Origin of the sequence: Minwuia sp. (assembly GCF_048263705.1) — a bacterium.
GTDB lineage: Bacteria > Pseudomonadota > Alphaproteobacteria > Minwuiales > Minwuiaceae > Minwuia.
The window spans coordinates 1-113910 of record NZ_JBLXDV010000009.1 but is presented as its reverse complement, the minus strand read 5'-3'; the positions used below and the strand labels follow the sequence as shown (position 1 = coordinate 113910).

Below are 113910 nucleotides of genomic sequence, written 5' to 3'. Positions count from 1 at the left end.
CGCGTATCTTCAGAAAAAATTGCAATGGTGAAACCAGAGGATCGAATGAGAGAAACAATTCTTGCCAAGAAATCGGGCGATCCCGCGCTATGATCCGCGTCTATAGCTGCAAATCCGAAGTCTTGCAGTTTTTCAACGACCACGCGGTGCATGGCTGTATCAACGTCAGGAGGGTTGCCGATCTGGCGTAGTATAAAGGCATGTCGGGGCAGCAACTGACGAGGCAACTCATCAAAAACCGTTTCCGAGGTTGGCGAATAAAGCCGCCTCATACCTATTTCTTAGGTTTCGAAGCGATCCGAACGCCTTTATATGGACCGGGAGTTTTTTTGTGATCTATAATTCGACCTGTCGAGGTGTCGAGTTTTACATACCGGTTGGTTGCCGGATTTTTCACCTGAACTCGATTTTTTACAGCACCTTTTCGACTGGCGCTTCCAGTATTTGCCGCCATCCGACGTCTCCAACAGGTCGTCTACCTCGTCTGTTAATGTAGCCTGAAACGCAGTTGTCTGAAAACGAATTTGCTATGCGCACCAAATGAAATTGGAGCCGACGTGCCCGGCACCTTCACCGGCGACAGTTTCGGATTTTCTGGCAGGAGCTTGAGTGGCCATGTCCACATCCAGGCACCGGTAATCCCTACGCCGCCGTGCCGTGGCAGTGCTTGAATTTCTTGCCGGAACCGCACGGGCAGGGGGCGTTGCGGCGCGTCCGGCCCCAGGTCGAAGGGTCCTCCGGATCAATCACTTCCGTGCGACGGCTGGCGACTGTTGCCGAGCCCGTCTGGCGGGCTTCGGCTGCGCCTTCCATACCGTCGGCCTCCGGATGCACCTTGATCAGTTCGTCGTCCGACGGGCCTTCGGGCCGCGCGATGTCCGCGTCCGCGTCGCCGACCTGGAACTCCATGTGGGCCAGCGCGCCGGTCACGGTTTCACGCATGCGGTTCAGCATGCCCTCGAACAGTTCGAACGCCTCGGCCTTGTATTCGTTCAGCGGGTCCCGCTGGGCATAGGCGCGCAGGCCGACGGCCTGACGCAGGAAATCGAGCTGCTGCAGATGTTCCTTCCAGGTCTGGTCCAGAATCTGAAGTGTCAGGCTCTTCTCGATCATGCGCATCACAGGCGGCGTGTAGCGCGCTGCCTTCTCGGCCATGTGCCGGTCAACCGCCTTGTTGATGCGTTCGACGATCTCCTCGTCGGCGATGCCTTCCTCGGCGGCCCACTCGACGACGGGCAGTTCCAGGCCGAAGATCCGCTTGACCTCCGCTTTCAGGCCTTCCGAGTCCCATTGTTCGGGGTAGGCGTTCGGCGGGATGAAGCGGGCGACCGTGATCTCGACGGTCTCCTGACGCATGCCGGAGACAGTCTCCGAGATTTCGTCGGCATCCATCAGTTCCAGGCGCTGTTCGTAGATCACCTTGCGCTGATCGTTCATCACATCGTCGAACTTCAGCAGGTTCTTGCGAATGTCGTAGTTGCGGGCCTCGACCTTCTGCTGGGCCTTCTCCAGCGCCTTGTTGATCCACGGATGGACAATGGCCTCGCCTTCCTTCAGGCCCAGCCGGCGCAGCATCGTGTCCATGCGTTCGGAACCGAAGATGCGCATCAGGTCGTCTTCCAGCGACAGGAAGAAACGCGACGCGCCGGGGTCGCCCTGGCGTCCTGAACGTCCGCGCAACTGATTGTCAATGCGGCGGCTTTCGTGGCGTTCGGTACCGATGACGAACAGGCCGCCTGCGGCAACGACCTTCTCCCTGTCGGCAGCGACCTCTGCGGCGATCCGGGCCTCCAGTTCGGCCCGTTTGCTCTCGTCGCGCTGATCGCCCAGTTCGTTCGCCAGCCGCATGTCCAGATTGCCGCCCAGCTGGATGTCGGTGCCGCGCCCGGCCATGTTGGTCGCGATCGTCACCGAGCCGGACTGGCCCGCAAGCGCGACGATCTGGGCTTCCTGTTCGTGGTGGCGGGCATTCAGCACGCTGTGCTTGATCTTGCGCGCTTTCAGCAGTTCGGAAAGGGCCTCGGATTTCTCGATGGAAACGGTGCCGACCAGAACCGGCTGGCCCTTCTTCTGGCATTCCTCGATCAGATCGGCGATGGCAGCGTTCTTCTCGGCGGCGGTCCGGTAGACCTCGTCGTCATAGTCCTTGCGTGCCACGGGCACATTGGTCGGAATCTCGATGACCGGCAGATTGTAGATCTGTTCGAATTCCTCTGCCTCGGTCGCCGCGGTGCCGGTCATCCCGCCCAGCTTGTCGTAGCCGCGGAAGTAATTCTGGAAGGTGATCGAGGCGAGGGTCTGGTTCTCGGGCTGGATGGTGACGCCTTCCTTGGCCTCCAGCGCCTGATGCAGCCCCTCGGAGTAGCGCCGGCCTTCCATCATGCGGCCGGTGAACTCGTCGATGATGATCACCTTGTCGTCGCGCACAATGTAGTCGGTATCGCGCTGGAACAGCTTGTGGGCGCGCAGGGCCTGGTTGAGATGGTGAACGATTCCGACGTTCTCCATGTCGTACAGGCTGGGCGCGTGCAGCATCTCCAGTTCGGTCAGCCGCTCTTCCATGAACTGCTGCCCGTCTTCGGTCAGGCTGGCCGAGCGCGCCTTTTCGTCGACCTCGAAATGTTCGTCCGACAGTTCCCGCACCAGGGGGTCGATCGTCGTGTACATGTCGGAGGAGTCTTCCGCCGGACCGGAGATGATCAGCGGCGTCCGGGCCTCGTCGACCAGGATCGAGTCGACCTCATCGACGATGGCGTAGTGGTGGTCGCGCTGCACCATCTCGTCACGGCTGAATTTCATGTTGTCGCGCAGGTAGTCGAAGCCGAGTTCGTTGTTGGTCGCGTAGGTGACATCCGAGGCATAGGCCGCGCGGCGTTCCAGGTCGTTCATGCCGTGCACGATGCAGCCGACTGTCAGCCCCAGAAACCGGTAGACCTGTCCCATCCATTCGCTGTCGCGTTTCGCCAGATAGTCGTTCACCGTCACCACGTGGACGCCGCGACCGGTCAGCGCGTTCAGCACGACGGGCAGGGTGGCCACCAGCGTCTTGCCTTCACCGGTGCGCATTTCGGCGATACGGCCCTGATGCAGCGCCATGCCGCCGACCAGCTGAACGTCGAAATGGCGCTGTCCGAGGGTGCGCTTGGCGGCCTCGCGCACGATGGCAAAGGTCTCCACCTGAACATCGTCCAGCTTCCTGCCGCCGGCCACTTCCTGCTTCAGTTCGGCGATCCGCTGGCGCAGCTCATCGTCCGACTTCGCCTCGAACTCGGGCTCGAGCGCGTTGATCGGATCGACCTGCTTCTGGAAGGTTTTCACCAGACGGTCATTGGGCGTTCCGAAGATTTTTCGGGCAAAGGCGCCGATCATGAATAGTATTCCCTGAGGCAGATCAAATGGAGCGTCGGTTGCGGGCCGCGCAAAGGCAATGGCCCTCAATCGGGATCAAACGGTGACATAGGCGGGGCAGGTAACGCTGTCAACGCGGCGCGCCAAAGGTGGGTCATGCTTTCGAACACCAGATCGTCATCGCGCAGCGTTCCGGTTGTGACCGGGCGGCGCAGGGGTTATGTCAGCAGGCAGACATTTGTTTCTGCCTGATAAGGACCGTTTCATGCTTCATTACCGCCCTCTCGGGACCGCGCTGGCCTTGGCTCTGGCCGTCGCCGCGTCGCCCCTTGCCGCCCAGACGACAACGCCGGATACCGCCCAGACGCCCGCGGCCGCCCCGGTTGACGAGAATCCGGTCGCGGCGCGTGTGAACGGCGAGGAGATCCGGCTTTCCGAGGTCATGTCGATGATCAAGGACCTGCCGCCGCAATATCAGCAGATCCCGATCAGCGCGCTTTATCCGCTGCTGGTCCGCCGGGCCGTCAACAACAAGCTGATGCTGGTGGAAGCGCGCAAGACCGACATCGCCGACGATGCGGCGCTGAAGGCCGAAGTCGAGGCTTTCCGCGAGTCCAAGATACTGGAATTTTACCTGATCTCCCAGATCGAGAGCCAGATGACCGAAGACGCCCTGCGCGCGCGATATGATGAATATGTGAAAACGGCCGAGCCGGAACCCTCGGTGAAGGCGCGCCATATTCTCCTGAAGACCGAGGAGGAGGCCAATGCCGTCATCACGGAACTGAAGGGCGGCGCGGATTTCGCCGAACTGGCCAAGCAGAAGTCGACGGGCCCCAGCGGTCCGCAGGGCGGAAACCTCGGGTTCTTCAGCGAAGGGCAGATGGTCGCCGAATTCGAGAAGGCGGCCTTCGTGATGGAGCCGGGCACCTTCTCCCAGACACCGGTCAAGACCGAGTTCGGTTGGCACGTCATCAAGGTCGAGGAGCGCCGCGAGCATCCGAGTTTCGAGGAAAAGCAGGAAGACCTGCGCCGTGAGATGAGCGGCGAAGTGCTCACCGCGCTGGTCGATGACCTGCGGGGGGATGCCGAGATCGAGGAATTCCAGATCGACGGATCGCCGCTGCCCGCAGCGGATGCACCGGCTGAAGCGCCGAAGGAGTAGGTGCCCGTCCGACGGTGATCTGATGTGCTGACGTTCCCCGAGATAGATCCGGTCATCTTCCAGATCGGACCGCTGGCGATCCGCTGGTATGCGCTGGCCTATATCGTCGGGCTGGTGCTGGGCTGGCGGTACGCCATGCGTCTGGGACGTCGCACCGATACGCCGGTCCGACCGGAACATCCCGACATGTTCTTCGTGTGGGCGGCGGTCGGTGTGATTCTGGGCGGGCGGCTGGGCTACGTGCTGTTCTACGGTCTGCCCTTCTATCTGGACAATCCGTCCCAGGCCCTGGCCATCTGGCAGGGTGGCATGTCCTTCCACGGCGGCGCCCTGGGCGTGGTCGTGGCGGCTTACATCTTCTGCAGCGTGAAGGGCATCCCGAAGCTCAGCTTCGGCGACGTGTTATGCACGGTGGCACCCATCGGGCTTTTCTTCGGGCGCATTGCCAACTTCATCAACGGCGAGCTCTATGGCCGTCCGACCGATGTGCCGTGGGGCATGATCTTCCCCGGATCGGATGGGCAGCCGCGGCATCCCAGCCAGATCTACGAGGCCCTGTTGGAAGGCCTGTTGCTGTTCATCGTGCTGAATGTGCTGGTTCGCGCATACGGGGCCTATCGCCGCCCCGGTCTGATCTTCGGCGGTTTCCTCGCCGGGTACGGGATCAGCCGCTTCATCGTCGAATTCTTCCGCCAATGGGACGCCGGGCTCGATCCGCTGTTCGGCTGGCTGTCGCGCGGACAGCAGCTGTCCTTGCCCATGATCGCGATCGGCCTGTTCTTCGTGATCCGGGCGTTGCGGCGTGACCGTGTGGAAACCGTGGAGAAGGCCGCGTGAACCTTCTGGAAGAACGGTTGCGGATGGTGATCGGGGCGGATGGACCGCTGCCGCTGGATCGCTACATGACCCTCGCGCTGACCGATCCCGAGAGCGGATATTACGCCCGGTTGCAGGACATCGGCGGCAGCGGCGATTTCGTCACGGCACCGGAAATTTCGCAGATGTTCGGTGAATTGCTGGGTCTGTGGATGGCCGACATGTGGCGGCGGGCCGGGCTGCCGGAGGATCTGATCCTTGTTGAAGCCGGGCCCGGCAGAGGTACGCTGATGGCCGACGCCCTGCGGGCGATGCGCCGCGCCGCGCCAAGCCTTGCCGACGATCACGAGATCTGGCTGGTCGAGACGAGCGAAAGCCTGAAGACGATCCAGAAGGAACGCCTCGAAGGCTTCGACGTGCACTGGGCGGCATCGGTCGAGGACCTGCCCGAGCGGCCCATGATCCTGATCGCCAACGAATTCCTCGACGCCCTGCCCGTGCGCCAGCTTGTGCGCCGCGGTGACGGTCTGGTGGAGCGTGCCGTCGGACTGCACGATGACAGTCTCGCCATCGTCGAGATCGAACCGCAGGGGGATGTGCCGGCTGGCCTGCCGCCGATGACCGAGGGCGAGGTGATCGAGATCGGCCCGGCCCGCGCGGCGGCAGTCCGTGCCATCGCCGCGCAGATTGCATCGCAGGGCGGGGCGGCTTTGCTGATCGATTACGGTCACGAGATGACCGTGCCCGGTGACACGCTTCAGGCGATGAAGGGGCATGCCTTCCATCCCCTGCTGGAAGCACCGGGCGAGGCCGACATCACGGCGCATGTGGATTTTGCGGCTGTCGCTCGTGCCGCCGACGCCGGGGGGCTCAGCGTTCACGGTCCCATCGGCCAGCGTCAGTTCCTGCTGCGCCTGGGCATCGAGGCGCGACTGGCGCAGCTTCTGAAGAATGCCGATCGCGAGACCGGTGCCGGATTGACCGCCGGATTCCGGCGGCTCACCGATCCGACGCACATGGGGCACCTTTTCAAGGTATTGTGCATCTCCCGCACGGACATCGGAGTACCCACCGGCTATGTCACTGAAGAAGCTTTCGGCACCCGCGCTTGAGGCCCTGACGGGGGTCCGCCACGGTTGGTATACGCGCGCGGGCGGTGTTTCCGAAGGCATCTACGCGGGATTGAATGCGGGTCTCGGTTCGGATGACGACCCGGCGAATGTGGCCGAGAACCGGCGCAGGGTGGCCGCCGACATGGGTGCCGATCATCTGCTCACCGTGCATCAGCACCACAGTCCGGACGTGTTTCTTGTCGACGGGCCCTTCGATGGCGCGCCGCCGAAGGCGGATGCGATGGTCACGCGCACGCCTGGGATTGCGCTCGGCATCCTGACCGCGGACTGCGGGCCTGTGCTGTTCGCTGACCCCGAAGCCGCCGTGATCGGGGCGGCGCACGCGGGGTGGGGCGGCGCTTTCGGCGGTGTCCTCGAGGCCACGCTGGAGGCGATGGAGAAACTGGGGGCATTGCGCGACCGCATCGTTGCGGCCCTGGGGCCGACGCTGGCACAGGCTTCCTACGAGGTCGGCCCGGAGTTCCTGGAACGGTTCACCGATGCCGATCCCGACAACCGGCGCTTTTTCCGGCAACCGGCGGACGCACCGCGACCCTTCTTCGACCTGCCCGGCTATATCGCCGCGCGCATGGCCGCGGCCGGAATCCCTGCTGACCGGTTTACCGACCTTGCACGCGACACTTATGCGGAAGCGGAGCTGTTCTACAGCTACCGCAGGAGTGTGCACCGGAAAGAGCCCGACTATGGCCGTCTGATCGCGGCCATCATGCTGACGGGGAGGTGACCTGCCCGTGACCGTGCGACAGCCCGCGACCTGGGCCTATCTGGCGGTATTCATCGGTGTGCTCGGGCACTCGACCAGTGAGTTCGTCTCGGTGCTGACGGGGGTCTCCGGTCCGGAAGTCTCGGTCTGGCGTTATGTGCTGGGCGCTGCCGGACTTGTCCTGTTCGCGCTGCTGCGCCCGGCCACGCGCGATTTCTGGCGGCCGCTGGCGGCGGAACCCGTGCGCATCGTTCTGCTCTCGGTCTTCGGGATCAGCCTGCCGATGCTGATGTTTCACTGGGCACTGGACTTCGCGACCGTCATTCAGGTCGCCACGCTGACCACGACGATCCCGATCTGGGTGGCCGTGATCAACGCGGCGGTCAATCGCCAGCCGCTGGGTCCCGGCAAGATCTTCACCGGCATCGCCGCCTTTCTCGGGATCGTGGTTCTTCTGACCGACGGATATCTGGAGAAACTCTCCGGCGATGGCGACAATCTGTTCGGCATCTTTCTGGGGCTGGCCTGCGCAGCGACCGGTTCCGCCTATTCGGTGCTGGCGAAACCGCTGATCCTGCATTACGGCGGTGTGCGCATGATGGCGCTGACGGCGGGGATCGGTGCACTGGGACTCTGGGTCATCGTCGGGGCCGCCTGGGGCATCTGGGTGAACCCGTTCACCCTGCTCGACCGGCCGGCGGGCGAAGCGCTGGCGCTCGCGACCATCGGCATATGGAACACGACCATCGGCATGCTGCTCTGGTTCTGGGGGCTTGCAGCCGTACCTGACATTGCGCGAGGCTCTTATCTGTTCTTTCTCAAACCCGTGATCGCGGCGGGCTTGTCACTGGCCCTGCTGTCCCAGCCTGTCAGCTGGCTGCAGTTTGTCGCCATCGCAGTGATCTGCGGTGCGGTGGCCATCGAATTCTTCTGGCCGCGCCTGACGGGACAACACGCACGGAGCTGACGCATCATGGCCTTGCATTTCACACGCGACGAGTTCGACGCACGCATCGGCGCGACCTGTGCCGCCATGAAGGACCAGCGGCTGGACGCCCTGCTGATGTTCCGACAGGAGAGCATGTATTATCTGACCGGTTACGACACGTTCGGATATGCCTTCTTCCAGTGCATGGTTCTGACCGCGGATGGCCGGATCGTGCTGCTGACCCGGGCACCGGACCTGCGGCAGGCTCAGATCACCTCGACGGTCACCGACATCCGGATCTGGCGCGATCGCGAAGGCGCGAATCCGTCCCTCGACCTGAGGGAAATTCTGGAAGAACTCGATCTGGACGGCACGCGGATGGGTGTCGAACTGGAAGCCTATGGCTTGACGGGCCGGTCGCTGCGCATGTTCGACACCGCCATGGAAGGCTTCGGCGTGATGATCGACGCGTCAATGCTGATCAGCCGCCTGCGTCTGGTGAAATCCGAGGCCGAGATCGTCTATGTGCGGCGCGCCGGCGAACTGGCCGACGATGCGCTGGATGCCGCCCTGGCCGAATCGCGGCCCGGTGCGTTCGAGGGCGATATCCTGGCGGCGATGCAGGGTGCGGTCTTCAGGGGCGGCGGCGACTATGCCGGCAATGAATTCATCATCGGCTCGGGCGAGCACGCGCTGCTTTGCCGCTACCAGTCCGGCCGCCGTCATCTGGATCCGGTCGACCAGCTGACCCTGGAATATGCGGGCACCTATCGGCGGTACCACGCGGCGATGATGCACACCCTGCCCGTCGGCAGGGTGACCGATCGCCAGCGCGCCATGCACAGCGCCTGCCGGGATGCCCTGCTGGCCTGCGAGGATGCGCTCAGGCCGGGCGCGGCCATGGGCGATGTGTTCCAGATTCACGCCGATGTGTTCGACCGTGCGGGGTTCGGCGCGCATCGCCTGAACGCCTGTGGCTATTGCATGGGGACGGCCTATGCGCCGATCTGGATGGACTGGCCGATGTTCTACGCGGACAATCCGGTCGTGCTGCAGCCGGGCATGGCGTTCTTCCTGCACATGATCCTGATGGACAGCGACAGCGGGACCGCCATGACACTGGGCCGGTCGTCGCTGGTGACAGAGGCCGGGCCGGAAGTGCTCAGCCGTCACGACCTCGAACTGAAGGCGGTCTGAGCCATGCCCTGGATCATCATGCTGGTCATCATCTTCATTCTCTTCTCGCTCGTGACCTGTGTCGTTTTCTAGGTTCATCGCGATTGCGCTGGTCGCGCTGGCGCTCGCCGCCTGCACCAATGTGCCCCGGCCGTTCAGCCCCGGCACGAAGTCGGGCACCGTGCCCCCGCCGGGGCCGACGTCCGCGCTGATCGTGCATCCCGTACTCAGCAACGAGGGCGTATCGACCGACGGCCTGACCGCGCTGGTCATCAAGGGACTGCAGGAACGCCAGGTCGCGGCCATCCCCTATGACGTACCCAACCGCTACCGGCTTCTGGGCGAGGCGATCGCCACACAGATTGTCGGCACGACGGCCACCGTCAGCATGCGCTGGCAACTGACCCGGCCCGACCGCACGCCGGTCAGCACGGACGCATATGAGGCAGAGGTCGACTGGGACGCGTTCCGCAGCGGCGACGCCGTCACGATGAACCTGCTCGCTGCCGAGGCGGTCGGGCGCATTGCCGTTCTGCTGGGCATCGAATCGCCGGCGGATGCAGGCAGCACCGGGCCGGACCTGCTGATCGCGCCGATCCGCCGTGCACCGGGCGACGGTGCCGAGGCACTGAGCGCTGCCATCATCCTGGAACTGGAACGCCAGGGACTGGAGGCGGTGCCGGAAGACGGGCGTCTGCAACTGCCTGTGCTGGAGGCGCTGGTTCGCGTCTCGCCCGTGGACGGGTCCAACGATCTCGTCCGCATCGCCTGGCTGCTGCGCGACGAAACAGGCGCGGAACGGGGGCGGCTGGAACAGCAGAACATGGTGCCGACCAACCGTCTGAGCCGGCGCTGGGGCGTCGTCGCACGGCTGGCGGCCTCGGCGGCGGCACCCGGCGTGGCCGATCTGATGCAGCGGCTGCGCGCGACCGAATAGACCGGCACGCCCCTTTCAGGGAAGCGACGTCAGAAAACTGTCACAGCCGATGGACAGGCCCCGGTTCGACTGGTAAAAGCCGCCGGTCAGCACCGGTCCCGTTTTTCAGAAAAATCGCGAAAGTCCTCATGAAGGTTCTTGCAGGGAACAGCAACCCGCTATTGACCGCCCAGATCGCCGATTATCTGGGGGTCCGGCCCACAAATGCCGTGGTCCGTCGCTTCGCTGACGAAGAGGTCTATGTCGAGATCATGGAGAACGTCCGGGGCGAGGATGTCTTCGTGGTCCAGTCGACATCGTTCCCCGCCAATGATCACCTTATGGAACTGCTGATCTGCATCGATGCGCTGCGCCGCGCCTCAGCCCGTCGGATCACCGCCGTTCTGCCCTATTTCGGGTACGCGCGTCAGGACCGGAAGCCCGGACCCCGCACGCCGATCTCGGCCAAGCTGGTCGCGAACCTGATCGAGAAGGCCGGTGCGGACCGTGTTCTGACCGTCGATCTGCACGCCGGGCAGATTCAGGGTTTCTTCGATATTCCGCTCGATAATCTCTATGCCGGACCGGCGCTGATCGACGACATCAAGTCCAAGTTCGGGCGTGAGGAAAACCTGATGGTGATCTCGCCCGATGTCGGCGGCGTGGTGCGGGCGCGCTACTTCGCCAAGCGGCTTGACGCAGACCTTGCTATCGTGGATAAGCGCCGCGAACGGGCTGGCGTCTCGGAAGTGATGAACGTGATCGGCGATGTCGAAGGACGTCGCTGTATTCTTGTTGACGATATCGTCGACAGCGCGGGCACCCTCTGCAACGCCGCATCGGTGCTTCTCGAAAGAGGGGCAACGTCGGTATCCGCCTATGTGACGCACGGCGTCCTGTCGGGTAGCGCGGTCAAGCGGGTGGCGGATTCGGAGCTGGAATCGCTGGTGGTGACCGACACCATCCGCGCCACGGAAGAGGTCGAGAACGAGCCGAAGATACATCAGGTGTCGATCGGGTCGCTGCTGGCCGAGGCGATCAAGCGGATTTCGACGGAATCGTCGGTGTCCAGCCTGTTCGACTGAAGATTTGCGGGGTGCTGCGGTGCCTCGGCTGGAGATTTGGAAGCGTTCACCGGCGGCAGCGGCAGACAGGCTGCGCCGCCCGGCAGAAGGAGAGATGGCAATGGCCGATTTTGACGTACTCGATGCGACGATGCGCGAGCGGACCACCAAGGGCGGCGTCCGTGCGATGCGCCAGCAGGGCCTGGTTCCCTGCGTGGTCTATGGCAACGGCGTGGATCCGGCGATGGTCGCGGTCGACAACCGTATCATCGTCAAGGAACTGAACCGCGGCGGTTTTCAGGGTCGTGTCTATGAACTGCAGGTCGGCAACAAGAAGCAACGCTGCCTGCCGCGCGACGTGCAGCTGCACCCGGTGACCGATGTGCCGCTGCATGTGGATTTCCTGCGCCTGTCCGACGATGCCCGCGTGGACGTGAACGTGCCGGTGGTGTTCATCGATGAAGAAGGCAGCCCGGGTCTGGAGCGGGGCGGTGTGCTGAACGTCGTCCGCTACGAGGTCGAACTGAGCTGTCCGGCGGACGCCATTCCCGAATCGGTCGAACTGGCGCTGACGGGGCTGGAGATCGGCGACGCCGTGAAGATCAGCGACGCCAAGCTGCCCGACGGTGTCGAGCCGACCATCACCGACCGCGATTTCACCATCGCGACCATCGCTGCGGCCACCGCAGTCGCCGAGGAAGCCGCTGAAGAGCAGGCCGAACTGGAAGCCGAGGCGGATGCCGAAGCTGAAGAGGGCGAAGGCGAAGAGGGTGAAGGCGAAGGCGGCGAGGAAGGTTCGGACGACGAGGGCGCAGGCGACAAGTAATCGCCACGCCCGCCGCTGTGGGAGCATCAGATGCGGCTGTTCGTCGGGCTCGGTAATCCGGGCAGGGAATACGCGCTGCATCGCCACAATGCCGGTTTCATGGCCATCGACGCCATCGCCGCCGACCACGGGTTCGGCGGCTGGCGGCAGAAGTTCCAGGGTGTCGTCGCCGAGGGCCGACTGGGCAGCCAGAAGGTTCTGCTGCTGAAACCGGCGACCTTCATGAACCGCTCGGGTCAGGCCGTCGCCGAAGCCGTGCGCTTTCACAAGCTCGATCTGGATGATGTCACCGTGTTCCACGACGAGCTGGACGTCGCGTTCGGCAAGGTCAAGGTGAAGACGGGCGGCGGGCATGCCGGCAACAACGGCATCCGTTCCATCGCCCAGCACATCACCCCTGAGTTCCAGCGCGTGCGGATCGGGATCGGCCATCCCGGCGACAAGTCTAAGGTGACGGGACATGTCCTCGGCGCCTTCGCGAAGACGGAACTGCCGCTGCTGGCGCAGATCATCGACGCCATCTCCCATGCCGCGCCAGGACTGGCCGACGGGGACGCCCCGGGTTTCCTGTCGGATGTGGCCATGAAGTGTCCGCCGCCCAAACCAACGAAGAAGCCGAAGCCCGATACGACAGAGGAGCCAGACGATGGGATTTAAGTGCGGAATCGTGGGGCTGCCGAACGTCGGCAAATCGACCCTGTTCAACGCGTTGACGCAGACGGCGTCGGCGCAGGCCGCGAACTATCCGTTCTGCACGATCGAGCCGAATCTGGGCCGCGTGGCCGTGCCCGACCCCCGGCTGTTCAAGCTGTCCGAACTGGCAAAATCGAAGGAAGTGATCCCGACGCAGCTCACCTTCGTGGACATTGCGGGGCTGGTGCGCGGCGCGTCGAAGGGCGAGGGACTGGGCAATCAGTTCCTCAGCCATATCCGCGAGGTCGATGCCATCGTGCACGTGCTGCGCTGCTTCGAGGATGACGACATTACCCACGTCGACGGGCGGATCGATCCGGTGGCCGATGCCGAGACGGTCGAGACCGAACTGATGATCGCCGACATGGAAAGCCTGGAAAAGCGCCTGACGCCGCTGCAGAAGCGTTTCCAGAGCGGCGACAAGACCCTGAAGGCCGACGTCGAGCTGATGCAGGGCGCGCTGGACCTGCTGCGCGACGGCAAGCCCGCACGCCTGCTGGAGGTCTCGAAGGACGATGCGAAACGCTTCCAGATGTTGCAGCTGCTGACGGCCAAGCCGATCCTGTATGTCTGCAATGTCTCTGAAGACGATGCCGCCGGGGGCAACGACCACACCGCGGCGGTTGCGGACAAGGCGCAGGCGGAAGGGGCCAGCGCCATCGTGATCTCGGCTGCGATCGAATCAGAGATTGCGCAGCTGACCGATCAGGAAGAACGCGCCCTGTTTCTGGAAGGCATCGGACTGGAGCAGACTGGCCTCGACCGTATTATTCAGGCTGGCTACGGGTTGCTGGACCTGTTGACCTTCTTCACCGTCGGACCGAAGGAAGCGCGCGCCTGGACGGTTCACACCGGCGCCACCGCGCCGGAGGCCGCCGGCGCCATCCACACGGATTTCGAGAAGGGCTTCATCCGTGCGGAAACCATCGCCTACGACGATTTCGTCACGCTGGGCGGCGAACAGCCCTCCAAGGATGCGGGAAAGATGCGTCTGGAAGGCAAGGACTACACCGTCCAGGACGGCGATGTGCTGCATTTCCGTTTCAACGTGTAGGCTGGCCCGATGACTGAAACGAAACGCCCCTGGGAAGAGGTCGAGGTCGGCGAGGTGCATCGCAGCGGCCCGCACCGTGTGACTGAAGACGCGATCATCCGCTTCGCCGAGCAATTCGATCCGCAGTATTTCCATCTCAGCCGCGAGGGCGGCGAGAACGGGCCGTTCGGAAAGCTGTCCGCGTCCGGCTGGCACACGTGTTCGATCGCCATGAAGCTGATGGTCAGCGGGATGCTGTGTACCCTGAAGTCGGAAGGAGCGCCGGGTGTCAAACAGGTGCGCTGGCTGAAGCCGACGTTTGTCGACGATGAACTGACCCTGGTCACCGAAATCGTCGACAAGTATCCGTCAAAAAGCCGGGCGAATATCGGCTTTTGCTACGCGAAGCACCGGATGGAGGATCAGGACGGCACGACCAAGATGACCATGGAAAACGTCTTCATGATCCGGCGGGCCGATCAGCCGGGCTGATCGCCGTCCTTCTGCTGCGATCCGAAGATCGTCGGCGAGGCGCCGCCGCGCTGTGACCAGTCCGGCGCGCCGCGCATGGACCGGCCATCGATGGTCAGCGTCATGCTCGCCGGACCGCCGATCACCGTGCCTGCCAGTCCCGTGCGCACGGAATTCGCGCCGATGTTGCCAATGGGGTAGGACTCCATCGCCGAATAGGTCTGCAGCAGCAGCGGCCGGGGCCGCGATGAATTGTTCGGCACCGATCCGTGCACCATGCAGCAATTGTGGATGGTCACCGATCCGGCGGGGCCCTTCAGCCAGGCCATGCGGTCCAGTTCCAGCGTGGCAATGTCCTCATCGGTCATCGCGCCGGCCCAGTTGCCGTCCCGGTCGTATAGGTCGTACAGCGGACCGGTGTGACTGCCCGGCAGTACCCCCATCGGCCCCATCGCATCGTCCACATCATCCAGATAGACCCCGATGGTCAGCGGACTGAAGTCCGTGTGTGGCCAGAACTGGATGTCCTGGTGCCACTTGATCTCCTCGCCGCCGTCCGACCATTTGTAGTTCAGCTTGCTGTGGTGGAACCGGACCGGCCCGCCCAGCAGATCGCAGGCAAGTGCCGCGGCCGGTCCTTCGATGGCGAAGGCACGGAAGGTCTCGTGATGGTCGACCGGGGAGTTCAGGCGGCGGATGCGCGGCGTCTCTGCACTATGTCCCGGCGCCAGATCCAGGACCTTGCCGGACCGGGTCTCGGCGCGGCTCATCTCCACAAACTCTGCGGCTGCGGCCTTCAATCGCGACAACCAGCCGGTGCCGACGAAGCTGTCGAGCTGCAGATACCCCTGCTCGGTGTAGAAACGGCGCTGGTCCTCGCTGAGGGTCTCGGATGCTGGGTTGATGTTCATGGCAGGCTCCCCGGAATGATCGTTCTCAGGCTGTCTCAGATCGTCAGCGCGCGCAAGATGATGGCGCACCCGAGCACGCTCAGGCCGATCAGGACCGCGCGGCGGAATGCGGTTTCGGAAAGGTGCCCGCGCAGGCGCTGCCCCGCGGTCATGCCGATGACCGCAGGCACGACACCCAGTGCCGACTGCCAGCCGAGATCGACCGAGAGCAGCCCGTTTCCACCCAGCGCGATGGCCAGCGCCAGCGTGGACAGGCTGAACAGGATGCCCATGGCCTGAACCAGCGCCTCGCGCGGCAGTCCGATGGCCTGCAGGTACAGAACGCCCGGCACGACGAAGCTGCCGGTCATGCCCGTCAGCACCCCGTTCGTGAGGCCGGTCAGCGCGCCCATCGGCCCTTCCCGATGCCGGGGGACACGGATCCGGACGCCTGCAAGGCCGCTGAAGCCATAGGTGACGGTCAGAAGTCCGAGCAGCAGCACGAGCCAGTCCGGATCGACGTGACCCAGCGCAAGCGCGCCGATGAATATGCCGCCGGAAGCGGTGGCGTAGAACAGGACAAGCCTGCGCGACAGGGCGATGAACTGTCCGCCGCGCACGGCCTGCCAGAGGTTCGTGACGAGGGATGGCACCAGCAGCAGCGCCATCGCATCGAACAGGCCCGAGGTCAGGGTGAACAGCACGAGGCACACCGTCGGCAGGCCAAACCCCACGACGCCCTTCACCAGGCCGGCGATCAGGAAGATCGCGAATGGAATGATGAGATCGTCCAAGAAGCCCTCCGGGTCTGCGCGACCGTGATCGCCTCGCGCACCTTGCCAGTTTCCCGCGCAGCCGCCACCATCGCATCTGGTATCACACTGGAGGGGCGTGGCATGGATGTCTTGAGTTGGCAGATCGGGGAGGTGCGCGTCACCCGTGTCATGGAACTTCAGGCGGAACGCACGCCGGATTTCGGTTATGCCGACCTGACGACCGACGACATCCTGCGCGAAAGCTGGCTGAAACCGCACTTCGCCACCGAAGAAGGCAAGCTGATTTCCTGCGTCCAGGCGTTTGTCGTCGAGGCCGGGGGGCGGCGGATCATCGTCGATACGTGCGTCGGCAACGACAAGAAGCGCGGCAACCCGAACTGGAACATGCTGCACGGACCCTTTCTTGAGCATCTGGCCGGGGCCGGGTTTCCGCCCGACAGTATCGACGTGGTGCTGTGCACGCACCTGCACGTCGATCACGTCGGCTGGAACACGATCCTGATCGACGGCAAGTGGGTGCCGACCTTCCCGAACGCGACCTACCTGTTCGGCCGCGCGGAATGGGATCACTGGAGCCGCGAGATCATCGAGGAGGTGCGCGGCGACATCACCCGCGAGACGGCGGAAGCGGTGATCAATGTGGCCGACGTCAACAATGACAGCATCCGGCCGGTGATCGACGCCGGACTGCACCAACTGGTCGAACCCGATCATGTGGTGACGCCGGAGGTGCGGCTGGAACCGACGCCGGGCCACACGCCGGGCCATGTCAGCGTGGTGATCGAATCGGGTGGACAGAAGGCGGTGATCACGGGCGACCTGATGCACCACCCGATCCAGTGCGCCATGCCGCATGTGGCCAGCAAGTTCGACCACGACGCGCAGGCCGCCCGCGACACGCGGCGGGACTTCATGCAGCGTCATCAGGGCGAGGACACGCTGGTCCTGGGGACGCATTTCGCAGCGCCCACGGCGGGCCACTTCACGCCCCATGGCGATGTCTGGCGCTTCCGGGTCAAGGCCTGAACCATGCCCGGCAACCTGGCCTTCGATGAACTGAAACTTCTGGTCGAAACCGGCGAGATCGACACGGTCATTGCCGCCCAGACGGATATGCAGGGACGGCTGGCGGGCAAGCGGTTCCATGCCCGGCACTTTATCGACAGCGCGTGGCAGGAGACCCATTCCTGCGACTATCTGCTGGCCACGGATATGGAGATGGCGACGGTTCAGGGGTATCGCGCGACAAGCTGGGAGAAGGGCTATGGCGATCATGTGATGCGACCGGACCTGTCAACCCTGCGGCGCGTTCCCTGGCTGGAGGGCACGGCGCTTGTGCTGTGCGATGTGCTGGACCACCACGATCACCAGCCGGTGCCGCATTCGCCCCGCGCGATCCTGCAGCGCCAGGTCGCCCGCCTGGAGGCAATGGGCTTCAGGGCGATGGTCGCAACGGAACTGGAATTCTACATGTTCCGCGAGAGCTTCGACGACCTGCGCAACACGGGCTATCGCGGCATGACGACGATCAGCCCCTACAACGAGGATTATCACGTCTTCCAGACCACCAGGGAAGAAGACGTCATGCGGGCGATCCGCAACGGCCTGTATGGTGCCGGTATTCCGGTCGAGAACTCGAAGGGCGAGGCCGACGCCGGTCAGGAAGAGATCAACGTCCACTATTCGGATGCGCTGGATACGGCAGACAATCACGTCATCACCAAGAATGCGGTGAAGGAAATCGCCTTCCAGCAGGGCAGGGCCATCACCTTTCTGGCGAAGTGGCATCATGACCACGCCGGATCCTCCAGCCACCTGCATCAGTCGCTCTGGACACTGGACGGTGCGCCGGCCTTTGCGTCGGACGCGCACGAACACGGCATGTCACCGCTGATGCGGCAATACATGGCGGGACTGCTGAAACACGCGAACGAGGGCACGTTCTTCCTCGCGCCCTACGTCAATTCCTACAAGCGCTTTGCCGACGACATGTTCGCACCGACACGGGCGATCTGGAGCGTGGACAACCGGACGGTCGGCTATCGTGTCGCCGGTGCCAGTACGGATGCGGTCCGGGTGGAATGCAGGGTCGGCGGCTCGGACCTCAATCCCTATCTGGCCATCGCATCGCAGATCGCGGCGGGCATCGCCGGGATCGAGGCCGGGCTGGAACTGGAAGCCGAATTCAGGGGCAACGGTTATGCAGCCCGCCGGGCACGGCGTATTCCGAAGACACTCGGGGATGCCGCGCGGGCACTGAAACGCTCAGGGATGCTGCGTGCCGCATTCGGGGATGAGGTGATCGATCATTACGCCCGTGCCGCCGCGTGGGAGATCGAGGCGTTCGACCGTGCCGTCACCGACTATGAGGTCAACCGCGGGTTCGAGCGCGCCTGAGGACGACCGTTGCGCTGTGCAGCGGGTCTTTGGCGGACGAAGTCTGCCGACCGGTCGGTTCAGAGCAGGAGCCACGCGCCGAGGCCGAGAAAGGCGAAAAAGCCGACGATATCCGTAACGGTGGTCAGAAATACGGCGCTGGAGATCGCGGGGTCCGCGCCGGCGCGATCCAGCCCGATCGGGATGAGAATGCCGGCCAGCCCGGCAATCATCATGTTCAGCACCATGGCGGCGGCGATCACCCCGCCCAGCACGGGATCGGAGAACCACAGATAGGTGGCGATCCCGATCAGGATCGCGAATGCGACACCATTGATCGTGCCGACCACCAGTTCCTTGCCGATCTGACGCATCGCGTTCGATGACGTCAGGTCCTTGGTGCCCAGCGCGCGAACGGCGATGGCGAGTGTCTGGGTCCCGGCATTGCCGCCCATCGACGCCACGATCGGCATCAGCACGGCGAGTGCCACCACCTGCTCGATGGTCGCATCGAACAGACCGATCACCACCGATGCCAGGATGGCGGTCAGCAGGTTCAGGGCCAGCCAGGTGAAGCGGCTCTTTGTGGTGCGCACGATGGACTGATTGAGGTCATCCTCCTTCACACCGGAGATCTGGAACAGGTCTTCCTCGGCTTCTTCCTCGACGATATCCAGGACGTCATCGACCATGATGACGCCGATCATGCGCCCGGAATCATCGACTACCGGGGCCGAGAACAGATCGTACTGCCGGACCTGATAGGCCACGTCTTCCACGTCCATGCCGACGGGAAAGACCATCGGATCGTGATCCATGATCTCGCCGATCTGCACCGGTCGCTTGGTGCGCATCGCGCGGTGCAGCGGCACCCAGCCGATGGGCACGAACGACGGATCAATGACATAGATGCCATAGAACTCGTCCGGCAGGTTCTCGGTGAGCCGCAGGTGGTCGATGACCTGCCCCATGGACCAGTATGCAGGCACCGCCACGAAGTCGCGCTGCATCAGCCGCCCGGCGGTGTCCTCGGCGAACGACAGGCCTTCTTCCAGCGGCAGCCGGATATCATCCGCGACCGTTTCGAGAACGGCTTTCTGCTGGTCCTCGGACAGGGCGTCCAGGACGTAGACGGCGTCATCCTCGTCCAGCTCGGTGATGGCTTCGGCGAGTTTTTCCGGCCCGAGCATCTCGACGACGGCATCACGGACAGGTTCGTCCATTTCCGCCAGTGCATCGGGATTCAGTGTCGGGCCGACGATCAGCAGCAGGCTCTGCCGCCGCTCCTTGTCGAAAAGCTCGAAGAGGTCAGCCTGGTCGGCGGCGTGCAGTTCGCTGAAGGCCGCGACCACATCGTCATTGCGGACTTCATCCAGCGCGATGCGGATGGTGCGCACCATCTCGGGCGTCAGGCCGCGTGCCTCGCCCATCTCCTCGTCGGTGTCGATCTCGTCCTGGCTACTCATCGATCACCTGCCCCGAAGAAAACGCTGACTGAGGCGCATCATCAATGTCAGGGGCGGCGGGTCAACCCCCGAGAAGGGTGAGAGGCGGGTGCGGCGATGTATGTCCGATACCGTCGCACCCGCAACTCTCCCGTGATCAGTAGCCGCTCAGCGGTCCGTCCGGGATGGCGCCCGATGCGTGATCCTGGGCCGCGACCACGGCGACCGCGGTCATGTTGACGATGCCGCGCGTCGTGATCGCCGGTGTGATGACATGTACCGACTTCGCCATGCCGATCAGGATCGGTCCGACGGACATGCCTTCGTTGGTCTCCTTGACCAGATTGAAGGCGATGTTGGCCGAATCCATGTTCGGCGTGATCAGCACATTGGCGTTGTCGGTCAGGTTCGAATCCGGATTGATACGGTCGCGGACATGCTTGTTCAGCGCCGTATCCCCTTTCATCTCGCCGTCGATCTCCAGGTCCGGTGCGATCTCTCTCACGATCTCGTAGGCTTCCCGCATCTTCACGGAAGACGGATCGTCATTGTCGCCGAAGTTGGAATGCGACAGCAGTGCCACACGGGGTTCGATCCCGAAGCGGTTGACGACCTCGGCCACCATGATGGCCATCTCGGCAATCTCCTCGGCGTCGGGATCATCGGTCACGTGCGTGTCGGCGATGGCGATCGTGCCGGTGTCCATGATCACCAGTTCGATGGCGGACGGTTCGAGCACGCCGGGGCGCAGTCCGACAATGTCGCGCACCCACTGCAGATGCTTGTCGAAACGTCCGACCAGGCCGCACAGCACGCCGTCCACGTCGCCACGCTGGGCCAGCAGGCTGGCGATCACCGTCGAGTTGGTGCGGATCTGGTAGCGCGCTTCTTCCGGTGTGACGCCCTTGCGGCCCATGCTGGCACGCAGGGTTTCCACCAGCCCGTCGACCGCCGCGTTGGACTGGACGTCGAAGACCTCGATGTCCTGACCCACCTTCATGCGCAGGCCGAAACGCAGGATCCTGCGCTCGATGACATCCTGCCGGCCGATGAGCACCGGGTGCGCCAGGCCATCGTCGACCACAACCTGGGCCGCGCGCAAGACGCGTTCCTGCTCGCCGTCGGCATAGGCGATCTTCAGCGGGTTGACCTTCGCCCGGTCGAAGACGGGCTTCATGGCAAAGCCGGTCTTGTACATGTAGGCGCTGAGTTTCTGGCGATAGGCGTCCATGTCTTCGATGGGACGCGTGGCGACGCCGGAATCCATCGCCGCCTGTGCCACAGCGGAGGAGACCTCGACGATCAGGCGCGGATCGAAGGGCTTCGGGATGATGTATTCCTCGCCGAACTCCAGGCTTTCGACACCATAGGCCTTGGCGACGACTTCGGAGACTTCCTGCATGGTCAGGTCCGCGATGGCCTTGGTGGCCGCGACCTTCATTTCCTCGTTGATGGTTGTCGCGCCGCAGTCCAGCGCGCCGCGGAACAGGAACGGGAAACACAGCACGTTGTTCACCTGGTTCGGGTAGTCCGAACGCCCGGTCGCGATGATCGCGTCGGGACGGGCCGCCTTGGCTTCCTCCGGCATGATTTCAGGCGTCGGATTGGCCAGCGCCATGATGATCGGCCGGTCGGCCATCGCCTTGACCATCTCGCCTTTCAGCGTGCCCGGGCCGGAAACGCCCACGAACACGTCCGCGCCCTTCACGGCCTCTTCGATCGAGCGTGTATCGGTCTCGACGGCCCAGTACTCCTTGTACTTGTCCATCTTCTCCTTGCGGCCCTTGTAGATCGGTCCCGCACGGTCGCAGACGATGATGTTTTCCTTGGTCACACCCATGGAGACGATCAGCGCCATGCAGGCCTGGGCTGCGGCACCGGCGCCCGAACAGACGACCTTCACCTTCGCGATGTCCTTTTCCACCAGGCGCAGCGCGTTGTAGATCGCCGCGCCGACACAGATCGCCGTACCGTGCTGGTCATCGTGGAACACCGGAATGCCCATGCGTTCGCGGCACTTGCGTTCGATCTCGAAGCAGGCCGGCGCGCCGATGTCTTCCAGGTTCACGCCGCCGAAGGTGGGTTCCAGTGCGCAGACGATATCGACGACCTTGTCGACATCGGTCTCATCGACCTCGATGTCGAAGACGTCGATCCCGGCGAACTTCTTGAACAGCACGCCCTTGCCTTCCATCACCGGCTTGGAGGCCAGCGGGCCGATGTTGCCCAGGCCCAGCACGGCGGTTCCGTTGGAGATCACGGCGACCAGATTGCCGCGCGCGGTCATGTTGGCGGCTTCCAGCGGGTCGTCATGGATCAGCATGCAGGCAGCGGCGACGCCGGGGCTGTAGGCCAGCGACAGGTCGCGCTGGTTGGCCAGCTTGGTGGTCGGCGTGACGGAAATCTTGCCGGGCGTCGGATATCGATGATAATCCAACGCCATCTTGTTCAGGTCGTCGCTCATGGTGCCCCCCTTAGAGCCGGTAATGTTCCCTGATGTCATCATCACGGGGGGCAGCGAAAAATCAATGGCCAAGCACGGGGGCTTGTGACGATGCCCAACGAAAAAGGCCCCGGGTTCCCCCGAGGCCTTTGGATTCTGCCGGTGATATCCGGTATCAGTGCAGGTGCTTGCCGATATCCGAAATGGCGTTGTCGATCAGCGCGGTGCCCGAACTGCCCTTCATCTCCTCACGAAGAATATTGGCGGCGGCGTGGGTCGCGATGTCGACCGCGCGGTTGCGGACATCCTCGATGGCCTGCTGTTCGGCCTGCGCGATCTTGGATTCTGCCTGAGCCTTGCGGCGGTTCAGCGAGTCTTCCATGTCCTTGCGCATCTTCTCGGCCAGCCGGGTCGATTCCTCGCGGGCATGGGCGACGATGGCGTCCGCTTCCTTCGCGGCCTCCTCGGCCTTGCGCTGGTAGTCGGCGTAGAGTTCCTGCGCTTCCTCGCGCAGGCGCTTGGCCTCTTCCAGTTCACTGCGGATGCGGTCCGCGCGCGCATCCAGCTGTGCGACCAGCTTGCCGGGCACCTTCAGATAGAAGATCAGGGCGAAGAAGGCGACGAATGCGATCGCAACCCAGAAGGTGGGATCCGAAAACATGGATCCGCCAGCCTCGCCGGTTGCTGCATAGGCGGTTGAGATGAACATCAGCGGCTCCCCTCACGCGCGGTCTGCACGGCGCTTTCGACACGATCGTCCGACGGCGACGTTCCCGACAGTTTCTCGACCAGGGCCGACGTGACCGACTGTGCGATATCGTTCAGCGAGGCGAGGGCCGAATCGCGCTGCGCGGCGATCTGCTTTTCAGCTTCCGCCTGACGCTCGGCAAGATCGGCATCGATCTCGGCCTGGCGCTTGTCGATCTCGGCGGTCATCTCCGCCTTCATCTTCCCGACAATTTCGCCGGCATTCGCGCGGGCCTCGGCCAGCCGGGCTTCATAGTCGGCGATGGCCTTGTCGGTATCCGCTTTCAGTTCCTCGGCCTTGTCGAGGTCCGAGCGGATACGCTGCTCACGGTCTTCGAGAATCCCGCCGACGCGCGGAATCACGACTTTCGCCATGATGACGTAAAGCACGATGAACGTGATCGCGAGCCAGACGAGCTGTGACGCGAATGTTTCTACTGCTAGCTGCGGCATGACCCTAGGGTCCTCGCTGGTTCCGTTGGTCTCAAAGGTCGATCGGGCAGGCCCCCCTTCCGAGGGGCCAGGTCGATTAACCGAAGAGGATCAGGAACGCGATAACCAGAGCGAACAGCGCCACGGCTTCGGTCAGGGCAAAGCCCAGCAGCACGTTGCCGAAAACGCGACCGGCAGCACCCGGGTTCCGCAGCGAGCCCGCCACGAAATTACCGAAAATGTTACCGATACCGACGCCGACACCGGCGAGCGCGATGGTGGCCAGACCGGCACCGATCATCTTTGCGGCTTCAACTTCCATTTTATCAATCCCTCTTCATTTCAGGTTGAGGATAACAGTGAACGCGTGCCCTTCGCCGGATCAGTGACCCGGATGCAGGGCGTCATGGAGATACAGGCAGCTCAGCACCACGAAAACGTAGGCCTGCAGCAGGGCGATGCCGATTTCGAGTCCCGTCAGCGCCACGATGAACAGCAGCGGCGCCCAGCCGGCGATCAGGCCCAGGGAAACGACGAAGCCGCCGAAGACCTTCAGCATCGTGTGGCCGGCCATCATGTTCGCGAACAGCCGCAGGCTCAGCGAGATGGGGCGCACGAAGTAGGAGATGATCTCGATCGGCACCAGAATGAACAGCAGGAAGATCGGCACGCCGGACGGTGCGAACAGTTTCAGGAAACTGACGCCGTTCTTGACGATTCCGATGATGGTCACGCCGACGAACACCACGAAAGCCAGTGCGAAGGTCACGATGATGTGGCTGGTCGGGGTGAAGCTGTAGGGGATCATGCCCAGCAGATTGCAGAACAGGATGAAGAAGAACAGGGTGAACAGGAACGGGAAATACGGGCGGCCTTCCGAACCGGCGTTGTCCTTCACCATGTTGGCGATGAACTCGTAGCTCAACTCGGCGATGGACTGCAGGCGGCCTGGCACCATGGCGCGGCCGCGCATGCCCACCGTCAGCAGCACGGTGCTGACGATAACGGCGATCACCATCCACAATGCGGAGTTGGTGAAAGAGACGTCGACGCCGCCGATTTCCATGGGAATGATCGGGGCAATTTCGAACTGATGCAGGGGGCTCTCGCCAGCGGCCATGCTATCTGTCCCTTTCCGGTTCGTCGTCTGTCTTCTCTTCAGCGGCCTTCGACATGCGATTGGCCACCACGTACACATTTCTCATACCGACCACGCCGCCAAGCAACAACCCGGCGACCATGATCCACGGTCTGGTTCCCAGCCATTCGTCCAGCCAGTAGCCGACAAACCCGCAAACCATGAAAGCCGCGACCAGCTCGGCGGAAATCCGCCAGGCAACACCATCGGCTCTCGACCGTTCCCGCTTCTCGGCCCGCTTCTTATCCCTGCCCTGCGGCCCGGATTCGCGCGCTGCCCTGATGCGGTCGTTCAGCGCCCCCAGCCGATCACCATCGTTGCCATTCTCGGATGCCATGACGGAAATCTCTACCGGACAGGAAGCGGGCGCAACCTAAGCCGGGGCCAATAAGCGGTCAACGCGGCCCCAACGGACCAAATGACGCACCAGCGTGCGCCTGTCGCGCCGCCGCTCGGCAAGCGTCAACCGTCTGTCTAGTCTGGCTTCTGCTTCCCAGATCAGACATCCAGAAAGGTTTCGCCATGGCAACCGTTTCCGCACCCGCAAATCCCGAATCCGATCCGCGTGTGAAGGCGGTTTTCGACGATATCCGCGCCACGCGCGGCACCGATTTCATCAACAACTTCTGGCTCTATCTGGCCTTCGATCCGACCCTGCTCGAACAGGTCTGGACCGATGTCCGCGATCTGATGGCCAGGCCGACGCTGCTGGATGCCAAGACGAAGGAGATGATCTACATCGCCGTTTCCATCGCCAATGCCTGCGATTACTGCATTCATTCGCACACAGCCTCGGCGAAGGCCCAGGGCATGACGGATGGCGAACACGCCGAACTGCTGCGAATCGTATCGACGGCGGCGCGCACCAACCATCTGGTCAACGGCATGAAGGTTCCGGTGGATACGGCGTTCGATACCGACGCCTGATCAGCGCGAAGCTTCCCGGGTGGGTTCGCAGACCATCGCCGCACGCTCCTGCACCATGGCGTCCCGGTCATCGCCGGCCCGCATCAGGCGGCGAACCATGATCACACCCTTCCGGTCGGGCGCGACGATGGCGTTCTGCCCGTCGCCTGTCCCGGAGAACGTGAGGACACCCTGCCAGCCGTTATTGGCCGCGCTTCCGGAGACGGAAAGGAAATTGTCCGTCCTGTCCGAATAGCCGTTGATCGACACCGTTGCGGCTGTCGGCGGGATCGAGACCCGAACCGGACCGTTCAGCAGGTCATAGGCGCAGAACGAGGTGGCGACCGCCGGGGCGGGTCTCGGAAATATCCGGCTTTCCGCGCTGGCCAGGGGCATGTGAACCAGCCTGTTGTAGCCCGCCGCGTCGCCCGTGCGTTCCAGGACGCCGCGCATGGTCATCTGCGGAATCAGCCAGACCGTCCCGACATGGACGATGGCCGAGAAGAGCAGCGTGAAACCGATCCAGCGGCCGGCCTGGCGTAACTGCATCACACTCATCCGCACGCATCCCGGTCGATGCTGAAAAGATCGCCGTCACCCAGGAGCGCGTCGGGTGCGTAGACCCGCAATGTCATCGAGATGGTGCCCTCGCCATCGCCGGTCGGTATCCACAGACCGCCGGGGTCGCTGCCGCCGATCTGGATCTGGACGCGGGCCGGACTGTCCGGCCGGGCGTCGTCCGCGGTCACCGACCAGCGTCCGGCGGCTGTTGTGACGGGCGCATGGTCCTTGCCATAGACCGCCAGCGACCACCAGTCGGCCCCGATTGCGGGGCCGTTCAGGTGATAGGTGCAATTCGCCTTCAGGCGGTCACCCGCATCGTCCGCGATGGCGGTGTAATGGACCGGCGTGTCCCCGCGCAGGGTGAACTGTCCGGACAGCGCCCACGCCGTCCGCAGCCAGAAGTTCGGTTCCGCGGCCTGGGGGTCGGCCAGGGCCTGCCAGGCACCGATGCGCGGCGATTCCGTATCGGACACCGTTTTCACCGCAAACAGGGCCGACCCGACACCCAGTATGCCGCCGACCAGTATCCCTGAAAGCACGAGATAGAACCGTCTGGCTTCGAACTCGGGGCGGAAGCGAGCGATGTTCACGGCACGGTCCGTTCGACGAAAGCGGCGAGTTCCTCGATGGCGCGCCGTCCTTCCGGCACGAAGAAGGCGCCGAGTTGCCAGACGTGATACATGCGGTCCCACACGCGCAGCTCCGAGGAAACGCCCGCAGCTTTCAGTTTTTCGTGCAGCCGCGCACTGTCGGACAACAGGATTTCCCGGTCGCCGGTCTGGATCAGGACGGGCGGCAGCCCCGTGTGATCGCCAAACAGGGGCGACCCGCGCCAGTCGTTCAGTGCCATCGCATCACCGGCATAAAGCGCGCCGATTGCCCGCAACCCCTCGGGGCCGAGCATGGGATCGGCCGCGTCGCGGGTCTGCAGCGATTCGCCCGAGCCGGACAGGTCCGTCCAGGGCGACATCAGGAAGGCGGCGGCGGGAAGCGGGTCACCCCGATCTCGCAAGGCCATCATGGTCGCCAGCGCGAGGCCGCCGCCTGCGGAATCCCCGGCGATGACCGTGCGGGCCGGGTCCATGCCCCGCTCAAGCGCGGCGTCCCAGGCGGCAAGCGCATCCTCCAGCGGCGCAGGGCAGCGCCACGCAGGTGCCAGGCGATAGTTCAGCAGAAAGACTTCAGCCGACATTTTCCGTGCGAGCCGCGCGGCGAACTCGCGATAGTCCTCGGCATCGCCCCAGACATATCCGCCGCCGTGGCAATAGAAGACCGTCCGGGCGGCGTCGAGATCCTTCAGCCTTGCCCATTCACCGTGTTGCGTGGCCTCGATCCGCAGCGCGCGCGGCGGGCCGGGGACAAACCGGCGCGACTCGGTCGCGCGGCGGTTGAACGCCATGGCCAGTTCCTCGGCGCTGGCACCATCCAGACCCTCGCCCGGCTTGCGGTACTTGCGGCGCAATTGCCATGCGACCAGTGCGGACTGCCAGCTCAAGACTGTTGCCCGCTCATCGCTGCGTCAGCTTCAGTTCGATGCGCCGGTTGCGGCGCATGGCCAGTTCGCTGTTGCCGGTTTCCAGCGGGTGGAAGGCGGCGAAACCGGTGGGGGCGAGGCGATTGGACGGGATGCCCTGGTCCGACAGGAACTTCGCCACCGCGATCGCGCGCGCCGCGGACAGTTCCCAGTTCGACGGGAAGCGCGGCGTGTTGATCGGCCGGGCGTCGGTATGGCCGTCGATACGCAGCACCCAGTTGAGATCGGCGGGTATCTCGTCGGCCACCTTGCGCAGGGTTTCCGCCAGCTTGGTCAGCTGGATCTGGCCGGCGACACCCAGGTCGGCGCTGCCCGAAGCGAACAGCACCTCGGACTGGAACACGAACCGGTCGCCGACGATGCGGATGCCGGGCTGATCGGCCAGCACCTCGCGCAGCCGCCCGAAGAATTCCGACCGGTAGCGGGCGAGTTTCTCGACCTGACTGGCCAGAGCCCGGTTCAGCCGTTTGCCCAGATCGGCAATGGTGGCCTTGCTCTCCTCGTCGCGGCGTTCGTATTCGTCCAGCAGGCCCTGGATATCGGCCAGCTGCTTGCGCAGGTCGGCGATCTGCAGATTGAGCAGGTGGATCTGCTTGCGGGCGGCTTCGGAGATGCGCTGTTCTTCGGACAGCGCGCCCCGTGCGCGTTCGGTCGCTTCTTCCTGCTCGGCGATCTGATCGCGTGCGCCCTGAAGATCGTCCAGCGTGGCCTTCAACCGCTCGGACGCGCTGGACAGGTCGTTCTCCAGACCGAGGATCCGGGTCTCCGTCTCGACGGCCTGCTTCTCCAGTTCCGCGACGCGATCCTGTGTCTGGAAATAGAGCGACTGCAGTTCGTTGTAGGATTCCTCAGCCTCCACGCGGCTGCTTTCCGATTCGTCGCGCAGCCGTGCCAGCGCCGCCTCCCGCGCGCGCAGTTCGGCCAGTTTCGCTTCCAGTTCGGCGCGGTCGGCCTCGGTGAAGGTCTGCAGGTTCTCAAGCTCGCGCTCGGCCTTCTCGGCGCGGTCCTGAAGGGTGGCGATCTGCAGCGCCAGTTCGTCCCGCTCGGCGGTGGATGCGCTCAGGGCCGCGGATAGCTGCGACACGTTCTGGCGCAAGTCCTCGTTGGCGCGGCGTTCGCTGGACAGCAGGCTCTGCAGGCTGGAAATCTCGGCGCTGAGCCGTTCGAGCTCGGCGTCGCGGCCGCTCAGTTCCCGGTCGAGGAAGAACTGCGCCAGCATCATGAGCACGAAGACGAAAATCAGGATCAGGGTCAGCGATGCCAGCGCATCGACGAACCCCGGCCAGGTCGTGTCGTCGTCGCCTCCCCTGAAACGTCGGCGCGAAAGTGCCACGGTCAGCGTCCCTCGTCAGCGATCGCCGCGATGGTCCGCGTCAGCACCTTGATCTCGGATCGGATTTCATCGACCGATTGCTGTCGTCCGGTCGATGTCTCCTCCAGCAGCCGCGCCACATAGACATCCAGGTTGCGCAAATGCGTGTCGGCATTGGAATCGCCGCCGTTCTGCTCGGTCGCGACGGCGATGCGCTGCAGGATCGGCTTCAGTTCCATCTGGCCCTCGGCCAGTTTGACCATCAGGTCGCGTTCGGTGCGCATCTGGTCGGTCAGGCTGGCCAGCCGTTCGGACAGTTGCAGCAATGTCTGGTTGCCGGAAGCGCGTGCGTCCTCGGAGCGGGCCATGATCCGCTGCAGGTTCTCAAGACTGTCGGCGGTCTGTTCCAGCAGGGCCTGTACATAGACGGGCACCGAGGCGTCGCCGTCGGCGATGCCGCCTGCGCCGCTGGACAGGCGCGTGAAGCTGGACAGCCACTCTTCCAGATCGTTGTAGAACCGGTTCTGTGCCTGACCGGCCTGCAGGTCCAGGAAGCCCAGCACCAGAGCGCCGGACAGGCCGAACAGCGACGACGAGAAGGCGGTTGCCAGACCCTGCAGCGGGCCGTTGAGGCGCACCATCAGGTCATCGAACGAAGTATCGCCTCCGCCGCCGCCGACCGACATGCCGCCGAAAATATTGCCGACCGCGTCAATCGTCTGGATCAGTCCCCAGAAGGTGCCCAGCAGGCCCAGAAAGATCAGCAGCCGGCCCAGATAGCGGGTCATGTCGCGGCTTTCATCCAGCCGTGCGCCGATCGAATCCAGCAGCGAGCGCATGGATGTGGCCGACAGGCTGACGCGTCCCTTCTTCTCCTGCAGCATGGTCGCCAGCGGCGACATCATCTCCGGCGGGGCCTGCATCGACAGACCCGGTTCGTTGCGCCGGTAGGTTTCGACCCAGCGGACGGCGGGACGCAGCGACAGGACCTGACGCAGCACATAGCCGATACCGATCAGCAGGGACGCGATGATCAGGCCGTTCAGCACGGGGTTCGTCATGAAGGCGGCGATCACGGGTTCATGCAGGACGCCGATGACGACCAGCACCAGAACCAGAAAGATGACGATCCGTGTCAGATAGGACGAAGGCTGGGTCATCGAAACCTGCTTCCCTGCTTGGAACTGTACATCAGCGCGTCGCGATCTTCACATCGACACGGTTGCCGGGGCCGCCCTTGGTCGGTGCGCCAAGCGCGCGAACCAGGATGCGGAAGCTTTCGATGCCGCTGTCGAGCAGAACCCGGCGGACATTCTGGGCACGCCGCAACGACACGCGCCGCTTCCAGACGTCGGTCTCGGTATCGCTGTCGGCATAGGCCTCGACCTGGATGCGCATCGAACGGTCGCCCTTCGCGGATTCGGCGATGGACTGCAGCGTGGCCAGGCCGGATGCCGAGACATCGGTCTCCGGGCCGTCGAACAGGATCCGGGTGACATCGGGCGCCGCCGCCTGAGGTGTCACCGCCGCGACCCGGGGTGCCGGTGAGGCGGGTGCGGGCGTGGCAACCGGCGCGGCCGGTTCCGGTGCGGGCTGCTGTACCGCGGCGGGCGGCGTGATCTCGCTCGCCGGGCGTTCGACCCTTGCGGGGGCGGGCGGCACGGGTGCCGGTGCAGCCGGTTCGACGCGGGCAACGGCTTCAGCCGGTTTCGGCTCGGGCTTCGGCACCACCCTGATGGGTTCCGACGCGGGCACCGGTTGCGGTGGCTCGGCCCTGGGCGACGGGGCCGCGCGGGCGGTCTGTGGCGCGGGGGCGGGCGCAGGCGACGGTGTGGCCGTGCGTTGCGGCGCCGCGGCTGGCCGCCCGGAACCGGACGGCGGACGCAGAACGATGCGGTCCTGCTTCGAGAACCGGCGCGGCGGCAGCGACGTATTCTGACCGGCCATCACCGGGCCGCGGCTGGTGTTGAAAGGCATGGTCGCCCGGGCCGGGTTGCCTGCTCCGGGCACGACCGGCAGCGGCTGCGGCACGAAGACATCGGATGTGGATCCGGCCGGACGTGCGCCATTGCCATCGATGATGATGGTTTCTCCGGCATATTGCGATGCGGCGGGCGACGCCAGAAGCGCGCCCAGAACAGCCATCAGACAAACGCCAAACCGGTCAACAGGTCTCACCAGAATCCTCCGCGGTACTGATTGCGCAGAACATAACTCAACGGAAGGCAGAAACGCCAGCCCGTCAAGGTTTTGCGACGGCAGCCTTGAGTGATTTCAGCAGAGGCGCGTGCAAGCTGTTGTTTGCCGCGATGATGTCGCCGGTTTCCATCATCCGGCGCCCGCCGGTGATATCGGTGACCAGTCCGCCCGCTTCCCGGACGATGATGATACCGGCTGCGATATCCCATTGCTGCAGGTGGCGTTCCCAGAAGCCATCGAAACGGCCTGCGGCGACATAGGCCAGATCCAGCGACGCGACGCCGAACCGGCGAATGCCGGAAACCGTATCGGTCAGCGCGCGCAGTTCCGCCAGCAGCGTGTCGTGGCCAGGCTTGCCCATGAACGGGATACCTGTCGCGAACAGGCCGTCCGACATGCGCGTCCGGCCCGACGCGCGCAGACGCTTGTCATTGACGAACGCCCCCTTGCCCTTCTCGGCATAGAACATCTCGTCCACTGCCGGGGCATAGATCATGCCCGCCTTGATGTCGCCGCGCTGCACCAGTGCGATCGAGGTCGCGAAGTGGGGGACGCCGTGCAGGAAGTTCGTCGTCCCGTCCAGCGGATCGATGACCCAGTAGCTTTCGCCGTCCCTGGCCTCGACCTTGCCGCCTTCTTCCAGAATGAAACCGAAATCCGGGCGTGCCCGGGCGAGTTCCTCGCGCAGAACCTCTTCGGCCTTGGTGTCGGCGTTGGAGACGAAATCCGCAGGTCCCTTGCGGGACACCTGCAGCTGCTCGACCTCACCGAAGTCGTGAATCAGGCCGCGGGCGGCCTTGCGGGCGGCCCGTTCCATGACGGTGATAAGTGCTGATTTACGCAATTTCCGGGTCAGTCCGCGCGTTTGACATATTCGCCTTCGGCCGTGGCCACGACGATGTTCTCGCCCACGTCGACGAAGGGGGGCACCATGCAGCGCATGCCGTTCGACAGCATCGCGGGCTTGTAGCTGGAGGCGGCGGTCTGGCCTTTCACGGTCGGCTCGGTTTCGGTCACTTCCAGCGTCACATGCTCCGGCAGGATCACGCCCAGCGGCTCTTCCTCGTAGAATTCGACCTGCACCATCATGCCGTCCTGCAGATAGATCGTCTCGTCGCCCATCAGGTCGGTGCTGATCTGGACCTGCTCATAGCTTTCGGTATCCATGAAGGTCAGCAGTTCCCCGTCGGCGTACAGATACTGGTAGGCCTTCTGCTCCAGGCGGGCGCGCTCGACCGTTTCCGACGACCGGAAGCGTTCGTTCAGTTTCGAGCCGTCGCGCAGATTGCGCAATTCCACCTGCAGATAGGCCCCGCCCTTGCCGGGCTGGGTGTGCTGGATGCGCACGGCCTTCCACAGGCCGCCCTTGTGCTCGATGACATTGCCGGGCCGGATGGCGTTGCCGTTGATCTTCATGGTCAGGATTCCCGGTAACGTTGGACGGGTGCGCAGGACCGGTGCCGGTCAGCCGCGCTGAGTGCAGGCGCTCTCTTACACGCCGGGGCGGTTCGCTGCAATCGCAGCCTCGAACGCCCTGACCGCCGCGGCCGGTCCGTCCGGGTGACCCCAGACGCCGTTCACCACCGCCAGGAAATCGGCACCTGCGGCGACCAGCGGTCCGCAGTTGTCTGCCGTGATCCCGCCGATGGCCACGCAGGGAACGATCGTCATCGCCGACCAGGCGCTGAGGATTTCCGGTTCAACCTTCGACTTCGGCACCTTGGTCGTGGTGGGAAAGAACGCGCCGAACGCGACATAGTCCGCGCCCGCGTCGCCGGCCTCCATGGCCAACTGCCGGGAATCGTAACAGGAGACACCCACGATCGCATCGTCGCCCACCAGACCGCGCGCATCGGCATACGCGCCGTCCTGATCGCCGATGTGGGTGCCGTCCGCGCCCAGTTCGGCGGCCAGATCGGGCCGGTCGTTCACGATGAAGGCCACATCGCGCTGGTGTGCAATCGGCATCAGGCGTTCGATGGCACGGCGGATGTCATCATCGTCCACGTCCTTCAGCCGCAGTTGCAGACAGGCGACATCACCGGCGTCCAGCGCGGCGGCAAGTGTGTCACCGAACGCGGCAACATCGATCGCCGGCGGGGTGATGAGATAGAGACGGCAGTCGGTTTCCTGATCCATGCTGCCTGATATCCATTGCGCGGCGTGCGCGCAACCGGGTCGGTGATCCGGAACCGGCATCGGCAAGCCCGCCGGTTCGTGCTAAAAGGCCGGGATGCGCGTGCTGTGTCTGATTGCCGGTGTTGTTTTCCCGTTGGTGCTGGCGGCCTGCGGTGGCGGGGAGCCCCTGCCGCCGCCCGAATTCGATGAACCCGTCCTGCATGCCGATGGCACGCTGACGGGTGTGCGCGGCGTCGATGGCCGGCACTGGTCCCTGGTCGACCGGGACCTGCGGCGCGGCACCTACTGGTACAGCTTCATGAACAGGCTGACCGGACAGTGCCCGGAGTACTTCCCCGAACATGCCGACTGGCTGGGCGAGGTGAACCTGCTGCTGCAGCGGGCGACCGGTCAGGCCGTGCGGCGGGGTATCGAGATGGAGGATGCCCGTCTTCAGACCCTGGCCGAGGGGGCGGACCGCGCCACTGTCGCCCTGCAGGCCATGAGTGTCGCCGAGGTCGATGTGGCGGGGATTGTCGCCGGATGGACCCGAAGTGCCACCGGCAGGGATGTAGGCACCGAGGAAGCCTGGATCGGCGGCTGCAGCCTGCTGTTCGACCGTGATCGTCTGCGGGGCCTGATCAGGAACTCCGCCTTGCCGATGGCGGACTATTTCGCGCGGATGAAGGCGGAACACCCGGCGATCTATGCGACGGTCCCCGAAATCGAGGGCATCACGCGCCGGCTGGAGAAGATCTGAACCTTCAGGACGCCACCAGATAGGGCGCGACGGCCATCTCGGTGCCCGCGCGCCACAGCATGCCCGCCAGGAAATCGGCGAAGGCAAATCCCCAGGCCACGGCGGCGTTCGCCGGCAGGGTTTCCTTCGCGATGACATAGCGGTAGGCCAGCACGACGATGAGGGCGATCAGCGTCAGCGTCGAATAGATGCCGCCGCCCAGCAGCCCGACCACGCCCAGCGTGACGATGGGCAGGCGGATCAGCATGATCCAGACTTCCGACCAGTTGCAGGCCACGATATAGCGCCGGGCGTCGAATCCCTGATCCAGAAACCGGCAGAGTTCGGAGGCGATCATCGGCCAGAAGAACCAGGCACCGGCGTAGGACGCCAGTTCGATCAGGAACACGGAACCCAGATCGGCGTCAGGCATGTCGGCGTAGCGCGCGATCCAGAGCATCAGGGCATAGAAGGGTGCCAGCAGCACGGCGGCGAAGAAGGACTTCCAGAAGCCGTCGACCGAACCGTCCAGCCAGCCCACGCCCGCCGGATCCCGACGTGCGAGCAGCAGCGTGCCGTTGAGGCCGTTGGCGATCTCGGTGCGGGTGGGAAGCGCCAAGGCCTTCAGTCGTCCCTTGCAGCGCGCAGGGCCTGGGCAAGCACTTCATTGTCGCCGATCTGGTTGGCCAGAATCAGGTTCAGCCGCGCCGAATAGGCGAAGGCCGCTTCCGGTGACAGATGCTGCACGGTCTCGATCAGCTGCTGATAGAAGCCGTCGGGATCGGCGATGTTGGGATCGGTGTTCAGCAGGCTCATGGCGGGCTCGCGGATGGATGGAGCGCGGAGTCTAGCGCATCGGCGATGGCGGCCCCATCGAAATCGCGCCAGGTGGCCAGCACATGCTGATCCGGGCGGACGAGGACATAGCCGCCGTCCTCGGCGCCGAACGCCTCGGCGATGGCACCATCGGGATCGTCCACATCGTCCAGAAAGCTGAGGACGTGCACGGGCGTGCAGGCGCCGATCATGGATTGCGCCGGGCCGAACGCCAGCAGCGCAAATCCCTCGCCTGTGATGTCGGTCAGATGCGTCGCCTCCGGGCGGGACGCGCAGGTCACGGGCAGGGAGGGCAGGGGATCGCCGGGACGCAGGATGCCGTCCAGTTCGTGCGCGCCGTTCAGACTGCTCTCGTGCAGGCGCCTGGGCAGCGACAGGCGGCCGGAATTGACCAGGGTCCGGGCGAACGGGTGTTTCGCCGCCAGTGCCAGCACGGCATCGCGATAGACTTCGGAAACGGGTGTCTTCGGCGTGATGAAATCGGTGGCCCGCGTCGAATTGAGGATGTTCTCCGCCGCGGCTGCATGGCGTTCCTCGTGATAGCTGTCCAGCAGCCGTTCGTCGGCGGAACCCTGCACCACCAGCGCCAGCTTCCAGGCCAGATTGTCGGCGTCCTGCACGCCGCCGTTGCCGCCGCGCGCGCCGAACGGGCTGACCTGATGGGCCGCATCGCCGACGAACAGCACCCGGTCGTGGCGGTATTTCTCGATGGACCGGCACTGGAAGGTGTAGATCGACTTCCATTCCATCTCGAAGGGCGTGTCCTCGCCGATCATGCGCCTGATGCGCGGGATGACGTTCTCGTCCTTCAGTTCCTCGTCCTTGTCGATGTCCCAGCCGAGCTGGAAATCCAGCCGCCAGACCTTGTCGGCCTGCTTGTGCATCAGCGCGGAGGCCTCCGGTCCCCAGGGTGGGTCGAAATAGAACCGGCGGATGGGCGGCAGGTCGCTTTCCATGACGATATCGGCGATCAGGAAATGATCCTCGAACACCTGGCCGTCGAAACAGAGTCCCATGGCGCGCCTGACGGTCGATCGCACCCCGTCGGCGGCGACCAGCCAGTCGCAGGGCTGGACGAAGCTGCCGTCGGGCGTCTCCACGGTGACCCGCACCCCGTCGGCATCCTGCTCAAGTCCCGTGACCCTGTGCCGCCAGCGCAGATCGATCAGCGGATCGTTCGTGGCGCGGTCGACCATGAACGCCTCGCAGTAGTATTGCTGCAGGTTGATGAAGGCGGGAAACTTGGCGGACGGATTGTCCTGCAGGTTGAAGCCGTAGATCTTCTCCTCGCCATGAAAGACGTGGCCCTCGTTCCAGGTGACGCCCTTTTCCATCATGGGTGCGGCGATGCCCAGCCGGTCCCAGATTTCCAGCGTGCGCTTGGCCTGACAGACCGAGCGGCTGCCGAAACTGACCGAGTTGTCGTCGTCGAAGACGATGACCGGCACGCCGCGGCTGGCCAGGTCCAGCGCCATCGTCAGCCCGACGACACCCCCGCCTGCGATCGCGACCGGACGGCGCGGCACATCGCCGTCCAGTTCCGCCGGGCGGTGATAATCGAAGGTGGGATAGTCGTAGGTGCCCATGGGTTTCTCTCTCCGTTGAGCCCAGAATGCCCACTGGCTTGCGGTCAGGGAAGGGGCCAGCGCGGCATTTTGCTCCGCCGGGATCGTCCGGCACCTTCGCCGTGCCTACATGACAGCCATCGGAAGCTGTCCGGGAGAGACCGAGAATGTCTGAAGACGAGGATTTCAAGCCGGTCAAGGAAACCGGGCTGACACGGAAGCAGGCCGAGCGCCTGAAAGAGGATGCCGGAGAGAAATATCCCGGCATGAAGACCGAGATCGTCCGCGAGGGCGACAGCTGGACCTTCATCGCCCCGGCCCGCGAAAAGGGAGCGGTGCCCGAGACCTAGCTGTCTGGTCCCGGAACGAGATGATCTGGATGAAGACTGGATCTCTCTGGCTCTGAAGTCCATTTCTCGTTGATGAACTCGAAGGCTGTCATGCCTTTGAGCGTTCTCAGACGCTTTGTGATTGGGCATTTGCCAACATCAAGTCCCTGACCGACATCTCTGCGGTTTGCCGGCATCCTGATGCCGTTCGCGGTGGTTCCTGATGTGGCGAGGTCGGCCAGGGCTTCCAGATGTATCAATATACGGAATATTTCTTTTTTATGGCGAATTCGCTATAGATCGACATTATCCTGAAAATTGATATTGAAAGAATATCACGAAAATCCTATAAATGGGCAATGGAAACAATTCTTGCCCGAACCCCGCAGCAGATTGGAAACCATATCCGGCGCTGCCGAAAAAAGCAGAAGATGAGCCAAACCCAGCTCAGCAAGATCACCGGCATTCCCCAATCCACGATTTCCGAAGTTGAGAGCGCTCAGCGCGCATCCCGTCTGGATACCGTCCTTGCCCTGCTCGCAGCCCTCGGACTGGAACTGAGGATATCCGACCGAACCACCGGCACAGAGGCTGATCTTGAGGATCTGTTCTAGTGGCGCGGCGGTCAAGACGAGCCCCGTTGGCCGTTTTGATGAATGGTCGTCCTGTCGGCCAACTCTCGAAGCAGGCGAGCGGCGCAATCGAGTTCCAGTATGCGCAGGAATGGCTGGATCAGCGGAATGCCATTCCCCTGTCGTTGTCCATGCCGCTGCGCGAAGACCCGTACAGAGGAGAGCCAGTCGTTGCGGTGTTCGACAATCTGCTTCCCGATATCGAAGCGCTCCGCCGGAAGGTCGCGGAAAAGGTTGGAGCGCCCGGGACAGACTCATTCAGCCTGCTCGGCGTTATCGGGCGCGATTGCATAGGGGCCCTGCAGTTCCTGCCCGAAGATGCGGTCGGGAAGGCAACCACGAACGAATTGGCTCGTGAGCCGGTCGACGAACGCCAAATAGAGGAGATGCTGGCAAACCTGTCGAAGGCACCGCTCGGACTGGGCCCCGACGATGCATTCCGGATTTCGATCGCGGGCGCGCAGGAGAAGACGGCACTGCACTGGTATGAAGGCCAGTGGTACCGACCCACCGGCACAACGCCTACCACGCACATTCTCAAGACCCGGTGGGGTCAACTGCCGCAAGGCATTGACCTCACCGACAGCGTCCAGAACGAGTATTATTGCCTCAAACTGCTGTCTGAATTTGGCCTGACAGTAAATGACGCGCGCATTGCCCGATTCGGGGATGTGACCGCGCTGGTGATCAAGCGCTTCGACCGCCGATGGACCGCCGAAGGACGATTGTTGCGGTTGCCACAGGAAGACATGTGCCAGGCCCTGTCGGTGCCGCCAACCATGAAATACCAGTCAGATGGCGGACCTGGACTCGCGGAGATACTGGAAGTTCTCAAGGGCAGTGACGATCCCTTCGCGGATCAGAGAAATTTTTTGAAAACTCAGATGTTGTTCTGGCTGATTGGCGCAACAGACGGCCATGCCAAGAACTTCAGCATCAGTCTGTTGCCTGGCGGTCGCTACAGGATGACGCCGATATATGACGTGCTGACGGCTGAGCCAGCTTTGCAGGCCGGCTCGGTTACGCGGAGACAGATGAAGCTTGCGATGCGTGTCGGCCGCCGCCGGCACTATCGGATGGATCACATACAGGGGCGTCATTTTGGAGAAACCCTGAGGAGCGCGAGACTCCCCGCGACGCTGGCGCAGGAGGTGTTTGAAGACATTCGTGCCTCTGCGCAGCAGGCTTTGCAGGACGTCCTCCAGCATCTGGACAGGGATTTTCCCTTCCGGATTCATGAGCAGGTCAGCGACCGGATGATCTCTCTCTTCGATCGCACCGCATTCCCGACTGACGCCTGATCATCCCTTCGGGCGGTTGTCCACGATACGCTGCGCCTTGCCCTGGCTGCGGGCGACGCCGCCGACGTCGTTGATCTCGATCTTCGCGGTGACGCCGCACATGGTCTTGATTCGCGCGCGGAGCTGCTGGCCTGCGGCGGCGACGGCCTGCGGGTCGCCCGCGCTTTCGACCTTCGGTTCGACGCGGACCGTCAGTTCGTCCATCGCGCCCGGGCGATCCACCTGCAACTGATAATGCGGGCTCAGCCGGCCGTCCTGCAGCAGCAGTTCCTCGATCTGGGTCGGGAACAGGTTCACGCCGCGAATGATCAGCATGTCGTCGGACCGGCCCGTGATCTTCTCGATCCGCCGGTGGCTGCGCGCCGTGCCGGGCAGCAGGCGGGTCAGGTCGCGGGTGCGATAGCGCACCATCGGCAGGGCTTCCTTGGTCAGCGAGGTGATGACCAGTTCGCCGAATTCCCCGTCGGGCAGCACCTCACCCGTGTCGGGATTGATGATCTCCGGGTAGAAATGGTCTTCCCATATGTGCAGCCCGTCCTTGGTCTCGATGCATTCCTGCGCGACGCCGGGGCCGATGATTTCGGACATGCCGAAGATGTCGACGGCGTCCATGCCGGTTGCGGCCTCGATCTCGGCGCGCATCTTCTCGGTCCAGGGTTCCGCGCCGAAGATGCCGATCTTCAGCGGGTTGTCGGCGATGGACATGCCCTGGCGCTGCATCTCGTCGGCGATGGCGAACATGTAGGACGGGGTCACCATGATGATCTTCGCGCCGAAGTCCCGGATCAGTTGCACCTGCCGTTCGGTCTGACCGCCGCCGAAGGGCACGACCGAGCAGCCCAGACGCTCGGCCCCGTAGTGCGCGCCCAGACCGCCGGTGAACAGGCCGTAGCCGTAGGAGACGTGCACGATGTCGCCGGGCCGCCCGCCAGCGGCACGGATCGAGCGGGCCATGACGGTGGACCAGGTGTCGATGTCCTTCTCGGTGTAGCCCACGACCGTCGGCTTGCCCGTGGTGCCGGACGAGGCGTGGATGCGCACGACCTTCTCGCGGGGGACGGCGAACATGCCGAAGGGATAGTTGTCGCGCAGGTCGGTCTTCACCGTGAACGGAAACTTCGCCAGGTCGGCAAGCTGCTTCAGGTCGTCGGGATGGGCACCCGCCTTGTCGAATGCCGCACGATAATGCGGGACATTGGCGTAGGCGTGGCCGAGCGACCATTTCATGCGATCGAGCTGCAAAGCCGTGAGTTCGTCCCGGCTTGCGTTCTCGATGGGGTCCGGATTGCTGCGCGGGTCGGTCATGGTTCAGCTCTCTCGTGTCACGGGCAGGTCGTCGACCAGCCTGCCCTTGATGGTCTGCGTCTGGCCGCGGAAGCTGGCCACCGTCTCGCCCTTCTGGTTCACCACATCGACGTCATAGATGCCGGTGCGGCCCCGCAAGGCGGTTTCCGTCGCGGTCGCGGTCAGCACGTCGCCGGAAAAGGTTGGTGCCAGAAAGCTGATCTGCGCCATCGCGGCGACGGCCTTCTGATTGTAAGAGTTGCAGGCATAGGCCATCGCTGTGTCCGCCAGCGTGAAGGTCATGCCGCCGTGGCCGATATCATGACCGTTCACCATGGTGTCACGCACCACCATGCGCAGCACCGAACGCCCGGCAGTGACCTCGACGACATGGATTCCGTGGGTGCGAGCGGCATTGTCGGTCGCATACATGACCTTTCCGGCCCGGCGTGCGACCTCGTCAGCATCGATGCGCACGCCGTCAGCCTCCGGTGAAGTTCGCCGGGCGCTTCTGCATGAAGGCCTGTACGCCTTCGGCGAAATCCTTCGTGGATCCGGCCACGCGCTGGCTGTCCCGCTCCAGGTCCAGCTGTTCGTCCAGCGACTGTTCGAACGAATGGTGGACCGCCCTGCGGATCAGGCCCAGCCCGCGCGTCGGGCCGTTGGCCAGTTTGCCCAGAACGGCTTCGCCTTCACTCGCCAGCTTGTCGTCTTCGACGCATTTCCAGATTAGTCCCCATTCGGCGGCTTCCCGTGCGCTCAGTTTCTCACCCAGCAGTGCCATGCCCATGGCGCGTGCGCGTCCGACGGCGCGGGGCAGGTACCAGGTGCTGCCCGCGTCCGGCACCAGTCCGATGTTGCAGAAGGCCTGCAGGAAGATGGCCGACTCGGCGGCGATGATGATGTCGCAGGCCAGTGCGAGGCTCATCCCTGCGCCCGCACACGGACCGTTCACCAGCGCCACGATGGGCTTGTCGCAATCCCGCATCGCCAGGATCATGGGATTGTAGGCGACTTCCAGCACGCTTCCGGCGTCGCGCTCCTCGTCGGGCGCTGCCGCGCTGCCCGCGGCGAGATCCGCACCGGCACAGAACCCGCGTCCCGCGCCGCTGATGGAAATCACGCGCACATTCCTGTCGCGGTCAGCCAGATCGACCGCTGCCTTGATCTCCAGCGGCATGGACGGGACAAAGGCATTCAGCCGTTCCGGCCGGTTCAGGGTGATTCGGGCGATGCCGTTCGCCGTTTCATAGGTGATGTGGTCGAAATCCATGGCTGTGTCCTATCGTCCGGTGAAACGGGCCGCGCGGCCCTCGATAAAGGCGGAAACGCCCTCCGCGAAGTCTTTGCTGCGCCCTGCCTCGCGTTGCAGGCGGGCTTCCAGATGCAGCTGTTCCGGCAGGGTTGCGGTGGCCTGTTCACGGAAGGCTTCCTTGATCAGACCGTACGCCCGCGTCGGTCCCCGCGCCAGCCGGTTCGCCAGACCGCCCGCCTCGTCCAGCAGCCTGTCGTCATAGACACAGCTCCAGATCAGACCGGATGCGGCGGCGTCCGGTGCCGGCAGCCTCTCAGCCGTCAGCGCCATGCCGAGGCCCTGCGCACGGCCTGCGCCGTTCGGGAACAGCCATGACCCGCCCAGGTCGGGCACGATGCCCAGATTCGGGCCGAAGGTGAGCTGGAAATAGGCCGAACGGGCGGCCACCACGATGTCGCAGGTCAGCGCGAGCGAGGCACCGCCGCCTGCGGCGGGTCCGTTGACCGCGGCGATGAGAGGTACGGGCAGGGCATGCATCGCCCGCATCATCGGATTGAAATCATTCTCGATGGCATCGGCGACCAGATCGCCAGCCGCGTCGCCGGCATCCGAAAGCCGGGTCAGCAGGCCCATGTCCGCACCGGCGTTAAAGGCCCGGCCCGCGCCCGTGAGCACGACCGCGCGGACAGCACCGTCTTTCGCGATGTCGGTGAATGCGCCGCGCAGTGCGCGGGTCAGACCGAGATCCAGCGCATTCAGGGCCTGCGGCCGATTCATGGTCAGCCACGCGACGCCGTCGCGATCTTCTCTCAACAGTGGCTGCTGATCGGTCATCTCACCCTCCCTGATGTCCTGTTATGGCGCAAACCGGGCTTCCGATAAAGGCGGACCGGGAATCCGGACGCCGCGAGGTCTGCAGAATGTGTTCGAAATTTATTGTGCGGTGCACAAAAAAGCCCTTGACGTGTTGCGCTGCAATATCCATAACAGGGTCACGCTGCAGTGCAGCAATCAATCGAAGCGCCGAAAGGCGACCATAACTGGAGGATTAATCCATGACCAAGACAGCAAACCCGTTTGCCGACTTCACCAAGGCCTTTGGTGACATGAAGATGCCGATGTTCGACATGGAAGCCCTGAGCGCCATGCAGCAGAAGAACTTCGAAGCCGTGACCGCCGCCAACCAGCTCGCCATGGACGGCATGCGCGCCGTGTTCGAGCGCCAGGTGCAGATCGCACAGCAGTCGGTCGAGGAAGCCCAGGTCGCCGTCAAGGCGATGGCCGAAGGCAAGACCAAGATTGACGCCGACGAACAGGTCGCCAACGCGAAGGTCGCGATGGAAAAGGCCGCCACGAACATGCGTGAGCTGTCCGAGATGGCCGCCAAGTCGCAGAACGAAGTCTTCGATGTGCTGAACAAGCGCATGATGGACGGCATCGACGAGGTCAAGACCCAGTTCAAGATGAACTGAGCCTGAAACTCGACTGCCACGGATCAGGCCCGCCGGGAAACTGGCGGGCTTTTTCGTGGGTCAGCCCTGCTGTTGCAGTGCACAAATAGAACTTGACGTCGGGGCGGCCTGACTTCATAACGCCGTCGAATGTTGCGGTGCAGCACCGGAACGATCTGTGCCCGAAAGCGCCTTTGAGGAGAATCCCAATGACCAAGCCTGCCAATCCGTTTGCCGAATTCACCAAGCAGCTTCAGGGCATGAAACTGCCGAACTTCGACATGGACGCCTTCGTTTCCATGCAGCAGAAGAACGTCGAAGCCATGACCGCCGCCAACCAGATGGTGCTGGACGGTTTCCGCGCGGTGTTCGAGCGCCAGGTTCAGATCGCCCAGCAGTCGATCAGCGATGCGCAGGCCGCCGTGCAGGATCTGACCAACATGCGCGACCAGATGGACATGGAAAAGCAGGCCGCCGCCGCCAAGGCCGCCATGGAGCAGGCCGCTGCGCAGGTCAAGGAACTGTCGGAGATGGCGACGCGTTCGCAGACCGAAGCCTTCGATATCCTGAACAAGCGCCTGATGGAAAGCATCGAGGAAGCCAAGGGTCAGTTCAACCCCAAGTGACCTGATCGCCGTACGAACGTCGATGGAAGGCCTGCCGGGAGACCGGTGGGCCTTTCGCGTTTCCGACGGCTGCTGCGCGAACGGCTGCTGTAACGGCGTGCCGATCCGTGATAGTCGGGAATCAGGCAGCTAGCGAGAATGCGTTGAAACGGACCCGCACCACCTGGAAGACGTTCGCGTCCCTGATCTATGACGTGGCCATGGCCCCCGTCGCCTTCATCGGTGCCCTGCTGCTGCGCTACGGTGTGGCAGGGTTCGAGAAGACGTCGCACTTCTGGCTGGAAGCATCGGCGATGCTGCTGCCGATCGCGTTTGTCGCCGTCTACGTCTCGGGCCTGCATCGCGGTGTGTGGCGCTACGTCTCGACCCGTGATCTGGCCAGCATCCTGCGCGCCGCAGGGTTGATCGTGCTGGTCTTCTTCCCGCTGCTGTTCGCCTACAACCGTCTGGAAGGCGTGCCCCGGACCGTTCCCTTCATCAACTATTTCCTGCTGGTCGCCCTGATCGCCGCGCCGCGTCTGCTGCTGCGCATGCTGACTGAGGGCGGCATTGGCGCGGTGACCGGTCGGGTGAGGGAAACGGGCGGGATGCCCGTGCTGCTGGTCGGGGCCGGGCGGGGGGCCGAACTGTTCCTGCGGGAAGTCGACCGCGGGCAGACGACTTACGATCCGCTGGGCATCATCGATGACCGGTCCGGACAGGTCGGTCGCACCATCCACGGGCGCGCGGTGCTGGGGTCGCTGCCGGAACTGGGTGCCATCGTCGATCAGCTGGCGGCGCGCGGGCGGCGACCGCAGCGGGTCATCGTCACCAAGCGCAACCTTGAACCGGAACTGCTGAAGGAACTGCTGGCCCGGACCGAGGATCTGGCTCTGCCGATCAGCCGCCTGCCAGATATCGGCGCGCTGGAAGCCGGCGTTACCAGCAAGGTCGTCGTGCGCGAGATCGAGGTCGAGGATCTGCTGGGACGGCCCCAGAAGGCGCTGGATCGCGACGCCATGCGCGCGCTGGTGACGGGACGCCGGGTTCTCGTGACGGGGGCGGGAGGGTCCATCGGCAGCGAACTGGTACGTCAGATTTCCGCTCTCGAACCCTCGGAACTCGCCCTGGCCGAACTGTCCGAATTCGCGCTGTACACGATCGATCAGGAAGTGAGCGAGCGGTTCCCCGAGATGCCGCGACGCATGTTCCTGGCGGACGTGCGCGACGCCGGGCGGGTCGAGCACATGTTCGAGGACTTCTCGCCCGAGATCGTCTTTCATGCCGCCGCCCTGAAGCATGTGCCCCTGTCAGAGGGCAATCCCGACGAGGCGGTGCTGACCAATGTGATCGGCACCCGCTGCGTCGCCGATGCCTGCATCGCGCACGGGGTCGGCGTGATGGTGCTGATTTCCACCGACAAGGCGGTCAATCCGGCGAACGTCATGGGCGCCACCAAGCGGCTTGCTGAAGCCTACGCACAGTCGCTGGACATCGCCCAGCGGCAGGGCGGCAACCGCCGCACCCAGTTCGTCACGGTGCGCTTCGGCAATGTGCTGGGCTCCACGGGGTCGGTCGTGCCGCTGTTTCAGCGCCAGCTTGCGAACGGCGGTCCGCTGACCGTCACACATCCGGATATCACGCGTTATTTCATGACCATACGCGAGGCCGTGGAACTGGTGCTGGCGTCTGCCGCGCACAGCGACGGGCGCGATGACAAGACCGGACGCATTCATGTGCTGGACATGGGCGACCCGGTGCGCATCCAGGATCTGGCGCGGATGATGATCCGTCTCGCGGGACTGGTCCCGGACAAGGACATCAGCCTGGAGTTCACGGGACTGCGACCGGGCGAGAAGCTCTACGAAGAACTGCTGCACGCCTCCGAAGAGTTGTCCGAGACCGAGATCGATGGGGTCCTGCTCGCCTCGCCACGCACGGCAGACCGGGCGATTCTGGCGCGGGCGCTGGACGAACTGGCCGGACATGCCGGTGCGCGACGGACCGAACGCACGCTGTCCCTGCTGCGCGATCTGGTGCCCGAATATCGCCAGCAGCTTGAGCAGATCGAACGCGACGCGGCCCGGCAGGGCTGAGTGGCTCGCGATGGAAACAATGCGTTTCCGCCGCCGCGATTGATACGCGATGTCCGATGCCTCACCTGTTTGACAACATTTGAACAGGAGTCAGACAGATGACCGACACACAGACACGAAAGGTGATGGGCATCATTCCCGGCACCGATGCGCAGGATGGCGCGGGCGTGAAGCTGAAGCGCAGCCTGGGCGGCCCGCGCCTGCAGCATTTCGATCCGTTTCTGCTGCTTGACGAGTTCCGTTCGGACAAGCCCGGCGACTACATCGCAGGCTTCCCGGAGCACCCGCACCGGGGCTTCGAGACCGTGACCTACATGCTCGCGGGACGCATGCGCCATCGCGACAACCAGGGCAACTCCGGCCTGCTGCAACCCGGTGGCGCACAATGGATGACTGCCGGTCGCGGCATCGTCCATTCCGAGATGCCGGAACAGGAAGATGGCCTGATGTGGGGCTTCCAGCTCTGGGTCAACCTGCCGTCGGGCAGCAAGATGACCGAGCCGCGCTATCAGGACATTGATCCCGCCGAGATTCCTGACGTGGATCTGGGCGAAGGCGTCTCGGTGCGGATCGTCGCCGGAGAACTCAACGGCGTGTCCGGTCCGGTGAAGGACATCGCGGTCAGCCCGACCTATCTCGACGTCAGCCTGTCGTCGGGCAAGACGTTCGATCATGCGGTCCCGTCCGGCCACAATGCCTTCGTCTATGTCTTCGGCGGGCGCGTTCGGATCGGCGAGACGGTTGCGGGCAATGCCGACATGGTGCTGCTGACCGAAGGTGACCGGGTCGAGGTCGAAGCTTTGGAAGATGCGCGTTTCCTGCTGATCGCGGGCCAGCCCATCGGCGAACCCGTGGCCCGCTATGGTCCCTTCGTCATGAACACGAAGGACGAGATCATGCAGGCCTTCCAGGACTATCAGTCCGGCAAGTTCTGATCGTTGCCACGTGCCTCAGCCCAGCACGTCGAGCAACTCGTCGTGCAGGTTGGGGCCGCAGGCGATCAGGTTGGGATGGCGGGGGCGTTCGCGATTATAGATGAACCCGCCATTCTGGACCGTGGTGCACTTCGCGCCCGCCTCGGTCAGGATCAGATCGGCGGCGGCGATGTCCCAGTCATGCTTGCCCGCCATGGAGATGGCGGCGTCGAAGCGGCCGCTCGCCACCAGTGCCATCCGGTAGGCGATGGAGTTCATCCAGGTGCACAACATCTCCTCGCCCGGTTTCGGCCAGGTGAAATAGGTCATGTTGCGCTTGCCGGTCAGGAAATGGGCGTCACCTGAATTGTCCACGTCGGACGGATTGATACGCCGCCCGTTCAGGCGCGCCCCGCCGCCCAGGGTTGCTTCGAAGAACTCGTCCTTGGCCGGATTGTAGACTGCGCCCAGCACGGGCTTGCCGTCTTCCACCAGTGCTACGCAGACCGTGAACTCCGGCACCTGCCGCATGAAGGCCCGCGTGCCGTCGATGGGATCGCATATCCAGACCCTGCGCCTGTTCAGGCGATCCAGATCGTCCGCGGTTTCCTCCGAAAGCCAGCCATAGTCGGGGCGCGCCTCGATCAGCTTCGTCTTGATCAGCGTATCAACGGCGATATCGGCTTCGGTGACCGGATGATCGTCACCCTTGTCCCAGGTCTTCAGATCGGTCTCGAAATAGTCCATCGCCAGCGCGCCTGCCTGCCGGACGGTGGACAGAAGCAGGCTGTGATCGGCGCGCAGGTCCGCTGAAAGGCTCAAGGGATCAGGCTCCCGCGACGGTCATGCCGTCGATGCGCAGGGTCGGCGCGTTGACGCCGTAGCGGAAGGTGAGGTCGCTGGCGGGGGTGATCTGGCGGAACATGTCCTTCAGATTGCCCGCGACGGTCATCTCCGAGACCGGATGCGCGATCCTGCCGTTCTCGATCCAGAAACCCGCGGCGCCGCGGCTGTAGTCACCGGTGACATAGTTCACGCCCATCCCGATCAGTTCCACGACATAGAAACCTTCCTGAATGTCCGCGATCAGGTCATCCACGCTCAGGCGGCCGGCTTCCATATACAGATTTGTCGGACCGGGCGAGGGCGGGCCGCCGGTGCCGCGTCCGGCGTGGCCGGTGGTTTCCAGGCCAAGCTGTCTCGCCGTCGACGTGTCCAGGATCCAGCTCTGCAGCACGCCGTCATCGATCAGGTTCAGCCGTCGCACGGCCACGCCTTCACCGTCGACCGCGCGCGATCTCAGTCCGCGCTGGCGCAGCGGATCATCGACGATGCGAATGCCGTCGGCGAAGATCTTCTGGCCCATCTTCTCCTTCAGGAACGATGTGCCGCGCGCGACCGAAGCGCCGTTCACGGCCTGCGACAGATGTCCGACCAGACCGCCGGAGACGCGCGGATCATAGACGATGGGCATCTTGCCCGACCCCATCTTGCGCGCACCGACCCGGCGCACGGTGTTCTCGGCGGCCCTGCGTCCGACGTCGGCCGGGCTGTCGAGATCCTCGAAATGACGGGCCGACGAGAAATCGTAGTCGCGTTCCATGGCGCCGTTCCCGTCCTCGGCGATGACCGAGCAGGACACGCTGTGGCTGGACGCCGAATAGGAAGCCTCGAACCGTGCACCCTCGCCCCGGATCGCGAGCGCCATCGTGGTCCGCCCGACCGAGGCGCTGCCGCCTTCGGACTGTTTCACACCCTTGACCGCCAATGCCGCTTCCTCGGCCTCGCGCGCGCGCGCGATCAGGCGTTCGGCCCCCTGATCGGGATGATCGTCCAGATCGAGATCCTGCAGGTCCGTGGCGTAGAGTGCGGGGTCTGCCAGTCCGCAATAGTCGTCGTCGGGGCTGACCTTGGCCATGGCGATGGCGCGCTCGGCCAGTTCGTCGAAGCCCGCCGGGTTCAGGTCCGTGGTCGCGACGACGGCCTGCTTCTTTCCCCGGATCACGCGCAATCCTACATCCGTGCTTTCGGACCGTTCCAGATCCTCCGCCTTGCCCATCCGCCACGACGCACCGACCGAATCGCTGCGGATCATGACCGCATCAGCGGCATCCGCGCCGTGCGCCAGCGCGCGTTTCAGAAGGTCGTCGAGCAGGGTGAGATGGGTGCTGGAAGCGGCAGTGTCTGGCATGGGGTCTCCTTGGGTTCGCCCCAACTTAGTCACGCCGCTGCCGGATGCCTATAGGTCGATTGACGAGGCGGTCCGAACCTAGGTCGCTGCGGGTTCCCGCCACTGCCAGCGAGAGATCAGAAACAGGCCGAGCGAGATCACGGCCATGACCGCGCCGCCGAGACCGAGCGCGCCCATGCCGTAACGGCTCAGGATCGCTGCGCCCAGTGCGGCACCTGCCGCCTGTCCGACGTACATGGATGAGGCGTGAAGCGAGAGCACGACGCCCCGCAGGTCAGGCGCGAGCGCGACCAGCCGGGCCTGCTGGGCTGCCGCGAAGCTGAAGCCGGCCATGCCCCAGAGGCCGAGCAGGATCGCGGAGGCTACGATGCCGTAGTGCATCAGTCCCAGACTCGCCAGCACGACGGGCAGGATGACCATGCCCGTCAGCATCGTTGCCGCCGGTCCGTAGCGGTCGGACGCGCGCCCGCCGAGGATGTTGCCGATCAGGCTGGTCACGCCGAACAGCAGGAAGATCAGGGTGATACCGTCGGTGTCCGCGCCCGCGCGCTCGATCAGCATCAGCGCGATGAAGGTGTAGGGGATGAACTGGCTGGCCATCTGCGTGACGCCCAGCGACAGCGCCAGCATCAGCCGGTGATCGATCAGCACCGATCCCAGCGCGCGGAAGCTGGCACCCTGCGCCTTCAGGCCGCCCGGCACGGCGAACAGGACCGTCAGCGCGGCCACCCCGGAAATGATCGCGACGAACCAGAAGGTGGCAGGCCAGCCGAACATGCCGCCGATCCAGGTGCCCATGGGCACACCAAGGATCGTCGAGACGACAAAGCCGCCGAACACCAGCGCGATGGCGCTCGCGACCCTTTCCGGCGGCACCAGCGAACTGGCGACGGCGGCCGCGACGGGCGAGAACATGGCCGCGCCGACCGCTGCGACGACGCGGGCGACCAGCAGGGTCTCGAAACCGGTGGCCATCGCGGCAAGGACATTGGCGGCGGCGATCAGCAGCGCCGATGCGCAAAGCAACGTACGACGGTCGATGCCGCCGGTCAGCGACCCCAGGATCGGTGCGCACACCGCGTAGGTGATGGCGTAGAACAGGATCAACTGCCCGGAGGTGGCATCGGTCACGCCGGTGTCGCGCGCGATGTCGGGCAGCACGCCGGCAACCACCAGCGCACCGGTGCCGACCGCGAAGTTGCCGAGCGCGAGGCCCCATAGTGCCTTCATGCGATCACCTGAGTTTTGTCATCCGCGTTTCCGTGCAGCAGAACACGGGGGTCGGGTTACGGTTTCGCGCCGAGTTTTCATTCAACAATTGCTCCAACCTGCATTTTTCCGCCTTCGGGCTCTACCCGAAGGTCTCCTGAGTCGATTGCCGACACCGGGTTCGCCGACAGGTGTGAGGCCTTCGGGTCGAGCCCGAAGGCAAAAAAGGATGTGCCGCGGCGACCGGTGCACGTGCGCTGTTCTGCCCGTCCGAGCCACCATGCTCGGCCGACCCTTCCATCCCCAGCATGGCGGTTTCTAGGCGATCCCCATCGCGTCCCGGTACAGTGCCTCGTACTGCTCGGCATTCACGGGCCGGGCGTTGGTCATCGTGGTCGGATCGACCATCGCATGCTCGACCAGGCCCGGGATCATGTCTTCGGTGACGCCCATTTCCGACAGGTTGGCCGGCAGGCCGAGCTTCGCGTTCAGTTCCTCGACGGCCTTGTCCAGCGGCTTGTCCTTCGGTACCCCCATGGCGTGGCGCAGCCTGTCGCGTTTCTCGCCCAGCACCTCGTCATTGAAGCGCAGGCAGGCGGGCAGGCAGACCGCGTTGAGGGTGCCGTGGTGCAGGTTCAGATGCGCTATGCGCCCGACCGCGTGGCTCATGGCGTGGACCGAACCCAGCCCCTTGGTGAAGGCCAGTGCGCCTTCGGTCGCGGCGATCATCATCTCCTTGCGCGCATCCCTGTCGTCACCGTTCTCGGTGGCCCGGATCAGGTTGCCCTGACCAACCGCGCGCCACAGCCCGTCCAGCCCGATGGCTTCGGCAGGCGGGTTCTCGTTGGGGCTCATCACGGCTTCCATCAGATGGGTCACCGCGTCCATGCCGGTTGCCGCCGTCAGGCGCGGCGGCAGGCCAATGGTCAGGTCGGGATCGCACAGCGAGACCTTCGCGATCATGTGTGGGCTGCCGAAGATCAGCTTGCGGCCGTCATTGGTGATGATCACCGCGCCGCGGCTGACTTCCGAGCCGGTGCCGGAGGTGGTCGGGATCGCGATCATCGGCGTGCAGGGGCCGATCTTCATCGCGCCGCCCGTGGCGATGTTGTAGTTGATCAGAGGCTCGTCATGGGTCAGCAGCAGCGCCGCGCCCTTCGACAGGTCCATCGACGATCCGCCGCCCAGCGCGATGATGCCGTCGCAGTCATTGTCGCGGAACATCTGCACCGCGTCGGTCACAGCAGCCTCGGTCGGGTTTTCCGGCGTGCCGTCGTAGATGGTCACATCGACGTCGTTGGGAATGCGGCCCCGGATGGTGTCGACGATGCCCAGATCGACCAGCCCCTTGTCGGTACAGATCAGGGGTTTCTTGATGCCCAACTGCTCCAGCGTCGCGCCCAGCATGTCGATGGCACCGTGCTCGATGTGGCACTGGTTGACGAATGTAATGAGCGCCATGGCCCTTCTCCCTCCCGTGATATGTTGTTGCCCGCGACTTTAGCCGGGATATGGCAGAGGGCAATGCAGCCCGGCTGAAATTGTCGGGAAGCGGTCGAGGCCGTGCCCATTTCCTGCCCGATTCATGGTGTCAGACTGCGGCTGCAGATTTGACGGGAGACCGAAAGAGATGACCGGCGCGATGCGAACGTGGCAGCAGTATCCGATCCCGATGTTCCTGGCGCTGGGCAATACGGTCTGGATGCTGGGCGTCGTGCTGGAACTGCCTGTGCCGCCCTTCGATCTGGGGTTGCGTGAAAACTACGGGCTGTTTCTGGGCGGGCTGACCTCGTTCTTCGTGACGCTCGGGCTGGCACGGCTGGGCGAGCGCGCGCCGTTGCTGAAGCGCCGGGCGATGTGGCTGAGCCTTTTCGCGCCGCTGCCGATCTTTGCGATCTGTTTCGTGCTGATGTCGCTTGATGCGGCGGCGGCGCTCGGGCTCCAGTGGGGCGCGGACTGGCCGTCGCACCGGGCGCTGTCGAACACGATGTCCATGCACATCGTGATGGCAGGTGCCTGTGCGGCGTTCGTGCTGCCCTACGCGGTGGGCCGGATCGACAATGACCTGTTCGTCTACTGGACGCTGAGATCGTTCGTGGCGGGTGTGATTGGCTTCGTGATTGCCGGGCTCGCCGTGGCAGCCGTGAATGTCCTGATTCTTCTGACCGAAGCCCTGTTCAATTCGTCCGGCGTTTCGGTGAGCTGGAATCTGGTGACGGTCGTGATCGCGTTCAGTCTTGTCTGGCCCTGGTATGCCCTGTCCGACCTGCCGGCCATCGACAGGGAATCCATCGCCGCACCGCCACCGACATCAAAATGGTTTCGCAGCGTGACGCGCTTCATCGCGCTGCCCTTCTGGCTGATTGGCGCGGTGTTGCTGTATCTCTGGATTGTACCCAGGGTCCTGACGGTATCGGACCAGACGAGCACGGACCCGGACCGGGTATCGATTGTCGCGGCGGTCGTGGTGTTGTGCGGGCTTTACACCTCCATCTGCTACATCGTTGCGCTGCGTGATCGTGCCGGCAGCCGCATCATGGCGACCTGGCGGCGCTGGATGGGGCTGGGCCTTCTGCCGGCTGTGCTGATGGCGCTCTACGCCCTGACCCGGACGCCCGAAGAGGTGGACAAGGGCTACATCCTTGCATTTCTGACGGTGGTGCTGGTCTGGCTGGCGTTTACTGCCGCGGTCACGATCGTACGCCGGGATCCGCGTGCGCCACGACTGGCGTTCGGTTTCGTGCTTGCGATGCTGGCCGGGCTGGTTGCCGCGCCTTTCCTGACCGGCTGGTTCGGCGTTGCCGATCCATCCGCGTCGCCGCGCGCCGAGTTCCGCGCACCCCAGCAACTGACACATTATGGCGAACACGGCCATGAAGGCATGGTGCGGGTTGCGCGCAATGTCTGGGTCCTGGAAACGGGCGGCATCTATGGCAGCAACGCGTACAGCTACATATTGCGTTACGGTCCCCGGACGGCTGCCGAACCGAATGAGACCACGATCAGTCTCCGTCTGCGGGCCGAGGCTCTCGAAATCAGCCTTGGAACCTGTACGCTCGCGCGGGCGGGGATCGAGGATCTGTTCGATGCCTTCCGTGAACGGCCGGTACCGCCTTTCCTGGCAGGGGACGATGATCTCGGCTTCGTGTTGAACGTCGCGGGCGGTACCATGGGCAAGCGCGAGGATGGTTCGCGTGAGCTTTCCAGTCTGGATGATGTGGTCGTCAGTATCGAGCGCAGGCGCGACGGCGCATTCGCACGACGCGACTGTCCGGAACCGCTGACGCTGAAGCCGGGTTCGCTGGATTGAGTGACTGCCCCGCCTGTCAGGCTGACGGGGATATGGAAACAGGAGTGCGCTTGACCGATGGCGGATAAGGACCTTCCGGAGCTGGACCGGATCGATGTCAGCGATCCGGCGATCTATGCCAGCGATTCCTGGCAGCCCCTGTTTGAGAGGCTCCGTGCCGAAGCGCCGGTGCATTACTGCGCCGACAGCGCCTATGGGCCCTTCTGGTCGGTTTCGTCCCACGATCTGATCGCACAGGCCGAACTGGATACGGCACATTTTTCGAACCGTGCCGATCTGGGCGGTATTCAGCTCAACGACATTGCGCCAGGTCTCGACCGGCCGGCCTTCGTCTCCATGGACAAGCCGGAGCATACCCCCCGACGCCGTGCGGTCGCACCCATCGGCAACCGCCAGAGCCTGCGCGCCTATGAGGATCTGATCCGCGAACGCACCGCCGCCCTGCTGGCGGGAATTGCAATCGGTGAGGAATTCGACTGGGTATCGCGGGTGTCGGTCGATCTGACGTCGATGATGCTGGCCACCATGCTGGGTTTCCCGCAGGAACGCCGTCACGAACTGATGTACTGGTCCGACGTCGCCACCGCCAATCTGAACGCGCCGCACCCGCTGGTGAAGACCGAGGATGAACGCTATGCGGTGCTGGAACAGATGGCTGACGCGTTCCAGCCGCTGTGGGAGGCGCGCAAGGACGGGCGGGGCGGTTTCGACCTGATCACGATGCTGGCAAACGATCCGGTGACGCAGGACATGTCGCGGGCGGAGTTCATCGGCACGCTGTTCCTGCTGATCGTCGGCGGTAATGACACGACGCGCAATTCCATGAGCGGCGGTCTGATTGCGCTGCACGACAATCCCGATCAGCGCGATCTGGTGCGGCAGAACCCTGACCTGATCCCCAACATGGTCTCGGAGATGATCCGTTATCAGACGCCGGTCATTCACATGCGGCGCACGGCGCTGGCCGATTGCGAGTTCGGCGGCCAGACCATCCGCAAGGGGGAGAAGCTGGTGCTCTGGTATGTCTCCGGCAACCGCGACGAAGCCGTGTTCGAGGATGCGGAAGCCTTTCGCGTGGATCGGTCGAACGCGCGGCGGCATCTGGCCTTCGGGGCGGGCATCCACCGCTGCGTCGGCGACCGGCTGGCGGAACTGCAACTGCGCATCCTCTGGGAGGAGGTCCTTGCGCGCGGCATGATGTTCGAGGTCACCGACACGCCGGAGCGCGTGTTTTCCAATTTCATCCGCGGGTTTAGCTCCCTGCTCGTACGCCGAGTGATTTAGCTCCATCCCGTTAGAGCGGCCTTGCGTACGCCTGCCATCTGCCCTGCCTTGACCCAGCGTCGTGCTGTGTCACGATAGTACGCATGTGAACCAATACGTTTGATCTCCTGGGGAGGAATTGAGCCATGATGACGGGTGAGGAATATCTGGCGTCGCTGGACGACGGTCGGGCGACCTATTTCGAGGGCCGCAAGGTCGAGCGGATCATGGATGACAAGCTGATGGCGGAATCCGCCCGCCTGATCGCCCAGGGCTACGACCGATTTTACGCGCCGGGGCCCGATGCGACCAGCCCGCTGATGGACATTCCGAAATCGGCGGAGGAGCTGAAGGCACGGCTGCCGATCCTTACCGAAGCTGACATCGTGGCCAATACGACCAACCAGTCGATCATGACGCTGATGACGGCGGCGGGCCGGATCGGCGGCGAGCATCCCGAATATGCCGAGCGGATCGACGCCTGGGTGAAGGATGCCCAGAAGCGCGACATCCGCATCACCGAATGCATCACCGACGGCAAGGGCGACCGTTCGCTCAGCCCCGGCAAGCAGCCCGATCCCGATGCCTATACCCGCGTCGTCGAACGCCGCAGCGACGGCGTCGTGATCCGGGGATCGAAGCTGCACATCACCGGTGCGTCGCTGGGTCATGAGACCATGGTGATCCCGACCAAGGCCATGAAGCCAGGCGAGGAGGATTATGCCATCGCCTGTGCCGTGCCAGTGAACGCGCCGGGCGTGAAGATCGTCAACACGTCCTACGCGCCCCGGCACGAGGACGACCGCGCATTCCCGGTCAGCCGCCAGAACCACATGCCCGAAGGCTTCGTCATCTTCGACGATGTGTTCGTGCCGAACGAGCGCATCTTCCTGAACGGCGAGACCCACCATGCGGGCCAGTTCGCGCATTCGCTGGGCCTCTGGGAACGGCTGGGCGGCCTCACCTTCATGGCGCATGAGGCCGACGAACTGGTGGGCTTCGCGCAACTGATCGCCGAGGCCAACGGCCTGCAGAAGGTGCAGCATGTGCGCGAGAAGATCTCGGAGATGATCATCCACGCGACCCTGATCCGGGCGGCGCTGGAAGCGGCGATCGCCAACTGCACCATCGGCGACAATGGTGCCGCGTTCCCGTCGGAACTTTTCACCAACGCAGGCAAGTATCAGGCGGCCACGCAGTACAATCTGATGTGCCGTCATCTGCACGACATCGGTGGCGGGTCGATCCTGACGGCGCCCTCGATTGCCGATCTGGAAAACAACGAGGTCGGGCCGCTGGTCCGCAAATACATGACCGCCAACCCGGAAGTGGACGGCGAATACCGCATGAAGCTGTTCCATGCCATCCGCGACCTGACGGCGGATGCCATGGGCGGCTGGCGCTTTGTCACCAACATTCAGGCGGGCGGCGGCCTCTATGCGCAGCGCATCGTGACGCGCAAGCACTACGACATGGAAGGCGCGAAGAGGAAGGCGCTGCACGCCGCGCGCATGCTGCCCGGACAGGCTGCCGAATAATGGCATCGGGCGCCGACCTGATCGTCACGCCGGCCTGGGTCGAAGCGCATCTCGATACCGTGCGTGTCATCGATTGCAGCGTGCGGTTCGAACCGCGCCCCGTCGGTTCGTCCATCATCCACTCGTGCCGGGACGCCTATCTGGCGGCGCATGTTCCAGGTGCTGCCTACCTGCACATGGTCGATGACCTCTCGGATCCGCAAGGGGCCTATGCCTTCACGCTGGCACCGCAGGCGCAGATCGACCGGGTGCTGTCGGCCATCGGCGTGACACCCGACGACACGATCGTGGTCTACGGCAATCCGGAAGGCACGCCGGTGGCCGTGACGCGGGCGTGGTGGGTGCTGACCGTATCCGGGTGCCGCGATGTCCGGATCATGGATGGCGGTCTGGCGCGCTGGACAGCCGAAGGCCGGTCGGTCTCGATGGGTGAGGAACGTTTCACGCCTTCGGTGTTCAAGGGGCAGCGCGATGAGACTGCGGTCGCCCGCAAGGCCGAAGTGGCCGAGGCGATCCGGGGTGACGCGTTGCTGATCAATGCGCTGTCGCCGCAACAGCATGCCGGGACCGGCGGGGCGCATTACGGGCGACCCGGCCATATCCCCGGCAGCACCAATATTCCGGCGCAGGATCTGATGGACCCGGCGACAGGCGCGTTCGCGCCGGTCGAGGAAATTCGCGCGGCCTTCGCCGATCTGTCGCCGGATCGGGCGGCCATCACCTATTGCGGCGGCGGGATTGCCGCGGCGGCGACCCTGTTCGCGATGAAGGTCTCGGGACACGACAGGGTCACGCTGTACGACAATTCCCTGCTGGAATGGTCCACCGAGCCGGACCTGCCGATGGAGACCGGCGAGGGCTGATCGTCAGGCCAGGCTCTTTTCGATCACGTCGAGCGCGGGTTTGCGGATGTTCAGCTTGGTCTGGGCATAGGCTCCGCCGGGCAGTTTCGCCAGTTCGCGCGCGGCTTCCATGGCGACATCCATGACGGCGACTTCATCAACGACCTGATCCAGATAGCCCGCTGCGATGGCACCAGCCGGATCGTAGATGCGCGCCTGGATGACCGCTTCGGTATGCAGCGATACGGGTATGCGCATACGCGCCAGCTCCAGCCCGAAGGTCGGCAGCACCATGCCGATGGCGGTCTCGTTCAGCCCGAACTTGTAGGCCCCGCGCGCGCCGATGCGGCTGTCGCAGGCCAGCAGCCACAGCGCACCCAGCGCCATGCCGTGCCCCGTCGCGGCGGCGACCAGTGGCTTCGGATAGCTGAACAGGCGGTGCACCATCTGTCCGCCGCGCCGGATCAGACGCTGGGCCGCTTCGGCATCGCCGCCCTGCAGCGATTTCAGATCGAACCCGGCGCAGAATTTCCCGGGCCGTCCCGCCAGAATGACCGCATCGGCCTTCTGTTCGGCTTCGTCCAGCACCGGCTCCAGCGCGTCCAGCAGCGCCTCGGACACGGCGTTGGCCTTGCCGTCGTCCATGGTCACCAGGGCGATACCGTCTTTCAGTTCAAGGGAGACGCTCATGGGATTTCCGATCAGATATCTGTTTTCAGTCTGTTGTTGGAGGCGATGGAACCGCCGCTCTTCCTGTACTGTGCCCGGCGTTCCTGGCTGAAGCTGTCCACCTCATCGGCGGGCACGCCCCACGCCACGCCGCGTCCGACGCCGGGCCGGGCGCGGACACGTTCCAGCCAGTCGCCGATACGCGGACGGCTGGTGATGTCGATCTTCGCCCATTTCCAGGCGCGCACCCACGGGAAAACGGCGATGTCGGCGACGGTGAAATCCGCACCGCAGATGAACGGATGCTGCTGCAACTGACGGTCCAGCACGCCCAGCAGGCGCTGCGCTTCCTTCTCGAACCGCTCCAGCGGATGGGATTTCTGCGCGTCCGTCGCGTCGGTGATATAACGCGTGTAGCTTAGCTTGTTGCCGAACACCGGACCCAGATTGGCCGCCTGCCAGTACAGCCAAGGTACCACGTCCCACCGTCGTTCATCCAGCGGCAGCAGGGCCGTCGGAAAGGTCTCGCCGAGATACTGCAGGATGGCGCAGCTTTCCATGACCGCGCGGCCATCGTGGACCAGCACCGGGACCTTCTGGTTCGGGTTCATGGCGGTGAAATCGTCCGTGAACTGGTCCCCGTCCATCAGACTGATCAGATGGAAATTCGTTTCCGGCAGATCGATGCCCGCTTCCCGCAGTTCCTCGATCATGATGGAAATCTTCCAGCCATTCGGCGTCGCGGCGGAATGGATGTCGATGCTCATGACGGTCCTCCCGACTGGGCCATAGCGGAGGCGGCTGCCGTCCGTCCCGACTGCAGTGCGCCTTCGATGGTGGCGGGCAGGCCCGTATCCGTCCAGTCCCCGGCCAGAAAAAGGTTCGACCAGTGCGTCACCGCACCGGGGCGGCGCTTCTCGTTGGCGGGGGTCTGCAGAAAAGTCGCGCGCTTCTCCTTCACCACACGGCAGGGCGGTTGCGGTGCCCCGGGCGTACCCAGCGCGACGGCGATCTCCGGCCAGATCCGGGCCGAGATGTCGTCGGCTGGTGTCTCGGCGAACGGATCCGCCGCGCTGACGGTCACGGACGCGACTTCACCCTTGATGAACAGCCATTGCGCAATGCTGCCCGTCAGGCCGGTGACCGGCGGCAGGTCCGGCTTTCCATCCAGCAGGAAGTGCAGGTTCAGGATCATCCGCGCGCCCGACGGCGGCCCGATCTCGGGCATCAGTTCCGCAGCCACCCACGAAGGCAGCGCCATGATCACCCTGTCATCGGTGTGAAGGACGATTTCCTCACGCGTTGTCGCGAAACCGTTCAGCCTGTCGCTGTCGTATTGCAGCGCGCGCACCCGGCTGCGCAGGCGGACCTGTACGCCCCGGCGTTCCAGCAGGGCGATGGCCGGGTCGATCAGCGCGTCGGCCAGGCTCTCCTTCACGAACACGGGCCGCGAGAAGGCCTCGCCCTTGGCAAAGGTCCGGCGATGGACTTCCGCCAGCAGCGCGGCGGCCCCTTCGTGTGGCGCGCAGTTCAGCGCGCCCACCGTTAGCGGTTCCCAGAAACGCCGCCACAGCATCGTGTCCTGCGACAGGCAATCGGCCACGGTCTTCTCAGGGTCGGCCCTCAGCAACCGGATGCCTTCCAGAAAATCCCGGATCCGTGCACCCCTCACACGCCGCGAGGGCACGAAAATCCACCACGGGATCGGGCCGCGATTGGGCCTCACGGTCCAGCGCTCGCCCGTTTCGACATTGACGAAGGGGTAGGCCGCCGGATCGGTGACCGCCACGCGGCTGCGCGCGCCGATATCGTCCAGCCAGGCAAAGACGTGATCGTTGGCGCTCATCATCAGGTGGTTGCCATTGTCGATGACGCGGTTCAGCAAGGGATCATGGTAGCTGCGGCAGCGCCCGCCTGCCTTGTTGGCCGCTTCGTGGACGATGACCTTGCGGCCTTCAGCCGAAAGCGTCAGCGCTGCCGCAAGTCCGGCGAGACCGGCGCCGAGAACATGGACAGTGCCCGCCAAACCGGTCAGCCCATCATCGCGCGCAGGGCGCGGGTGGCTTTCGCGGCTTTCGACATCTTCACCGTCGCGGTCGGGTCGGCGAAGCCGCGCGCCAGCAGCTTGTCCAGATAGCCGCGATAAATCGATCCCATGACCAGCGCGGGCTTCAGCTTCCGGCGGTCATGGCGGCGTGACTGCTCCTCGGCGTCTCGGAAGCGGGCGTCGGCTTCCTCGGCGATCCGGTCGCACACGGCGGTCAGGCGCGGGTCACGGACGATTTCTTTCGGATCGGTCGCTGTGATCCCCTCGGCGCGGATCATGTCGATGGGCAGATAGATGCGGCCCTCGTCGGCATCCTCGCCGATGTCGCGCAGGATGTTGGTCAGTTGCAGCGCATCGCCCATGGCCAGCGCGAACTGCGTCGCATCAGGTTCGCCGAAGATGCGGATGGACAGCATGCCCACCGCGCCAGCGACCCGTCGGCAATAGAGGTGAAGCCCGCTGTGGTCCAGACGCTCGGCACGTCCGAAGTCGAGGTCGACGTCCATCACCATGCCGTCGATCAGCTCGATAAACTCCTGTTTCGGCAGGTCATAGGCTTCAACGGCGGGCAGCAGTGCCACCATGGTGAGATCTTCCGGCTGACCCTGGTACAGCCGCTCGACCTCCTTGCGCCATTTGTCCAGCCCGTCGCGCTTGGCCTGTTCGGTCCCGGGCTCGTCGGCGATGTCGTCGATCTCCCGGCAGAAGGCATAGACGCCGTACATGGCTCTGCGCCCATCCTCCGGCAGGATCTTCATGCCCAGCCCGAACGAGGTGCCCGACTTTTCAACGATGCGGCGCACATGGTCGTGCGCCTTCTCCAGTTCGGCGTTCACGCACGTCCTCCCAGATAGAAGCGTCCCAGCGCACCGGCGGCGATCATCGCCATGCGCGGTTTGCCGAATGCCACGCGTTCGGCCAGCGGATCGCGCCGCCGCAATTGTTCCATCAGCGCATCCGCCAGAGCGACGATCACGGCAGATTCGGCACCCAGATGTCTTGATTGCAGCTTTTTCGGCATCTTGCGAGCCCTGATCATCAGGTTCTCGCAGCCATCGAGGCACTGATCCAGAACCGCGCGCAGCGCCGGCGATGCGGAATCTGCGTTCAGCGCCGTTTCGTCGATGCCCCGGGCCTTCAGCCACTCCTGCGGCAGATACACCCGGTCCATGTCGCGATAGTCCTCCTGGCAGTCCTGCAGGTGATTGATGACCTGCAGCGCATCGCACAGCGGATCGGACACGGCGTAGTCCGCCGGGTCCTCGCCGTGCAGGTCCAGCAGATAGCGCCCCACGGGCGACGCGGAAAGGCGGCAGTACCCCATCAGATCGTCCCAACTGTCGTAGCGCGTCTTCACCGCGTCCTGCATGAAAGCCCGCAGCAGGTCGCGCGCATGGCGGTCCGTGACGTTCGTCTGGCGCAGACTGTCGCGCAGGCGGTCAGGTTTGGCGAGCGCCGGATCGGACGACCCGTTGACCAGTGCGTCGTCGAACGCCTGCAGCCTGTCGAGCTTCTCCTCCGGGCTCAGGTCGGGGTTGTCGGCGATGTCGTCACCGGCCCGCGCGAAGGCGTAGAAACAGGCCACATGCGGGCGCAGGCGTTTCGGCAGCAGGAACGACCCGACGGGAAAGTTCTCGTCCTTCGCGCCCTTGCCCGAGGCGGTCTCGATCTGGCCGGTGCCGGGGCTCATTTCGCGATCTTCGCCTGATAGCGACCCTTCCAGTTTCCGCCTCTGCCCGTCCAGTGCCGCCGCGCGCTGTCGAGCGTCATCAGGGCGTACATGAGTCCCGCGAGCGGCAGCAGCGCCATCATCCACGCCGGTTGCCCGTAAAGGCGCAGGGCCGGACTGAAGGTGAGGATCGGCAGGGCGAAGCAGCCGATTGCCAGGCCGATATCGAAGGGCAGGGCGAGCATCCAGGACAGATAGAGAGAGATCATGCCCGCCACACTGCCAAGCAGCAGGATCGGGGAGAAGCGCAACTGTGTGAAGGCCGTGCGGGCCACCATGTCCCAGACGCCGGACAGGCCGCCGTAGGCGCGGGCGCTGTGCACATCTTCCGTCAGGCCGAGCCAGATGCGGCCAGACCCGGCGTCGCGCACGGCCCGCGCCAGCGCACAGTCGTCGATCAGCTCGCCGCGTATCGCCTCCATCAGGTTCGCACGCTGCACGACCTCGTTGCGCACCAGCATGCAGCCGCCTGCCGCCGCTGCGGTGCTCTTCGTCGGATCGTTGACCCAGCCGAAGGGATAGAGCTTGGAGAAGAACAGCACGAAAACCGGGATCAGCAGACGCTCCCAGAAGGTTTCGACCTTCAGCCTGACCATCAGCGAGACCAGATCGCGCCGGTCCTCTTCCGCATGTGCCACCAGTCGCGAAACGCTGTCTGGCGGATGGTGAATGTCCGCATCCGTGAACAGGATGTAATCCGGCTCGGCACCCATCTCCCGCAGATGGCGCACACCCTGTTCCATCGCCCAGACCTTGCCCATCCAGCCTTCCGGACGGGCTTCGGCATCGATCACGACCGTGCGGTCATTGCCCGCCTGCCGGGCTTTGTCGCCGGTGCCGTCTTCCGAGTGATCGTTCACGACGATGAGGCGCAGATCGCCCGGATAGGTCTGTTCCGTCAGGCGTCGCACGGTTTCGCCGATCAGGTCCGCTTCGTTGCGTGCGGGAATGACAACGGCCACCGTGGGCCAGGTTTCCGGCGTTTTCATCTCACCGGGCAGGCGCTCCTGCAACTGCCAGTAACCGCCGCGCAGCACGATCAGATAGATCCATGCGGCAATACAGAGGCCAAAGAGTATGAACAGCGCGGTCGTCATCGGCGCAGGTGATACCAGCCCAACGCAAATCGGGCTATCGCCGAGTGATGAAATCCCCGAGACTTTGGCTGAATTGATCCGGGGAGACGAGACGCCATGACCGAGACACCGCTGCATCGCCGCGACGCGACACAGATCGCCGCCGACATCCGCGAGGGCCGCACCACTGCCGTCGAGGCGCTGGAGATCATGCAGGACCGTGTCGAGCGTCTGAACCCGCAGATCAATGCCGTCATCGCGCATGATTTCGAGGGCGCGAAGGTCGCCGCCGAGGGTCTGGACAAGCTGCTGGACCGCGGTTACTGCCTCGGCCCGTTCCACGGCGTGCCGATGACCGTGAAGGAAAGCTACAACGTCACCGGCTTCCAGACGACCTGGGGCGATCCGGCGATGAAGGGCAACATGGCCGATGCCGATGCCGTCGTCGTGGAGCGGATCAAGCGCGCGGGGGCGAATGTCTTCGGCAAGACCAATGTGCCGCTGAACCTGACCGACTGGCAGTCCTACAACGACGTCTATGGCGGCACCGGGAATCCGTGGGATCCGACACGCACGCCGGGCGGGTCGTCGGGTGGCTCGGCGGCGGCGCTGGCCGCAGGCCTGAGCGCGCTGGAGTTCGGATCCGATATTGGCGCGTCCGTCCGCAACCCCGCGCATTACTGCGGCGTGTTCGGGCACAAGCCGACCTATGGCATCGTGCCCAAGCGCGGCCACTGGAAGAAGCCGTCCAACGCGCCGGGCGACGTGGCGGTCTGCGGACCGCTGGCCCGTTCGGCCCGCGATCTGGAGGCCGCGCTGCTGGCCGTGGCGGGCGACGACCCGATCTACGGTGCGGGCTGGACGCTGAACCTGCCGAAGCCCGAGAAGGACGATCTGGGGGACTTCAAGGTGGCGCTGATGCTCGGCTCGCCGGTGACCGAGACCGAAGCCGAATATCAGGACGCCCTGCGCGATCTGGCCGAGAAGCTGCGGGCCGAAGGTGCCACGGTCGACGAGCGCGACCCGTTCGAGGTCGACTGGGAGGAATATCACCTCGATTATTTCCGCCTGTTCCGGCCCGTGACCCACGCGCGGCTGCCCGCCGATGCCTATCAGTGGTTCAGGGACGAGGTCGCCAAGCTGTCGGATGATGATGACAGCTATTTCGCCATGAACGCGCGGGCGGGGACCATCAGCTATTACGACTGGGCCGCCGCCGATCAGCGCCGTTACGGCTATCGCGACAAGTGGAACGCGTTCTTCCAGGACTACGACCTGCTGCTCTGTCCGCAGGCCGCGTCCGCCGCGTTCCCCCGCAACGAGGACCAGCCGCGCGAGATCCGCGAGATCGAGATCAACGGCCACAAGGTGCCCTACAATGATCAGCTGTTCTGGGCGGGCATTTCGGGCGCTGTCTACCTGCCCGGCACCGCTGCCCCGATCGGCCTGGGCGCGCAGTCCAACCTGCCGCTCAGCGTACAGATCATCGGCCCCTATCTGGGCGATCTCACCACCATCCGCTTCGCGCAACTGATCGAGGAAAGCTTCGGCGGTGCCCTCTGCCCGCCGGGATACGAGTGAGAAAAATCGCGGTCGCCCGCCAGAAACACGAAACGCTCAGGTAAGCGCCGCACGGTCATCGGCAGCGCGCGAATGGAGCAGCAGTGTTCCGACGACGCAATCTTGCGCGACCGATCCGCCCCCGAACATCGGAGCCCGTCTAGGGGTGCCGACGTCATATTTCGGCCATGAAAGATAGCGAAACAACCGCCATGCGACGCCAACCCGATGACGGGAACCGGCACGTCGTCTGGTTTGACTGGCGTGACGTTACTCCCGAAACACTGATCCCTGACAATCTGGCGGAGATCGAATGATCAGTACGCTCGGAAAAAGGGGTGGGAAGATAATCATCTGTATCGTTTTTGCCGGAACGGTGGGTCTCGCAATCTATTTTATATACTGGTCATTCTACACATACCCGTTTTTCGATTATACGGCCGCGTGCAAGAATTATGAAAGAGATCCAGATTTATATCCACGGTACGGACGACTAAAAACGATCAATGGAATTTACACGTTGGAATTCAGATTTCACGTATTGAAGTATTATAGAGATATTATTCCGGCAGACTGGCCGGGCATCGAGATAGTAGAAAATGAAATCCATATGACCGGGGCGACATATTTTAATTACCTGTACGGTGGTGGGAAATATGATGATGAGCTGGAGGGATATCGGTACAATGCAACACAGGCAGCTACTCAAGCGATCATGCAGACCCGTATTTCTGAGGGCCGGTTTGGTCCGGAAATTCAGAAACAGTTTATGGTTCAGGATTGGTCAGTCGAGGGCGACCAACGGATGATGCACCCGGATGAATGCGGGCTGGCGGAAGAGCTCATCCTGGCTGGCGGCGCGCTGACCGGCGACCCGCCGCACGCCCCCGGACAGTAAGGCACCGTAGGGTCGCCGGGTCGTTTTACCGCTGGTCGGTTTTCAGCCAGTCCGCCAGGAAACCGTCCACCCAGTCATCGACGAACGGATCATGTGCTGCGCGGCCCGCGTGGTGTTCGTCCGGTTGCTGTGCGCCGGGCAGGGTCAGCCGCTCGGCACCGCCGATCAGCCAGCGCCGGTTCATCTGCTCCGTGACTTCCGGGTGGAACTGGATGCCGATGCCGTTCGCTCCGATGCCCAGCGCCTGATTCTGGAAGTGATCGCTGGTCGCCAGCAGGGTGGCGCATTCGGGCAGTTCCAGCCCCTCGCGGTGCCACTGGAAGATGCACATTTCCTCGGGAAACCAGGCCTCGCCCGCCTGCGTCGCGCGTATCTTGTAATAGCCGATCTCGACCTGGCCTTCGGGATGTTCTGCGACCGATCCGCCGTAGGCCCGCGCCATGATCTGTGCGCCGAGACAGACGCCGAGGTACGGCGTCCCGCTCTCGATCACGCCCGGCGTCCAGTCCAGTTCGTTGCGGATGTAGGGTTCATGGTCATCGTTGGCGCTCATCGGACCGCCGAAGACCACGGTCCCGGCATAGTCGTCCATGCTTTCAGGCAGGGGATCGCCGCAGGCATGGCGGCAGATCTCGATCGGATAACCCAGCGTTCTCAGCCGCATGCCGATCCGGCCGGGATCGGAATGCTTCTGGTGCACCACGAGCAGGACCGGCTTTTTCATGCGCTCAGACATCATCCATGGTGATGATGACCTTGCCGTTGCGGCCGTCGCGGCCGGCGTGGGCCACGGCTTCCTTCACGCGCTCCAGCGGATAGGTCGCCTCGACCGGCACATGCAACAGCCCTTCCGCCATCTTCTTGCCAAGGAAGGCGTAGGTGGTTCCGATCTCGCGCGGGTCGGTCTTCGCAAACCAGGGCGCCAGCCAGAAGCCCCGGATCGTCAGGTCGCGGAAGACGGTCTCGCGCGCGTCGATCATCAGCGGATCGCCCGACAGCAGCCCGTAGTTCACCACCGTGCCGCCATCGGCAGTCGCCCTTGCCAGACGCTGGACCGAGGTGCCGCCGACCGCATCGATGGCCAGCCGGGGCAGATTGCCGCCCGTGGCCTCGACCACCCGGTCCGGCAGGTCTTCGCCGTCGACGAAGACGTGGTCCGCGCCCAGTCCGGTCAGTTCGTCGATCAGGTCGGGACGCCGGACCACGTTGACGGTCTTCCAGCCCTGGGATTTCGCGAGACGGATGATGTGACGCCCGACCGCCGAATTGGCCGCGTTCTGGATGACGTAATCGCCGCTTTCCAGGGTCACATAGTCCCGCAGCATCAGCCAGGCCGAGGCCGGATTGGCGCGCAGCATGGACAGCTGGAGAATGTCCGCATCGGCCGGCAGGGCGACAAGTCCCGCGGCCGGACCCTGCACGATCTCGCGCCACAGCCCGCGCGCGGGCGGGGTGACCAGATCGCCGACCTTGACGTTGTCGACACCGTCGCCGACCGCGATGATGCGCCCGACGCCCTCGGCCCCCTGGGTCGCCGGCAGCGGCGGCAGTTCGGCACCGTAGCGGCCTTCCATGTTCAGCAGGTCTGCCGGATTGATCGGACTGGCCAGAACACGGACATTGACGCGGCCCGGTCCGGGATCGCCGGGTGCATCCACCTCGATGATCTCCGCAACGTCCGCCGGATCGCCAAATCGTGTGAACTGCATCTGTTTCATGTTTCGCCGCTTCCCCGTTCCGTCAGCATATCCGGTGCCGCATATCTGCCGCGACATTCGTACCGGTTGAGACGCCTGCCCCGATTGCACATCTAGCCAGTCTAGTCGTCAGACCGCATCAGGGAAGGATTATCAGAATGGCCAGTGAAGGGCTACATGAGCCGATCGAACGCCTGTCCGAGGAAACGCTGGACCTGCACAGGGCCATCGTCTCCCTGATGGAGGAATTCGAGGCGGTTGACTGGTACCAGCAGCGCGCCGACGCCACCGGCGACGCCGACCTGAAGGCCATACTGGGTCACAATCGGGATGAAGAGATCGAACACGCGGTGATGACGCTGGAATGGCTGCGGCGGCGCATGCCCCGGCTGGACGAACAGATGAAGAGCATCCTGTTCAAGGACGGACCGATCACCGGCGAGCACGGTGACGACGATGACGTCCTGCGGGCGACTCCCCGACGCAACCAGGGCGATCTCGGCATCCGCGACCTGAAGGATTGAGGTGAAAATCATGGACGACCTGAAACGCGGGCTGGCACCCGTCTCGAAGAATGCCTGGACGGAAATCGAAGAGGCCGCCGCCACGACCCTGAAGACCGTTCTGGCCGCCCGCCAGGTGGTCGATTTCAAGGGACCGCTCGGCTATCACCACGACGCTGTCGCCACCGGACGTGTGCGGCAGATCGATGAGCCTCTGGCCGACGATGTTTCCGCGCGCCAGCGCGTGGTTCTGCCGATGGTCGAACTGCGCGTGCCGTTCGAAATCGAGATCGACGAACTGGAAAATCTCGACCGCGGCGCGGAAGACGCGGACCTCGATCCGGTGGTGGCCGCCGCGCGCACGATCGCGCTGGCCGAGGATCGCCTGGTCTTTCAAGGCTACGAGGCGGCGGGCATCCACGGCGTCATGACCAGTGTTGCCTCATCTGCCGGCGATCTGCCCGACGATCCCGCAAAACTGCCGGAATCGATCGCCGAAGCGCTGGAAAAGCTGCGCCTTGAGGGCGTGCAGGGGCCTTTCGCCATGGTTCTGCCCGTGGACCTCTACATCCGCCTGCAGGCAGCGGTCTCCGACACGGGGCGGCGCGTGCTGGATCATGCGCGCCATCTGCTCGACGGGCCCGTCGTGCCCAGCCGTGCCGTCGAGGGCGGGCTGATCCTGTCCCGTCGCGGCGGCGATTTCGAGCTATACGTCGGACGCGACTTTGCCATCGGTTATTCGAGCCATGACGCCCGGCACGTAAAGTTGTATCTTGAGGAGACATTGTCCTTTCGTGCGATCGGCGACGAAGCCGCGATCGCGCTTCCGCTTGCGAAATCCTAGCGAGGATCGCGCAGACTGGATGACGCGAGAGGTCAGAGAATTGAAACTCTGGGGAGAGACAAATGCCCGATACCGCACCACTCGTGAAATCCGTCCGCAAGCAGGTCTCCGACGAGGAATGGGCCGTTCGCGTCGATCTGGCCGCCTTCTATCGTCTGGTGGCGCACTACGGCTGGGATGATCTGACGGCGACCCACCTGTCGGCCCGCGTGCCGGGCGAGGATGCATTCCTGCTGAATCCGCACGGTCTTTTCTTCGACGAGATCACGGCGTCCAGCCTGGTCAAGATCGACTACGACAACAACGTGTTGCTGGACGGCGGTTATCCCGTCAACCAGGCGGGTTTTACCATTCATTCCGCCGTATTGAGCGGTCGTCCGGACGTCTTCTCGGTTGCGCACACGCACACGCGCGCCGGCATGGCGATTTCGGCGCAGAAGAACGGCCTGCTGCCGCTCAGCCAGACCTCGCTGCGTTTCTACAATCGCGTCGCCTACCACGAGTATGAGGGCGTGGCGCTGGACCATTCCGAACGGGATCGCCTGATCGGCCATCTGGGGACGCACAAGGCGATGATCCTGCGCAACCACGGTCTGCTGACAGCGGGCGAGTCGGTTTCGGAGGCCTTCAGCCTGCTGGCCTATCTGGAGAAGTCCTGCCAGTTGCAGATTGATGCGCTGTCGGGCGGTCAGGAACTGCAGATGCCGACGCCGGAAGTCTGTGAACATACCGCCCAGCAGTTCGACAAGTTCTCGCCGTTGGGCAGCCGCGACTGGCCGGGCCTGCTGCGCAAGCTGGACCGCATGGACCCCAGCTTCCGCGACTGATCGAAATCCGTCTGCCATCGGGGAACCGATCGGATTGATTCAGGAAGCCCTTCCGGACCGCCGGGAGGGCTTCCGCACATGTGACCGGGGGCGCCGAACCATGACCGCATTCGAACTGCAACATTGCCTGATGAGCGAAGCCGAGGTCCTGCCTCTGCTCGAAGGCAAGCGCGAGACGCTGGGCCGCAGGGTCATGGATCCGAAGGCACAGGTCGTCGCCGAGTTCTCCAAATCCGTCCGTGTGCCGGGCTATTTCCCGCCCCTGCCGGAACTGCGGCAGCAGCTTCTGACACTGGTCGGACTGCTGGACGAACCGGCACCCGATCTGCACGAGATCCGGGACATCGAGGTCGCGGGCCGAAACGGTGCGATCCCGGCGCGGGTGTACAGGCCGACCGACAGTGCGGCCCCGCTGCCCGTCCTGTGCTTCTTCCACGGCGGCGGATGGGTGCAGGGGGATCTGGACAGCCACCATGGGCTCTGCGCGCGCCTGGCTCTGTGGTCGGGTGCGATGGTGGTCTCCGTCGATTACGGGCTGGCACCGGAGAACAAGTTTCCCGGCGGTGTGGACGACTGTCTTGCGGCCTATCGCTGGCTGCGCGAGAACGCCGGCGAGATCGGCGGTGATCCTTCGCGCGTCGCCGTCGGCGGTGACTCGGCAGGCGGCAACCTGTCCATCGTCGTCAGCCAGCAGACGGCGGCGGCGGGGCAGACGCCTCCCGATTTTCAGCTTCTGATCTACCCGGCCACGGATTTCGCAACGACGACGCGCTCGCATGCGGAACTGGAGGACGGCGCCATCATCCCGCGCGACCGGATCAACTGGTACATGAACCAGTATCTGAACGGTGATGCGGACAAGGACGATTTGCGCGCGTCACCGGGGCGGAACACCGACCTCGCCGGCCAGCCGCCGGCGCTGTTCCTGACCGCGGGATTCGATCCCCTGCGTGACGAGGCGAAAGATTACGCTGACCGCCTGACCGAAGCCGGCGTCAGCACGACCGTGCACGAATATCCCGGCCAGATTCACGGCTTCATGATGCTGGCCAAGTCCCTCCCGCAGGGACTGGACGCCACCCGCGAGGCTACTGATTACATGAAAAGGCAGTGGGACCTGTACTGACGGTCCGGGTTGGCCGGTCTATTCGGCGGCGCTGGACGCCAGGTCTTCCTCTTCCCAGGCGGTGCGCTTGCGATAGATCGTCTGCGGGGCGATGCCCAGCAGCGCAGCCGCCGTGCGGACGTTCCCGTCGCAGCGGTTGATCGCATGTTCGATATACTCGCGCTCGACTGTGGCAAGGGGCCGGATATCGTCGGAAAGGGCCTGAACCGTCGGCTTGCCATGGACGCGGGCATCCGCCTCGGATGATGCCTGCGTGTCCGGAACCGCCGCCATCGCCGCCGGAATCGCGGAGCGGTCGATTTGCGCCAGCGGACCTGGCAGCATGTCCGCCGTCACCGTCTCTCCATCGTTCAAAACGACGATGTTCTGGATGATGTTCTGCAGCTCACGAACATTGCCCGGCCAGTCGTAGGACATCAGCACGGCGGCGGCGGCCGGTTCGAACTGTCTGAACTTCCGACCTTCACGCTCGGCATAGCTGCGCAGGAACATGTCGGCGATCTTCAGGATGTCGTCATCGCGGTCGCGCAGTGGCGGCAGGTGCAACGGAATGACGTGCAGACGGTAATAGAGGTCTTCGCGGAACCGCCCGGCCTTCACCTCTTCCATGGGATCGCGATTGGTCGCGCAGACAAGTCTTACATCCACCTTCTCGGTCACTGATCCGCCGACCTTGCGGAAGGTCTCGGTCTGGATGAAGCGCAGCAGCTTGGCCTGCAGATCCAGGTCCATCTCGCAGACTTCGTCCAGAAACAGGGTGCCGCCATTGGCCATGTGGGCCGCACCCTCGCGCTCACCCAGGGCACCTGTGAAGGCCCCCTTCACGTGGCCGAAGATCTCGCTTTCCATCAGGTCGTGCGGGATGGCCGCGCAATTGATGGCAACCAGGGGCCCCTTGCGGCGCGGGCTGCGGTTCTTGATCGCTTCCGCGCAGACCTCCTTGCCCGTTCCGCTCTCGCCGGTCACGAAGACCGTGGCTTTCGACGATGCTGCCGCCTCGATGATGCGATAGACCGCCTGCATCGGCAGGGAACTGCCGATGAAGCCCTCGAAGCCGCCGCGGTCGATCTCGGTGCGGTAGGTATCGACGATCTCGCGCAGCTTGTTGGTCTCAAGCACATTCTTCAGCGTCACCTTCAGCCGGTCTGCCGAGAACGGCTTGACGATGAAATCGGCGGCGCCCAGACGCATGGCGGTGACCGCCGTCTGCACCGATCCGTGCGCGGTGATCACGATGACCGGAACGCCTTCGTCCTGTTCGCTGACATGCTGGAGAATGTCCATGCCGTCCATGTCCGGCAGGCGCAGATCCAGCAGAATGGCATCGGGACGGCGATCCTCGAACGAGCGCAGCGCGTCCTTGCCCAGTTCGACGTGATGGATTTCATAGGGCTCATCGCGCAGAAACTGGATGTAACTGCGTGCGAGGGTCGGTGTATCCTCAACCAGTAAAATGTAAGGGCGCGTTCTGCCGCTCATCTATGACATTGTCCCGTTGGTTGTGAATGTGCAGGCTGGTCTGCAGGGCCTGATTCCGGGCTGGCTATCGTCTACAAATTCGACACCGGATGATCTTTCTCGCATGATAGAATCACGATGACAATGCAGGTTCAACCCGAAGAACGCGGAACGGGCAGCGCTTCCCGGCTGAGCATTGCTGATATGGGGCGCAGCGCGAAGCGGCGGCTGGCGGTGCTGGGGATTGCGATCCTGGTGCTGCTGTCGACCACCGTCTACTCCGTTCTGACGCTCAGGGATGAATATAACGCCAGTTCGGGCGAATACGACACGGTGGTCTGGGCCGCGTCGCACACGAAGAACGAACTGTCGCTGTTCCTCTCAGCGCTGGACACTTATGTGACAGGCACGTCGGCGATGACGCAGCGCGAGTTCGTGCAGCGCTACGATTACCTCAAGCAGCGGCTGCCGATCTTTCTGAACAAGATGCGCTCTGACGACGAGGACGCGCTGGGGGCCGGAGAACTGGCGCTGCGGCTCGCCGCGACGCTGAACGCCAATGATGAACGGCTGCGCGCGCTGCAGCCGAATGATTTCAGGACCTACAGCGGCATCCGCAGCGCGTTGCTGCCCGTTTTCAATGACGTCAGGGAACTGACGGATTCGTCGCAGTCGCTGGTGACGCGGTTCCGGGCCGAACGGCTGCGGCCCATCTATTTCAATCTGCTCATGTCCTCGATCGCGACGATGCTGGCGGGCGGGCTGCTGGTGGTGCTGCTGATCCGGGAGATCCGGCGGACGCGCCGGCTCTACAGGCAGGTGGCGATCGCCGAAGCCGGGGCAACGGCTGCCAGAACCCAGTTGCTGGAAGCCATCGAAGCGATGAACGACGGGTTCGCGCTGTATGATTCAGACGACCGGCTGATCCTGTTCAACGCGAAATATGCCGATATCTATGCGGGCGGCGCCACCGGCCGCATCGAGGAGGGGCAGAAGTTCGAGGATGTTCTCCGCCGCACCGCGTCGCGCCACGTCGTCAGCGCGCAGACGAATCCCGAGGTCTGGGTGGCCGACAGGCTGGAGCGGCATCGCAATCCCAGCGGGCCGTTCGAACTGGCCATGACGGACGGCCGGTGGATTCTGGTGGGGGAGTTCCGCACCGACGAGGGCGGCCGCGTCAGCGTCCATACCGACATCACCTCGCAGAAGGAAAACGAGGTCGCGCTGGTCGAGGCCAAGGAGCGCGCGGAAGACGCCAACGTCGCCAAGTCCCGCTTCCTGGCCATGATGAGTCACGAAATCCGCACACCGATGAACGGCGTGCTGGGCATGACCAACCTGCTGCTGGAAACACCGCTGAGCGGCGAGCAGCACCAGTATGCCGAAACCGTGCGCAAGTCCGGCGAGGCGCTGCTGACCATCATCAATGACATCCTGGACTTCTCGAAGCTGGAAGCAGGCCGCCTGGAACTGGAATCGGTGGCCTTCGACCTGGAAGACGTCGCCGACGGTGTGGCCGACCTGCTGTCCGCGCGGGCGTTCGAACGCGGCGTCGAGATCGCGGTCATCATCGATCCTGCGCTGCCCCGCCGTTTTCTGGGCGATCCGACCCGCATCCGTCAGGTGCTGCTGAACTTTGCGGGTAACGCGATCAAGTTCACGGACGAAGGCGGCGTCACGCTCGACATCGCGCTGACCGGCAGCCGCGATGACCGCCCGGTCCTGCGCTTCAACGTCACCGACACGGGGATCGGCATCCCCGAAGACAGGCAGAGTGCCCTGTTTCAGGAGTTCACCCAGGTCGATGCCTCGACGGCGCGGAAATACGGCGGCACCGGGCTGGGGCTGGCCATCTGCAAGCGCCTCATCGGGCTGATGGATGGCCGGATCGGTCTGGAGAGCGTCGAAGGCGAGGGCAGCACGTTCTGGTTCGAGATCGCGCTTGAGCCGGCGGACGCCGAGATCAGCGACGGGCGTCAGCGCCTGCTGGGCATGCTGGACGGTCGGCAGGTCGGCGTGCTTGCCGAAAACGCTGTCCTGCGCGAAGGGCTGGCGGCGCGCCTGCGCGGGCTCGGGCTCCGGGTCGGACATATCTCCCCGACGCTGACGCCGCCGGGCGCGCGGATCGATCACCTGCTGATTGACGGCACCATGGCGGAGGCGGCGAGCGCCACCAACATCGCGACCCTGCGTCAGTCGGTCGATGGCCGGATGATCGTGGCGATCGATCCGTCGCAGCGCGGTCGTGCGGACGATCTGGTCGCGCGCGGTTTCGATGGATTTGTCATGCGGCCGGTGCGCAGCATGCCGCTGGCCCAGGCGCTGACGGGCCGGGACGGCGATGTCGAATCGGCGGCGCGCCAGACCCTGGAACAGATCGGCGATGGGGCGGCGCGCGGCATGCGCGTTCTGGTCACGGACGACAACCGGATCAACCTGCAGGTTGCGCGCGTCATGCTGGAAAAGGCCGGATATCTGGTCAGTGCGGCGGAAGACGGTGCAAGCGCTGTGGCGGCGGTCAGGGATGGCGATTTCGAGATCATCCTGATGGATGTGCAGATGCCGGACATGGATGGTTTCGAGGTGACGGCGAAGATTCGCGCCATGGGCGGCCGGAAAGCGGCGATTCCCATCGTGGCCGTTACCGCGAATGCCATGCCCGAACATCGTGACGAATGCCTCGCGAAGGGCATGGACGATTTCATCGCCAAGCCGTTCGACAAGGTCGAGCTTCTGCAACTGGTCGCGCGCTGGGCCCTTGTCGGTGCGAAGGCGACCGGTGGCCCGCCCGCCGATGTGAATCCGGTTGCGGTGAAAGAAGCGAGCGGGGATCCGGTCAGCCGCGATGGACCGACAGCCGATGGGCAGACTGGCGGTCTGATCGATCAGGCCGTCATGGACCAGTTCGGCGAAGACGTCGGCGCGGATTACCTGCCGGTCCTGCTCAGGGATTTCATCGACGATACGACTGATCTGCTGGCGCGGCTGTCTGAACCCCTGACGGCAGCCAATGCAGGCGATCTGGGACGCGACGCCCACAGTCTGAAGAGCAGTGCCGGGACCATCGGCGCGGTGTCACTTTCTGAGACAGCGGCCCGGGTGGAAACATTCTGTGACTCCGGTCAACTTGAGGATGCACGTGATGCGATTGTTGACCTGCATTCGGTTGCGGGCCGGACACTGGCTCGGCTAAGGGTTATAGCGGGCGAGCAGGCGGCCTGATCGCGCACCCGCTCGCAGGACGGGCATGGCCTGCCATTTGCGTCCCGCTATTTGCGTTTGTGAATGCCTGTTCCCATCTGAATGACAGGGCACGCGTTCACATGAAGTGCCCCGAGCGAAGGAAGTTTCGATGGACCAGCTTGCAGCATCATCCAGTGAGAGCCGAACCGGCCCCCTTTCCGGCACTGCCGAAGGTGCGGACGAAGCGGTCTCGGGCGCAGCAGTGTTCGAGCAGCATGAGACCGTCGTGAATGCGCAGGTCGCGCAGGGCCAGAACGATCAGGTGACGGTCCGCAACGTCTCCGGCGAGGTCGTGGTGATATCGGTGGACGGGACGCAGGGTCCCGTAGTGCCGGGCCAGAAAATGGGGCCGGGCGATGTGATCCTGACGCGCGGTGACGGCGCGCTTGAACTGGCCACGGCAGACGGCACGACGATCTTTTTCGACAGCGAAAGCCGGGTCCTGATCGAGGAACCGGCGACCCTGGCCGGCAAGCCACAGTTCTTCGTCGTCCAGGGCGAGTTTTCCGTCGACAGCACCGGCGGTCCCGATGCACCGGGCAGCGAATTGCTGGTGCGGACACCGGTGGCATCGGTCACCGTCAGGGACGCGCGCATGATCGGCAAGGCCGCGCCCGAGGCACAGGCCAATACCTTCGTCCTGCTGCCCGGTATTGCCGGCGCTCTTGCGGGATCCATCGCGGTCGCCAGTTCAGGCGCGCCGGTGATCATCGACCAGCCCCTGCAGGGCCTGCAGGTGGTGTCGCTGTTCCGCGATCCCAGCCTGCTGACCGATGTCAATGCCGCCACCCTGACGTCGGAATTCGGCGACGGTGTGCTGGCCTATTCGGACGTCGGTGCCATTGCTGAACTGGCCGATACCGACGATCTGGGCGTCTTTGGCCGCCTCAGCGAACTGTTCGGGATCGGCGAGGCGCAGGCCGAGCCCCTGCTGATCGACACGCAGGGTCTGCTGGACGGCGAGGAAGGATCGGACGATGTCCTCAGCGATGACGGGGACGATGTCTTTGACGTCCGCGACAACGACGATGAGGAACTGGTCCTTGATGACGGTGGCGATGACGGCAACAACAATGTGACCTTCGAACAGTTCGACGGCGCGCTGACCATCAGTATCGCCGACGGGGATTTTCAGATCACGGGCGGCGCGGGCGATGACACGCTCACCATCCAGTCTGATCCGGTCAATGAAACGGCGGTTCTGTTCGTCAGCGATGACGCGGGACGGGCGGTACTCGACTTCGACGCGCCGACGGATTCCAATATCATCGTCGATGAGGTTGAGACGATCGCGATCAATCTGGGATCGGGCGGTGACACGGTCACGATCGGGGACCTGTCCAACACCGACATTTCCCAGAACACGGTCAGGCTCGACCTGGGCGCGGGCAATGATACCGTCGAGGCCTCGGCGATCGGGCGCAGCATGGACATATCGGCAGGATCGGGGGATGACCTGATCGCCAGCGGCGACGGCAACGACCGGCTGGACGGCGGTGCCGATACGGATACGGTCGATTATACGAACGCCACTGCTGCGGTGGATGTGGATCTGTCCGCGACCAGCGCGACCGGCTTTGGCAACGACACGCTGACGAACTTCGAGAACGTCATCGGCTCCGCCTTCGACGACACGCTGGCCGGCGATGCGGGCGACAATCGCCTCGATGGCGGCGGCGGCGCGGATACGGCGGACTTCTCAGGCGCTGCGGCGGCGGTCAACGCCGACCTGTTCGCGGATACGGCAACCGGCGACGGCACCGATACGCTGACGGCCATCGAGAATCTGATTGGCTCGGCGGGTGACGATACGCTGACCGGCGACGGCGCTGCGAATGTCATCGCGGGCGGTCTGGGCAACGACAGCATGGACGGTGCTGCGGGAATCGACACGGCCGACTATTCCGGCAGTGCGACAGCCGTTTCGGTCGATCTGGATACTGGTCTGGCCACGGGCGAGGGCAACGACACGCTGATCGGATTCGAGAATGCGACCGGTTCGGCCCAGGACGATGTTCTGGCCGGTAACGCGTCAGCCAACGTCCTGACCGGCAACGCCGGGGACGACACGCTGGCAGGTGCCGGCGGGGCGGATGTTCTCGCGGGCGGTGACGGTACGGACACGGCGGACTTCTCGGCGCTTGTGGCGACGGTGACGGTCGATCTGGATGCCGGATCGTTCAGTGACGGTACCGACACGGGCACCCTCAGCAGCATCGAGAATGTCATCGGCTCCGGCGCGAATGACAGCATCACCGGCGATGCGAACGCCAACGATCTGCGCGGGTCCAACGGCGCCGATACGCTGGCAGGGGCCGGTGGAGATGACACGCTGCAGGGCGAGGTCGGCAATGACAGGCTGAGCGGCGGCGCGGGCGACGATCTGCTCGATGGTGGTGCGGGCGATGATACCGCCGATTTCGGTGCGACCACGGGCGGGGTCACGGTCGATCTCGCCACCGGAGAGGCAACGGGCGAAGGCACCGACACGCTGGTTTCGATCGAGCGCGTCGAAGGCGGTTCCGGTGCAGACAGCATCTCGGGCGACGCAAACGCCAATACGCTCTCCGGCGCTGCCGGAGACGACACGCTGAACGGACTTGGTGGAGACGACCGGTTCGGCTATTCGACCGGCGAGAACGGCAACGATCTGATCTTCGGCGGCGACGGGGCGGGCGACAATCTCCGGCTTGACCTGCTGGATCCGTCCGGCAGCAATGTCACCATCAGCGATGACGGGAACGGCGATGTGCTGGTCGACATGATCGCGCCGCTGAACCAGTCCGCGCTGCTCGATGGTGTGGAGATCGTCAGTGTGATCGGCGCAGACGGCGATGACGTGCTGATCATCGATGATCTGTCGGGTACCGAAATCGGCAATGGCGGCATCGTCGCCAGTCTGGGCGGCGGCGCGGACTCATTGAATGCGGCGGATGCAACGACCGCTGTCAGCGTCGACGGCGGCGCGGGCAATGACACGCTGGTATCCGGTGCAGGCGCGGACACGCTGGCGGGCGGCGACGGCACCGACCTGCTGGACTTCGGCAATTTTGGCGGGGCGGTCACCGTGGATCTGGCGGGCGGGACGGCGAACAGCGCCGCGACGGGAACGGATCAGATCAGCGGGTTCGAGGATGTGCGCGGCGGCGCGGGCGCGGACAGCCTGACCGGCGATGCGCAGAACAACGGCATTCTGGGCGGCGCGGGCGCGGACACGATCTCCGGTGGCGCGGGCAATGACACGCTGCTCGGCGATGCGGGCAACGATGTGATCGACGGCGGTGCGGGTGACGATTCCCTGCTGGGCGATGCGGGCAATGACACGGTCAGTTTCGCGTCTGCGGCGAATGCCGTGAGTGTGGACCTGGCGGAAGGCAATGCGACCGGTGACGGCAACGACACGCTGATCGGATTCGAGGCCGTGATCGGCAGTGCGAACGACGACACGCTGGTCGGCAGCGACAATGACGACACCCTGGATGGCGGTGCGGGCAACGATGACATCGATGGCGGTGCCGGCACGGATACGGCGTCATATGCGACATCCGCGGTCGCGGTGACGGCCAGTCTGGAAACCGGTATCGCCAACAGCGCCGAGGGTTCCGATTTCCTCAGGAATATCGATAATCTGATCGGCACATCGCGCGGTGACAGCCTGACGGGCAATGGCGAGGCGAACGTGCTGGATGGCGGCGCAGGCGGCGACCGGCTCACCGGCGGTGCGGGCGACGACACGCTTCTGGGCAATACCGGCGGTGATACGCTGGTCGGTGGCCTGGGCGATGATTTCTTCGATGGCGGCGTCGGGACGGACACGGCGGACTTCTCCGCCAGCGTGGTAGCGGTCAACGTGGATCTCACCGGCGCGCAGGGCATCGCCAGCGGTGAGGGCAACGATACACTGGTCGCTATCGAACGGATCCTTGGCAGCAACGCCAACGACACGATCAGCGGCGCGGAGGCAGCCGAGAACCTTCAGGGCCGCTCGGGCGACGACAGCATTCTGGGCAATGGTGGCAATGACACGCTGATCGGTGCGGCGGGCGCGGATACGCTGGACGGCGGTGCGGGTGATGACAGCCTCTCCGGAGGCAATGACAACGACCTGCTGCAGGGGGGTATCGGCAATGACACGCTGGATGGCGAATCCGGCAGCGATGTGCTGACCGGCGGCGACGGCAACGATGCCTTCTTCTACGATACCGCCGAGAACCATCAGGACGTGATCACCGACTTCCTGAGCGGCACCGACCGTTTCCTGATCGATCAGACGGCCTTCGGCAATATTGCCGCGAACGGCAGCAACAACCTGATCGACGGGCAGTCCTTCTTCGCAGTCGGCGTGTCGCTGGCGGATGGTGCCATCGATCTCGGCAACGCCGAGGCGTCCTTCGTCTTCGACAGCGACGACAATCTGCACTTCGATCCCGACGGCGGCACGACAGAGAACAGCTTCCAGATCGCGACCGTCACCGATGGCAATCTGTCAGCAACCGATTTCGAGGTCCAATAGTCGTCTCAGTAGGCGGCCAGCGTCAGATCGCCGATCTCGAACAGCAGCCGGAAGCTCTGGGTCAGCGCATCGTAATGCGCGGCCACGGCGCGCGACCGGGCGGCGTTCAGTTCCGCCTCGGCGTTCAGCAGGTTGACCACCGACTCGCGGCCCGCCGTGCGCAGCTTGCGCCGCGCGTTGAACAGTTCGACCGAAATGTTCGCGGCGTTCTCGGCCAGCGTCTGCCGCTCTCTCAGGGTCACCAGGTTCTGCCAGGCCACCTCGACACGCTTGGCCAGTTCCAGGCTCAGCGCGGCGTGGTTTTCCATGGTTTCGGCGATGCGATGGCCCGTTCGCTCGGTCGCGGCGACCGTCCCCAGTCCGTCGAAGATCTCCCAGTTCGCGCGGACCCCCAGGAACACATCCTTGCGGCTGCCCGGAATGCCCTCGAAATCATTCTCGACGGCGCCTTCGGCGACGACGTCGATCTGCGGGAAGAAGTCCGCCATCGCCACCTTGCGCTGCTGCTTCGCCTCGCCGATGGTTTCCTGGCTCTGCTTGATCAACGGGTTTTCGCTCAGCGCCCGGTTGATCGCGGTCTGAAGTTCGGCGGGGATCAGATCGTCGGGCGCGGCGGGCGGGCCCATGGACCCGATATCCGGTGCGTGATTGAAGACCGCGTAATACTCGGCGATGGCTTCGCGCAACTGACCTTCGATCCTGACCCGCGTTTCCTTGGCGGCCTGCAGACGCGATTTCGACTGCAGGACATCGACGGACAGGCCAGAGCCGCGTTTCACGCGCTCGTCCTCCAGCGTCAGCTGCCTGCGGATCGTGGCCTCGGTCTCCAGCGCGATGTCCACCAGTTCGGTCTGTTTCAGGACATTGATGTAGGCCGCCGTGCCACGCAGCAGGATCTGCTGGTTCGCACGTTCGACCCCGTATCCCGCCTTGAACTCACGCGCGATGGCGGTCTTCAGCTGGCCGTCGGTGCGCAGCCCGTCAAACAGTTTCTGGGTGACGGTGAAGCGGCCGACCTCGCGCACCTGTTCGACAGCATCGCCGCCGGTTGCGCGGCGCACGGGACTGTCGACATTCTCGTAGCCGATCTCGCCACTGATCCGAAGCTGGGGAAGGTAGGGCGCGCGGGCCTCGGTCACGCCCGCCGTGGCCTGATCCAGACGCCGTTCCGCCGCGCGCACGTCAGGGTGTCCCTGAAGAAGGCCGCTCAGTTCCTCGGACAGGGGGGCCGCCGTCGCGGGCATGCCCCAGCCCATCGTCAGCATCACTGCGATGATCCGGCCGCGTCGCAACAATTGCCCTTTCCACACCATAAGAACCCAAGCTTTAACCGACGAATCGGCTTTCGTCATCGTCGTTTATCCGATCTATTGCCCGGCGCGCGGGCGTTATGCTCTGACAGCGTGGTTCAAGTTGCAAGACCGAAGGGTCTGTTATCGTCACAAGGATGCCGGCCAAATGCGTGCTGAAGACTGGTTGAAGGAGGTGTTGCGCCCCGTGAGGCGGCGCATCGGCGAGGTCATCGCCTACTCCTTCATCGTCAACCTGCTCGCCATCGCGGTGCCGATCTTCGTCCTGCAGGTCTATGACCGCGTCGTCTTTCACGGCGGCCTGTCGACGCTGCAGGGGCTGGTGATCGGCATGATCATCGCCGTCGCCTTCGACTTCCTGCTGCGGCAGGGCCGGGCCAAGCTGTTGCGGTCCGCCGCCGTCGAGATCGACGTCAATCTGGCGCGCGCGCTTTACAGCCGCATCACGGCGTCGCCCCTGCCCGTGCTGGAGCGCCGTCCGGCTGCCTACTGGCAGGCCCTGTTCCGGGACGCGGACACGGTGCGCAACGCCTTCTCCGGCCTGTCGGCCGTGCTGATTGCCGACCTGCCGTTTGCGCTTTTCTTCGCCGTGGCCATCTTCATCATCGCGGCACCGGTGGGCTGGGTGCTGCTTGCCGTGTTCCCGTTGTTCATCGCGCTGGCCTGGTATTCGGGACGGGTCATGCAGGGGGCGAACGCCGACGAGCGGCGCGCCAGCTACGACCGCGACACCATCACCGCCGAGCTGATCGGGGGCCGGGCGACGGTCAAGGCACTGGCGCTGCGGGAGCCGATGTCGGACCTGTGGGAAGAGCGGCATGCCCGATCGGTCGAGGAATCCGTACGGCGCGGTACCCAGTCGGACACCTTCGTGCACCTGGGACTGGCGCTGACGATCATGACCACCGTTGCGCTGACGACCGTGGGTGCCGTGGCGATCCTGAACCAGGAGCTTTCCATCGGTGCGCTGGTCGCGGCCAACATGCTGGGCGGGCGCATCGTGCAGCCGTTTCAGCAGCTGATCGGCAACTGGCGGACCTACATGGCGACCCGGCAGTCGCTGCGGCGTCTGACGGACTGTTTCGCGACTGCCGAGGAGCCGGACAGGGGCGCCATCAGCGTCGATGTACGTGACGGTGTGCTGTGGCTGGACAATGTGACTTTCACCTACGCCGCGGAACGCCCGCCCGCCGTGAAGGATGCGCGACTGAAGATCGGTGCCGGACTGCACGCGCTGGTGGGGCCCAACGGATCGGGCAAGACCACGCTGCTGAAGCTGATGCAGGGGCTGTATCGTCCGGCCTCCGGGCGGGTCCTGCTGGACGAGGCGGATATCGCACAGTTCGGGCGGGCCGATCTGGCGCGGGCTGTCGGTTATGTCCCGCAGCACACCTTCCTGTTCGCCGGTACGATCCGCGAGAACATCGCCATCGGCAGGCCGGACGCCTCGGATGATCTGATCATCGACGCGGCGCATCTGGCCGGTGCGCATTCGGCCATTTCGGCGCTGCCGGACGGCTATGGCAGTGTCATCGGCGAGGGCGGCATGGACCTGCCCGGCGGCGTACGTCAGCGGGTGGCGATCGCGCGGGCCCTGATCGGCGATCCGCCCGTGCTTCTGCTGGACGAACCGTCGGGCAATCTGGACGCGGCGGCGACCAGAACGCTGGCCCGGAACCTTGCCGCGCTGGGAGATGAGCGAACCATCGTCGTGGTGACCCACAGTCCGGAACTGCTGGATGCGTGCCAGAACATCATCGCCCTGGATGGGGGTCGTATTGTGGCGGCGGGGCCGGCGCGCGATGTCCGCGCCCGGCTGGAAGCGGCGCGACAGCAGGGAGACGCGGGATCATGAGTGCGCTGGACGATCTGACCCGCCGTCACCGCCCGCGCACAATCCTGTGGCTTGCGCGCGCAATCGTCGGGCTGATCCTGTTGCTGCTGATCTGGGCGCTGGTTGCCGAACTGGACGAGGTCGCCGTCGCCAGCGGCACCGTCGTACCGCAGGGCGATGTGAAGACCGTGCAGCACCTGGAAGGCGGCATTGTCGAGGAACTGCTGGTCCGGGAGGGCGACCGGGTGGAAACCGGACAGCCGCTGCTGCGGCTCGCGCTGGGTGTCACGGCCAGCAATCCGCAGGAGCTGCGCGTGCGCGAGGACGGTCTGCTGCTGAAGAAGGCCCGCCTGGAAGCCGAAGCCGGCGGTACCTTCCCGCGATTTCCGCCAGAGGTCGCCGCCCGTCGGCCCGGTGTGGTTCAGGCCGAGCAGCGCGCCTTCGATGCGCGCAAGTCGGAGTTCCAGAGCATCATCGCCGTGCTGAGCGCGCAGGAGCGCCAGAGCACGCAGGAAGCCCGAGAGTTCGCCGCTGCCCGCGACGCGCGGCGGCGCGAACTGGCCTTCGCCGAGGAGGCGCTGGCGACCCTGCGCGACCTGGCAAGGGACGAACTGGTCTCGAAGCTGGAGATCAATCAGAAACAGTCCGAACTGGCCCGGTTGCGCGGCGAGATCGAAAGCCTGAACGCCGCGATCGGACGCGCCAACGAGAGCCGGCGCGAAGCCACCGAGCGCAAGCAGGAGGCCGAGCGGGCCTATCGCCGCGAAGCGCAGGACGAACTTGCGAGCGTCGAGGTCGAACTGGGCTCGATCACCGAGAAACTCACCAGCGCCGACGACCAGCAGAGCCGGACCCTGATCCGCAGCCCCATCGACGGCATCGTGGGTGACATGAAATTCCGCACCCTGGGCGGTGTGGTGGCGCCCGGTCAGCCCATTCTGGAGATCGTGCCCGTGGACGGTCATCTGGTGGTCGATGCCAGGCTGCGTCCCGCCGACCGGGGGTTCGTTGCCGAGGGGCAGTCCGCCACCGTGAAGATCAGTACCTATGACTTCGTCCGGTTCGGCGGTCTGGACGGGACCGTTGTGCGGATCGCGCCCGACGCCTCGATCGACGAGACCGGTTCATCCTATTTCAAGGTGGTGATCGAGACGGACCGGTCCTATCTGGGCGACCGGCCGGGCGACCTGCCGATCAGCGCCGGCATGCAGGCAACCGTGGATATTCAGACCGGGTCACGCTCCGTCGCCAGCTTTCTGCTGCGTCCCGTTCTGAGATTGCGGCAGGAGGCCTTTCGCGAGAGATAAGCCGCTCGCGCGCGATGATGTCCCGCCGGAGAGGAGGCGACGTCAGGTATCTTCGGTCGGCAGGGATCGGGGTGGTATGGCGGCACCGTCGAACAGCATGTCGCAGCGTTGCTCGGCCAGCGCGCGGGCATGATCGGGACTGGCATGCGTGCGCTTGACGATCGAATGGCTCAGGCTGGTTTCGCACTCATGCCGGGCGAGCTGCAACGCGGTCTGCTGCGGTGTCACCTGATCCCGGAACGGGCTGAAGACGGCACTCGCCGACGACAGTGAGAGGACCGCGACACACAACGCACCACAGATTGCGACTGCAGTCACAATATGAGCGCGCTTTCTTTTCTCAGTTTCGCGGTTCAAACCGGTTCTCACCATTCGAAGCATTCGATTGCCGCTCAACTGGCAAGTAGCAGGCCACAGTCTGCAATTGAATTTGCCCGCCGGGAAGTTTGTGCTACGGCGGTTCCGGTGACGATCGCCACACTTGATGCAACGGATGGAACGCGAGCCAGAATGAACCAGATGAACAAGCGCCGGTCGCTCTATCCGCGTCTTGAGCCCTACGACCAGGGACGGCTTCAGGTATCGGACGTCCATACGCTGCACTACGAACAATGCGGCAATCCGAAGGGACTGCCCGTGGTCGTCATTCACGGCGGTCCGGGGGGCGGCAAGAAGCCGGATGACCGGCGGTTCTTCGACCCCTCCACCTATCGCGTGATCCTGTTCGACCAGCGGGGCTGCGGTCTCAGCACACCGCATGCGGAACTCGACGGGAACACGACCTGGGATCTGGTCGCCGACATCGAAAAACTGCGCGATCACCTCGGCATCAGGACCTGGCACGTGTTCGGCGGATCCTGGGGCAGCGCCCTGGGACTGGCCTATGCGGAGAGCCATCCCGACAGGGTGTCGGCCCTGATCATGCGGGGGATCTTCACCCTGCGCCGCGAGGAACTGCTCTGGTTCTACCAGAAGGGCGCGGACGCGCTGTTTCCGGACCAGTGGGAACGCTATGTCGACGTGATCCCCGAAGAGGAACGCGGTGACATGATCTCGGCCTACTATCAGCGCCTGACGTCCGGGGACGAAGCCGTGCGCCTGGAAGCGGCACGGGCCTGGAGCACCTGGGAGGGCAGCACGCTGTCACTGCTGTCGGATCCGGGCCGCGTGGCCGATTTCTCCGACGCCGAGTTCGCCCTGGCCTTCGCCCGGATCGAATGCCACTACTTCGTCAACGGCGGCTTCTTCGAGACCGATGACTGGCTGATCGCCAACGTCGGGAAAATCCGCCACATCCCCGGTGTCATCGTGCAGGGACGCTATGACGTCGTCACGCCGATGATGACCGCCTGGGCCCTGCACAAGGCGTGGCCCGAAGCCGACTTCCGCGTGGTGCCGGACGCCGGACATGCGGGCAGCGAACCGGGCATCATCGACGAACTGGTACGCGCGACCGACCGCCTGCGGAGCCAGCCCGCTCCGGCAGCCTATTGAAGCTGAAATCCCAGGTCTGTCCGGAGGTGGTTTGATGTACCTGTTGCCGCCGCGCCCGTGGGATATTCAGAATGGCCCCCGCACGGAGGCGGGGGTGACGGTTCGGGCGGCGGCGGTTCTGTAGAGAGCCGGACTGCGTCAGGTCTTCCAGGTTCGCGATTGACTCTGGCAAGCACCGGGGGCGGCGGACGAGCCTGCGGATGACACGTCCGCGACATGCTGAGACAGGCCTCCTGCACGAAGGCGGAGGTAACGGTCGGGAAGGTGACGGTTCTGGCGGTTACCGGTCCGGTCCGGACGGATGCTGCCATGCGAACTGATCCGTGCGGTCCGGTTCCGTGCCCGAGACCTCGGTGATCAGCTTGGCGAGCATGGCGCGGGGAAAGTCGTGAAAATCGACAGTCGGGATGACGAAATGGCCGTGCCCGCCGACCACCTCCTTCTCGAAGTAGCGCACCAGCTTCTCCCGGTCCTCGTGCTCGCTACGGTCCTGCAGGATTGGCAGGCCGTTGATGACGATGCCCTGCAGCACGACCAGATCGCGGGCTTCGGCGACATCCACGCCCTGGTTCGACGGATCGTCGCCGGACAGATCGATCACCCGCCGGGTCCCCCGGAACCGGTTCGACGACAGCGCATCCGCACCCTGAAGCAGCGCGTCCCCGATGGCGGTGAAGCTCAGGCCCTTCCACGGCGGCTCGGTCTGTCTGCGCAGGGCGGCGGCGAAGCGGAAGGCGCTTGCGTCATCGCTGATGGCCATCCAGGGGACAGCCAGCAGCTGGTTTTCAGGGCCTGCCCACAGCATCAATGCAACCGCTGCGCTGCCGCCGGGCAGGTTTCTGATCGCGTTGATCAGCCTGGGATGCTCGAACGCGCGGGCGACGCCCTCGATCTGCGACTGATGTTCGGTGAACGTGACGCTGTGGGACACATCCATTGCGATCAGCAGCTCCAGATCGATGGGGACGGACGCAGCCGCCGCATCCGGTACGGCGTTCGATTCCGCCGCGCCCGAAGGCTGGGCCGAGGCGGGCACGACGGACAGCCATCCGGCCATGAATATGATCAGCAAACGGGCAAACATCTCTCGGATGAACATTAAACACGCATTCATATTCTTGCCAAGCAGGCTGCAGTAGGGGAAACTCGAAAGCGATAAACAAGGCAATGGTCACGAAACCGTTGTGATAAGGGAGGATTATTCAATGTTGAAGCGCCTGCTGGGCGTCGCTGTACTTGCAACTCTGCCGTTCGGGGCAGGGGCGCAGTCCATCGACGACCTCAAGAACGATGCGAATACGCCCGACAACGTTCTGACACTGGGCATGGGCTGGGACCAGAAGCGTTACAGCCCGCTGGACCAGATCAATGCCAAGAATGTCAAACGACTGGTGCCGGTGTGGAACTACAGTCTGGGTGACAACCGCGGTCAGGAATCGCAGCCGATCATCCACGAAGGCCGGATGTATGTGACGACACACGATGCGACCCACGCGATCGACGTGCGCACGGGCCGCAACATCTGGGTGCAGAAGTTCGAATATCCGCCGGAGACCCCGCGCATCGTCTGCTGCGGCATCGTCAATCGCGGGGCGGCCATTCTCGACGGCCTGCTCTATCGCGTGACGCTGGACGGATTCGTCGTCGCGCTGAAGACCGAGGACGGGTCCGAGGTCTGGCGTTCGCAGGCCGCCTCCATCGAGGAAGGCCAGTCCATGACCCTGGCGCCCCTGGTCACGCCGTCGGCGGTGATCACCGGTATTTCGGGCGGCGAATACGGCATTCGCGGCTACATTGACGGCTGGGACCTGAAGACCGGCAAGCATCTTTGGCGCCGCTTCACGGTCGCGGGACCGGGCGAACCGGGCCACGAAACCTGGCCGGGCGATACCTGGAAACACGGTGGCGGCCCGACCTGGATCACGGGTTCCTACGATCCGGACCTGAACCTGGTCTACTGGGGCACCGGCAACGGCGGTCCCTGGAACGCCGAATTCCGCAAGGGCGACAATCTCTACATCGCCTCGACCCTGGCGATGCGCCCCGAGACCGGCGAGATCGTCTGGCACTATCAGTATTCGCCGAACGACCCGTACGACTATGACGAGGTCGGCGAAAACATCCTGACCGACATGACCATCGACGGCAAGAACCGGAAGGTCATGATCCATGTTGCCCGCAACGGCTTCCTGTATGTGCTGGACCGCACCAACGGCGAGCTGCTGGCGGCCAACCAGTATGTGAAGCACCTGAACTGGGCCGACGGCATCGACATGAAGACCGGCCGTCCGATCGATTCCGAACTGACCAAGAAGATGCGGGCCGGCGAGGAAATCGTCGTCTGGCCAGGCGCGTTCGGGGGCAAGAACTGGTTCCCGGCGTCCTACAGCCCGAAAACCGGTCTGGTCTACACGAACACGCTGGAAATCGGCATGGGCTACAAGGCCATCGAGCCGAAGCTCGTCAAGGGTACCTTCTATGTCGGTATCGACCTGTCGAAGGCGCTGTTCCACATGAAGCAGGATGAGCCGCACGCCTACCTGCGGGCGCTGGACCCGATGACGGGCGAGGCGAAGTGGGAACATCCGCTGGAGATCGCCAACTGGGGCGGCACCATGGTTACCGGTGGTGATCTGGTCTTCGCGGGTACCCAGACCGGTGAGTTCCAGGCGTTCGATGCCAATACCGGTGAGATGGTCTGGCAGTTCCAGACCGGCTCGGGGATCATCGGCCAGCCGGTGACCTACACGATCGACGGCACGCAGTACGTGACCATCGCGTCGGGTATCGGCGGAGCCTATCGCAACTATGTGCCCCTGCTGGGCGGTGTCGAGGGTGTCGGGTCACCCGAGACCGTCGCCAAGCTGACCTCGGTGCAGCCGGGCGGGTCCTTCTGGACCTTCGCGCTGCTGCCTGAATAGGGTTCGCGGGAATACGGAGAGGGGTCGTCCGCTTGCCGGGCGGCCCCTCGTCTGTCCGGCATGGTTGCGTTTGCCGGTTCAGACGATGTTCAGACGTGACGACAAGGATGTGCCCCGTGATCCACGACGAGGCACTGGAGATTTCATGATGTTCAAGATCACCGGACTGGCCCTTGCGGCACTGGTCATGTCCGCGACGCTGGGGCAGACCCCGGTGCGCGCTGCGGATGCCGATACCGGCAATCAACTCTACCATACCTATTGCTCGGTCTGTCACGGGCCGCGCATGATCAATTCGGGTGCCCGTGCCGCTGACCTGCGCAAGATGAAGCCCGGGGACAAGGCACGCTTCATCAAGGTGGTGAAGGAAGGCAAACGCGGGCCGCGCGGCGAAATGCCGGCCTGGAGCGATATCGTCACCGATGAGGAGATCGACCACATGTGGGCCTATGTGAAGACCAAGGGTAAATGATGCGCGTCGTTCCGCTCCTCGCAGCCCTGGTGTTCTGTCTCTCGGGCCTTGTCGGCGTTGCTTCGGCACAACAGACCCTGACCGTCTGTCTGGAGGAGGATTCGCCGCCTCTGTCGTTCAAGTTCCGCTCCCGGCAGGGCGGCTTCGACCATGGCGTTGCCGAGGAGGTGGCCCGGCGACTGGACATGGGCTTTGCCGTGCAATGGTTCGAGGCCGAGAATGACGAGGAGAACGTGCCCGTCTGGGAAGCCAACGCGCTGCTTTCGGATGGCTTGTGCGATGTGGTCGGCGGATATCCGCTGGTCGCTTCCTCGCTCGGCAAGCCGGAGACCGATCAGGGCGCAATCCCCGAATATGACGGGATGAAGCGGTCCGAGCGCGGGCGGCTGGTGAAGCTGGGCGTGCTGGCCGCCACCGATCCCTACAACCGTGTTTCCTTCGGCGTCTTTCTGGGGCCGGTTCTGAAAGACCTTCAGGTAACGGGCCTGCATGATCTGGAGGGCCGCCGTATCGGCTATGAGGTCGAGACGATGGCCTCGGTCCTGGTGCATCGCTATCGCGGCGGCGTCCTGATCCCCACGGCTGTCAGCATGCGGCAGAGCGAGGGCGTCCTGCCCGCGCTGGCCGACGGCGAACTGGATGCCGCCGTGCTGGAAGTCCACAAGTTCGACAATTTCATGCGCCGCAACGCGGACGCACCGATCCACTTCTCGGGCTACGTGCACCCGCTGGGCATCAACATGGGCTTCGCAATTCTGGAGCGGGATGCCGATCTGGCGTCGCGCATCAATGCGGCGCTGACGGCGATGAAGTCCGACGGCACGCTGGAGAAGCTGGCGCAGAAGTGGCAGATGACCTTCATCAAACCGCAGCCGCCGAAGGTCCTGAAGCGTATCACCCCGGCCATGCTGGCGGGGGAATAGGCGCTCAGCGGAGCAGGGTCCCGGCGATCCGGTCGACGTCCGCGCTGGCTTCGCTGGTCGGATGCCTTGTGGCCAGCGGCATCTGACGCCGGATGGCCTCGGGCACATGCCGGTCGCTGCGAATGATGCCGCCCAGCGCGGGCGAGAAGTTCAGGAAATTCTCGCAGGCCATTTTCAGCTTGCCGTAGGTGCGTTCGCCATCGCGGCTGTCGTCTGCGCTGTTGACGATGATCTTCATGTCCGTCGCCGGGTTGTCCTGATGCAGCAGCTTGATCAGGGCGTAGGCGTCGGTGATGGATGTCGGCTCGATATTGGTCAGGACCAGCACCTGCCGCGCGTTGCCTGCCAGCGTGCGCACGGCCCGGTCGATCCCGGCTCCGAGATCCAGCACCACATGGTCGTACATGTCGCTGATCAGGCCCAGCCCGCGCGCCAGCACATCCAGATGTCCGCTGTCGGCGTCGGCCAGTTGGGCCAGGCCGGACCGGCCCGTCACGATGTCGATCCCGGTAGCGCTGTCGTGGGTCACGACGTCGTTGAAGGACTTCTGTCCGCTGAGGGCCTGGACCAGATCACCCTTTGGGGACAGGCCGAGCTGGATATCGACATTTGCGAGACCCAGATCGCCGTCGAACAACAGCACCTTGCGCCCCTTGCGGCGCAACGCATGCGCCAGGGTGATCGAAAACCACGTCTTGCCGACGCCGCCCTTGCCCGAGGCGATGGCGATCATGTTGGTGCCCAGCGCGACGGATGGATGCGCGGTGCCTTGGGATCGCGCGCCGGTTGCGGCACTGGCTCGGGCGGGATGCTGTGTCATGCGCTTTTCCTGTCGCGGTTCAGGGCCTTGTCGGCATCGGGATCACTGAGAATCAGGCGGGCGAGGGCGGCGGGGGTCAGTTCGTGCAGACCGTCGGCGATCACCGGCGAGGCACCGGCCATACAGAACGACAGCCCATTGCCCGCCGCGGCCAGCAGCCCGCCGATCCGCCGGGCCGTATCCAGCCGTGTCGCGATGATGCGGCGCACGCCGATGGCCTGGAAGGCGGCGGCGATGTCCTCATATTCGAACGGGTCGCCGCCGGCGGGCAGCACCAGCACCGGTTCGGCCTCATTGATGCGGATCGTTTCGGTCAGCCGGGCCATGTCATAGGCATCGAAGGGATTGACGCCCTCGGTATCGATCAGCCGGTTGCCGCCGCCGCTGAACCGGCGTTCCGGGCTGAGCCGCACCGGCGGGTTCTCGATGATGGCGGCCAGTTCCTTCAGCCGGGTATCGCCGCCCGGACGTTCGATGTCGGTGGTCGCGATCCGCAGCGGTGTGCCCGACAGGGCGGCCTCCAGCGCGTATTTCGCGGCGACGACGGTCTTGCCCGCGCCCGGAGGTCCGACCAGCGCCAGTGCCTGCTCCCGAGCGGGCGCCAGCGGCCGGAACCTGAATGCTTCGTCGATGCCGGCGGTCAGGGCGGTGACCAGATCGTCGTGACCCGATGCGGCGGCCGTTCGGCAGATGCGTTCGTTCAGACCGACGGGTGCGCCGTGAAAGGCGACGGCCTTCACCAGAAAGGCCGCCTCTTCGGGGATGGCCGGTTCGGGCGCGGCGATGGTGATCTCTTCGGGCGGTTCGACGGCGGCGGTGACCTCGACGCCCTCGGGCACCTGGGTCGAGCCCAGAATGACCGCGTCGGCCCCCAGTTCCCGCCGTACCTCGGACAGGGCCCTGGCCATCGAAGGCGCGATGAAGGTGCGGACCAGCATTCAGATCAGATCTGCGACAGGGTTCTGAGGCGCACCTTCGGATGCACCTCGTTCTGGCTCATGACCACCGTCGAATTGCGGATACGTTCGACGATCGAGCGCACGAAGGGGCGGATGGCCGGGCTTGTCAGCAGCACCGGATCGTGACCCTGCTGCGCCAGCTGGTCGTAGTTCATGCGCACCGCGCCGATGAATTCCTGCAGCTTGCTGGGGGCCATCGCCAACTGCCGTTCCTCCCCCTGGCCCTGCAGCGCCTCGGCAAACGCCTGCTCCCAGTTGGGCGAGAGCGACACCAGCGGCAGGAACCCGTCGCCGGTGAGGTTCGCGTTGCAGATCTGGCGGGCCAGGCGGGTGCGTACATGTTCGGTGATCAGGGTGACGTTCTTGGTGAAGCCGACGGCTTCCGAGATGCCTTCCAGAATGCTCGCCAGGTCCCGGATCGACACGCGCTCGGACAGCAGATTCTGCAACACGCGCTGGATCGCCGAGACCGAAATCTGGTTCGGGATCAGGTCATCGACCAGCTTCTTGTGCGCGTCGGGCAGATCGTCCAGCAGCTTCCGCGTTTCCGCATAGGACAGCAGCTCCGACATGTGATCCTTCATGATCTCGGTCAGATGCGTGGTCATGACGGTCGCCGCATCGACGACGGTCAGACCGCGGAAACTCGCTTCCTCGCGCAGGCTCTCGTCGATCCACTTGGCGGGCAGGCCGAAGGCCGGTTCGATCGTCTCGTCGCCACGGATGTCGATATCGCGGCCCGACGGATCCATGACCATCAGTCGCCCGACACGCACCTCGCCGCGTCCGGCCTCCACCTCCTTGATGCGGAAGGCGTAGGCGTTCGCGCCAAGCTGCACGTTGTCCAGAATGCGCACGCTGGGCATGACGAAGCCCATGTCGGATGCGAACTGGCGGCGCAGCGCCCGGATCTGGTCGGTCAGTTTCGGGCCGGTGCCGTCGCCTTCCAGCAGCTTCAGCAGGCCGTAGCCGATCTCCAGGCGCAGATCGTCGATGGCCAGCACTTCTGACAGGGGCTGTTCTGCGGGTTCGGCATTGGTGTCGACCTCTTCGGCGGCGGTTGCCTCGTCCACATCCACCGGCGGCGGCTTGTTGGCCATGTAATAGGCGCCGTAGCCTGCGGCCCCTGCCAGCAGCAGGAACGGGATCATCGGAATGCCGGGCAGCAGCGCCATCGACCCCAGCAGGAACGCCGACAGGCCGAGGGCCTTGGGATAGCCGCTCAACTGACCGAACATGGCCTTGTCGGCGGAACCCGACACTCCGGCCTTCGACACCAGCAGGCCGGCCGCGACCGACACGATCAGCGCGGGGATCTGGCTGACCAGGCCGTCGCCCACGGTCAGCAGCGTATAGGTCTGCGCGGCGGTGCCGAAGTCCATGCCGTTCTGCGCGACGCCGATGATGATGCCGCCGATGACATTGATGAAGGTGATCAGCAGGCCTGCGATGGCGTCGCCGCGCACGAACTTGGACGCACCATCCATCGCGCCGAAGAAGGTGCTTTCGTCTTCCAGTTCCTTGCGCCGGTTGCGTGCATCGTTCTCGTCGATCAGGCCCGAGGACAGATCGGCGTCGATGGCCATCTGCTTGCCGGGCATGGCATCCAGCGTGAAGCGGGCCGCGACCTCGGCGATGCGTCCGGAACCCTTGGTGATCACCACGAAGTTCACGATCACCAGAATCGAGAAGACGATGATGCCGATGACGAAGTTGCCGCCCATGACGAAATTGCCGAAGGCTTCAATGACGCTGCCGGCGGCGTCCGTGCCGGTGTGGCCTTCCGACAGGATCAGCCGGGTGGAGGCCAGATTGAGCGACAGTCGCAACATGGTCGCGATCAGCAGCACCGTGGGGAAGGAACTGAATTCCAGCGGCTTGCCGATGAACAGGCAGGTCATCAGGATCAGCACCGAGAAAGTGATCGAACTGGCCAGGCTGAAATCGAGCAGCCAGCCCGGCATCGGCAGCATCAGGATGACCAGGATGGCAACGACGCCCAGCGCCAGGGCGATGTCCGTCCGGAACAGCATGGTGCGCAATACGTTGAAGGAATCGGCACCTGAACCGGAAAGGCTTCCGCCCGTCGGGGTCACCGGTCCGCCTCCGCGTTCTGCCGGAAGTCGTTCGCTCATCGGTTTGATCTAGCTCCGGTCAGATCGCGTACTGGCGGGCTTCGCCGGGCCCCGGCACGGGCACACCTTCTTCGGTGTAGGCCTTCAGCTTGTTGCGCAGGGTGCGGATCGAGATGCCAAGGATGTTGGCGGCATGGGTCCGGTTTCCGAGACAATGATCCAGCGTATCCAGGATCAGCCGCTGTTCGACTTCGGCGACCGTGCGGCCGACCAGATGATCGGTGCCTTCCTCGCCGTCCACCGATGCGCTGATCGATCCCGCCATGTCACCGATCGAGGGCGCGGGCGCGCCGCCGGGGCGTGATCCGTCGGGCAGCACGATGGCTTCCGCACCGATCTCGTCATCCGTCGCCAGCAGGACCGCGCGGTGCATGGTGTTTTCCAGTTCACGCACGTTGCCCGGCCAGCCATGGCTGCGCAGCACGTGCACGGCCTGTTCGGACAGGGGCTTGCGCTCCACGCCGTTGGCCGTGGCGTATTTCTTGACGAAATGTTCGGCCAGCAGCGCCACATCGGCGGGGCGTTCCCGCAGCGGCGGCAGCTTCAGGTTCACGACGTTCAGACGGTAGAGCAGATCCTCGCGGAAGGTGCCGGCCTTCACCTCGGTCGGCAGGTCCCGGTTGGACGTTGCGATCACGCGGATATCCACCTGGATCGGCTTCTGTCCGCCGACCCGGTCGATCTCGCGCTCCTGGATCGCGCGCAGCAGCTTGGCCTGCAGGCGGGTGTCCATCTCCGAGACCTCGTCCAGCAGCAATGTGCCGCCGTGCGCTTCCTCGAACTTGCCGATGCGGCGGGCGACGGCACCGGTGAAGGCGCCCTTCTCATGCCCGAAGAGCTCGGATTCCAGCAGATTGTCGGGGATTGCGGCGCAGTTGACGGCGACAAAGGGCTTGTCCGACCTGCGGCTGCGGGTGTGGATGTGATGGGCCATCACCTCCTTGCCGGTCCCGCTTTCGCCGGTGATCAGGATGCAGGCGTTGGACGGCGCGACCTGATCGGCCAGCTTGATCACCTGATCCATGCGCGCATCGCTGTACAGAAGATCGGTCTCGTCGTCGGAGACGGCCTTCAGGACCGCTGCGATCAGCTCGGGGTCGGGGGGCAGCGGGACATATTCCTTGGCCCCGCCCTTGATGGCGCGAACCGCCGCATCGGTGTCGTTGCCGATGCCGCAGCCGACGACTTCCAGGCTGATGTGCTCGGTCGCCAGCCCGTTGACGAATTCGGCGATGTTCAGTTGCACATCCACCATCGCCAGGTCGGCGCCCCGACCGGCGCGCAGCGCGTGCATGGCGGCGTCGATCGTGTCGACGTGACTGACCTTGGCCCCCTGATCCATGGCGATCTTGCTCGCCGCACCGAACTGACCCGACAGCGGGCCGACAATAAGGAGTCTCATCTGGACTTCTCCCTTCTCAGATCAGGTCGCGTAGAACTGCACGCGCTTCAGCGGGGGCAGCAGCGAATTGATGAATGTTTCGAGGTGCCGCGGGTTTTCCTTGCGGCTGATGGAACAGGCAGCGGCGGCATAGAGCCGGTTGAGCGTGGCCTCGTCGGAGGCGTGGCGTTCGATCTTGGTGGCCAGCGGGTTCAGCACCATGTTGGCGAGCACCGCGCCATACAGCGTGGTCAGCAGCGCCAGCGCCATGGCCGGACCGATGTCGGCGGGGCTGTCGAGCCGGTTGAGCATCTGCACCAGACCGACCAGCGTGCCGATCAGGCCCATGGCGGGGGCGACCTCGGCGGCGCGGCGCAGGATCTGGGCGACGCCCTTCTCGCGGCTCTGTATCGACGCCATGTCGTTTTCAAGAATGCGTTCGATCTCGGCGGTGGGGGTGCCGTCGGCAACCATCTCCAGCGCCTTGCGCAGAAATGGTTCGTCGCGAACGCCGGTCAGCGTGCGCGGCAGGCCCAGATGGCCCTTCCGGCGGGCCTCATCCGCCAGCTTGACGGCGATCATCGCGGCCTGCGAGGCATCGCGCGGACGGCGGAAGACCACACCGAATGTGGTCGGGAATGCGCGTCCCACGTCTCCCAGATTGAAACTGATCAGGGTGACGGCCAGCGTGCCGCCGATCACGATCAGCACGGACGGCAGGTTGATGAAGTTCAGCGCGCCGTCGCCCAGCAGCACGGCCAGCGCAAGCAGTCCGAACCCGGCGATCAGGCCGATCAGCGTGGCAATGTCGAAACGCCCGAACATGTCAGTTCCTGTTGCCCTTGATGATTTCGGTCATGGTCACGCCCAGGCGTTCGTCGACGACGACGACCTCGCCGCGGGCGACCAGCCGGTTGTTGACGTAGATGTCGATGGCCTCACCGACCTTCCGGTCCAGCTCGATGACCGTGCTGGCGCCGATCTTCATCAACTGGCTGACCTGCATGCGCGATCGGCCGAGCACGGCGGAAACCTGCACCGGAATATCGAAGACCGTTTCCAGATCGTTCGCCGTGCGGCCGGTCTCCTCATCCTCGTCGCCGTCGTTCTCGACCAGCGAGGTCGAAGGCACCGGGGCGTCCGTATCGTCCATGTCGTCGAGGTTGAGTTCGCTTTCGTCAGACATGATTCATGCTCCCTTGCGGGCTGGGAGAGGCCACGAAAGCCTCTACAGCGCGATTGATCTTCGATTCCGTTTCTGCCTGATCGCGGACCACGCCGCCATCGGCCCATTCGACCCTGCAATCCTGATCGTTCATCTGCTGGTCCGGCAGCAGCACCAGATGACCGTCAAACCCGGCCTTCCCTGCGATGTCGTCCAGCCGTTCGCGCAGCACTTCCGCGACCGGATCGGATGTCCGGATCACCAGCCGCGGCTCCTCGTGCAGTTCGGCGACGCAATCGGCGACCATGGCCTCGATCTCGGCAATCGGGTGGTCCTGCATCAGGCGATGCGCCAGCTTCTGACCCACGGCGACGGCGATGGCCGAAGCCTGGGCGCGCCAGCCCTGGGCGAAGCCGTCGAACTGGCCCGACAGCGTCTGAAGCTGTTCCGCGACCTGGTTCAGAATGTCGGCGGCGGTCGCCTCGATGGTGGCGCTGGCTGACCTGGCACCCTCTTCCTGACCTTCGGCGAATGCCTGGGCCCGCGCGGCGTTCAGATCGTCCTCGCCGAAGGTCTCGGCGCGGGCGGCCCGTCGCGGACGACCGGATTCGTCGAACTCCTGATCGAACAGAAATTTCTCGCTCATCGCTGCTGTCCCGGATCAGTAGACAAGTTCATCATCGCCCTTGTTGTCGGCCAGCATGATGTCGCCCTTCTGGGCGAGATCCTTGGCGGCGTTGACCATCTCCATCTGGCAGGCCTCGACATCGCGCAGCCGCACCGGTCCCATGGCGTCCATGTCCTCGCGCAGGATCTTGGCCGCGCGCTCGGACATGTTGGAGAAGAACAGGTCGCGCAGGGAATCGGATGCGCCCTTCAGCGCCAGCCCCATCTTGTCCTTGTCGATATTGCGCAGCAGGGTCTGAACCCCGGCGGGATCCAGTTTCGCCAGATCCTCGAAGGTGAACATCAGCGCCTTGATGCGTTCCGCCGAGTCGCGGTTGCGTTCTTCCAGTGCGGCGACGAAGCGGTTTTCGGTCTGGCGGTCCAGATTGTTGAAGATCTCCGCCATCATCTCGTGGCTGTCGCGGCGGTTGGTGCGCGCCAGGTTGTTCATGAACTCGATACGCAAGGTCTCCTCGACCTTGTCGAGCACTTCCTTCTGCACCGATTCCATGCGCAGCATCCGGGCGACGACTTCCATGGCGAAGTCTTCGGGCAGCGAACCCAGCACGCGGGAGGCATGGTCGGGCTTGATCTTGGACAGGACCACGGCAACCGTCTGCGGGTATTCGTTCTTGAGATAGTTGGCGAGCACCATCTCGTTCACGTTGCCCAGCTTGTCCCACATCGTGCGGCCAGCCGGACCCCGGATATCCTCCATCAGCATCTCGACCCGCTCGCGCGGCAGGGTCTTGGCCAGCATGCGTTCGGTGCTTTCGAAGGAACCGACCAGCGAACTGCCGGATGTCATCTGGTTGGCGAATTCGACGAACAGCCGCTCGATGACATCGGCGTTGATCGAGCCGAGGTTCGCCATCGTCTGGGAGACTTCCTTGATCTCCTCGTCGTCCAGCAGTTCCCAGACCTTCGCCGTGCTTTCCTCGCCCAGGGACAGGATCATGATCGCTGCCTTCTGCGAGCCGCTGAGGTTTCTGAATTCGAGACTGGCCATTGTCCGTACGGTACTCCCTAGCGGTCCTGATAGAGCCAGCTGCGCAGGATCGAGACGGCCTCTTCAGGATGGCGGTCGACGATCTCTGCGATCTGCTTCAGGGATGAATCCTTCACGTTGCCGTCGACATGACTCAGGTCGATGGCCTGACGCTGCCGGGGTTTCGGCTGAACGACGGCCGGCAGGTCGTCATCGTCACCGCCCCCGCCATCCGGGGCGGGCAGGGCGAGGCCGCCGCCTGACGCGCGACCGACCGCACCGATGGCCGCGTTGACATCGCCGCCGGCCCCCGCCAGAGCGAGCGTGTCATCACCGACGTCCAGATTGCCGGAGGCGACGATCCGGCTCAGCATCGGACGCACGACCAGCAGCATGACCAGCAGTGCGATCAGGGCCAGCATGGCGGTCTCGCCGAAGCGCATCAGATCGGCCTTGCTGAAGCCCATGATGTTGAACTCGGGTTCCGGTTCGGCGAACACGGCGTTCACATCGACGAACCGCAGGTTCGAGATCTCTACCGTGTCGCCCCGATCGGCGTCATAGCCGACCGCTGACCGCACCAACCGGGACAGCTGTTCCAGTTCTTCCTCGGTGCGCGGGCTGTAGGTCCGGTTGCCATCCGCATCGGCTTCGTAGTTGCCGTCCACCAGCACCGCGACCGAGATGCGCTCGACGACACCGGGCTCGCGGATCTGCGTGGTGATCTTCTGCGAAATCTCGTAGTTGATGGTTTCCTCGGTCAGGGATTCCGTGTTGGACGAGTCGCTGGTTTCGCCATTGCCGAAGTCCTGGCCTGGCAGGTTGGTCGCGACGGTCACGGCGTCCTGATTGCTGCCGTCCGTCGAGGATGAGGTTTCCTCGCGCAGCTGCGTGGAACGCACCACCGGGTTGTCGCCATCATAGGTTTCGCTCTGTGTGGTCACGCGGTCGTGGTTGATCTCGACGGTCACCTCGGCCCGGACACGACCGGGTCCGACAGTCTGCTCCAGCAGGGATTCGACGGCATGCTTGATGCGCTGTTCCTGCGACCGCCGGATGTCCTGCAGGGCGGTCGGCGCGCTGTTGCCTTCTCCGGGACCGCCGATGCCCGCCGACAGCAGGTTCCCCCGGCTGTCGACGACGGACACGCGGCCCGGCTCCAGGCTGGGGACGGCGGCGGCGACCAGGTTCTGGATGGCCGTCACGCGCTCGCTGCCCAGGGAACCGCGCACCTTGATCACGATGGAGGCGCTGGGCTGCCGGTCGCTGCGCTGGAACACTTCGCGCTTGGGCATGACCAGATGCACGCGCGCGGCATCCACCCGGTCCAGCGAGGTGATGGTCCGCGACAGCTCGCCTTCCAGCGCGCGCAGCAGGTTGACGTTCTGAACGAAGTTGGTGGTGCCGAGCGAGTCCGTCTTGTCGAAGATCTCGTAGCCGACGGAGCCGCCAAGGGGCAGGCCCAGTTCAGCGGCGGTCATGCGCAGGCGGTCCACCCGGTCGCGCGGCACGAACAGTTCCTTGCCGCCGCCCCGGATCTCGAAGGGCACATCCTGGCCTTCCAGCATCTGGACAATTGCCGAGGCGTCGCCGGGATCAAGATCCTTGTAGAGCAGGGCCATGTCGGGTTTGGCGACGCGGCTTGCCAGGAAGACGAAGAAGATGACGACCGAAAGCGTGACGCCCGCGATCAGGATCAGCCGGGTGATACCGAGATTTTTGATTGCATCTGGCAAGGTCGCCGAAGCCCCTCTGTTGCGTGCCGTCACCTCTTGTGACAGCGGCGACGATAGAGCGGGCTCGTAAATGCGAAGTTAATGCTGGGCAGGATTTGCCGGGTGGTGGGAAAAAAATGCCGGGTCGGTCGTTGCGGAGGTGCGGACCGGTCAGAACATGCCGGCGTTTTCAGAGCGGTAATCCTGGATGCGGGTGGTCCTCAGACCGCCGATACCGTGTCGCTCGACGGCGCGCTGCCAGGACAGGAATTCCTCGACCGACAGGGTGTAGCGCTGGCAGGCGTCCTCCAGGCTCAGAAGCCCGCCCCGGACGGCTGCCACGACTTCGGCCTTTCGCCGGGCCACCCAGCGCCGTGTATCCGGACTGGGCAGATCGTCGATGGTCAGATGCGTACCATCCGGTCCGATGACGCTTGGCCGTGTGCGGGCGCTGTCGGGCATCGTTGCGTTTCCTTCTCTGTTCGGGCAATCGCGAAGGTAGAGAACGGGCTTTAATTTTCCTCTAAATCAGATGGTTAACAGGTCGGAAATCCTGGGACCGGCCTGTTAACCACGTTGATCAGCTATCGCTTGAGCCGGACCAGCTCTTCCAGCATTTCATCGACCGTCGTGATGATCTTGCCGTTGGACGAGAACGCCCGCTGGGTCTGGATCATGTCGGTGAACTCCTGCGCCAGATCGACGGTCGAGGCCTCCAGCGATGACGGTGCGATGAACCCTGCGCCGCCTTCGCCCGCGATGTTCAGGGCGAAGTCGCCGGAATCATTGTTGGCCTGGAACGCGTTTCCGGACACCGATGTCAGTCCGTTGTTGTTGGGGAATGTCGCCACCGGCAGCTGGAACACGTTCTGGCGGGTTCCATTGTCGAAGAAGGCGGTGACGATGCCCTGTTCGTTGATCTCGACGCCGGACAGCGATCCGAAGATCGCCCCGTTCACATTGTTCGACAGCACCTGTGAGATGCCGTTGAACTGGGTCATGCCGTTGGTGCCGTCATTGTCGCCGAAGTTGATCGCGATCGCTGAATCATTGACCCCCAGGGATGCGTCCCAGGTGATCGCGAGATTCTGCAGCGCAGCGGTCGTGTTGGTCAGATCCAGACGGCCATCGGTGTTGAAGGCCAGCGTGCCGCTGGCGATCAGGCCATTGGGGTGCGTTGCGGCATCGACGTTGGTCGCCGGCTCGACATAGATCTCGGTCAGCCACTGGTTGGCGGTCGCGGACTTCAGGAAACCCATTGTCAGGTTCCGGGTGCCGCCCTGACTGTCGAACAGCTGAAGCGTGGTCTCGAAGTCAGGCTCGAACGTCCCCGCCGCCATGTTGCCCGCGACGTAGGCCCCGACGTTGGCATTGACCGCCTGGGTCGACTGCAGGTTGGCCTGGATGGAGATGTTGTCGGTCGCGGTTGCGCTGCCGGTGATGGTCGAGACATTCACGGTCTCGGTCACGCTCAGCACGGTGCGATTGTTCGGGATGTCGCCATTCTCGTCGATCGGCCAGCCGCGCAGGAAATGCCCCGACGCGTTGCGCAGGTCGCCGTTTTCATCGGCATTGAACTGACCGGCGCGGGTGAACAGGAACTCTCCGTTGGCGGCCTCGTCGGCATTGGTGTTGACGACAAAGAAACCGTTGCCGCTCATCGCGATGTCGGTGGCCGAGGCGCTCTGCTGCAGCAGGCCCTGGGAATCGTTCTGCGAAATCGCCGCCGCGCGCACGCCGCCGGAATTGAAGCCGTTGCTCGCCGTACCCGCTGCGCCGACCAGGGTGGAGAAGGCCGCCTTGGTGGACTTGAAGCCGGTCGTGTTGACGTTGGCGATGTTGTTGGCGATCGAACTCATCGCCTGGCTCTGCGCGTTCAGTCCGGAGACGCCGGAGAAAAGGGCTCCTAGAATACTCATGTTGCTACTCCTTGCAGCGGGGTGTCGTAGGGGCGTTCTGCGGAGATCATGGCGTCCCGATTACTTCGGGAAGCGCTTAATCGGGATCAGCCGTCCAGCGGAATGCCGGCGACTGACGTGACGTTGGACAGCGGGATGACCGCGCCGTTGACGGAAAGCTGGGCAATGCCGTTGACGACTTCCACGCCATCGACGATGCCGCCCGCCTGGACGCGCGCCGGTATCGGATTGCCATCGTCATTGGTGGCGGTCACCGATATCCGGTAGACGCCATCGGGCTGCGTGTTGCCGGAATCGTCCCGGCCGTCCCAGGTGAAATTGTTCTGTCCGGCTTCACCGGTGGTCTGGAAACCGCCGACGGGCCGGTTGGCCTCGTTCAGGATCAGGATAGAGACGGTCTCGGCATCCTCATCCAGCTCGAAGTTCCAGTTGGCCGCCCCGTCCGAGAGCCGCGCGCGGCTGCTCTCGCCCTCGACCGTCTTGCCGATGTAATCGACCAGGGCACCATGCTGCGCGGCTAGGGAAAGCGAAACCATCGATTCAAGCTGATCGTTGGTCTCGATCTGCTGTTCGACCTGGCTGAACTGGACAAGCTGCTGGGTGAACTGCTCGGACTTGAGCGGTTCCAGCGGGTCCTGGTTCTGAAGCTGGCTGGTGAGCAGGGTCAGAAACGTATCGAAGTCTTCGGTGAGTTTCTTGCTGGCAGCGCCGGAGGCGTTGTCCTGCAGGGTCGGCAGGCCGAGGGCTGAAAGATCCAAGACGAACTCCTAAACCGAGATGTCGACGCCGAGGCCGTCGAAATGAAGGGTGCGCGCGGCAATCGCCGAGGGATGCGGGATGTCGCCGTCTGTCAGGTCAGGCTCGCCGCCATCCGGACCGCGGCCGCCCGAGGCCTGGCGCTGGTCACGATCCTGGAACTGGAAGCTGTCGCTGTCGGTGTCGAATCCCGCGTCGGCCAGCGCACGTTCAAGCTGATGCACGTCGCGGCGCAACTGTTCCAAAGTTTCCGAGCGCTCGGCGCTGACCACCGCCATGATGCGACCGTCGTGACCGAGTTCCATGCGGACATCGACCCGGCCCAGCTCCGAGGGATGAAGCTGTATCTCGATCCGGTCCATGCCTTCACGCGCGCCCCGGGCGATCGACAGGCCAAGCTGCTGGGCGGGCGGCTGCGCCGTCGCCTGAGCGAGCTGCTGGGCAAAGCCCGTTGCGGAACCGGCGCTCTGCACGCCCGGTACGGTCGAAAGCGGCTGTGACAGGGGCTGTGCCAGCTGCTGCGGCGTACCACCGCTGTCCGCCTGCGGGCTGATGGCCGCGACTTGCATGTCGGTCAGCGGCGCGGTCTGCGGCTGTAACTGGAACTGGTTTGCCTGCAGTGCATTCTGTGCCGTCGCCGTGTCGGCGACGTTCAGACCCGTCAGTCCGGTCAGGGGCGTGGCGGCGGGCGTCGTCGCGGCAGGTGCTGTCACAGGCGTGGCGGATGCACCGCCGGCGGTGCGTCCCTGCTTGCCCGGGGTCAGCGCGGCGAGGGTCTTTGCCAGCGCCTGTCCAATGCCTTCCGGCACGGCGCCGCGATCCCTGAGCGGGATGTCGATGGTGCCGCCGGGTCCCGCAGGACCGGCCGCTGCGATCAGGGCGGATGCGGCGGCTGTCGCGGCCGGTGCGGCGGTTGTCGACGGCGTGAGGTTGGGCTGTGCATTCTGTGCTGCCGGCGTCTGCTGGCTGGCAGCGTTGACTTGCGCGGCTGATTTGCCCGCGCCGGAGGGGGCCTCCAGGGTGGCGCTGCCGACCTTGGCCGAAGCACTGCGCGCGATGGCTTCGATGCCCGTCGCAGGCGCGGCGTCGGATTCTGCCGTCGCGGTCCGTTCGGATGCAGCGGCATCGTTCTCCGGTGCTGCAGCCGCCGCGCCATCGCCGACCGGCGTATCGGGATCGGTCAGCGGATCGTTCCCCACCGGATCACCGATGTCCTCGCGCGTGTCCCGGGTCTCGGTCTTCTGTTGGACAGGCTCGTTCACCTCGTCCAGCGTACGGGCGAATCTCTCCTGCTCTTCCGGCGCGGTCCTGTCGGCGGGCCGGGCACGGCTTGCGACCGGAGCGGGGGCCTTCTCGAAGGGCAGAATGTCTGAAGCTGACGGCATCTTGTTCACCTGACGGTTTCGGTTGATCGACAGGAGAGCAAGCGCGGTGCCAGTGTCGGTGAGGCCAATTTCATGAGCAGAATCAATATTCTGGCGTTTGCTGCGGCTGGACTGACACGGACGGACAGGGACATGCGGCAAGTTCTGCCGGGCCGGTTCGGCACCGTTCATGGTTAAGCGGAGATGAACAGCGGTCTCGTCGTGCAGCAATCCGAACTGGATCGTTCGAGCGCCCGAAAGAGGCAGGCGCATCCCCATGCGTGTTTCAAGCCGCGCACGATGCCTTATCAATCCGGGGGTGTGCTTTAGAAGTTCTTGTTTGCGGTGGTGCGACCGCAGCGTGCAGATTGCCCCGGCAAGCGGATTGGATGGAGCCATTGCCATGCCGGTTTTCTACGACAATGCCGACAGTGGAAACGGATACAAGATCCGCCTGCTGCTGGCGTGGCTGAAGCTGCCGCACGAGCGCGTCGAGATCGACACCTACGCCGGCGAGAGTCGCACGGCGGACTATCTGGCGCGCAATCCGAACGGGAAGATTCCGACGCTGGCGCTGGACGATGGCAGTTTCGTGTCGGAATCCGGGGCCATCCTGTTTCATCTCGCACAAGGCACGCCCTTCTGGCCCGGCGAGCGCCGCGCGCAGACCGAGGTCCTGCAATGGATGTTCTTCGAGCAGTACAGCCACGAACCCAACATTGCGGTCCTGCGTTCGTGGTCCCGTCACGGATCCATGACCGATGAACGCCGCACCCTGTGGGCGGGCAAGGAGGCCGAAGGCTATCGTGTGCTGGGGATCATGGAAGATCACCTGTCAGACAGGGATTATGTCGTCGGTACGGCGATCACGATCGCGGATATCGCCCTGTTCGCCTACACCTGCGTTGCGGGGCAGGGCGGTTTCGACATGAGCCGGTTTCCCGCGATCGGTCGCTGGATCGACCGGATCGAGGCGCTGCCGGGTTTCATCCCGTTCGACCGGATCGACTGAAACGCGGCGCTATACGCCGTCGTCTTCGAAGAGGCGCTGAAGATAGCTGCGCCGGCCCGCGCGCTTTCGTTCGGTCTTCAGGCTGGCGTCCTCGCGTTCTTCCAGCGCGTCTTCCAGGAAATCGACCATGGCCCGATAGACACGCTTGCGGGGTCGCGATGCGTCACCGGTGATGCTTTCGACCGAAAGACGGTCCGCCAGCGCCTGAACGAAAGCCGGGTTTTCGCGCCAGGCCAGAGCCAGCAGCAGCTTCAGCTTGTCGAATTCCTTCTCGACATGATCCTCAAGCTGGTTGCGTTCGGCAATCGTATCGCGCTCGGCCATGATCTCAGCTCTTGCCGAATACCGAGTCCACGGTCGGCTCGTCGGCCTCGTCTTCCTTGGGCTTGTTCTCGACGTTGCGGTTCAGGCTGAACGCTGCCGCGGCCAGACCTGCGGCGTCCGCCGTCATCCGGTCGGCGGGATCCACGGGTTCCGGTATCACGGTCTCGGCTTCCATCGTTCCGTCGGCCACGGCCTTGCGGCGGCGCTCCGAGGCCTTTTCCACCGCAGCGGCCAGTTCGGTCTGCGTACAGATGCCCAGGCTCACCGGATCGATCGGCTTGATCTGCTGGATATTCCAGTGCGTGCGGTCGCGGATCTTGTTGATCGTGTCCTTGGTCGTGCCCAGCAGGCGCTGAACCTGCGCGTCGGTCAGTTCGGGGTGGTGGCGCAGGATCCAGGCGATGGCGGCCGGGCGGTCCTGGCGCTTGGAGACCGGCGTGTAGCGCGCGCCCTTGGTCGAGCGGCTGGGCATCGTGGTGGTCTCGCGCAGCTCAAGATTGGCGGCGCTGTCCTTCTCGCACTTCGCGATCTCATCCCGGGTCAGCTGACCGTTCGCAACCGGGTCCAGACCGACGATGTTCTGGGCGACTTCGCCATCGGCGATGCCCTGAACCTCAAGCGGGTGCAGGCCGCAGAAATCTGCGATCTGACGGAAAGACAGCGTGGTGTTGTCGACAAGCCATACGGCGGTGGCCTTCGGCATCAGCGGTAATGCCAATTTCATCTCCTGACTGGAATGAATGGATTTGATCCAGCGGATTACAGTTTTCGCAAGCCTCTGGCAAGCTTAACCGGCGTCGCCGACCCGCAGCATGATCTTGCCGATGTGATTGCTGGCCTCCATCAGGCGGTGGGCTTCGGCTGCTTCCGCCATCGGCAGCACCGTGTCGATGACCGGGGCGACGGCACCGGCCTGCAGCAGCGGCAGCGCGTGTTCGACCACGGCGTTGACGATGTCGGCCTTCTGCTGAACCGAGCGGGCCCGCAGGGTGGAGCCGGTCAGCGTCAGCCGCTTCAGCATCATTGGCAGGAAATTGAACTCGACCTTGGGCGAGGCGAGGAAGGCGATCTGGACCAGCCGTCCCTCGACCGCCAGGGCGGAGACATTCTTCGCGATATAATCGCCGCCGACCATGTCCAGGATCAGATTGACGCCATTGCCGTCGGTCAGGTCCTGAACGATCTCGACGAAATCCTCTTCGCGATAGTTGATCGCCCGCTCGGCACCCAGCTTCTCGCACGCCGCGCACTTCTCTGCGGAACCGGCCGTCGTGAACACGCGCGCGCCGAAGCTTTTCGCCAGCTGGATCGCTGTCGTGCCGATGCCGCTGGACCCGCCGTGGATCAGGATGCTTTCGCCGCCCTGCAACCGGCCCCGATCGAAGACGTTGGTCCAGACCGTCATGTAGGTTTCCGGAATGGCCGCCGCCGTGACCATATCCATGTCGGCGGGGACTGGCATGCACTGCAGTGCCGGGGCCGTACAGTATTCGGCATAGCCGCCACCCGAAACCAGGGCCATCACACGGTCTCCGGCCTTCCACCGGGAAACGCCGGCGCCCAGCGCGACGACTTCACCGGCGATTTCGAGGCCCGGAATGTCGGAGGCCCCCGGCGGCGGCGGGTAATTGCCGGACCGCTGGGCCACGTCGGGACGGTTCACACCGGCTGCGGCCACCCGGATCAGAACCTCGTCATGCGCCGGTTCCGGAACCGGTCGCCTGGTCGGCTTCAGGACCTCGGGTCCGCCAAAGCCATCGATTTCAATGGCCGTCATTTCCGCAGGCAGTTCTGACATTCTCGATCCCCTTTGCCGGTCCAGTGCCATCCGATCTATTGTTGCAGAAGGCATCCGGCAAGCAAGGAGTGCGAAATGGACGACGATGAACGCGCACGGGACAAGTTCTTCGCGGAACGCGATCTGGACGATGTCTCGGTCGAGGAGATCCGCGAGCGCATCGTGCAACTGGAGGCGGAGATCGACCGGCTGAGGGCGGAGATCGAACGCAAGACCGCCCACCTGAGCGCGGCGGACGCCGTGTTCAAACGCTGAAAAAGATCGCCGTCCTTTAATCTTTGTTAACGGTCGGCCCTTATCGTGAAGGGTCTGAGAGACTGAATGTCTTTCTCCCTCCCTGTCGAACTCGGTCGCTCCTTCCTCCCCTCGGAGCGGCCGAACTCTTTTCCAGCCCCGGTTTTCACGCTGCCTGGCTTCCGATCCGGAAGCCGGATGAAATTTACTCAGCCGCGTAAAAAAACAGCTCACCCGCTTGACTGTCGTTCCGAGTCCGTCCTTAATCCGCGCCGCACAGCCGAGTTGACAGGGATGGCTGGGTTAAAAATGGCGCTCAAGCGCTGACCCAAGGGGGATACCGAAGAAGGCCGCGTCCGGTTTCAGGGCGCGGTTTTTCTTTTGTGCACCGCGCACCGCTGCTAGCGTCGTGAGCACCGTGCTGGGGGGAAATCCGATGAAACCGAAATATCCGAAATTCGATACGCTGGGGCTGCACGCGGGACAGCATCCCGATCCGACGACGGGCGCGCGTGCCCAGCCGATCTACATGTCCACGTCCTACGTGTTCGAGGATGTCGATCACGCGGCTTCCCTGTTCAACATGGAAACGCCGGGGCACATCTACTCACGGATTTCCAATCCCACCGTGGCCGTGCTTGAGGAGAGACTGGCCGCCCTGGAAGGCGGCGTCGGCGCGGTCTGCACGGCATCCGGACAGGCGGCGCTGTTCGCGGCGATCTCGACTCTGATGGGCCAGGGCGGTCACATCGTCAGCTCCGCGTCGGTCTACGGCGGCAGCCACAACATGTTCCATCACACGCTGCCCCGCTTCGGCATCACGACGACCTTCGTCGATCCGCGCGACACGGAAGGCTTCGCGAAGGCCATCCGACCCGAAACGCGGCTCGTCTTCGGCGAGACCCTCGGCAATCCGGGTCTTGAGATCATGGATATCCCCGCTGTCGCCGACATCGCGCACGAAAACGGCCTGCCGCTGATGATCGACAACACGTTTGCGACGCCGTACCTGTTCCGACCATTCGAGCATGGTGCAGACATTGTCATGCATTCGGTGACCAAGTTCCTGGGCGGACATGGCGTGGCCATCGGTGGCGTGGTTGTCGACGGTGGACGCATGGACTGGGGCGCGTCGGGCAAGTTCCCGACCCTGACCGAGCCCTATGAAGGCTATCACGGTCTGAACTTCTGGGAAGAATATGGCCCGGCGGCGTTTGCGATGCGTGTGCGTGGCGAGGCCGTCCGCGACTTCGGGGCCTGCCTGTCGCCGCAGAATGCGTTCTACCTGCTTCAGGGCGTCGAGACCCTGCACGTCCGCATGCCGCGCCATGTCGAGAACGCTCAGAAGATCGTCGAATTCCTGGACGGCCATGAAGCGGTCGGCTGGGTGTCCTATCCGACGCTGGAAAGCCATCCCGATCACGCGCGGGCGAAGGAACTGCTGCCCAAGGGCTGCGGGGCGATCTTCAGCTTTGGCGTGAACGGCGGGCGCGAGGCGGGACGGGTTTTCATCGAGAACCTGAAAATCTTTTCGCACCTGGCCAATGTCGGGGACGCGAAATCGCTGGTCATTCACCCCGCCACGACCACGCACCAGCAGATGGATGCCGCCGCGCTGAAGGCTGCAGGCGTGTCCGAGGATCTGGTCCGGCTTTCGGTCGGCCTGGAGGATGTGGATGACCTGATCGACGATCTGAAGGGCGCATTGCGCGCCAGCCAGAAAGTGCTCAAAGCGGCGGCGGAGTGAGACCATGAAATTCGAAGTCGATGGCAAATCCGTCTACGCGCACACCGGCGGCAAGGAATTCGATGCCGACGGAGACGTTGTTGTCCTGATCCATGGCGCCGCCATGAGCCACCTCGCCTGGACCCTGCAGACCCGCTATCTCGCACACCATGGCAAGTCGGTCCTGTCGCTGGATCTGCCCGGGTGCGGCGAGACCGAGGGTGAGGTCATGGACAGCGTCGAGGACTATGCGGCCTGGATCCAAAAGGTGCTCGACACCCTGAAGGTGCAGGAAGCGGCCCTGATCGGGCATTCCATGGGCGCGCTGATCGCGATCGAGGCGGCGGGGCAGCGGCCCGAGAGGATCAGGGCGCTGGGACTGCTGGGCGTCTGCTATCCGCTGGGCGTGAACGATGCGTTCCTGGCCGCCGCGAAGGACGATCTGCCGCTGGCCATCGGCCTGATGAACGACTGGGCGCACGGACGCAGGGCGCATCTGGGCGGCTTCGACGTGCCGGGCCTCTGGATGGTCGGCACCGACACGCAGGTCATCGCGCAGGCGAAGCCGGGCGTGATGCACAAATGCCTCTCGATCTGCGCGGCCTACACCGGCGGCGAGAAGGCAGCCGCGGCGGTCACCTGTCCGACGGTCGTCGTTCTGGGGCAGAACGATCAGATGACGCCGATGAAGCTGGGCCTGAAGACCGCGGCCATGATCGACGGGTCCCAGGTCGTCCAGCTGGAGGACTGCGGCCACATGATGATGTTCGAACAGCCGCGCAAGCTGTTGCGCACGCTTGAGGGCCTGCTGGATCAGGCGGCGTAGGGACTTTCATCGTGAAGTTGTTTTTGAGTTGGCACGTTTTCTCCCTCCCCCTTGAGGGGGGAGGGTCGGGGTGAGGGTGAATCGGCGCAGCCGAACAGGCGGCCTATCCTGCGCAGTATGCCTTCGGCTTCACCCCCCATCGACCGCTTCGCGGCCACTTCCCCCTCAAGGGGGAAAGAGGAGAGCGCGGAGACACGTGCGGGGCGAAAATCAATGACCGGCCACCGCCTGCACGCCGCCGGCGTCCTGTTCTTCTGTTTCCTGCTCGGCATGACCGGGCGCGGGCTGTTCGACAGTTTTGTGGTCATGCTGCGTCCGCTGGATCTGAGCCACAGCTGGTCGCGAGATGAGCTGACGGCGATCTATGCCATCGCCATGGTCTGCTGGGGCCTGGGTGCCCCGCTGGCGGGCGTCATCTTCGACCGCGCCGGCCCGCGCCCGGTCTTCCTGCTGGGCATTTCGGTCGCCGCGGCCGGCATGATGCTGGCCAGCACCGACTGGGGGTTGTGGAGCTTCTACCTCGGTCACGGCATCGCGGTCGGCACGTCGACGGCGCTGCTGGGCACGGTCATCCATGCCGCGCTGGTCAGCCGCTGGTTCGACCGGAACCGCGCGACCGCGCTGGGGCTGGTGCATTCGTCGATGGGCATCGGCGTGCTGCTGTTTTCACCGGTGACGCAACTGCTGGTGGACTCGTTCGGCTGGCAGGGGGCGTACCAGTGGCTTACGGTCATCGGGCTCGCCATCGTGCTTCCGGTGGCGATCTTCGCACCCTGGAACCGCTACATGGAAGGCCACCCGGCGGTGCGGGAATCGGAAGCCTCGACCAGCGTCGGCAAGGTCCGCTACGGCTCACTGCGCGAGGCCGTGCGCGGCTGGCGGTTCTGGGCACTGTCCTGGATCTACGCCATCACCGGCATGGGCATCTACGTCGCCGTCACCCAACTGGTGGACTATTTTCAGGTGCTGGGCGTCCCGCCACTGGAAGCCGCGTCGATCTATGGCGTCGCAGGTGCGCTGGCGCCGGTGGGGATGATCGCATTCGGCCTGATCGCCGACCGGTTCGGCATGCTGCGGGCGGCCACCCTGTCCTACGGTCTGACGCTGATCTCCTATGCCGGGTTTCTGACGTTGCCGGACCTGTTCATCGAGCCGGTTCTGTATGGTTCCGCGATCTGTCTCGGCCTGACGCTCGGCAGCCGCGGCCCCATGGTCTCCGCCGTCGTCAGCCGGACGTTCCAGGGGCCGGCCTTCGGGCGCATCTATGGTGCCATTCTGGCCTTCGGCGGCGCGGGCGGCGGGCTGGGCGCCTGGATCGGTGGCTTCATCCACGATGCGACCGACGGGCACGCGGCGCTGTTCTACGTCGGCGCTGTTATCCTCGTCGCCGCAGGGGTACCGTTCGTACTTCTATCGCGTGCAGCGGTACGATAGGGTACGCCGAATTTACTGGGGAGTAGACGATGGATTTCCGACTGACCGAGGAACAGGAATCGATCCGCGACGCGGTCGCCAAGATCTGTGAGCCGTTCGACGATGCCTACTGGCTGGACCGCGATGAAACCGGCGAGTTTCCGCACGATTTCCACAAGGCCATGGCCGACGGCGGCTGGCTGGGCATCGCAATGCCGGAAGAGTTCGGCGGCGCGGGTCTCGGCGTCACCGAAGCCGCGATCATGATGCATCAGGTGGCCTATTCCTCAGGCGCGCAGAGCGCTGCTTCGGCCATCCATATCAACATCTTCGGCCCCCATCCGCTGGTCGTTGCCGGCACGCAGGAACAGAAGGAGCGCCATCTGCCGCCGCTGATCCGGGGCGAGCAGAAGGTCTGCTTCGGCGTCACCGAACCCGATGCAGGTCTCGACACGACCTCGATCAGCACGAAGGCGGAAAAGGACGGCAAGGGCAACTACATCGTCCATGGCCGCAAGATGTGGACCTCGACCGCACAGGAGGCCGACAAGATCTTGCTGCTGGCGCGGACCACGCCGAAGGACCAGTCAGACAAGAAGACGGCGGGCATCTCGCTGTTCTACACGGACTTCAACCGCGACTATATCGAGGCGCGCGTGATCCCCAAGATGGGCCGCAAGTCGGTGGATTCGAACGCCGTCTTCATCGATGGCCTGCCGATCCCGAAAGAGGATCTGATCGGTGAGGAAGGCAAGGGTTTCTACTACCTGCTGCACGGCCTGAATCCCGAACGCGTTCTGGTCGGCATCGAAGGTGTCGGCATCGGCCAGAATGCGCTGCGCCGTGCGGTGGACTATGCCAACGAGCGTGTCGTCTTCGGCCGTCAGATCGGCATGAACCAGTCCATTCAGCATCCGCTGGCGGTCAACTGGACCGAACTGGAGGCGGCCTACATGATGTGCATGCTGGCGGCGGATAAGTACGACCGCGGCATGGACTGCGGCGCCGAGGCCAACGCGGCCAAGTACCTGGGCGGCGAGGCCGGTTTCAAGGCCGCGACGCAGGCGGTGCTGACCCACGGCGGCATGGGCTACGCCAAGGAATATCATGTCGAGCGCCTGATGCGCGAAAGCATGATCGCGCGCATCGCGCCGGTGTCGATGCAGATGATCCTGAGCCACATCGCCGAGCGCAAGCTTGGGCTGCCGAAGAGCTATTGAGAGTGGAGATTGTGTCACATCTCTCTCCCTCCCCCTTGAGGGGGGAGGGCCGGGGCGGGGGTGAGTTCGGCAAAGCCGAAAACGCGGCGCCGGGGAAGATAGCCTTCGGCTTCACCCCCCATCGCCCGCTTCGCGGCCACTTCCCCCTCAAGGGGGGAAGAATCGAATGCCCTGCATATGGACACCGAACGCTCGCATACCCTGGAAATCGAGGACGAATCATTGCCACTTGAAACCGAGAACAACGGTCCGTTGAAGGGCTATCGCGTTGTCGATCTGACGCGGATCATTCTGGGCCCGCTGGCGACCCAGATGCTGGGCGATCTGGGCGCGGACGTGATCAAGATCGAGGAACCGGCGGGCGACCTGTGCCGGGCGATCGGTACGGGACGGCACCCGGGCATGGCCTCGGCCTTTCTGAACTGCAACCGCAACAAGCGGTCGCTCTCGCTGGACCTGAAGCAGAAGGAAGGTCTCGAAGCCTTCATGAAGGTCATCGAGACGGCGGACGTCTTCATCCACGCGCTGCGCCCGCAGGCCGTGCGCAAGCTGGGCATCGCCTACGAGGATCTGAAGGCGGTCAACCCCAACCTGATCTATGTCGGCTGCTACGGTTTCTCCGAAAGCGGTCCCTACGGTCACAAGACGGCTTTCGACGACATCATCCAGTCGGCGTCGGGCGGCGCACAGATCCAGGGCTGGCTGATGGATCAGCCGCGCTATGTCGGCTTCATTCAGGCCGACAAGACAACGGGCCTGATGGCGGCCAACGCGGTGGTCACCGCCCTGCTGCACCGGGAACGCACGGGCGAGGCCCAGTTCGTCGAGGTGCCCATGTTCGACACCATGGTGCACATCAACCTGATCGAGCATCTGGACGGCGCGACCTTCGCCGACGCGACGGGGCCGACCGGTTATGTGCGGCTGTTGTCGCAATGGCGGAAGCCCTACCCGTCGAAGGACGGCTGGGTTGCGATCCTGCCCTATGACGACCGGCAGTGGCGGGTGGTGTTCGAAACCGCGGGTCGCAACGATCTGGCCGAAGATCCGATGTTCACCTCGTTCGCGGCGCGGCAGGCCAACGTCGACAAGGTCTATCAGACGCTGTCGGAACTGTGCGGGCTGCTGACGACCGATGAATGGCTGGCGGCGCTGGAACCGCACGGCATTCCCTGCAGCCGCGTGAACACGCCGGAAGAACTGCTGACCGACAGGCATCTGACCGAAGTCGGGTTCTGGAAGAACTACGACCATCCGACCGAGGGCGAACTGCGGTCGATGAAATATCCGGTGAATTTCGAGAAGAGTCCTGCCAGCATCCGCCGCCACACGCCCCACCAGGGCGAACAGACGCGCGAAGTGCTGGCCGAACTCGGCTACGACGCTGAAACAATCGATGCGATGATCGCGGCGGGTGCCGCGATCGACAAGAAGGAGAGGGCGATCTGATGCAGCTTCTGGGACATGGATTCTATTATCAGGACTGGTCGGTCGGCTGGAAGTTCAAGACGCTGACGCGGTCCATCACCGAAACCGACATCATGAACTTCGTCGGCGTGTCCGGCATGACCGAGGAACTGTTCACCAGCTACTGGTACCTGGAAGAGCATACCAACTTCGAAGGCCGGCTGGCCCCGGGCTCGCTCGTCTTCGCGCTGGCCGAGGGGCTGGTCATCCCGTCCACCATCGCGCGGACCGGACTGGCCTTCCTGAACTGCAGCCTGAATGTGGACGGACCGACCTTCGCGGGCGACACGATCCACGTCGAGGGCGAGGTCACCGAGATCAAGCCGGCGAAGAAGGGCAACCGCGCCCTCGTTCGCACGCTGAACAAGGTCTACAACCAGAAGGGTGATCTGGTGCAGACCTATGACCCGCTGCGCATGATGCGTGGCCGTCCCGAGGAGGACTGACAGCCGGTCCGAGGCGCGCACGAGCGGTTCGGATCGCGGTATGTCGCCTTTCTTTTCCGAGGCGTGTCCGTTCCCCGTGTCCGTCGCTTTTGCGAGGCGTGGTAGTCATGTACCGGAAACCCCGGCGGCATGTGTGAGCACGGCTACGGATTTGGCTGAAGGGCCTGTTTTTCCGTCCTGCCGATTCCCGAATCAGATTGAAAAATGAAGACTTTAAGGTCTATCTATGCGGCGTTGTCGTGGGTCGTTGCCATGAATCTGTTGATATTTGTTTAACAGCCGCATGGCGTCTGCGACTTGAAGAGTAGCGTACGCGTGCGACGGTCCGTTGGGGGACGGATCTGGTTGAGTAAATGGGGATCCGACTCAAGGCGCGGCCTTTTTCGGTCGTGTCCGTCGGGAGTGCCGGAACATGACGAGGGACCAATTACCACCGCGTCTGTCTGACGGGTTTGGTCAGCAGGAATTTGCTGCTGTTCTGGACGCGTCGGGCGTTGACAGCCTTGTGGTTGACGGGATTGGCGGGAACGGTGCTTTTTTGCTGACGGCGGACTACGTCCGTTCGGGCCCGGACCTTGTTCTGGTGGGACCGAACGGCGAGAAGGTCCTGAT

109 protein-coding genes (1 of these 109 only partly in view) are annotated in these 113910 nt (G+C 64.2%); 50 read left to right on the top strand and 59 right to left on the bottom strand.

Going from position 1 to position 113910, the window contains the following annotated elements:
- Both ACN0X7_RS13925 and secA read right to left on the bottom strand, forming a co-directional pair.
- Positions 1 to 272: the beginning of a hypothetical protein gene (locus ACN0X7_RS13925; RefSeq protein ID WP_417518261.1), read on the bottom strand. 445 nt of this gene lie to the left of the window's left edge; only the first 272 of its 717 coding nucleotides appear in the window; its start codon is at positions 270 to 272; its stop codon lies off the left edge, out of view.
- Between the two features lie 370 nt (positions 273 to 642).
- Positions 643 to 3369, bottom strand: coding sequence for a preprotein translocase subunit SecA (secA, locus tag ACN0X7_RS13920; RefSeq protein ID WP_417518259.1), 2727 nt, complete (start codon positions 3367 to 3369; stop codon positions 643 to 645).
- Between the two features lie 244 nt (positions 3370 to 3613).
- On the opposite strand from secA, the gene ACN0X7_RS13915 reads away from it, so the two are divergent.
- From ACN0X7_RS13915 to ACN0X7_RS13860, 12 genes are all read left to right on the top strand, one after another.
- A complete protein-coding gene (locus ACN0X7_RS13915; protein ID WP_417518257.1) occupies positions 3614 to 4513 on the top strand; it encodes a peptidylprolyl isomerase in 900 nt (299 codons plus the stop codon).
- A 24-nt stretch (positions 4514 to 4537) separates the two neighbouring features.
- Complete coding sequence (lgt, locus tag ACN0X7_RS13910; protein WP_417518255.1) at positions 4538 to 5350, top strand: prolipoprotein diacylglyceryl transferase; 813 nt, start codon at positions 4538 to 4540, stop codon at positions 5348 to 5350.
- Positions 5347 to 6441, top strand: coding sequence for a class I SAM-dependent methyltransferase (locus ACN0X7_RS13905; RefSeq protein WP_417518253.1), 1095 nt, complete (start codon positions 5347 to 5349; stop codon positions 6439 to 6441). The genes lgt and ACN0X7_RS13905 overlap by 4 nt, the downstream gene beginning before the upstream one ends.
- Complete coding sequence (gene pgeF, locus ACN0X7_RS13900; protein WP_417518251.1) at positions 6407 to 7186, top strand: peptidoglycan editing factor PgeF; 780 nt, start codon at positions 6407 to 6409, stop codon at positions 7184 to 7186. Before ACN0X7_RS13905 ends, pgeF begins: the two co-directional genes overlap by 35 nt.
- A gap of 7 nt (positions 7187 to 7193) precedes the next feature.
- On the top strand, positions 7194 to 8132 hold the full coding sequence (locus tag ACN0X7_RS13895; protein ID WP_417518249.1) for a DMT family transporter: 939 nt from the start codon (positions 7194 to 7196) through the stop codon (positions 8130 to 8132).
- A 6-nt stretch (positions 8133 to 8138) separates the two neighbouring features.
- A complete protein-coding gene (locus ACN0X7_RS13890) occupies positions 8139 to 9290 on the top strand; it encodes a M24 family metallopeptidase (RefSeq protein WP_417518247.1) in 1152 nt (383 codons plus the stop codon).
- A gap of 58 nt (positions 9291 to 9348) precedes the next feature.
- Complete coding sequence (locus ACN0X7_RS13885) at positions 9349 to 10206, top strand: hypothetical protein (protein ID WP_417518245.1); 858 nt, start codon at positions 9349 to 9351, stop codon at positions 10204 to 10206.
- A gap of 128 nt (positions 10207 to 10334) precedes the next feature.
- Entirely contained in the window at positions 10335 to 11270 is a 936-nt protein-coding gene (locus ACN0X7_RS13880; protein ID WP_417518243.1) for a ribose-phosphate pyrophosphokinase, read from the top strand.
- 100 nt (positions 11271 to 11370) lie between these two features.
- Positions 11371 to 12075 carry a 50S ribosomal protein L25/general stress protein Ctc gene (locus ACN0X7_RS13875; protein ID WP_417518241.1) on the top strand — a complete coding sequence of 235 codons (705 nt, stop codon included), beginning with the start codon at positions 11371 to 11373 and terminating at the stop codon, positions 12073 to 12075.
- A 30-nt stretch (positions 12076 to 12105) separates the two neighbouring features.
- Positions 12106 to 12732 carry an aminoacyl-tRNA hydrolase gene (gene pth / locus ACN0X7_RS13870; protein ID WP_417518239.1) on the top strand — a complete coding sequence of 209 codons (627 nt, stop codon included), beginning with the start codon at positions 12106 to 12108 and terminating at the stop codon, positions 12730 to 12732.
- Positions 12722 to 13822: a redox-regulated ATPase YchF gene (gene ychF / locus ACN0X7_RS13865; RefSeq protein ID WP_417518237.1), complete on the top strand. Its 1101-nt coding sequence runs from the start codon at positions 12722 to 12724 to the stop codon at positions 13820 to 13822. Before pth ends, ychF begins: the two co-directional genes overlap by 11 nt.
- Before the next feature lie 9 nt (positions 13823 to 13831).
- The gene (locus ACN0X7_RS13860) at positions 13832 to 14293 is read left to right on the top strand and encodes a MaoC family dehydratase (protein WP_417518235.1); all 462 of its coding nucleotides are present in this window, start codon (positions 13832 to 13834) and stop codon (positions 14291 to 14293) included.
- Here the strand turns inward: ACN0X7_RS13860 and ACN0X7_RS13855 are convergent.
- Together ACN0X7_RS13855 and ACN0X7_RS13850 are read right to left on the bottom strand one after the other, a co-directional pair.
- Entirely contained in the window at positions 14281 to 15183 is a 903-nt protein-coding gene (locus ACN0X7_RS13855; protein ID WP_417518233.1) for a phytanoyl-CoA dioxygenase family protein, read from the bottom strand. The genes ACN0X7_RS13860 and ACN0X7_RS13855 overlap by 13 nt on opposite strands.
- Before the next feature lie 35 nt (positions 15184 to 15218).
- Positions 15219 to 15956, bottom strand: a complete 738-nt coding sequence (locus tag ACN0X7_RS13850; protein ID WP_417518231.1) for a sulfite exporter TauE/SafE family protein — start codon at positions 15954 to 15956, stop codon at positions 15219 to 15221.
- A gap of 102 nt (positions 15957 to 16058) precedes the next feature.
- Between ACN0X7_RS13850 and ACN0X7_RS13845 the strand changes: the two genes are divergently transcribed.
- The gene (locus ACN0X7_RS13845) at positions 16059 to 16964 is read left to right on the top strand and encodes an MBL fold metallo-hydrolase (RefSeq protein WP_417518229.1); all 906 of its coding nucleotides are present in this window, start codon (positions 16059 to 16061) and stop codon (positions 16962 to 16964) included.
- A gap of 3 nt (positions 16965 to 16967) precedes the next feature.
- Complete coding sequence (locus ACN0X7_RS13840; RefSeq protein ID WP_417518227.1) at positions 16968 to 18335, top strand: glutamine synthetase family protein; 1368 nt, start codon at positions 16968 to 16970, stop codon at positions 18333 to 18335.
- Positions 18336 to 18394: 59 nt separating this feature from the next.
- On the opposite strand, the gene mgtE is transcribed toward ACN0X7_RS13840, so the two are convergent.
- The 7 genes from mgtE to ACN0X7_RS13805 all read right to left on the bottom strand — a co-directional run bounded on the left by mgtE (position 18395) and on the right by ACN0X7_RS13805 (position 24856).
- The gene (gene mgtE, locus ACN0X7_RS13835; RefSeq protein WP_417518225.1) at positions 18395 to 19780 is read right to left on the bottom strand and encodes a magnesium transporter; all 1386 of its coding nucleotides are present in this window, start codon (positions 19778 to 19780) and stop codon (positions 18395 to 18397) included.
- A gap of 136 nt (positions 19781 to 19916) precedes the next feature.
- Entirely contained in the window at positions 19917 to 22223 is a 2307-nt protein-coding gene (locus ACN0X7_RS13830; protein ID WP_417518223.1) for an NADP-dependent malic enzyme, read from the bottom strand.
- 154 nt (positions 22224 to 22377) lie between these two features.
- The gene (locus tag ACN0X7_RS13825; RefSeq protein ID WP_417518221.1) at positions 22378 to 22911 is read right to left on the bottom strand and encodes a F0F1 ATP synthase subunit B; all 534 of its coding nucleotides are present in this window, start codon (positions 22909 to 22911) and stop codon (positions 22378 to 22380) included.
- Positions 22911 to 23402 (bottom strand): F0F1 ATP synthase subunit B', encoded by a 492-nt coding sequence (locus tag ACN0X7_RS13820; RefSeq protein ID WP_417518219.1) that lies wholly within the window; start codon positions 23400 to 23402, stop codon positions 22911 to 22913. The genes ACN0X7_RS13825 and ACN0X7_RS13820 overlap by 1 nt, the downstream gene beginning before the upstream one ends.
- Positions 23403 to 23478: 76 nt before the next feature.
- Positions 23479 to 23703: an ATP synthase subunit C family protein gene (locus tag ACN0X7_RS13815; protein ID WP_416899359.1), complete on the bottom strand. Its 225-nt coding sequence runs from the start codon at positions 23701 to 23703 to the stop codon at positions 23479 to 23481.
- A gap of 60 nt (positions 23704 to 23763) precedes the next feature.
- Complete coding sequence (locus tag ACN0X7_RS13810) at positions 23764 to 24501, bottom strand: F0F1 ATP synthase subunit A (protein ID WP_417518217.1); 738 nt, start codon at positions 24499 to 24501, stop codon at positions 23764 to 23766.
- A 1-nt stretch (position 24502) separates the two neighbouring features.
- Positions 24503 to 24856 (bottom strand): AtpZ/AtpI family protein, encoded by a 354-nt coding sequence (locus tag ACN0X7_RS13805; protein WP_417518215.1) that lies wholly within the window; start codon positions 24854 to 24856, stop codon positions 24503 to 24505.
- Positions 24857 to 25041: 185 nt separating this feature from the next.
- Between ACN0X7_RS13805 and ACN0X7_RS13800 the strand changes: the two genes are divergently transcribed.
- On the top strand, positions 25042 to 25446 hold the full coding sequence (locus ACN0X7_RS13800) for a carboxymuconolactone decarboxylase family protein (protein WP_417518213.1): 405 nt from the start codon (positions 25042 to 25044) through the stop codon (positions 25444 to 25446).
- On the opposite strand, the gene ACN0X7_RS13795 is transcribed toward ACN0X7_RS13800, so the two are convergent.
- The 9 genes from ACN0X7_RS13795 to thiE all read right to left on the bottom strand — a co-directional run bounded on the left by ACN0X7_RS13795 (position 25447) and on the right by thiE (position 33173).
- Entirely contained in the window at positions 25447 to 25974 is a 528-nt protein-coding gene (locus ACN0X7_RS13795; RefSeq protein WP_417518211.1) for a DUF1254 domain-containing protein, read from the bottom strand.
- A 5-nt stretch (positions 25975 to 25979) separates the two neighbouring features.
- Positions 25980 to 26579, bottom strand: coding sequence for a DUF1214 domain-containing protein (locus ACN0X7_RS13790; protein WP_417518209.1), 600 nt, complete (start codon positions 26577 to 26579; stop codon positions 25980 to 25982).
- Positions 26576 to 27484, bottom strand: a complete 909-nt coding sequence (locus ACN0X7_RS13785) for an alpha/beta hydrolase (protein ID WP_417518207.1) — start codon at positions 27482 to 27484, stop codon at positions 26576 to 26578. The genes ACN0X7_RS13790 and ACN0X7_RS13785 overlap by 4 nt, the downstream gene beginning before the upstream one ends.
- Positions 27485 to 27497: 13 nt before the next feature.
- Complete coding sequence (locus tag ACN0X7_RS13780) at positions 27498 to 28856, bottom strand: peptidoglycan -binding protein (RefSeq protein WP_417518205.1); 1359 nt, start codon at positions 28854 to 28856, stop codon at positions 27498 to 27500.
- Positions 28857 to 28858: 2 nt separating this feature from the next.
- On the bottom strand, positions 28859 to 29995 hold the full coding sequence (locus ACN0X7_RS13775; protein ID WP_417518203.1) for a flagellar motor protein MotA: 1137 nt from the start codon (positions 29993 to 29995) through the stop codon (positions 28859 to 28861).
- Positions 29996 to 30026: 31 nt separating this feature from the next.
- A complete protein-coding gene (locus ACN0X7_RS13770) occupies positions 30027 to 30980 on the bottom strand; it encodes an OmpA family protein (RefSeq protein WP_417518201.1) in 954 nt (317 codons plus the stop codon).
- A 97-nt stretch (positions 30981 to 31077) separates the two neighbouring features.
- Positions 31078 to 31851, bottom strand: a complete 774-nt coding sequence (locus tag ACN0X7_RS13765) for an inositol monophosphatase family protein (RefSeq protein ID WP_417518199.1) — start codon at positions 31849 to 31851, stop codon at positions 31078 to 31080.
- Positions 31852 to 31886: 35 nt separating this feature from the next.
- Positions 31887 to 32450, bottom strand: coding sequence for an elongation factor P (efp, locus tag ACN0X7_RS13760; RefSeq protein WP_417518197.1), 564 nt, complete (start codon positions 32448 to 32450; stop codon positions 31887 to 31889).
- Positions 32451 to 32525: 75 nt separating this feature from the next.
- Positions 32526 to 33173 carry a thiamine phosphate synthase gene (gene thiE / locus ACN0X7_RS13755; RefSeq protein WP_417518195.1) on the bottom strand — a complete coding sequence of 216 codons (648 nt, stop codon included), beginning with the start codon at positions 33171 to 33173 and terminating at the stop codon, positions 32526 to 32528.
- A 94-nt stretch (positions 33174 to 33267) separates the two neighbouring features.
- Here thiE and ACN0X7_RS13750 point away from each other — a divergent pair, with 94 nt between their 5' ends.
- Positions 33268 to 33912, top strand: coding sequence for a hypothetical protein (locus ACN0X7_RS13750; RefSeq protein WP_417518193.1), 645 nt, complete (start codon positions 33268 to 33270; stop codon positions 33910 to 33912).
- Positions 33913 to 33916: 4 nt separating this feature from the next.
- Here ACN0X7_RS13750 and ACN0X7_RS13745 read toward each other — a convergent pair whose 3' ends face one another.
- The 3 genes from ACN0X7_RS13745 to ACN0X7_RS13735 are packed head-to-tail and all read right to left on the bottom strand — an operon-like array spanning position 33917 to position 36314.
- Positions 33917 to 34510 carry a hypothetical protein gene (locus tag ACN0X7_RS13745; RefSeq protein ID WP_417518191.1) on the bottom strand — a complete coding sequence of 198 codons (594 nt, stop codon included), beginning with the start codon at positions 34508 to 34510 and terminating at the stop codon, positions 33917 to 33919.
- Positions 34511 to 34515: 5 nt separating this feature from the next.
- Complete coding sequence (locus ACN0X7_RS13740) at positions 34516 to 34707, bottom strand: DUF2783 domain-containing protein (protein ID WP_417518189.1); 192 nt, start codon at positions 34705 to 34707, stop codon at positions 34516 to 34518.
- Complete coding sequence (locus ACN0X7_RS13735; RefSeq protein ID WP_417518187.1) at positions 34704 to 36314, bottom strand: FAD-dependent oxidoreductase; 1611 nt, start codon at positions 36312 to 36314, stop codon at positions 34704 to 34706. Before ACN0X7_RS13735 ends, ACN0X7_RS13740 begins: the two co-directional genes overlap by 4 nt.
- Positions 36315 to 36460: 146 nt before the next feature.
- On the opposite strand from ACN0X7_RS13735, the gene ACN0X7_RS13730 reads away from it, so the two are divergent.
- From ACN0X7_RS13730 to ACN0X7_RS13720, 3 genes are all read left to right on the top strand, one after another.
- A complete protein-coding gene (locus tag ACN0X7_RS13730) occupies positions 36461 to 36643 on the top strand; it encodes a hypothetical protein (RefSeq protein WP_417518185.1) in 183 nt (60 codons plus the stop codon).
- A gap of 338 nt (positions 36644 to 36981) precedes the next feature.
- A complete protein-coding gene (locus ACN0X7_RS13725) occupies positions 36982 to 37236 on the top strand; it encodes a helix-turn-helix domain-containing protein (protein WP_417518183.1) in 255 nt (84 codons plus the stop codon).
- Positions 37236 to 38555, top strand: a complete 1320-nt coding sequence (locus ACN0X7_RS13720) for a type II toxin-antitoxin system HipA family toxin (RefSeq protein ID WP_417518181.1) — start codon at positions 37236 to 37238, stop codon at positions 38553 to 38555. The genes ACN0X7_RS13725 and ACN0X7_RS13720 overlap by 1 nt, the downstream gene beginning before the upstream one ends.
- Here the strand turns inward: ACN0X7_RS13720 and paaK are convergent, their stop codons facing one another.
- From paaK to ACN0X7_RS13700, 4 genes are read right to left on the bottom strand one after another with little or no spacing between them, the layout of a single operon-like run.
- Complete coding sequence (gene paaK / locus ACN0X7_RS13715) at positions 38556 to 39860, bottom strand: phenylacetate--CoA ligase PaaK (RefSeq protein WP_417518179.1); 1305 nt, start codon at positions 39858 to 39860, stop codon at positions 38556 to 38558. It lies immediately after the preceding gene.
- A gap of 3 nt (positions 39861 to 39863) precedes the next feature.
- On the bottom strand, positions 39864 to 40316 hold the full coding sequence (paaI, locus tag ACN0X7_RS13710; RefSeq protein WP_417518177.1) for a hydroxyphenylacetyl-CoA thioesterase PaaI: 453 nt from the start codon (positions 40314 to 40316) through the stop codon (positions 39864 to 39866).
- Between the two features lie 4 nt (positions 40317 to 40320).
- On the bottom strand, positions 40321 to 41112 hold the full coding sequence (locus ACN0X7_RS13705) for an enoyl-CoA hydratase-related protein (RefSeq protein ID WP_417518175.1): 792 nt from the start codon (positions 41110 to 41112) through the stop codon (positions 40321 to 40323).
- A gap of 9 nt (positions 41113 to 41121) precedes the next feature.
- A complete protein-coding gene (locus ACN0X7_RS13700) occupies positions 41122 to 41928 on the bottom strand; it encodes an enoyl-CoA hydratase-related protein (protein ID WP_417518173.1) in 807 nt (268 codons plus the stop codon).
- 221 nt (positions 41929 to 42149) lie between these two features.
- On the opposite strand from ACN0X7_RS13700, the gene ACN0X7_RS13695 reads away from it, so the two are divergent.
- From ACN0X7_RS13695 to ACN0X7_RS13680, 4 genes are all read left to right on the top strand, one after another.
- Positions 42150 to 42566: a phasin family protein gene (locus tag ACN0X7_RS13695; RefSeq protein ID WP_417518171.1), complete on the top strand. Its 417-nt coding sequence runs from the start codon at positions 42150 to 42152 to the stop codon at positions 42564 to 42566.
- Between the two features lie 188 nt (positions 42567 to 42754).
- Positions 42755 to 43171: a phasin family protein gene (locus tag ACN0X7_RS13690; protein ID WP_417518169.1), complete on the top strand. Its 417-nt coding sequence runs from the start codon at positions 42755 to 42757 to the stop codon at positions 43169 to 43171.
- A gap of 143 nt (positions 43172 to 43314) precedes the next feature.
- Positions 43315 to 45246 (top strand): polysaccharide biosynthesis protein, encoded by a 1932-nt coding sequence (locus ACN0X7_RS13685; protein ID WP_417518167.1) that lies wholly within the window; start codon positions 43315 to 43317, stop codon positions 45244 to 45246.
- Positions 45247 to 45344: 98 nt separating this feature from the next.
- Positions 45345 to 46181 (top strand): pirin family protein, encoded by an 837-nt coding sequence (locus tag ACN0X7_RS13680; RefSeq protein WP_417518165.1) that lies wholly within the window; start codon positions 45345 to 45347, stop codon positions 46179 to 46181.
- A gap of 15 nt (positions 46182 to 46196) precedes the next feature.
- On the opposite strand, the gene ACN0X7_RS13675 is transcribed toward ACN0X7_RS13680, so the two are convergent.
- The 4 genes from ACN0X7_RS13675 to ACN0X7_RS13660 all read right to left on the bottom strand — a co-directional run bounded on the left by ACN0X7_RS13675 (position 46197) and on the right by ACN0X7_RS13660 (position 51021).
- Complete coding sequence (locus ACN0X7_RS13675) at positions 46197 to 46982, bottom strand: 3'(2'),5'-bisphosphate nucleotidase CysQ (RefSeq protein WP_417518163.1); 786 nt, start codon at positions 46980 to 46982, stop codon at positions 46197 to 46199.
- 4 nt (positions 46983 to 46986) lie between these two features.
- Positions 46987 to 48351: a TldD/PmbA family protein gene (locus ACN0X7_RS13670; RefSeq protein WP_417518161.1), complete on the bottom strand. Its 1365-nt coding sequence runs from the start codon at positions 48349 to 48351 to the stop codon at positions 46987 to 46989.
- Positions 48352 to 48429: 78 nt separating this feature from the next.
- Complete coding sequence (locus ACN0X7_RS13665) at positions 48430 to 49581, bottom strand: MFS transporter (protein WP_417518159.1); 1152 nt, start codon at positions 49579 to 49581, stop codon at positions 48430 to 48432.
- A 297-nt stretch (positions 49582 to 49878) separates the two neighbouring features.
- On the bottom strand, positions 49879 to 51021 hold the full coding sequence (locus tag ACN0X7_RS13660) for an iron-containing alcohol dehydrogenase (RefSeq protein WP_417518157.1): 1143 nt from the start codon (positions 51019 to 51021) through the stop codon (positions 49879 to 49881).
- Between the two features lie 169 nt (positions 51022 to 51190).
- Here ACN0X7_RS13660 and ACN0X7_RS13655 point away from each other — a divergent pair, with 169 nt between their 5' ends.
- From ACN0X7_RS13655 to ACN0X7_RS13640, 4 genes are all read left to right on the top strand, one after another.
- Positions 51191 to 52870, top strand: coding sequence for a hypothetical protein (locus tag ACN0X7_RS13655; RefSeq protein WP_417518155.1), 1680 nt, complete (start codon positions 51191 to 51193; stop codon positions 52868 to 52870).
- Positions 52871 to 52927: 57 nt separating this feature from the next.
- Positions 52928 to 54154: a cytochrome P450 gene (locus tag ACN0X7_RS13650; RefSeq protein ID WP_417518153.1), complete on the top strand. Its 1227-nt coding sequence runs from the start codon at positions 52928 to 52930 to the stop codon at positions 54152 to 54154.
- Positions 54155 to 54279: 125 nt separating this feature from the next.
- Entirely contained in the window at positions 54280 to 55671 is a 1392-nt protein-coding gene (locus ACN0X7_RS13645; RefSeq protein ID WP_417518151.1) for a 4-hydroxyphenylacetate 3-hydroxylase N-terminal domain-containing protein, read from the top strand.
- Positions 55671 to 56534 (top strand): sulfurtransferase, encoded by an 864-nt coding sequence (locus tag ACN0X7_RS13640; RefSeq protein WP_417518149.1) that lies wholly within the window; start codon positions 55671 to 55673, stop codon positions 56532 to 56534. Before ACN0X7_RS13645 ends, ACN0X7_RS13640 begins: the two co-directional genes overlap by 1 nt.
- A gap of 3 nt (positions 56535 to 56537) precedes the next feature.
- Here ACN0X7_RS13640 and ACN0X7_RS13635 read toward each other — a convergent pair whose 3' ends face one another.
- The 6 genes from ACN0X7_RS13635 to ACN0X7_RS13610 are packed head-to-tail and all read right to left on the bottom strand — an operon-like array spanning position 56538 to position 62055.
- Entirely contained in the window at positions 56538 to 57203 is a 666-nt protein-coding gene (locus ACN0X7_RS13635; RefSeq protein ID WP_417518147.1) for a crotonase/enoyl-CoA hydratase family protein, read from the bottom strand.
- An 11-nt stretch (positions 57204 to 57214) separates the two neighbouring features.
- On the bottom strand, positions 57215 to 57949 hold the full coding sequence (locus ACN0X7_RS13630) for a glutathione S-transferase family protein (RefSeq protein WP_417518145.1): 735 nt from the start codon (positions 57947 to 57949) through the stop codon (positions 57215 to 57217).
- The gene (gene hpnE / locus ACN0X7_RS13625; protein ID WP_417518143.1) at positions 57946 to 59208 is read right to left on the bottom strand and encodes a hydroxysqualene dehydroxylase HpnE; all 1263 of its coding nucleotides are present in this window, start codon (positions 59206 to 59208) and stop codon (positions 57946 to 57948) included. The genes ACN0X7_RS13630 and hpnE overlap by 4 nt, the downstream gene beginning before the upstream one ends.
- 5 nt (positions 59209 to 59213) lie before the next feature.
- On the bottom strand, positions 59214 to 60065 hold the full coding sequence (gene hpnD, locus ACN0X7_RS13620; RefSeq protein ID WP_417518141.1) for a presqualene diphosphate synthase HpnD: 852 nt from the start codon (positions 60063 to 60065) through the stop codon (positions 59214 to 59216).
- Positions 60062 to 60919 (bottom strand): squalene synthase HpnC, encoded by an 858-nt coding sequence (gene hpnC / locus ACN0X7_RS13615; protein ID WP_417518139.1) that lies wholly within the window; start codon positions 60917 to 60919, stop codon positions 60062 to 60064. Before hpnC ends, hpnD begins: the two co-directional genes overlap by 4 nt.
- Positions 60916 to 62055 carry a glycosyltransferase gene (locus ACN0X7_RS13610; RefSeq protein WP_417518137.1) on the bottom strand — a complete coding sequence of 380 codons (1140 nt, stop codon included), beginning with the start codon at positions 62053 to 62055 and terminating at the stop codon, positions 60916 to 60918. The genes hpnC and ACN0X7_RS13610 overlap by 4 nt, the downstream gene beginning before the upstream one ends.
- Before the next feature lie 96 nt (positions 62056 to 62151).
- Here ACN0X7_RS13610 and ACN0X7_RS13605 point away from each other — a divergent pair, with 96 nt between their 5' ends.
- On the top strand, positions 62152 to 63615 hold the full coding sequence (locus tag ACN0X7_RS13605; RefSeq protein ID WP_417518135.1) for an amidase: 1464 nt from the start codon (positions 62152 to 62154) through the stop codon (positions 63613 to 63615).
- Between the two features lie 292 nt (positions 63616 to 63907).
- The gene (locus ACN0X7_RS13600; RefSeq protein ID WP_417518133.1) at positions 63908 to 64492 is read left to right on the top strand and encodes a hypothetical protein; all 585 of its coding nucleotides are present in this window, start codon (positions 63908 to 63910) and stop codon (positions 64490 to 64492) included.
- Between the two features lie 25 nt (positions 64493 to 64517).
- Here the strand turns inward: ACN0X7_RS13600 and ACN0X7_RS13595 are convergent, their stop codons facing one another.
- Both ACN0X7_RS13595 and ACN0X7_RS13590 read right to left on the bottom strand, forming a co-directional pair.
- Entirely contained in the window at positions 64518 to 65216 is a 699-nt protein-coding gene (locus ACN0X7_RS13595; RefSeq protein WP_417518131.1) for a glutamine amidotransferase-related protein, read from the bottom strand.
- 4 nt (positions 65217 to 65220) lie between these two features.
- Positions 65221 to 66210, bottom strand: coding sequence for a zinc-dependent alcohol dehydrogenase family protein (locus tag ACN0X7_RS13590; protein ID WP_417518129.1), 990 nt, complete (start codon positions 66208 to 66210; stop codon positions 65221 to 65223).
- Between the two features lie 137 nt (positions 66211 to 66347).
- Between ACN0X7_RS13590 and ACN0X7_RS13585 the strand changes: the two genes are divergently transcribed.
- From ACN0X7_RS13585 to ACN0X7_RS13570, 4 genes are all read left to right on the top strand, one after another.
- Positions 66348 to 66713 (top strand): encapsulin-associated ferritin-like protein, encoded by a 366-nt coding sequence (locus tag ACN0X7_RS13585; protein WP_417518127.1) that lies wholly within the window; start codon positions 66348 to 66350, stop codon positions 66711 to 66713.
- Positions 66714 to 66723: 10 nt separating this feature from the next.
- Positions 66724 to 67536: a family 1 encapsulin nanocompartment shell protein gene (locus ACN0X7_RS13580; protein ID WP_417518125.1), complete on the top strand. Its 813-nt coding sequence runs from the start codon at positions 66724 to 66726 to the stop codon at positions 67534 to 67536.
- Positions 67537 to 67598: 62 nt separating this feature from the next.
- Positions 67599 to 68363 (top strand): class II aldolase/adducin family protein, encoded by a 765-nt coding sequence (locus ACN0X7_RS13575; RefSeq protein WP_417518123.1) that lies wholly within the window; start codon positions 67599 to 67601, stop codon positions 68361 to 68363.
- A gap of 100 nt (positions 68364 to 68463) precedes the next feature.
- Entirely contained in the window at positions 68464 to 69489 is a 1026-nt protein-coding gene (locus tag ACN0X7_RS13570) for an alpha/beta hydrolase (protein WP_417518121.1), read from the top strand.
- A gap of 18 nt (positions 69490 to 69507) precedes the next feature.
- Here the strand turns inward: ACN0X7_RS13570 and ACN0X7_RS13565 are convergent, their stop codons facing one another.
- On the bottom strand, positions 69508 to 70968 hold the full coding sequence (locus tag ACN0X7_RS13565; RefSeq protein WP_417518119.1) for a sigma-54-dependent transcriptional regulator: 1461 nt from the start codon (positions 70966 to 70968) through the stop codon (positions 69508 to 69510).
- A 183-nt stretch (positions 70969 to 71151) separates the two neighbouring features.
- Between ACN0X7_RS13565 and ACN0X7_RS13560 the strand changes: the two genes are divergently transcribed.
- Together ACN0X7_RS13560 and ACN0X7_RS13555 are read left to right on the top strand one after the other, a co-directional pair.
- Positions 71152 to 74169, top strand: a complete 3018-nt coding sequence (locus ACN0X7_RS13560) for a response regulator (RefSeq protein WP_417518117.1) — start codon at positions 71152 to 71154, stop codon at positions 74167 to 74169.
- Positions 74170 to 74299: 130 nt separating this feature from the next.
- Entirely contained in the window at positions 74300 to 78703 is a 4404-nt protein-coding gene (locus tag ACN0X7_RS13555; RefSeq protein WP_417518115.1) for a beta strand repeat-containing protein, read from the top strand.
- Between the two features lie 5 nt (positions 78704 to 78708).
- Here the strand turns inward: ACN0X7_RS13555 and ACN0X7_RS13550 are convergent, their stop codons facing one another.
- Entirely contained in the window at positions 78709 to 79998 is a 1290-nt protein-coding gene (locus ACN0X7_RS13550) for a TolC family protein (RefSeq protein WP_417518113.1), read from the bottom strand.
- 202 nt (positions 79999 to 80200) lie between these two features.
- On the opposite strand from ACN0X7_RS13550, the gene ACN0X7_RS13545 reads away from it, so the two are divergent.
- Positions 80201 to 81868, top strand: coding sequence for a peptidase domain-containing ABC transporter (locus tag ACN0X7_RS13545; RefSeq protein ID WP_417518111.1), 1668 nt, complete (start codon positions 80201 to 80203; stop codon positions 81866 to 81868).
- A complete protein-coding gene (locus tag ACN0X7_RS13540) occupies positions 81865 to 83154 on the top strand; it encodes an HlyD family type I secretion periplasmic adaptor subunit (RefSeq protein WP_417518109.1) in 1290 nt (429 codons plus the stop codon). Before ACN0X7_RS13545 ends, ACN0X7_RS13540 begins: the two co-directional genes overlap by 4 nt.
- Positions 83155 to 83196: 42 nt before the next feature.
- On the opposite strand, the gene ACN0X7_RS13535 is transcribed toward ACN0X7_RS13540, so the two are convergent.
- Entirely contained in the window at positions 83197 to 83472 is a 276-nt protein-coding gene (locus tag ACN0X7_RS13535) for a hypothetical protein (protein WP_417518107.1), read from the bottom strand.
- A gap of 192 nt (positions 83473 to 83664) precedes the next feature.
- Between ACN0X7_RS13535 and pip the strand changes: the two genes are divergently transcribed.
- On the top strand, positions 83665 to 84648 hold the full coding sequence (gene pip, locus ACN0X7_RS13530) for a prolyl aminopeptidase (protein WP_417518105.1): 984 nt from the start codon (positions 83665 to 83667) through the stop codon (positions 84646 to 84648).
- Positions 84649 to 84928: 280 nt separating this feature from the next.
- On the opposite strand, the gene ACN0X7_RS13525 is transcribed toward pip, so the two are convergent.
- Positions 84929 to 85705: a DUF1194 domain-containing protein gene (locus tag ACN0X7_RS13525; protein ID WP_417518103.1), complete on the bottom strand. Its 777-nt coding sequence runs from the start codon at positions 85703 to 85705 to the stop codon at positions 84929 to 84931.
- A 148-nt stretch (positions 85706 to 85853) separates the two neighbouring features.
- On the opposite strand from ACN0X7_RS13525, the gene ACN0X7_RS13520 reads away from it, so the two are divergent.
- The 3 genes from ACN0X7_RS13520 to ACN0X7_RS13510 all read left to right on the top strand — a co-directional run bounded on the left by ACN0X7_RS13520 (position 85854) and on the right by ACN0X7_RS13510 (position 88964).
- Entirely contained in the window at positions 85854 to 87569 is a 1716-nt protein-coding gene (locus tag ACN0X7_RS13520) for a PQQ-dependent dehydrogenase, methanol/ethanol family (RefSeq protein WP_417518101.1), read from the top strand.
- Between the two features lie 145 nt (positions 87570 to 87714).
- Positions 87715 to 88041 carry a c-type cytochrome gene (locus ACN0X7_RS13515; RefSeq protein WP_417518099.1) on the top strand — a complete coding sequence of 109 codons (327 nt, stop codon included), beginning with the start codon at positions 87715 to 87717 and terminating at the stop codon, positions 88039 to 88041.
- Complete coding sequence (locus tag ACN0X7_RS13510; RefSeq protein ID WP_417518097.1) at positions 88038 to 88964, top strand: substrate-binding periplasmic protein; 927 nt, start codon at positions 88038 to 88040, stop codon at positions 88962 to 88964. The genes ACN0X7_RS13515 and ACN0X7_RS13510 overlap by 4 nt, the downstream gene beginning before the upstream one ends.
- Before the next feature lie 4 nt (positions 88965 to 88968).
- Here ACN0X7_RS13510 and ACN0X7_RS13505 read toward each other — a convergent pair whose 3' ends face one another.
- From ACN0X7_RS13505 to ACN0X7_RS13445, 13 genes are all read right to left on the bottom strand, one after another.
- Positions 88969 to 89784 (bottom strand): MinD/ParA family protein, encoded by an 816-nt coding sequence (locus ACN0X7_RS13505; protein ID WP_417518095.1) that lies wholly within the window; start codon positions 89782 to 89784, stop codon positions 88969 to 88971.
- Entirely contained in the window at positions 89781 to 90722 is a 942-nt protein-coding gene (locus ACN0X7_RS13500) for a GTPase (RefSeq protein ID WP_417518093.1), read from the bottom strand. The genes ACN0X7_RS13505 and ACN0X7_RS13500 overlap by 4 nt, the downstream gene beginning before the upstream one ends.
- A 5-nt stretch (positions 90723 to 90727) precedes the next feature.
- Positions 90728 to 92878 (bottom strand): flagellar biosynthesis protein FlhA, encoded by a 2151-nt coding sequence (gene flhA, locus ACN0X7_RS13495; protein WP_417518091.1) that lies wholly within the window; start codon positions 92876 to 92878, stop codon positions 90728 to 90730.
- 19 nt (positions 92879 to 92897) lie between these two features.
- Entirely contained in the window at positions 92898 to 94280 is a 1383-nt protein-coding gene (locus ACN0X7_RS13490) for a sigma-54-dependent transcriptional regulator (RefSeq protein WP_417518089.1), read from the bottom strand.
- Positions 94281 to 94301: 21 nt separating this feature from the next.
- A complete protein-coding gene (locus ACN0X7_RS13485; protein WP_417518087.1) occupies positions 94302 to 95084 on the bottom strand; it encodes a motility protein A in 783 nt (260 codons plus the stop codon).
- Between the two features lies 1 nt (position 95085).
- A complete protein-coding gene (fliN, locus tag ACN0X7_RS13480; RefSeq protein WP_417518085.1) occupies positions 95086 to 95445 on the bottom strand; it encodes a flagellar motor switch protein FliN in 360 nt (119 codons plus the stop codon).
- Positions 95438 to 96070: a hypothetical protein gene (locus ACN0X7_RS13475; protein WP_417518083.1), complete on the bottom strand. Its 633-nt coding sequence runs from the start codon at positions 96068 to 96070 to the stop codon at positions 95438 to 95440. Before ACN0X7_RS13475 ends, fliN begins: the two co-directional genes overlap by 8 nt.
- 15 nt (positions 96071 to 96085) lie before the next feature.
- The gene (gene fliG / locus ACN0X7_RS13470; protein ID WP_417518081.1) at positions 96086 to 97099 is read right to left on the bottom strand and encodes a flagellar motor switch protein FliG; all 1014 of its coding nucleotides are present in this window, start codon (positions 97097 to 97099) and stop codon (positions 96086 to 96088) included.
- Positions 97100 to 97116: 17 nt separating this feature from the next.
- Positions 97117 to 98814: a flagellar basal-body MS-ring/collar protein FliF gene (gene fliF, locus ACN0X7_RS13465; RefSeq protein ID WP_417518079.1), complete on the bottom strand. Its 1698-nt coding sequence runs from the start codon at positions 98812 to 98814 to the stop codon at positions 97117 to 97119.
- A 150-nt stretch (positions 98815 to 98964) separates the two neighbouring features.
- Complete coding sequence (locus tag ACN0X7_RS13460) at positions 98965 to 99255, bottom strand: DUF1153 domain-containing protein (RefSeq protein ID WP_417518077.1); 291 nt, start codon at positions 99253 to 99255, stop codon at positions 98965 to 98967.
- 122 nt (positions 99256 to 99377) lie between these two features.
- Positions 99378 to 100712 carry a flagellar hook protein FlgE gene (locus ACN0X7_RS13455; protein WP_417518075.1) on the bottom strand — a complete coding sequence of 445 codons (1335 nt, stop codon included), beginning with the start codon at positions 100710 to 100712 and terminating at the stop codon, positions 99378 to 99380.
- Between the two features lie 86 nt (positions 100713 to 100798).
- A complete protein-coding gene (locus ACN0X7_RS13450; RefSeq protein ID WP_417518073.1) occupies positions 100799 to 101470 on the bottom strand; it encodes a flagellar hook assembly protein FlgD in 672 nt (223 codons plus the stop codon).
- Between the two features lie 9 nt (positions 101471 to 101479).
- Entirely contained in the window at positions 101480 to 102853 is a 1374-nt protein-coding gene (locus tag ACN0X7_RS13445) for a flagellar hook-length control protein FliK (protein ID WP_417518071.1), read from the bottom strand.
- A gap of 382 nt (positions 102854 to 103235) precedes the next feature.
- Between ACN0X7_RS13445 and ACN0X7_RS13440 the strand changes: the two genes are divergently transcribed.
- Entirely contained in the window at positions 103236 to 103844 is a 609-nt protein-coding gene (locus ACN0X7_RS13440; RefSeq protein WP_417518069.1) for a glutathione S-transferase family protein, read from the top strand.
- A gap of 9 nt (positions 103845 to 103853) precedes the next feature.
- Here the strand turns inward: ACN0X7_RS13440 and ACN0X7_RS13435 are convergent, their stop codons facing one another.
- From ACN0X7_RS13435 to ACN0X7_RS13425, 3 genes are all read right to left on the bottom strand, one after another.
- Positions 103854 to 104168: a hypothetical protein gene (locus tag ACN0X7_RS13435; RefSeq protein ID WP_417518067.1), complete on the bottom strand. Its 315-nt coding sequence runs from the start codon at positions 104166 to 104168 to the stop codon at positions 103854 to 103856.
- 4 nt (positions 104169 to 104172) lie between these two features.
- Entirely contained in the window at positions 104173 to 104892 is a 720-nt protein-coding gene (locus ACN0X7_RS13430; protein WP_417518065.1) for a DUF1013 domain-containing protein, read from the bottom strand.
- Between the two features lie 63 nt (positions 104893 to 104955).
- Entirely contained in the window at positions 104956 to 105966 is a 1011-nt protein-coding gene (locus tag ACN0X7_RS13425) for an NAD(P)H-quinone oxidoreductase (RefSeq protein WP_417518063.1), read from the bottom strand.
- 75 nt (positions 105967 to 106041) lie between these two features.
- Here ACN0X7_RS13425 and ACN0X7_RS13420 point away from each other — a divergent pair, with 75 nt between their 5' ends.
- From ACN0X7_RS13420 to ACN0X7_RS13385, 8 genes are all read left to right on the top strand, one after another.
- Entirely contained in the window at positions 106042 to 106221 is a 180-nt protein-coding gene (locus ACN0X7_RS13420; RefSeq protein WP_417518061.1) for a DUF1192 family protein, read from the top strand.
- A gap of 415 nt (positions 106222 to 106636) precedes the next feature.
- Positions 106637 to 107947: an O-acetylhomoserine aminocarboxypropyltransferase gene (locus tag ACN0X7_RS13415; protein ID WP_417518059.1), complete on the top strand. Its 1311-nt coding sequence runs from the start codon at positions 106637 to 106639 to the stop codon at positions 107945 to 107947.
- Between the two features lie 4 nt (positions 107948 to 107951).
- A complete protein-coding gene (locus tag ACN0X7_RS13410) occupies positions 107952 to 108752 on the top strand; it encodes an alpha/beta fold hydrolase (RefSeq protein ID WP_417518057.1) in 801 nt (266 codons plus the stop codon).
- A gap of 213 nt (positions 108753 to 108965) precedes the next feature.
- Positions 108966 to 110186, top strand: coding sequence for an MFS transporter (locus ACN0X7_RS13405; protein ID WP_417518055.1), 1221 nt, complete (start codon positions 108966 to 108968; stop codon positions 110184 to 110186).
- Between the two features lie 29 nt (positions 110187 to 110215).
- Positions 110216 to 111385, top strand: coding sequence for an acyl-CoA dehydrogenase family protein (locus tag ACN0X7_RS13400; protein ID WP_417518053.1), 1170 nt, complete (start codon positions 110216 to 110218; stop codon positions 111383 to 111385).
- A 177-nt stretch (positions 111386 to 111562) separates the two neighbouring features.
- The gene (locus ACN0X7_RS13395; RefSeq protein ID WP_417518051.1) at positions 111563 to 112834 is read left to right on the top strand and encodes a CaiB/BaiF CoA transferase family protein; all 1272 of its coding nucleotides are present in this window, start codon (positions 111563 to 111565) and stop codon (positions 112832 to 112834) included.
- Positions 112834 to 113298, top strand: a complete 465-nt coding sequence (locus ACN0X7_RS13390; RefSeq protein WP_417518049.1) for a MaoC family dehydratase — start codon at positions 112834 to 112836, stop codon at positions 113296 to 113298. Before ACN0X7_RS13395 ends, ACN0X7_RS13390 begins: the two co-directional genes overlap by 1 nt.
- 412 nt (positions 113299 to 113710) lie before the next feature.
- A partial coding sequence (locus ACN0X7_RS13385; protein WP_417515592.1) for a hypothetical protein occupies positions 113711 to 113910 on the top strand: 200 nt, incomplete at its 3' end.

Coding starts and splice junctions, on each gene's coding strand:
- secA (WP_417518259.1), bottom strand. CDS start 3,369: ATGATCGGCGCCTTTGCCCGAAAAATCTTCGGAACGCCCAATGACCGT.
- ACN0X7_RS13915 (WP_417518257.1), top strand. CDS start 3,614: ATGCTTCATTACCGCCCTCTCGGGACCGCGCTGGCCTTGGCTCTGGCC.
- pgeF (WP_417518251.1), top strand. CDS start 6,407: ATGTCACTGAAGAAGCTTTCGGCACCCGCGCTTGAGGCCCTGACGGGG.
- ACN0X7_RS13890 (WP_417518247.1), top strand. CDS start 8,139: ATGGCCTTGCATTTCACACGCGACGAGTTCGACGCACGCATCGGCGCG.
- ACN0X7_RS13880 (WP_417518243.1), top strand. CDS start 10,335: ATGAAGGTTCTTGCAGGGAACAGCAACCCGCTATTGACCGCCCAGATC.
- ACN0X7_RS13875 (WP_417518241.1), top strand. CDS start 11,371: ATGGCCGATTTTGACGTACTCGATGCGACGATGCGCGAGCGGACCACC.
- pth (WP_417518239.1), top strand. CDS start 12,106: ATGCGGCTGTTCGTCGGGCTCGGTAATCCGGGCAGGGAATACGCGCTG.
- ychF (WP_417518237.1), top strand. CDS start 12,722: ATGGGATTTAAGTGCGGAATCGTGGGGCTGCCGAACGTCGGCAAATCG.
- ACN0X7_RS13860 (WP_417518235.1), top strand. CDS start 13,832: ATGACTGAAACGAAACGCCCCTGGGAAGAGGTCGAGGTCGGCGAGGTG.
- ACN0X7_RS13855 (WP_417518233.1), bottom strand. CDS start 15,183: ATGAACATCAACCCAGCATCCGAGACCCTCAGCGAGGACCAGCGCCGT.
- ACN0X7_RS13845 (WP_417518229.1), top strand. CDS start 16,059: ATGGATGTCTTGAGTTGGCAGATCGGGGAGGTGCGCGTCACCCGTGTC.
- ACN0X7_RS13840 (WP_417518227.1), top strand. CDS start 16,968: ATGCCCGGCAACCTGGCCTTCGATGAACTGAAACTTCTGGTCGAAACC.
- mgtE (WP_417518225.1), bottom strand. CDS start 19,780: ATGAGTAGCCAGGACGAGATCGACACCGACGAGGAGATGGGCGAGGCA.
- ACN0X7_RS13830 (WP_417518223.1), bottom strand. CDS start 22,223: ATGAGCGACGACCTGAACAAGATGGCGTTGGATTATCATCGATATCCG.
- ACN0X7_RS13825 (WP_417518221.1), bottom strand. CDS start 22,911: ATGTTCATCTCAACCGCCTATGCAGCAACCGGCGAGGCTGGCGGATCC.
- ACN0X7_RS13820 (WP_417518219.1), bottom strand. CDS start 23,402: ATGCCGCAGCTAGCAGTAGAAACATTCGCGTCACAGCTCGTCTGGCTC.
- ACN0X7_RS13815 (WP_416899359.1), bottom strand. CDS start 23,703: ATGGAAGTTGAAGCCGCAAAGATGATCGGTGCCGGTCTGGCCACCATC.
- ACN0X7_RS13810 (WP_417518217.1), bottom strand. CDS start 24,501: ATGGCCGCTGGCGAGAGCCCCCTGCATCAGTTCGAAATTGCCCCGATC.
- ACN0X7_RS13805 (WP_417518215.1), bottom strand. CDS start 24,856: ATGGCATCCGAGAATGGCAACGATGGTGATCGGCTGGGGGCGCTGAAC.
- ACN0X7_RS13800 (WP_417518213.1), top strand. CDS start 25,042: ATGGCAACCGTTTCCGCACCCGCAAATCCCGAATCCGATCCGCGTGTG.
- ACN0X7_RS13795 (WP_417518211.1), bottom strand. CDS start 25,974: ATGCAGTTACGCCAGGCCGGCCGCTGGATCGGTTTCACGCTGCTCTTC.
- ACN0X7_RS13775 (WP_417518203.1), bottom strand. CDS start 29,995: ATGACCCAGCCTTCGTCCTATCTGACACGGATCGTCATCTTTCTGGTT.
- ACN0X7_RS13770 (WP_417518201.1), bottom strand. CDS start 30,980: ATGGCTGTTCTGGGCGCGCTTCTGGCGTCGCCCGCCGCATCGCAATAT.
- ACN0X7_RS13765 (WP_417518199.1), bottom strand. CDS start 31,851: ATGGAACGGGCCGCCCGCAAGGCCGCCCGCGGCCTGATTCACGACTTC.
- efp (WP_417518197.1), bottom strand. CDS start 32,450: ATGAAGATCAACGGCAACGCCATCCGGCCCGGCAATGTCATCGAGCAC.
- thiE (WP_417518195.1), bottom strand. CDS start 33,173: ATGGATCAGGAAACCGACTGCCGTCTCTATCTCATCACCCCGCCGGCG.
- ACN0X7_RS13750 (WP_417518193.1), top strand. CDS start 33,268: ATGCGCGTGCTGTGTCTGATTGCCGGTGTTGTTTTCCCGTTGGTGCTG.
- ACN0X7_RS13740 (WP_417518189.1), bottom strand. CDS start 34,707: ATGAGCCTGCTGAACACCGATCCCAACATCGCCGATCCCGACGGCTTC.
- ACN0X7_RS13735 (WP_417518187.1), bottom strand. CDS start 36,314: ATGGGCACCTACGACTATCCCACCTTCGATTATCACCGCCCGGCGGAA.
- ACN0X7_RS13730 (WP_417518185.1), top strand. CDS start 36,461: ATGTCTGAAGACGAGGATTTCAAGCCGGTCAAGGAAACCGGGCTGACA.
- ACN0X7_RS13725 (WP_417518183.1), top strand. CDS start 36,982: ATGGAAACAATTCTTGCCCGAACCCCGCAGCAGATTGGAAACCATATC.
- paaK (WP_417518179.1), bottom strand. CDS start 39,860: ATGACCGACCCGCGCAGCAATCCGGACCCCATCGAGAACGCAAGCCGG.
- ACN0X7_RS13705 (WP_417518175.1), bottom strand. CDS start 41,112: ATGGATTTCGACCACATCACCTATGAAACGGCGAACGGCATCGCCCGA.
- ACN0X7_RS13700 (WP_417518173.1), bottom strand. CDS start 41,928: ATGACCGATCAGCAGCCACTGTTGAGAGAAGATCGCGACGGCGTCGCG.
- ACN0X7_RS13695 (WP_417518171.1), top strand. CDS start 42,150: ATGACCAAGACAGCAAACCCGTTTGCCGACTTCACCAAGGCCTTTGGT.
- ACN0X7_RS13690 (WP_417518169.1), top strand. CDS start 42,755: ATGACCAAGCCTGCCAATCCGTTTGCCGAATTCACCAAGCAGCTTCAG.
- ACN0X7_RS13680 (WP_417518165.1), top strand. CDS start 45,345: ATGACCGACACACAGACACGAAAGGTGATGGGCATCATTCCCGGCACC.
- ACN0X7_RS13670 (WP_417518161.1), bottom strand. CDS start 48,351: ATGCCAGACACTGCCGCTTCCAGCACCCATCTCACCCTGCTCGACGAC.
- ACN0X7_RS13665 (WP_417518159.1), bottom strand. CDS start 49,581: ATGAAGGCACTATGGGGCCTCGCGCTCGGCAACTTCGCGGTCGGCACC.
- ACN0X7_RS13660 (WP_417518157.1), bottom strand. CDS start 51,021: ATGGCGCTCATTACATTCGTCAACCAGTGCCACATCGAGCACGGTGCC.
- ACN0X7_RS13655 (WP_417518155.1), top strand. CDS start 51,191: ATGACCGGCGCGATGCGAACGTGGCAGCAGTATCCGATCCCGATGTTC.
- ACN0X7_RS13650 (WP_417518153.1), top strand. CDS start 52,928: ATGGCGGATAAGGACCTTCCGGAGCTGGACCGGATCGATGTCAGCGAT.
- ACN0X7_RS13645 (WP_417518151.1), top strand. CDS start 54,280: ATGATGACGGGTGAGGAATATCTGGCGTCGCTGGACGACGGTCGGGCG.
- ACN0X7_RS13640 (WP_417518149.1), top strand. CDS start 55,671: ATGGCATCGGGCGCCGACCTGATCGTCACGCCGGCCTGGGTCGAAGCG.
- ACN0X7_RS13635 (WP_417518147.1), bottom strand. CDS start 57,203: ATGAGCGTCTCCCTTGAACTGAAAGACGGTATCGCCCTGGTGACCATG.
- ACN0X7_RS13630 (WP_417518145.1), bottom strand. CDS start 57,949: ATGAGCATCGACATCCATTCCGCCGCGACGCCGAATGGCTGGAAGATT.
- hpnC (WP_417518139.1), bottom strand. CDS start 60,919: ATGAGCCCCGGCACCGGCCAGATCGAGACCGCCTCGGGCAAGGGCGCG.
- ACN0X7_RS13610 (WP_417518137.1), bottom strand. CDS start 62,055: ATGACGACCGCGCTGTTCATACTCTTTGGCCTCTGTATTGCCGCATGG.
- ACN0X7_RS13605 (WP_417518135.1), top strand. CDS start 62,152: ATGACCGAGACACCGCTGCATCGCCGCGACGCGACACAGATCGCCGCC.
- ACN0X7_RS13600 (WP_417518133.1), top strand. CDS start 63,908: ATGATCAGTACGCTCGGAAAAAGGGGTGGGAAGATAATCATCTGTATC.
- ACN0X7_RS13595 (WP_417518131.1), bottom strand. CDS start 65,216: ATGAAAAAGCCGGTCCTGCTCGTGGTGCACCAGAAGCATTCCGATCCC.
- ACN0X7_RS13590 (WP_417518129.1), bottom strand. CDS start 66,210: ATGAAACAGATGCAGTTCACACGATTTGGCGATCCGGCGGACGTTGCG.
- ACN0X7_RS13585 (WP_417518127.1), top strand. CDS start 66,348: ATGGCCAGTGAAGGGCTACATGAGCCGATCGAACGCCTGTCCGAGGAA.
- ACN0X7_RS13580 (WP_417518125.1), top strand. CDS start 66,724: ATGGACGACCTGAAACGCGGGCTGGCACCCGTCTCGAAGAATGCCTGG.
- ACN0X7_RS13575 (WP_417518123.1), top strand. CDS start 67,599: ATGCCCGATACCGCACCACTCGTGAAATCCGTCCGCAAGCAGGTCTCC.
- ACN0X7_RS13570 (WP_417518121.1), top strand. CDS start 68,464: ATGACCGCATTCGAACTGCAACATTGCCTGATGAGCGAAGCCGAGGTC.
- ACN0X7_RS13565 (WP_417518119.1), bottom strand. CDS start 70,968: ATGAGCGGCAGAACGCGCCCTTACATTTTACTGGTTGAGGATACACCG.
- ACN0X7_RS13560 (WP_417518117.1), top strand. CDS start 71,152: ATGGGGCGCAGCGCGAAGCGGCGGCTGGCGGTGCTGGGGATTGCGATC.
- ACN0X7_RS13555 (WP_417518115.1), top strand. CDS start 74,300: ATGGACCAGCTTGCAGCATCATCCAGTGAGAGCCGAACCGGCCCCCTT.
- ACN0X7_RS13540 (WP_417518109.1), top strand. CDS start 81,865: ATGAGTGCGCTGGACGATCTGACCCGCCGTCACCGCCCGCGCACAATC.
- pip (WP_417518105.1), top strand. CDS start 83,665: ATGAACCAGATGAACAAGCGCCGGTCGCTCTATCCGCGTCTTGAGCCC.
- ACN0X7_RS13525 (WP_417518103.1), bottom strand. CDS start 85,705: ATGGCCGGATGGCTGTCCGTCGTGCCCGCCTCGGCCCAGCCTTCGGGC.
- ACN0X7_RS13520 (WP_417518101.1), top strand. CDS start 85,854: ATGTTGAAGCGCCTGCTGGGCGTCGCTGTACTTGCAACTCTGCCGTTC.
- ACN0X7_RS13515 (WP_417518099.1), top strand. CDS start 87,715: ATGATGTTCAAGATCACCGGACTGGCCCTTGCGGCACTGGTCATGTCC.
- ACN0X7_RS13510 (WP_417518097.1), top strand. CDS start 88,038: ATGATGCGCGTCGTTCCGCTCCTCGCAGCCCTGGTGTTCTGTCTCTCG.
- ACN0X7_RS13505 (WP_417518095.1), bottom strand. CDS start 89,784: ATGACACAGCATCCCGCCCGAGCCAGTGCCGCAACCGGCGCGCGATCC.
- ACN0X7_RS13500 (WP_417518093.1), bottom strand. CDS start 90,722: ATGCTGGTCCGCACCTTCATCGCGCCTTCGATGGCCAGGGCCCTGTCC.
- flhA (WP_417518091.1), bottom strand. CDS start 92,878: ATGAGCGAACGACTTCCGGCAGAACGCGGAGGCGGACCGGTGACCCCG.
- ACN0X7_RS13490 (WP_417518089.1), bottom strand. CDS start 94,280: ATGAGACTCCTTATTGTCGGCCCGCTGTCGGGTCAGTTCGGTGCGGCG.
- ACN0X7_RS13485 (WP_417518087.1), bottom strand. CDS start 95,084: ATGTTCGGGCGTTTCGACATTGCCACGCTGATCGGCCTGATCGCCGGG.
- fliN (WP_417518085.1), bottom strand. CDS start 95,445: ATGTCTGACGAAAGCGAACTCAACCTCGACGACATGGACGATACGGAC.
- ACN0X7_RS13475 (WP_417518083.1), bottom strand. CDS start 96,070: ATGAGCGAGAAATTTCTGTTCGATCAGGAGTTCGACGAATCCGGTCGT.
- fliG (WP_417518081.1), bottom strand. CDS start 97,099: ATGGCCAGTCTCGAATTCAGAAACCTCAGCGGCTCGCAGAAGGCAGCG.
- ACN0X7_RS13460 (WP_417518077.1), bottom strand. CDS start 99,255: ATGCCCGACAGCGCCCGCACACGGCCAAGCGTCATCGGACCGGATGGT.
- ACN0X7_RS13455 (WP_417518075.1), bottom strand. CDS start 100,712: ATGAGTATTCTAGGAGCCCTTTTCTCCGGCGTCTCCGGACTGAACGCG.
- ACN0X7_RS13445 (WP_417518071.1), bottom strand. CDS start 102,853: ATGCCGTCAGCTTCAGACATTCTGCCCTTCGAGAAGGCCCCCGCTCCG.
- ACN0X7_RS13440 (WP_417518069.1), top strand. CDS start 103,236: ATGCCGGTTTTCTACGACAATGCCGACAGTGGAAACGGATACAAGATC.
- ACN0X7_RS13435 (WP_417518067.1), bottom strand. CDS start 104,168: ATGGCCGAGCGCGATACGATTGCCGAACGCAACCAGCTTGAGGATCAT.
- ACN0X7_RS13430 (WP_417518065.1), bottom strand. CDS start 104,892: ATGAAATTGGCATTACCGCTGATGCCGAAGGCCACCGCCGTATGGCTT.
- ACN0X7_RS13425 (WP_417518063.1), bottom strand. CDS start 105,966: ATGTCAGAACTGCCTGCGGAAATGACGGCCATTGAAATCGATGGCTTT.
- ACN0X7_RS13420 (WP_417518061.1), top strand. CDS start 106,042: ATGGACGACGATGAACGCGCACGGGACAAGTTCTTCGCGGAACGCGAT.
- ACN0X7_RS13415 (WP_417518059.1), top strand. CDS start 106,637: ATGAAACCGAAATATCCGAAATTCGATACGCTGGGGCTGCACGCGGGA.
- ACN0X7_RS13410 (WP_417518057.1), top strand. CDS start 107,952: ATGAAATTCGAAGTCGATGGCAAATCCGTCTACGCGCACACCGGCGGC.
- ACN0X7_RS13405 (WP_417518055.1), top strand. CDS start 108,966: ATGACCGGCCACCGCCTGCACGCCGCCGGCGTCCTGTTCTTCTGTTTC.
- ACN0X7_RS13400 (WP_417518053.1), top strand. CDS start 110,216: ATGGATTTCCGACTGACCGAGGAACAGGAATCGATCCGCGACGCGGTC.
- ACN0X7_RS13395 (WP_417518051.1), top strand. CDS start 111,563: ATGGACACCGAACGCTCGCATACCCTGGAAATCGAGGACGAATCATTG.
- ACN0X7_RS13390 (WP_417518049.1), top strand. CDS start 112,834: ATGCAGCTTCTGGGACATGGATTCTATTATCAGGACTGGTCGGTCGGC.